The sequence below is a fragment of the Alteromonas macleodii ATCC 27126 genome (assembly GCF_000172635.2).
Taxonomy (GTDB): Bacteria; Pseudomonadota; Gammaproteobacteria; order Enterobacterales; family Alteromonadaceae; genus Alteromonas; species Alteromonas macleodii.
Genome location: NC_018632.1, coordinates 173,014 through 288,356, shown reverse-complemented (window position 1 = coordinate 288,356; position 115,343 = coordinate 173,014). Strand labels below are relative to the sequence as shown.

At 45.4% G+C, this 115,343-nt stretch carries 98 protein-coding genes and 1 tRNA gene (2 of these 99 only partly in view); 27 read left to right on the top strand and 72 right to left on the bottom strand.

What is annotated here, in order from left to right; all coding sequences use genetic code 11:
- Both MASE_RS01260 and MASE_RS01255 read left to right on the top strand, forming a co-directional pair.
- On the top strand, positions 1–1,317 hold the 3' portion of the coding sequence (locus tag MASE_RS01260) for a TonB-dependent receptor (RefSeq protein WP_014947951.1). The gene continues 942 nt to the left of window position 1, outside the view; only the last 1,317 of its 2,259 coding nucleotides appear in the window; its start codon lies off the left edge, out of view; the stop codon is at positions 1,315–1,317.
- A gap of 280 nt (positions 1,318–1,597) precedes the next feature.
- A complete protein-coding gene (locus MASE_RS01255) occupies positions 1,598–2,269 on the top strand; it encodes a haloacid dehalogenase type II (RefSeq protein WP_014947950.1) in 672 nt (223 codons plus the stop codon).
- A gap of 133 nt (positions 2,270–2,402) precedes the next feature.
- Here the strand turns inward: MASE_RS01255 and MASE_RS01250 are convergent, their stop codons facing one another.
- The 18 genes from MASE_RS01250 to MASE_RS20465 all read right to left on the bottom strand — a co-directional run bounded on the left by MASE_RS01250 (position 2,403) and on the right by MASE_RS20465 (position 24,445).
- Positions 2,403–2,663, bottom strand: a complete 261-nt coding sequence (locus MASE_RS01250; RefSeq protein WP_014947949.1) for a hypothetical protein — start codon at positions 2,661–2,663, stop codon at positions 2,403–2,405.
- A 431-nt stretch (positions 2,664–3,094) separates the two neighbouring features.
- Positions 3,095–4,141, bottom strand: a complete 1,047-nt coding sequence (locus tag MASE_RS01245) for a protein-glutamate methylesterase/protein-glutamine glutaminase (RefSeq protein WP_014947948.1) — start codon at positions 4,139–4,141, stop codon at positions 3,095–3,097.
- Between the two features lie 2 nt (positions 4,142–4,143).
- Entirely contained in the window at positions 4,144–4,761 is a 618-nt protein-coding gene (gene cheD / locus MASE_RS01240) for a chemoreceptor glutamine deamidase CheD (protein WP_014947947.1), read from the bottom strand.
- A gap of 8 nt (positions 4,762–4,769) precedes the next feature.
- A complete protein-coding gene (locus MASE_RS01235) occupies positions 4,770–5,603 on the bottom strand; it encodes a CheR family methyltransferase (protein WP_014947946.1) in 834 nt (277 codons plus the stop codon).
- Positions 5,603–8,512 carry a methyl-accepting chemotaxis protein gene (locus tag MASE_RS20370; protein WP_014947945.1) on the bottom strand — a complete coding sequence of 970 codons (2,910 nt, stop codon included), beginning with the start codon at positions 8,510–8,512 and terminating at the stop codon, positions 5,603–5,605. The genes MASE_RS01235 and MASE_RS20370 overlap by 1 nt, the downstream gene beginning before the upstream one ends.
- Before the next feature lie 103 nt (positions 8,513–8,615).
- Positions 8,616–10,922 carry a methyl-accepting chemotaxis protein gene (locus MASE_RS01225; protein WP_014947944.1) on the bottom strand — a complete coding sequence of 769 codons (2,307 nt, stop codon included), beginning with the start codon at positions 10,920–10,922 and terminating at the stop codon, positions 8,616–8,618.
- Between the two features lie 4 nt (positions 10,923–10,926).
- Positions 10,927–11,430 carry a chemotaxis protein CheW gene (locus tag MASE_RS01220; protein WP_014947943.1) on the bottom strand — a complete coding sequence of 168 codons (504 nt, stop codon included), beginning with the start codon at positions 11,428–11,430 and terminating at the stop codon, positions 10,927–10,929.
- Positions 11,427–13,388 (bottom strand): chemotaxis protein CheA, encoded by a 1,962-nt coding sequence (locus MASE_RS01215; protein WP_014947942.1) that lies wholly within the window; start codon positions 13,386–13,388, stop codon positions 11,427–11,429. Before MASE_RS01215 ends, MASE_RS01220 begins: the two co-directional genes overlap by 4 nt.
- 36 nt (positions 13,389–13,424) lie before the next feature.
- Complete coding sequence (locus MASE_RS01210) at positions 13,425–13,790, bottom strand: response regulator (protein WP_014947941.1); 366 nt, start codon at positions 13,788–13,790, stop codon at positions 13,425–13,427.
- Between the two features lie 66 nt (positions 13,791–13,856).
- Positions 13,857–15,068 (bottom strand): methyl-accepting chemotaxis protein, encoded by a 1,212-nt coding sequence (locus MASE_RS01205; RefSeq protein ID WP_014947940.1) that lies wholly within the window; start codon positions 15,066–15,068, stop codon positions 13,857–13,859.
- A gap of 201 nt (positions 15,069–15,269) precedes the next feature.
- A complete protein-coding gene (locus MASE_RS01200) occupies positions 15,270–16,316 on the bottom strand; it encodes a protein-glutamate methylesterase/protein-glutamine glutaminase (protein ID WP_014947939.1) in 1,047 nt (348 codons plus the stop codon).
- A complete protein-coding gene (cheD, locus tag MASE_RS01195) occupies positions 16,291–16,920 on the bottom strand; it encodes a chemoreceptor glutamine deamidase CheD (RefSeq protein WP_014947938.1) in 630 nt (209 codons plus the stop codon). Before cheD (MASE_RS01195) ends, MASE_RS01200 begins: the two co-directional genes overlap by 26 nt.
- A gap of 14 nt (positions 16,921–16,934) precedes the next feature.
- Complete coding sequence (locus MASE_RS01190) at positions 16,935–17,765, bottom strand: CheR family methyltransferase (RefSeq protein WP_014947937.1); 831 nt, start codon at positions 17,763–17,765, stop codon at positions 16,935–16,937.
- Between the two features lie 3 nt (positions 17,766–17,768).
- Positions 17,769–20,249, bottom strand: coding sequence for a methyl-accepting chemotaxis protein (locus MASE_RS20365; RefSeq protein ID WP_434242048.1), 2,481 nt, complete (start codon positions 20,247–20,249; stop codon positions 17,769–17,771).
- A 471-nt stretch (positions 20,250–20,720) separates the two neighbouring features.
- On the bottom strand, positions 20,721–21,224 hold the full coding sequence (locus MASE_RS01180) for a chemotaxis protein CheW (protein WP_014947935.1): 504 nt from the start codon (positions 21,222–21,224) through the stop codon (positions 20,721–20,723).
- Entirely contained in the window at positions 21,221–23,314 is a 2,094-nt protein-coding gene (locus MASE_RS01175) for a chemotaxis protein CheA (protein WP_014947934.1), read from the bottom strand. Before MASE_RS01175 ends, MASE_RS01180 begins: the two co-directional genes overlap by 4 nt.
- A gap of 37 nt (positions 23,315–23,351) precedes the next feature.
- Positions 23,352–23,717, bottom strand: coding sequence for a response regulator (locus MASE_RS01170; RefSeq protein WP_014947933.1), 366 nt, complete (start codon positions 23,715–23,717; stop codon positions 23,352–23,354).
- Positions 23,718–23,773: 56 nt separating this feature from the next.
- A complete protein-coding gene (locus MASE_RS20465) occupies positions 23,774–24,445 on the bottom strand; it encodes a methyl-accepting chemotaxis protein (protein ID WP_373995662.1) in 672 nt (223 codons plus the stop codon).
- Between the two features lie 926 nt (positions 24,446–25,371).
- Between MASE_RS20465 and MASE_RS01160 the strand changes: the two genes are divergently transcribed.
- A complete protein-coding gene (locus MASE_RS01160; protein ID WP_014947931.1) occupies positions 25,372–26,085 on the top strand; it encodes an HAD family hydrolase in 714 nt (237 codons plus the stop codon).
- A 180-nt stretch (positions 26,086–26,265) separates the two neighbouring features.
- Here the strand turns inward: MASE_RS01160 and MASE_RS01155 are convergent, their stop codons facing one another.
- The 4 genes from MASE_RS01155 to mutY all read right to left on the bottom strand — a co-directional run bounded on the left by MASE_RS01155 (position 26,266) and on the right by mutY (position 29,019).
- Positions 26,266–26,721 carry a hypothetical protein gene (locus MASE_RS01155; protein ID WP_232362794.1) on the bottom strand — a complete coding sequence of 152 codons (456 nt, stop codon included), beginning with the start codon at positions 26,719–26,721 and terminating at the stop codon, positions 26,266–26,268.
- A 671-nt stretch (positions 26,722–27,392) separates the two neighbouring features.
- Positions 27,393–27,468: transfer RNA gene (locus MASE_RS01150), tRNA-Phe, on the bottom strand.
- A gap of 151 nt (positions 27,469–27,619) precedes the next feature.
- The gene (locus MASE_RS01145) at positions 27,620–27,892 is read right to left on the bottom strand and encodes an oxidative damage protection protein (protein ID WP_014947929.1); all 273 of its coding nucleotides are present in this window, start codon (positions 27,890–27,892) and stop codon (positions 27,620–27,622) included.
- A 59-nt stretch (positions 27,893–27,951) separates the two neighbouring features.
- The gene (mutY, locus tag MASE_RS01140; RefSeq protein ID WP_014947928.1) at positions 27,952–29,019 is read right to left on the bottom strand and encodes an A/G-specific adenine glycosylase; all 1,068 of its coding nucleotides are present in this window, start codon (positions 29,017–29,019) and stop codon (positions 27,952–27,954) included.
- A 113-nt stretch (positions 29,020–29,132) separates the two neighbouring features.
- Here mutY and MASE_RS01135 point away from each other — a divergent pair, with 113 nt between their 5' ends.
- From MASE_RS01135 to arcA, 6 genes are all read left to right on the top strand, one after another.
- Positions 29,133–29,837: an alpha/beta fold hydrolase gene (locus tag MASE_RS01135; RefSeq protein WP_014947927.1), complete on the top strand. Its 705-nt coding sequence runs from the start codon at positions 29,133–29,135 to the stop codon at positions 29,835–29,837.
- 91 nt (positions 29,838–29,928) lie between these two features.
- On the top strand, positions 29,929–30,648 hold the full coding sequence (trmB, locus tag MASE_RS01130) for a tRNA (guanosine(46)-N7)-methyltransferase TrmB (protein ID WP_014947926.1): 720 nt from the start codon (positions 29,929–29,931) through the stop codon (positions 30,646–30,648).
- A complete protein-coding gene (locus MASE_RS01125) occupies positions 30,648–31,730 on the top strand; it encodes a methyltransferase (RefSeq protein ID WP_014947925.1) in 1,083 nt (360 codons plus the stop codon). The genes trmB and MASE_RS01125 overlap by 1 nt, the downstream gene beginning before the upstream one ends.
- Before the next feature lie 149 nt (positions 31,731–31,879).
- A complete protein-coding gene (glgA, locus tag MASE_RS01120; RefSeq protein WP_014947924.1) occupies positions 31,880–33,304 on the top strand; it encodes a glycogen synthase GlgA in 1,425 nt (474 codons plus the stop codon).
- 107 nt (positions 33,305–33,411) lie between these two features.
- Entirely contained in the window at positions 33,412–35,058 is a 1,647-nt protein-coding gene (locus MASE_RS01115; RefSeq protein ID WP_014947923.1) for a sensor histidine kinase, read from the top strand.
- Between the two features lie 154 nt (positions 35,059–35,212).
- Positions 35,213–35,920, top strand: coding sequence for a two-component system response regulator ArcA (gene arcA, locus MASE_RS01110; RefSeq protein ID WP_014947922.1), 708 nt, complete (start codon positions 35,213–35,215; stop codon positions 35,918–35,920).
- Positions 35,921–36,077: 157 nt separating this feature from the next.
- Here the strand turns inward: arcA and MASE_RS01105 are convergent, their stop codons facing one another.
- On the bottom strand, positions 36,078–39,197 hold the full coding sequence (locus MASE_RS01105) for a beta-galactosidase (protein ID WP_014947921.1): 3,120 nt from the start codon (positions 39,195–39,197) through the stop codon (positions 36,078–36,080).
- Positions 39,198–39,301: 104 nt separating this feature from the next.
- On the opposite strand from MASE_RS01105, the gene MASE_RS01100 reads away from it, so the two are divergent.
- A complete protein-coding gene (locus tag MASE_RS01100) occupies positions 39,302–40,156 on the top strand; it encodes an AraC family transcriptional regulator (protein WP_014947920.1) in 855 nt (284 codons plus the stop codon).
- On the opposite strand, the gene pmbA is transcribed toward MASE_RS01100, so the two are convergent.
- The gene (gene pmbA, locus MASE_RS01095; protein ID WP_014947919.1) at positions 40,153–41,484 is read right to left on the bottom strand and encodes a metalloprotease PmbA; all 1,332 of its coding nucleotides are present in this window, start codon (positions 41,482–41,484) and stop codon (positions 40,153–40,155) included. The genes MASE_RS01100 and pmbA overlap by 4 nt on opposite strands.
- A gap of 72 nt (positions 41,485–41,556) precedes the next feature.
- Here pmbA and yjgA point away from each other — a divergent pair, with 72 nt between their 5' ends.
- Both yjgA and MASE_RS01085 read left to right on the top strand, forming a co-directional pair.
- Positions 41,557–42,114, top strand: a complete 558-nt coding sequence (gene yjgA, locus MASE_RS01090) for a ribosome biogenesis factor YjgA (RefSeq protein WP_014947918.1) — start codon at positions 41,557–41,559, stop codon at positions 42,112–42,114.
- Between the two features lie 61 nt (positions 42,115–42,175).
- Entirely contained in the window at positions 42,176–42,604 is a 429-nt protein-coding gene (locus MASE_RS01085; protein WP_014947917.1) for a hypothetical protein, read from the top strand.
- A gap of 87 nt (positions 42,605–42,691) precedes the next feature.
- On the opposite strand, the gene tldD is transcribed toward MASE_RS01085, so the two are convergent.
- The 29 genes from tldD to MASE_RS00940 all read right to left on the bottom strand — a co-directional run bounded on the left by tldD (position 42,692) and on the right by MASE_RS00940 (position 74,857).
- Entirely contained in the window at positions 42,692–44,134 is a 1,443-nt protein-coding gene (tldD, locus tag MASE_RS01080; RefSeq protein ID WP_014947916.1) for a metalloprotease TldD, read from the bottom strand.
- A complete protein-coding gene (locus MASE_RS01075; protein WP_014947915.1) occupies positions 44,127–44,945 on the bottom strand; it encodes a carbon-nitrogen hydrolase family protein in 819 nt (272 codons plus the stop codon). Before MASE_RS01075 ends, tldD begins: the two co-directional genes overlap by 8 nt.
- Positions 44,938–48,933: a YhdP family protein gene (locus MASE_RS01070; RefSeq protein ID WP_014947914.1), complete on the bottom strand. Its 3,996-nt coding sequence runs from the start codon at positions 48,931–48,933 to the stop codon at positions 44,938–44,940. Before MASE_RS01070 ends, MASE_RS01075 begins: the two co-directional genes overlap by 8 nt.
- Before the next feature lie 26 nt (positions 48,934–48,959).
- Entirely contained in the window at positions 48,960–50,426 is a 1,467-nt protein-coding gene (rng, locus tag MASE_RS01065) for a ribonuclease G (RefSeq protein WP_014947913.1), read from the bottom strand.
- Complete coding sequence (locus MASE_RS01060) at positions 50,423–51,013, bottom strand: Maf family protein (protein WP_014947912.1); 591 nt, start codon at positions 51,011–51,013, stop codon at positions 50,423–50,425. The genes rng and MASE_RS01060 overlap by 4 nt, the downstream gene beginning before the upstream one ends.
- Positions 51,014–51,049: 36 nt before the next feature.
- Positions 51,050–51,526, bottom strand: coding sequence for a rod shape-determining protein MreD (gene mreD / locus MASE_RS01055; RefSeq protein ID WP_014947911.1), 477 nt, complete (start codon positions 51,524–51,526; stop codon positions 51,050–51,052).
- Positions 51,519–52,421 (bottom strand): rod shape-determining protein MreC, encoded by a 903-nt coding sequence (gene mreC, locus MASE_RS01050; RefSeq protein WP_014947910.1) that lies wholly within the window; start codon positions 52,419–52,421, stop codon positions 51,519–51,521. The genes mreD and mreC overlap by 8 nt, the downstream gene beginning before the upstream one ends.
- Before the next feature lie 37 nt (positions 52,422–52,458).
- Complete coding sequence (locus tag MASE_RS01045) at positions 52,459–53,502, bottom strand: rod shape-determining protein (RefSeq protein WP_014947909.1); 1,044 nt, start codon at positions 53,500–53,502, stop codon at positions 52,459–52,461.
- A 355-nt stretch (positions 53,503–53,857) separates the two neighbouring features.
- Entirely contained in the window at positions 53,858–57,580 is a 3,723-nt protein-coding gene (locus MASE_RS01040) for an H-type lectin domain-containing protein (RefSeq protein ID WP_014947908.1), read from the bottom strand.
- Positions 57,580–58,068: a pilus assembly PilX family protein gene (locus tag MASE_RS01035; protein ID WP_014947907.1), complete on the bottom strand. Its 489-nt coding sequence runs from the start codon at positions 58,066–58,068 to the stop codon at positions 57,580–57,582. The genes MASE_RS01040 and MASE_RS01035 overlap by 1 nt, the downstream gene beginning before the upstream one ends.
- Positions 58,058–58,801, bottom strand: coding sequence for a PulJ/GspJ family protein (locus MASE_RS01030; protein WP_014947906.1), 744 nt, complete (start codon positions 58,799–58,801; stop codon positions 58,058–58,060). Before MASE_RS01030 ends, MASE_RS01035 begins: the two co-directional genes overlap by 11 nt.
- Positions 58,801–59,322: a type IV pilus modification PilV family protein gene (locus tag MASE_RS01025; RefSeq protein ID WP_014947905.1), complete on the bottom strand. Its 522-nt coding sequence runs from the start codon at positions 59,320–59,322 to the stop codon at positions 58,801–58,803. The genes MASE_RS01030 and MASE_RS01025 overlap by 1 nt, the downstream gene beginning before the upstream one ends.
- On the bottom strand, positions 59,312–59,773 hold the full coding sequence (locus tag MASE_RS01020) for a type II secretion system protein (RefSeq protein ID WP_014947904.1): 462 nt from the start codon (positions 59,771–59,773) through the stop codon (positions 59,312–59,314). Before MASE_RS01020 ends, MASE_RS01025 begins: the two co-directional genes overlap by 11 nt.
- 1 nt (position 59,774) lies before the next feature.
- Positions 59,775–60,275 (bottom strand): type II secretion system protein, encoded by a 501-nt coding sequence (locus tag MASE_RS01015; RefSeq protein ID WP_014947903.1) that lies wholly within the window; start codon positions 60,273–60,275, stop codon positions 59,775–59,777.
- A gap of 22 nt (positions 60,276–60,297) precedes the next feature.
- Complete coding sequence (locus MASE_RS01010) at positions 60,298–60,885, bottom strand: prepilin-type N-terminal cleavage/methylation domain-containing protein (RefSeq protein ID WP_014947902.1); 588 nt, start codon at positions 60,883–60,885, stop codon at positions 60,298–60,300.
- A 45-nt stretch (positions 60,886–60,930) separates the two neighbouring features.
- The gene (locus tag MASE_RS01005) at positions 60,931–61,425 is read right to left on the bottom strand and encodes a hypothetical protein (protein ID WP_014947901.1); all 495 of its coding nucleotides are present in this window, start codon (positions 61,423–61,425) and stop codon (positions 60,931–60,933) included.
- Positions 61,426–61,452: 27 nt separating this feature from the next.
- Positions 61,453–62,688 carry a type II secretion system F family protein gene (locus MASE_RS01000; RefSeq protein ID WP_014947900.1) on the bottom strand — a complete coding sequence of 412 codons (1,236 nt, stop codon included), beginning with the start codon at positions 62,686–62,688 and terminating at the stop codon, positions 61,453–61,455.
- On the bottom strand, positions 62,688–64,400 hold the full coding sequence (locus tag MASE_RS00995; RefSeq protein WP_014947899.1) for a GspE/PulE family protein: 1,713 nt from the start codon (positions 64,398–64,400) through the stop codon (positions 62,688–62,690). The genes MASE_RS01000 and MASE_RS00995 overlap by 1 nt, the downstream gene beginning before the upstream one ends.
- Positions 64,400–65,626: a tetratricopeptide repeat protein gene (locus MASE_RS00990; protein WP_014947898.1), complete on the bottom strand. Its 1,227-nt coding sequence runs from the start codon at positions 65,624–65,626 to the stop codon at positions 64,400–64,402. The genes MASE_RS00995 and MASE_RS00990 overlap by 1 nt, the downstream gene beginning before the upstream one ends.
- On the bottom strand, positions 65,623–66,525 hold the full coding sequence (locus MASE_RS00985) for an ExeA family protein (RefSeq protein WP_014947897.1): 903 nt from the start codon (positions 66,523–66,525) through the stop codon (positions 65,623–65,625). Before MASE_RS00985 ends, MASE_RS00990 begins: the two co-directional genes overlap by 4 nt.
- 2 nt (positions 66,526–66,527) lie before the next feature.
- Positions 66,528–68,276, bottom strand: coding sequence for a pilus (MSHA type) biogenesis protein MshL (gene mshL / locus MASE_RS00980; protein ID WP_014947896.1), 1,749 nt, complete (start codon positions 68,274–68,276; stop codon positions 66,528–66,530).
- Positions 68,260–68,580 (bottom strand): agglutinin biogenesis protein MshK, encoded by a 321-nt coding sequence (locus MASE_RS00975; RefSeq protein ID WP_014947895.1) that lies wholly within the window; start codon positions 68,578–68,580, stop codon positions 68,260–68,262. Before MASE_RS00975 ends, mshL begins: the two co-directional genes overlap by 17 nt.
- 9 nt (positions 68,581–68,589) lie before the next feature.
- Entirely contained in the window at positions 68,590–69,237 is a 648-nt protein-coding gene (locus MASE_RS00970) for an agglutinin biogenesis protein MshJ (RefSeq protein ID WP_014947894.1), read from the bottom strand.
- Positions 69,212–69,838, bottom strand: a complete 627-nt coding sequence (locus MASE_RS00965) for a PilN domain-containing protein (protein WP_014947893.1) — start codon at positions 69,836–69,838, stop codon at positions 69,212–69,214. Before MASE_RS00965 ends, MASE_RS00970 begins: the two co-directional genes overlap by 26 nt.
- A complete protein-coding gene (locus MASE_RS00960) occupies positions 69,835–70,749 on the bottom strand; it encodes a hypothetical protein (RefSeq protein WP_014947892.1) in 915 nt (304 codons plus the stop codon). The genes MASE_RS00965 and MASE_RS00960 overlap by 4 nt, the downstream gene beginning before the upstream one ends.
- 166 nt (positions 70,750–70,915) lie before the next feature.
- Positions 70,916–71,419: a hypothetical protein gene (locus MASE_RS00955; protein WP_014947891.1), complete on the bottom strand. Its 504-nt coding sequence runs from the start codon at positions 71,417–71,419 to the stop codon at positions 70,916–70,918.
- Positions 71,420–71,554: 135 nt separating this feature from the next.
- The gene (locus tag MASE_RS00950; protein WP_014947890.1) at positions 71,555–72,139 is read right to left on the bottom strand and encodes a phosphoglycerate mutase family protein; all 585 of its coding nucleotides are present in this window, start codon (positions 72,137–72,139) and stop codon (positions 71,555–71,557) included.
- Between the two features lie 107 nt (positions 72,140–72,246).
- Positions 72,247–73,794, bottom strand: coding sequence for a glycerol-3-phosphate dehydrogenase (glpD, locus tag MASE_RS00945; protein ID WP_014947889.1), 1,548 nt, complete (start codon positions 73,792–73,794; stop codon positions 72,247–72,249).
- Positions 73,795–74,098: 304 nt separating this feature from the next.
- The gene (locus MASE_RS00940) at positions 74,099–74,857 is read right to left on the bottom strand and encodes a DeoR/GlpR family transcriptional regulator (protein WP_014947888.1); all 759 of its coding nucleotides are present in this window, start codon (positions 74,855–74,857) and stop codon (positions 74,099–74,101) included.
- Positions 74,858–75,017: 160 nt separating this feature from the next.
- Here MASE_RS00940 and glpK point away from each other — a divergent pair, with 160 nt between their 5' ends.
- The 4 genes from glpK (at position 75,018) to MASE_RS00920 (ending at position 83,512) form a co-directional block, all read left to right on the top strand.
- Entirely contained in the window at positions 75,018–76,502 is a 1,485-nt protein-coding gene (gene glpK / locus MASE_RS00935) for a glycerol kinase GlpK (protein ID WP_014947887.1), read from the top strand.
- A 305-nt stretch (positions 76,503–76,807) separates the two neighbouring features.
- On the top strand, positions 76,808–79,552 hold the full coding sequence (locus MASE_RS00930) for a TonB-dependent receptor (protein ID WP_014947886.1): 2,745 nt from the start codon (positions 76,808–76,810) through the stop codon (positions 79,550–79,552).
- Between the two features lie 66 nt (positions 79,553–79,618).
- Positions 79,619–81,073 (top strand): SLC5 family protein, encoded by a 1,455-nt coding sequence (locus MASE_RS00925; protein WP_014947885.1) that lies wholly within the window; start codon positions 79,619–79,621, stop codon positions 81,071–81,073.
- 309 nt (positions 81,074–81,382) lie between these two features.
- Positions 81,383–83,512, top strand: coding sequence for an alpha-galactosidase (locus MASE_RS00920; protein WP_014947884.1), 2,130 nt, complete (start codon positions 81,383–81,385; stop codon positions 83,510–83,512).
- 78 nt (positions 83,513–83,590) lie between these two features.
- On the opposite strand, the gene MASE_RS00915 is transcribed toward MASE_RS00920, so the two are convergent.
- The 7 genes from MASE_RS00915 to MASE_RS00885 form a co-directional block, all read right to left on the bottom strand.
- Positions 83,591–84,916, bottom strand: a complete 1,326-nt coding sequence (locus tag MASE_RS00915) for an alpha/beta hydrolase family protein (protein ID WP_014947883.1) — start codon at positions 84,914–84,916, stop codon at positions 83,591–83,593.
- A gap of 140 nt (positions 84,917–85,056) precedes the next feature.
- Positions 85,057–86,010, bottom strand: coding sequence for a hypothetical protein (locus MASE_RS00910; RefSeq protein WP_014947882.1), 954 nt, complete (start codon positions 86,008–86,010; stop codon positions 85,057–85,059).
- 207 nt (positions 86,011–86,217) lie between these two features.
- Complete coding sequence (locus MASE_RS00905) at positions 86,218–86,802, bottom strand: single-stranded DNA-binding protein (RefSeq protein WP_014947881.1); 585 nt, start codon at positions 86,800–86,802, stop codon at positions 86,218–86,220.
- Between the two features lie 267 nt (positions 86,803–87,069).
- On the bottom strand, positions 87,070–88,632 hold the full coding sequence (locus tag MASE_RS00900) for a sodium/sugar symporter (protein WP_014947880.1): 1,563 nt from the start codon (positions 88,630–88,632) through the stop codon (positions 87,070–87,072).
- A 357-nt stretch (positions 88,633–88,989) separates the two neighbouring features.
- Positions 88,990–90,129, bottom strand: a complete 1,140-nt coding sequence (gene galK / locus MASE_RS00895; protein WP_014947879.1) for a galactokinase — start codon at positions 90,127–90,129, stop codon at positions 88,990–88,992.
- Positions 90,122–91,177: a UDP-glucose--hexose-1-phosphate uridylyltransferase gene (locus tag MASE_RS00890; protein ID WP_014947878.1), complete on the bottom strand. Its 1,056-nt coding sequence runs from the start codon at positions 91,175–91,177 to the stop codon at positions 90,122–90,124. The genes galK and MASE_RS00890 overlap by 8 nt, the downstream gene beginning before the upstream one ends.
- A 172-nt stretch (positions 91,178–91,349) precedes the next feature.
- On the bottom strand, positions 91,350–92,369 hold the full coding sequence (locus MASE_RS00885) for an aldose epimerase family protein (protein ID WP_014947877.1): 1,020 nt from the start codon (positions 92,367–92,369) through the stop codon (positions 91,350–91,352).
- A gap of 328 nt (positions 92,370–92,697) precedes the next feature.
- Here MASE_RS00885 and MASE_RS00880 point away from each other — a divergent pair, with 328 nt between their 5' ends.
- On the top strand, positions 92,698–93,699 hold the full coding sequence (locus MASE_RS00880; protein ID WP_014947876.1) for a LacI family DNA-binding transcriptional regulator: 1,002 nt from the start codon (positions 92,698–92,700) through the stop codon (positions 93,697–93,699).
- Positions 93,700–94,110: 411 nt separating this feature from the next.
- Here MASE_RS00880 and MASE_RS00875 read toward each other — a convergent pair whose 3' ends face one another.
- On the bottom strand, positions 94,111–94,974 hold the full coding sequence (locus MASE_RS00875) for an alpha/beta hydrolase family protein (protein WP_014947874.1): 864 nt from the start codon (positions 94,972–94,974) through the stop codon (positions 94,111–94,113).
- A 232-nt stretch (positions 94,975–95,206) separates the two neighbouring features.
- Here MASE_RS00875 and MASE_RS00870 point away from each other — a divergent pair, with 232 nt between their 5' ends.
- Entirely contained in the window at positions 95,207–95,821 is a 615-nt protein-coding gene (locus tag MASE_RS00870) for a hypothetical protein (protein ID WP_232306440.1), read from the top strand.
- A 74-nt stretch (positions 95,822–95,895) separates the two neighbouring features.
- Here the strand turns inward: MASE_RS00870 and MASE_RS00865 are convergent, their stop codons facing one another.
- Together MASE_RS00865 and MASE_RS00860 are read right to left on the bottom strand one after the other, a co-directional pair.
- The gene (locus MASE_RS00865; RefSeq protein WP_014947872.1) at positions 95,896–96,480 is read right to left on the bottom strand and encodes an HAD family hydrolase; all 585 of its coding nucleotides are present in this window, start codon (positions 96,478–96,480) and stop codon (positions 95,896–95,898) included.
- Between the two features lie 65 nt (positions 96,481–96,545).
- Entirely contained in the window at positions 96,546–97,883 is a 1,338-nt protein-coding gene (locus MASE_RS00860; protein WP_014947871.1) for an MFS transporter, read from the bottom strand.
- Positions 97,884–98,260: 377 nt separating this feature from the next.
- On the opposite strand from MASE_RS00860, the gene uvrA reads away from it, so the two are divergent.
- Positions 98,261–101,092 (top strand): excinuclease ABC subunit UvrA, encoded by a 2,832-nt coding sequence (uvrA, locus tag MASE_RS00855; protein WP_014947870.1) that lies wholly within the window; start codon positions 98,261–98,263, stop codon positions 101,090–101,092.
- 201 nt (positions 101,093–101,293) lie between these two features.
- Positions 101,294–101,461, top strand: a complete 168-nt coding sequence (locus tag MASE_RS20015; RefSeq protein WP_014947869.1) for a hypothetical protein — start codon at positions 101,294–101,296, stop codon at positions 101,459–101,461.
- Positions 101,462–101,538: 77 nt separating this feature from the next.
- On the opposite strand, the gene MASE_RS00845 is transcribed toward MASE_RS20015, so the two are convergent.
- From MASE_RS00845 to MASE_RS00835, 3 genes are all read right to left on the bottom strand, one after another.
- Positions 101,539–103,041 (bottom strand): Hsp70 family protein, encoded by a 1,503-nt coding sequence (locus MASE_RS00845; RefSeq protein ID WP_014947868.1) that lies wholly within the window; start codon positions 103,039–103,041, stop codon positions 101,539–101,541.
- Positions 103,042–103,117: 76 nt separating this feature from the next.
- Positions 103,118–104,353, bottom strand: coding sequence for a S41 family peptidase (locus tag MASE_RS00840; RefSeq protein ID WP_014947867.1), 1,236 nt, complete (start codon positions 104,351–104,353; stop codon positions 103,118–103,120).
- 11 nt (positions 104,354–104,364) lie between these two features.
- Positions 104,365–104,841 carry a MarR family winged helix-turn-helix transcriptional regulator gene (locus MASE_RS00835; RefSeq protein ID WP_014947866.1) on the bottom strand — a complete coding sequence of 159 codons (477 nt, stop codon included), beginning with the start codon at positions 104,839–104,841 and terminating at the stop codon, positions 104,365–104,367.
- 212 nt (positions 104,842–105,053) lie between these two features.
- Between MASE_RS00835 and MASE_RS00830 the strand changes: the two genes are divergently transcribed.
- Together MASE_RS00830 and MASE_RS00825 are read left to right on the top strand one after the other, a co-directional pair.
- A complete protein-coding gene (locus MASE_RS00830; RefSeq protein WP_014947865.1) occupies positions 105,054–105,473 on the top strand; it encodes an acyl-CoA thioesterase in 420 nt (139 codons plus the stop codon).
- Between the two features lie 22 nt (positions 105,474–105,495).
- Positions 105,496–106,194: a 2OG-Fe(II) oxygenase gene (locus MASE_RS00825; protein WP_014947864.1), complete on the top strand. Its 699-nt coding sequence runs from the start codon at positions 105,496–105,498 to the stop codon at positions 106,192–106,194.
- Here MASE_RS00825 and MASE_RS00820 read toward each other — a convergent pair.
- From MASE_RS00820 to MASE_RS00805, 4 genes are all read right to left on the bottom strand, one after another.
- The gene (locus tag MASE_RS00820) at positions 106,191–107,138 is read right to left on the bottom strand and encodes a dihydrodipicolinate synthase family protein (RefSeq protein ID WP_014947863.1); all 948 of its coding nucleotides are present in this window, start codon (positions 107,136–107,138) and stop codon (positions 106,191–106,193) included. The genes MASE_RS00825 and MASE_RS00820 overlap by 4 nt on opposite strands.
- 27 nt (positions 107,139–107,165) lie before the next feature.
- Positions 107,166–107,651 (bottom strand): DUF3299 domain-containing protein, encoded by a 486-nt coding sequence (locus MASE_RS00815; protein WP_014947862.1) that lies wholly within the window; start codon positions 107,649–107,651, stop codon positions 107,166–107,168.
- A gap of 141 nt (positions 107,652–107,792) precedes the next feature.
- Positions 107,793–108,323 carry an inorganic diphosphatase gene (gene ppa / locus MASE_RS00810; RefSeq protein WP_014947861.1) on the bottom strand — a complete coding sequence of 177 codons (531 nt, stop codon included), beginning with the start codon at positions 108,321–108,323 and terminating at the stop codon, positions 107,793–107,795.
- Positions 108,324–108,453: 130 nt separating this feature from the next.
- A complete protein-coding gene (locus MASE_RS00805; RefSeq protein ID WP_014947860.1) occupies positions 108,454–109,431 on the bottom strand; it encodes a class 1 fructose-bisphosphatase in 978 nt (325 codons plus the stop codon).
- A gap of 311 nt (positions 109,432–109,742) precedes the next feature.
- Between MASE_RS00805 and mpl the strand changes: the two genes are divergently transcribed.
- The 3 genes from mpl to MASE_RS00790 all read left to right on the top strand — a co-directional run bounded on the left by mpl (position 109,743) and on the right by MASE_RS00790 (position 112,617).
- Positions 109,743–111,101, top strand: coding sequence for a UDP-N-acetylmuramate:L-alanyl-gamma-D-glutamyl-meso-diaminopimelate ligase (gene mpl / locus MASE_RS00800; protein WP_014947859.1), 1,359 nt, complete (start codon positions 109,743–109,745; stop codon positions 111,099–111,101).
- Positions 111,102–111,172: 71 nt separating this feature from the next.
- Positions 111,173–111,805: a flavin prenyltransferase UbiX gene (locus tag MASE_RS00795; RefSeq protein ID WP_014947858.1), complete on the top strand. Its 633-nt coding sequence runs from the start codon at positions 111,173–111,175 to the stop codon at positions 111,803–111,805.
- A 2-nt stretch (positions 111,806–111,807) separates the two neighbouring features.
- Positions 111,808–112,617, top strand: coding sequence for a S1/P1 nuclease (locus tag MASE_RS00790; RefSeq protein ID WP_014947857.1), 810 nt, complete (start codon positions 111,808–111,810; stop codon positions 112,615–112,617).
- Positions 112,618–112,648: 31 nt separating this feature from the next.
- On the opposite strand, the gene MASE_RS00785 is transcribed toward MASE_RS00790, so the two are convergent.
- Together MASE_RS00785 and rraA are read right to left on the bottom strand one after the other, a co-directional pair.
- Positions 112,649–113,890, bottom strand: a complete 1,242-nt coding sequence (locus tag MASE_RS00785) for an ABC transporter substrate-binding protein (RefSeq protein WP_014947856.1) — start codon at positions 113,888–113,890, stop codon at positions 112,649–112,651.
- Positions 113,891–113,978: 88 nt separating this feature from the next.
- Positions 113,979–114,464, bottom strand: a complete 486-nt coding sequence (rraA, locus tag MASE_RS00780; protein ID WP_014947855.1) for a ribonuclease E activity regulator RraA — start codon at positions 114,462–114,464, stop codon at positions 113,979–113,981.
- Between the two features lie 352 nt (positions 114,465–114,816).
- Here rraA and MASE_RS00775 point away from each other — a divergent pair, with 352 nt between their 5' ends.
- Positions 114,817–115,335 (top strand): phosphatase PAP2 family protein, encoded by a 519-nt coding sequence (locus MASE_RS00775; RefSeq protein WP_014947854.1) that lies wholly within the window; start codon positions 114,817–114,819, stop codon positions 115,333–115,335.
- Between the two features lies 1 nt (position 115,336).
- Positions 115,337–115,343: the 5' end (the start) of an MJ1255/VC2487 family glycosyltransferase gene (locus tag MASE_RS00770; RefSeq protein ID WP_014947853.1), read on the top strand. It continues 1,061 nt past the right edge of the window; the window shows 7 of its 1,068 coding nt (coding positions 1–7); it begins with the start codon at positions 115,337–115,339; the stop codon falls past the right edge of the window.

Genomic DNA, 115,343 nt, shown 5'->3' with positions numbered 1-115,343 from the left:
GACTTAGGCAACGACTGGCAGCTAGTTGACCGCTTTAACCTTACCAAAGGTGAAGCCAATACTTTTGGTCTTGTACCGAATGGTTCTGCAACTACCGTCGCAAATGTTGCCGACAATGGCGAATCAGCCACTGGTGCAGTAACTGGCACAGTGTATGACGGTGATACGCCTATTCAGCAAATCGGCCGTTGGGTAGTACTTAAAGATATTGAAGCTTTCACTAACGACCTTGCTGTGTCGAAAAGCTGGGAAGACTTCGATACATCATTTGGTATTTACAGTGCATCAACCAAAGCTAATGACTGGTGGAGCATTGGTAACACGGCTTACCACGTGTTGCAGCCAGGCGGCGAATTGTTAGACGGGATCGAATGTAACACTGACGCACAAGGCTGCGATTGGAACTACGACATCAGCTCTGTAGGTGATGCAAGCACGTTCGCACTTTATGCAACGGGTACGTGGTACGCAACCACAGACCTGAGCATCGACTTAGGGCTACGCCGTGAAAATCACGAAGTGAACTATTCGGTAGATGAAGATCTTGACGGCAAAATAACTAAAGCGCTTGAGTACGACGAAACCAAAACGTCGTGGACAGTGGGCGCAAACTACGCGCTTAATGACACCAGCGGTGTATTCGTTCGCATGAACCGAGGCTATAAAATGCCTTATTTCGACGACTTCAGAGACAACTGGGGTGCCTACACTGGCGGTAACGACTTGATTCAAGAAGTTACTCAAGGCGAGCTTGGCTATAAGTTCATGAATGACAGCATCCAGTTCTTTGCAACTGCATTCGCAAACGAAGTAAAAGGCGATACGTTTGTACGCCGTCCGGGCGCACCGGCTGAAATTCTTACCAACGAAGCTTACGGTATAGAACTTGACGGTCGCTATAGCCACGATTCAGGCTTCTCGTTGAGCGTGAACGGAACTATTCAGGAAACTGAAATTACTGCCAGCGCCAATAACGAAGGCAATGAATCTCAGCGTCAGCCTGGTTGGCAAGTACGTGTAACACCAAGCTACGGCTTCGATATCGGCGATATGTATGCCACGGTATACGGTACATTATCAGCGGTTGATGATCGCTTTGGTAACAACGAAAACACAGTTGTACTAGAGGGATACGAGAAGATTGATGTAGGTCTAACGCTAGAGCCAACTGAATCACTTCGTCTTCAGTTCTCTGTTGATAACCTGACCGACGAACAAGGTATTACCGAGGGTGACCCGCGCAACCCAGATTCACCAAACGGCCGCTACATTATGCCTCGTAGCATGAAGCTTAGCGTTTCTTACTTGTTCTTCTAAGAACAAAAAGCGCAACACCTAAAAATAAAGCCGGCCTTAGTGCCGGCTTTTTGTTGTTCGTTTCTCTCAATATATTTCGTTCAAGGTTTATGAGGCTATTGCTGCCTTTTCTTGCCCCCCTTTCTTGTTAGATTCTTCTTATATCCTGTCAGCGTTAATTCATCGACATTGGTCGTAATGTGCTTTAGCAAAACCAATTCTGTTTTACAGTGGTATAAGCAACGAACAAGCTAAAAACGAAACGTACCGTTTACTATCATCAACTATAGGAAGGTGAATCGTGACGCCAAAGGTTATTTTCTTCGATATTAATGAAACACTACTAGACATGCAGGCCATAAAAACAGGCTTAGCGTCGGTGCTAAACGGCGATGAGACACTGGTAGACTTATGGTTTGCTAACTTATTGCATCACAGTTTAGTGGATGTTGCGTCTGGACAGTTTCACGATTTCATTGATATTGGAGCCGCAGCGCTTACCATGGTAGCTCACAGTAAGGATATATCTGTTGATGAGGCTACCGCAAAAGATATCATCAAACAGCATATTACCCGATTGCCAGCGCACGACGATGTTGTTCCTACATTAAAGGCGCTTCAAAGTGCTGGTGTAACCTTGGTCGCCCTTTCAAACTCATCTAAAGCCGGACTAGACGCACAGCTTGAGTTTGCCAATATTAAGCCCTATTTTTCCCATGTATTAAGTGTGGAAAGTGTACGTACCTACAAACCACATGCTGCGGTTTATCACTGGGCCTGTCAGCAGGCTAACGTAAAGAACGAAGATGCCATGATGGTGGCGGCTCATGGTTGGGATGTAAGTGGTGCTAAGGCGACAGGTATGCAAACCGCATTCGTAGAACGCTCGGGGAAAATGATGTACCCGTTAGGTCTTGCTCCCGATCACAGCATTGCTTCGCTTACTGCGCTTATCGAAATGATAAGTTCGTAACGTGTTCTGTGTGAGGGCACAACGACCTCACTGTGCCTGACCGCTATAAATCTAGCGTAGTTGCAAAATAGTTAGGCGCAAACAAAAAAGTCTTACCGAAGTAAGACTTTTTTCAAATCGAAATACAAAACAATTAAACTTTTGCTAGCTCGGGCTGGTTTGGCTTAAAACCTTGTGTGCTGCAAGAATTGCGTTTCGTTTCTAGTGCGCTTAATTGACGCTTAAGCCATGACTTCTGAATACCTGACTTAGCTGCGTCCATTTCAGTGCTTACGCGAGTGATTTCTTTTCCGACGTTCACGCATGCTTTCTTATTCGGTTCAAAGCCGCCATTAGCCAAAACAGAAGAAGAAAACATTAAAGCTGATACTGCTATAAGCGTTTGCTGTTTCATAAGAGTCCCCAACTACTCGTTATAATCCCGGGTTAGTGTCATACCGTAAGAATGAGCATATATTTGCTCTCAAATCTGTAAGGAATATAGCAGGCCTTTTATTCTAGTTAGGTACTACAAAACATACGCAGTAATAAAACTTTGCCTACCTTGTTCTTGCTAACGCACATAAGCCATTGTCTTTTATATTATTATGTCGACAATGATTTACCTTACCATTCCACTTACGTATCGATTTTTATATTTTTACGCACTAAATAGTGAGCCTATCCATAGTATCGGCTACAGCAACAGCATTCTGCAGCAGCATTACTCACTATTAAGCGTTGCTATTAAAACACCTTAGCTTTTCTGGAACAAGAAAAGTTATAACAATCCTTTTACAGGTTTTAGGACAGAAATTGCATTCTGTAAGTATTTACTCACTATACTTACAAGCGACTACCTGCCGAGAGCTTTTCTACGGTTTGCATAACACTTCTGCCCATATCATCTAGGCTTATTACGCGCTTAGCGGCGCCCTTTTCTATGGCTACTTTGGGCATACCAAAAACTATACAACTAGCTTCGTCCTGACAAAATGTTTCGCAGCCCGCGTTAAACATTTCGTGAAGGCCGCTTGCGCCGTCGCTACCCATGCCCGTAAGTAAAACGCCTAACGCATTGCTACCAGCACTTTTACAGATAGAATTAAATAACACATCCACCGAGGGCTTGTGACCCGATACGCGCGCGCCATCGGTCAATCTAATCCGGTAATCAGCCCCGCTTCTTTCAATTTCCATGTGTTTATCGCCAGGTGCAAGGTAGGCTTGGCCTGGTAGTAAACGTTCTCCGCCTTTCGCTTCTTTGACCTGCATTTGGCACACGGCATCTAGTCGTTTAGCGTAAGTCGAAGTAAACCCTGCTGGCATGTGTTGTGTGATCACGGTGGCAGGAGCGTTCGCCGGAAAGGTACGTAACACCTCTTTTATGGCTTCTGTCCCTCCGGTCGAGGCACCAATTGCAATGATTTTCTCAGTACCCGAATAATTGACTTTGCTCACGGTAGACACTTTCGAAGGCGCTGATTTTTTTACTTTAGAGCGCGCAGCCGTACGTATTTTCTCAACAATCAACTGGTGATAGTCTGCCATGCCTTGCGCCACACCTATTTTGGGCTTTGCAACAAAGTCGATAGCTCCTAACTCCAAGGACCTCAGCGTAGCATCAGCGCCTTTTTCGGTTAACGTAGAAATCATGACTACAGGCGTCGGTCTCGCATTCATCAGTACTTCTAGAAAGCGTAATCCGTCCACTTTAGGCATTTCTATATCAAGTGTAATAACATCTGGCGACTTTTCTAGAACCAGCTTTTTTGCCACGAAAGCATCGGGAGCAGCACCCACTAATGCCATGTCTGGCTCACTTTTTATAATCTCACTTAGAATTTGCCGGATCAGTGCCGAGTCATCTACCACCAAAACTTTTATCGTCATTGTTAGTCCTCGAAGATATCTACGCTACCGGTAGGTGCACGTCTTGACAGTTCCCACCGATGCTGACTTTCTCTTTCAATAATTGTGGCGTTATTAAGCTCGTGAATTCGCTTCATAAAGACATTGCCGTTGCTTGGAAAAAAGTAAACCTTGCGCGCGTAAACATCACATAAGTCACTGGCCAATATCGGTATGCCTTCCGTGCTTAAAAAGTCTGTTACGAATTCTGCGTTGAACTTCCCAACATCGTGCTGCACGAAGGACGGCACCACTTTTCCACCACCAAACACTTTTGCTTTTATTCGGGCTTTATTGGCACCGGCTTTCACTAAGTCGTTGATAAGAATTTCCATGGCATGCACGCCGTATTTGGCAGCCATACCTTGTGTTTTTTCGAACTCACTGGCAGTTTTATTTACTGTAGGCAACATAAAGTGATTCATGCCGCCAATGCCCGTTTCAGGGTCGTATAAACATGCCGCCACACACGAGCCCAATACCGTTACCAACATTTTATCTTGTGTTGTTACGAAGTATTGTCCAGGTAATAGCTTTACTGCGTCGATAGAAAAACGTTTGTCGTAATAGCTAATAGGTACTTCGAAATTACAAGATTCCACACGTGCTCCTAATGAACCGGGCGATATATAGTTTTACCTACCGGTCTCACAAGATTAGTACACATATTGAAGTTTTCAGAATGCCCTGCCATATAAAGTCCTGCAGGCTTTAACATACCCACCATTCTTTGTAACACGTTTAATTGCGTGGGCTTGTCGAAGTAAATCATTACGTTTCGACAAAAAATGATATCGAGCGGACCTTTTACATCCCACTTTGCATCGGTAAGATTGAGTTTTTTGAACTGCACCATATGTCTTAACTCATCCACTACTTTCACTTTTCCCTCGTTTGCACCTTTACCTTTATGGAAGAATTGTTTTTGTCTTTGGACGGGTATTTTCGCGATAGATGCTAAAGGATAAATACCCGCTTTGGCTTTTTGCAGTACCTTACTGTCTATGTCTGATGCAATGATTTTCACAGGCGTTTTGAAGCTTCCAAACGCCTCTGCGACGACCATGGCAATAGAGTAAGGCTCTTCTCCGGTGGAGCTGGCAGCACACCAGATAGTGGTTACTTCTGGATGTTGTTTTAAGTGCTCGGCCAGTGCAGTGAAGTGGTGTGGCTCGCGAAAAAACGACGTAAGATTGGTCGTCAATGCATTGATGAACTGCTCTAGCTCAGGTTCAGACTTATCAACTACGCCTAGATAATCGTTAAAGCTTGTGAGCTGAAGGGCTCTGATACGCCGAGCCAATCTGCTGTATACCATCGCTTCTTTAGCGTCTGACAACTTTATACCTGCTTTTTTGAAAAGCATGTTTTGCACTTTGTGGAAGTCCGCCTTTTCAAAGGCGAACTCCCGAGTGCTATCGCGCGATGAAAGAACCGTTGTCATTAGAACGACTCCCACTCGGCTTCATCAGGCAGTGCGGGTTTCAATGCTTGTGCTTGAGGCGCGTTGTTAATCACTGAGGCTACGCGTGGCTGCTTGAAGTCGGTGTGAGAGAGCGCAGCGATGTGCTTTTGCTCCATTGACAAGCCCTTTCCAACTTCAAATACCGATACCCGTTCATTAAGTTGCAACGACTGCTGCTTCAAACTGTCCGCGGCGGCGGCAGCCTCTTCTACCAGTGCTGCATTTTGTTGGGTCATTTCATCCATTTGAATGACCGCTTTGCTCACCTCTTCAATGCCCGCCGCTTGCTCGGCAGACGCAGCGGCAATTTCAGACATAATGTCGTTTACGCGCTTAATGGAAGTTACTACCTCAGCCATGGTGTCACCCGATTTCACAACCAGCTCGTTACCGCTGGCTATTTTAGTAACAGAGTCGGAAATCAGTTCTTTGATGTCTTTAGCAGCTTCGGCTGAGCGCTGAGCTAAGTTTCTTACTTCTGAAGCAACTACCGCAAAGCCTCGCCCCTGTTCGCCCGCGCGAGCAGCTTCAACGGCTGCGTTTAAAGCAAGAATATTAGTTTGAAAAGCGATGCCGTCTATAACACCAATAATGTCAGAGATCTCTTGTGCCGAGTCGTTGATTTGGGTCATGGTTTTCACCACTTCACCTATAACCTGCCCCCCTTCTGAAGCAATTTTACTCGCCTGTGCCGCTAAGCCATTCGCTTGCTCTGCATTCTCTGCGTTGAGTTTTACGGTTCCCGTTAGCTCTTCCATACTCGATGCAGTTTCTTCCAGGCTGGATGCCTGCTGCTCGGTGCGGCTTGATAAGTCAGCATTTCCCGTTGCAATCTCACCCGACGCCACATTAATGGTTTCTACTGCTTCGTTAATACTTGTGATGGTGCCTCGCATTTCGTTGATGAACTGATTAATGGCCTCGCCCAACACAGCAAAGTCACCGTCTAAAGCATGTTCAATGTTGACCGTTAAGTCGCCCTCAGTCAGCTTGGTCATTACGTGTTTAATTTCATCAACAGCTTGGGTTCTACCCGTAATATCGGTAGCAAACTTAACTACACGGAAAGGCTTACCGTTGTGGTCTAAAATAGGGTTATACGTGGCTTGAATAAATATCTCTTTGCCGTTTTTACCCAATCGACGATATTCACCTGAAGAAAAAGTGCCGCTGCGTAGCGCATCCCAAAACGCCGCGTATTCAGGGCTAGCTCGGTGAGCAGGGTCGACGAACATGCTGTGATGCTTACCTTTGATTTCATCTAAGGTGTAGCCCACCGTAGTTAGAAAGTTTTCATTGGCGTGCTGAATAATGCCATCCATATTGAACTCTATGACGGCCTGAGACTTTCCTATTGCAGCTAACTGCCCTTCAAAGTAGGCATTTTTAACTTTCTGTTCGGTGATATTACTGGCGTACTTCACCACTTTAACTACATTCCCACTCATGTCTAAAATAGGATTGTAGGTCGCTTGAATCCAAATATCTGAGCCGTCTTTCGCAATTCTATGAAATTCACCCGAGTAAAATTGGCCTTCTGCCAGTTTTTTCCAAAACGATTGGTACTGTTCAGATTCTCGCTCTTGTTTAGTGACAAAAATGCGGTGGTGTTTGCCCTCAATTTCATCTAGGGAATAGCCAACCGTTGCCAGAAAGTTATCGTTGGCGACGAGAATATTGCCCTTTGTATCAAACTCGATCACCGCTTGTGATTTACTTATTGCGTCTATTTGCCCTGTGTTAAACGCGTTTTGTAGCTTTTGTTCAGTCACATCAGAGGCATATTTCACCACTTTTATTGGCTGGCCGAACTCGTCAAAAATAGGGTTATAAGACGCTTGGATCCAAAGCTCACTGCCATCTTTTTTTACCCGTTTGAATTCGCCTGACTTAAAGTCACCTTTCTTTAAGTCACGCCAGAACGCTGCATACTCAGGGCTCATTTTATAGTTGGGTTCAACAAACATACTATGATGCTGACCTTTGATTTCGTTCAGCTCATATCCCGTTGTTGCGCAGAAGTTTGCGTTGGCGTTTTGAATAACGCCTTCAAGGTCGAACTCAATCACAGCAAGGGACTTGTCGATGGCATTTATTTGGCCTTCGTAGTCTGCATTTTTGCGTTTTTGCTCCGTTACATCGGTAGCAAATTTTACTACCCGAACAATATTTCCGAGCTTGTCATAGATAGGGTTGTAAGAGGCTTGAATCCATACTTTGTCGCCGTTTTTCGCTACGCGGCAATATTCACCGCTGCTGTGCTCACCGTTTCGCAGCGATTCCCAGAATGATTTATATTCTTCAGACACGCCGTAGTCTGGCAATACAAAAAGGCGATGATGCTTACCAACAATGTCTTCTTTCGAATAGCCTGTAACCTTCAAAAAGTTTTCATTGGCGTCTTCTACTATTCCCTCCGGCGTAAAGGAAATAATGGCTTGGCAACGATCTAACCCTGCCAATAAACCGGTTTTATATTGCAGCTCCTGATCATTAAGCCATTCCACCATGGTGCCGAGCTTGTCGCCTTCAACACTTTTAATGGTAGATAACTTAAGGGTAAAGAGTAAGTCGCCCACAGGCAGTAAAAAGGTATCGCTGCTATCACAGCTTTTGTAACGCAAATTCAGGTCGCTATTGTTGGCGAAAAACGCGGCCATAGTAGAGCCCGTCAGGCCTTGAAAATTAATGCCTGGTAAAGCACGCTCGAACTGCGTTTGATGCTCGTTGGCTAAAGCATAAAATGCCTTGTTAGCGAAGGTGATCGTTCCCTCGGCATCGACCAACATCAAACATGCGGTACTTTCGCTTAGCGCTTGCTCTTGAAAGCGTGAAAGACTTTGTGCCGCTACTAACTCTTCATTATGAAATATATTAAATACGCCCATTATTCCATCCACCTGATTTACGACGCTCTATTCTAAAAGCGTCAAACTCAATGCCGTGTAATAAAAAAGGCGAATTCCTTTTCAAGAATTCGCCTTCGCTTTTTTAGAACGACTCCCAATCGTCACTGCTTGGTACTTTTGGAGCCAGTTTCTTTTGCGTTTTAATTGCTGTAACCGGTGCAACGTGTTTATTCTTGTTTACTGATGCAACCTTTATTGGTTTTTCTTCACTGACCGTCGCTTTATCACCAATGTTAAATGCTGATACGCGTTCAGATAAACTTCCCGCTTGCTGCTGCAAACTTTCTGCGGCAGCCGCAGCCTCTTCCACCAGCGCTGCATTTTGTTGCGTCATTTCATCCATTTGCACAACGGCTTTACTTACCTCTTCAATTCCAGAAGCTTGCTCAGAACTCGCCGCTGCAATTTCCGACATAATGTCGTTAACTCGCTTAATGGAAGTCACCACTTCTTCCATGGTGTCGCCTGACTGATTGACGAGTTTGTTACCGCCATCAATCTTGCTTACCGAGTCTGATATAAGCTCTTTGATTTCTTTTGCTGCTTCGGCAGAACGCTGAGCCAGGCTTCGTACCTCTGACGCAACTACCGCAAAGCCACGGCCCTGCTCACCTGCTCGTGCAGCTTCTACGGCAGCGTTTAATGCCAGAATATTAGTTTGGAATGCGATGCCGTCGATTACGCCGATGATGTCTGAAATTTCCTGCGCAGACTCGTTGATAGACGACATGGTGTCCACAACCTGACGGATTAGCTCACCGCCCCGCGACGCGATTTCACAGCTCTGAGACGCTAAGCTATTGGCTTGTTCCGCATTTTCAGCGTTGAGCTTGACGGTACCGGTAAGCTCTTCCATGCTCGACGCCGTTTCTTCAAGACTAGACGCTTGCTGTTCGGTACGACTTGATAGGTCTGAATTCCCCGTGGCAATTTCAGACGAGGCCGTATTGATTGTCTCTACTGCTTGGTAAATTGAACCGATAGTGCCAGACATTTCACTAACGAATTGATTGATAGCATCGCCTAGTACTTGGAATTCACCCTCGAACTGTTCATCAAGCTCTGCCGTTAAATCACCGCCAGATAAGCGGGTCATCACATCACTGATAGAACCGATAATGCGACGCATATCGTCGATAAAGCGGTTTATTGACGTGCCAAGCTCTTTAAATTCACCCTCGAACTCATGCTCAATGCGACAATCTAAATTACCCTGAACCAATTCATTCATGGCGGTTTTGATATCGCTAATGGCCTGTTTTCTACCAGTAATATCAATGGCATATTTCACCACACGGTGAGGTCTACCGTTTTGATCCAAAATAGGGTTATAAGACGCTTGGATCCAAACTTCTTTCCCACCTTTGCCCACGCGCTTAAATTCATCAGTGAACTGCACGCCTTGGCGCAACTGTTCCCAAAACTGACTGTACTCAACACTGCGCTTATACTCATCTTCCACAAACATACTGTGATGCTTGCCTTTAATTTCATCCAGGCTGTAGCCAACCGTGTTTGTGAAATTCTCGTTGGCGTTTAAAATTTTGCCCTCAAGGTCAAATTCAATAACGGCCTGCGCTTTGTTTATTGCGTCTATTTGTCCTTCGAAATAGGCATTGCGTAACTTAGATGCAGTGATGTCGGTGGCGAATTTCACAACGCGAATAACTTTACCTTCGCCATCGAAAACCGGGTTGTAGGTGGCTTGGATCCAAATCTCTTTCCCCATTTTGTCGAATCGACAAAACTCGCCGTTTTGTGACTTGCCCTCTTTGAGGTCGCGCCAAAATTGGGCGTACTCTTCTGAGCGAATGTATTGTGCGTCACAAAACATTTTGTGATGGTTGCCAACAATTTCATTGAGGCTGTAGCCAAGCGCATTAAGAAAATTGTCGTTCGCGTTTTGGATAACACCATCGGCGTTAAATTCGATAACAGCCTGGGCATTATTCAACACATTAAGCATTGTGCTTTTAATGAGTAATTCTGACTGATCAACCCATTCAACCATGGTGCCTATATTGTTATTCTCTTGGTCAAAAAACGGCGTAAGGGTGAGTTTGAAGTTCAAGTCGCCAATGCTAATTGTAGAGGTCATTGTCGATTTCAATTCAGCAAGGATATTGCGCTGATGCGAAGGATTGCGATGAAACTGGTCGATGTTTTGACCTTCCAAGTTGTCAGCAGAAAAACTGGGGAGTACAGCCTGAAGTTTCTTCTCGTTTTCTTTAAGCAGCGACTTTACAGACTGATTAGCATAGATAATATTTCTGTCTGCATCGGCCATCATGATGCAACAGGTTGTAGCATCAAGTGCCTGTTTATTTCTCAATGCTTGGTTAACGTCCGTTGCTTTTGTGAAGTCTTCTAACCACGTCATAATTCCCATTTTCTCAGCCCTCTACCACTTGTGCTTTTGTTTCAACTAAACCCAATTCGTTACTTGTAATTAAGCTTTCAATATTGACTAAAATAACCATGTGCTCATCGACATCGGCCAGTCCGTGAAGGTACTTGCTATCGAACGCCACACCGAACTCTGGTGGCGGCAGCATGTCTTCTTCGGAAAGGCGAATGACGTCAGACACGCCGTCTACCACAATGCCAACGATCCGCTCGTGAACGTTAAGCATAATGACGATAGTAAAATCGTTATAAGTGGCTTCACCTACGTTGAACTTAATGCGTAAGTCGACGATAGGTACAATGTCGCCACGAAGGTTTATCACGCCTTTAATGAAGTTTGGCGCATTGGCAATTTTGGTAACCTGTTCGTAACCACGAATTTCCTTCACGGTTGTGATATCAAGGGCATAGTGCTCCTCGCCCAAGACAAAACTTAAGAATTCGTTCTCTTTCGATGCGCTAACGGCTTGTTGTAAGGCTGCTTCGCTCATAGTGAAACCTCTTCATTTGGAACATTTGTACAGTTAGTAGCCACCGAGTCTGCATCCAAAATCATGGCTACCTTGCCATCCCCCATAATGGTTGCACCTGCGATCCCTGCTACTTTTTTGTAATGTTGCTCAAGGCTCTTAATTACGACTTGTTGTTGACCCACAAGCGAATCCACCAGCACGCCATAGCGCTTCTTACTGCTTTCTAGTAGCACGACGATCCCTTTGGTTGGCTCAGTGATGCCATCGTCTACCTGCATAAGTTGAGTAAGTGACACCAGCGGCCAGTACTGGTCTCTAATCCACAGTACTTTGTCATTGCCAAGGGTTTTCACTTGAGATGATGTGGGTTGAAATGATTCGATAACGTTAAGTAGTGGGATAACGAAAATTTGATCGCCAACCGATACACACATGCCGTCTACGATAGCGAGCGTGAGTGGTAAGTGGATATAAAATGCAGAGCCCTCACCCTGCGATGATTCAATTTCAATACGCCCGCCAATAGACTCGATATTCCTGCGAACCACATCCATGCCTACACCTCTGCCCGACACATCTGTAACTTCTGCAGCAGTCGAAAAGCCCGCTTGAAATATAAGCTGCCAAATTTCACTGTCGGGCATATCTGGCGTAACCGTAAGACCGTTTTGTGTGGCTTTCTCTACAATGCGAGCTTTGTTTAAACCGGCTCCATCGTCGATAATACCAATAATGATACTGCTACCTTTCTGCTCTGCACTTAAGATAACTGTGCCGTTTTCGGCTTTGCCTGCTTCAAGGCGTTTTTCAGGACTTTCTATACCGTGATCGATACTGTTCCTTACTAAATGCGTAAGCGGGTCGACCAGTTTTTCGATTAGGCTCTTATCTATTTCGGTGTTGCCACCTTGAATCACCAAATCCACTTTTTTGCCTAGCTTAGAAGACAAATCACGTACCACACGAGGGAAGCGATTAAACGTCATGTTTACCGGCAACATGCGCATAGACATGACTGATTCTTGAATTTCACGGGTATTGCGCTGCAACTCGTCTATAGCAAGCTGTAGGCGCTCTCCGACTTGCCCTTCAACTTCCTGCCCCACGTTTGAAAGCATGGATTGAGTAATCACCAGTTCGCCGACCAGATTAACCATCGCATCGATTTTGGTGGTATCGACACGAATTGAAGCTGCCTCTTTCGTCGCTGCTTTTGGCTTGGTTTTAACGGGCTTCACAATAGGTTGTTTTGGTGTAACTTGTTGCGAAGAAGATTCAGTAGCGTCTGTTTTTACAGGAAGGGTGTCGGGTTCGAAAAAGCCAAAGCCCTCATCAGCTATGCCGACCTTGGTATTCGCTTCACCTTTAGCCTGCGTCTCTTCTGATGCTGCTTCATCTTCGAAAAGTCCGAAGCCTTCAATGTCATCTGAGATATTTTGACTTTGAGAACTTTCTAAATTGGTTTCTTGAGATTCAGTCTCGTCTTCATCAAAGAATCCAAATCCATCAATCTCGTCGTCTGTATTAGCTTCACCTTGAGTAGTTTGATCACATGTTTCTTCTGCGTTTTGTGGCATTTGTCCTGACGCACTTGCGAGGGTATCTTCAAGGACTTTTATGCTTGCATCAATTTGTTCTTGGGGAAGATCTGTTTGTTCTTTATATGCCGATAAGGTGTCTTTCAATACATCAAGGGTTTGCAAAAATATGTCGACAATGTCTGCCGTAACCTGAATTTCCTGGTTTCGGGCTTTGTCGAGCAAATTCTCCATTACGTGAGTCAGATTCATTAGTGCATCGAACCCGAAAATCCCACTGCCGCCTTTGATAGAGTGCGCCGCTCTAAAGATACTGTTCAGCTCTTCGGGGTCGGGCGCATCCACATCCAAGGTCATGAGCAACTGCTCCATATCTTGGAGATGCTCATCACTCTCGTCAAAAAACACACCGTGAAATTGGTTTACATCAATGGTCATGACTGACTCCCATTTACCCTATTCAAACCGACTCTGTTAACCTAGAACGCGCTTCATCACATCAAGTAGCTTATTGGGGTCGAAAGGTTTCACCATCCATCCGGTTGCTCCCGCGGCTTTGCCTTTTGCTTTCATGTCATCACCGGCTTCAGTGGTCAGCATGACAATTGGCGTCGACTTGAAGTTCGCTAAACCTCTGAGCGATTTGATAAGCGTTAATCCGTCCATGCGAGGCATGTTTTGATCGGTAAGCACGAAGTCGAAACGCGCGCCTTGGCATTTGTCCAACGCATCTTGGCCGTCTTGTGCAGTAGTAACGTTGTAGTTCGCTGACTTAAGGGTCATTTCTACCATCTGGCGGATGGACACAGAGTCGTCCACAATCAGTATGCTTTTGCTCATAACTCAATCACCTATAAAAATGTCAGGGTTAATCACACATCGTTGTGTAACTGTTTATTCTTGCTGTTAAAAAAGTTCTACGTCACCTGCGTCCATTGACGTTGACGAAACAGGGTTGTGATCTGCTTGCCCTTTTTCCGTCAACGAAACCTGGTAGTTAGCTAGGTTGTCTTTCACTTTTGTCGCAGACTCAGGGCTTAGTTCTGAAAGCTGCAACACAATGAAATCAATAATCTCGCGGGTGTAGGTAAGGTTTTGACCGTTTATATCGCCAAATTGTAAGCCGCGAATAGCGGCAGCAGTTGAGTCTGCTAGTTGTTGGCGAATAGCTTCAAGCTCACTTGCGCCCTCTATGTCGGCTTCGGCTTTTTTGATAATGCCTTTTAGCTGCTCGCTAATGGCGTCTTTTGCTTTGACCACGTGAGAAATGTCCTGAGAAGCAACCACTTCTGCAGTTTCCGTTAGTTTATCGATGAGCGATTTGATGTTTTCTATTTGCGTTTTTATAACGTCGCTAAACTGTGTAGAGCGGGTAGATAGCGCACGGACCTCATCGGCAACAACAGCAAAACCGCGCCCTGCTTCACCAGCACGCGCTGCTTCAATGGCAGCGTTTAACGCCAAAAGATTAGTCTGAGAAGAAATATCATCAATACCACTTAACGCCTCAATGACAGTAGGCATGGCCTGCTGAATGGTTTGTACTTGGGTTTCTAACGCCCTTGTAGACTCGGTCATTTCAGTTGTTGAGGCGATGAATTGCGTTAGTGTGATGTCAGTATCAGAAGCAAATGTCCGCATTTTATCGGCATAGGCACAGTCGCTGTCGTCATCATCTGTTAGCAGATTATTGATGCTAGTTTCTTGTTGGCCTAGAAGGGTTTGTAGCGAAAGAAAGGAATCGCTCAAGGTAGCGACAGCATCGTTTTGTGTAGAAAATATATCGGCCAGGTTTGATGAGGTGATCGTCAATATGCTGCTTGCTTCAGATACAGCAACATCCATAGAGTCATTGGCTAACGAGTTTGTGTTTGAATATGAAAAATCTTGTGATGGCCTGCTTGTGCTATTGGCTGCAGAGTCCTGATTACCCTTTGCCACTTTGAGAAGTACGAAAAGCAAAAATAAAACGCAAACAGAGCTGATAGCAAGCCCCAAGTGCGCTATCGAGGTGAAAGCCAGACTCCAACTCGCCAACATCATAAGAAACGCAATAATAAACGCGTTGCTCTTATTAGAGAAAAAGTTATCCAGATAATTTGCTGCAATGGCGACCACAATCCCACCTCAATTGTTACTACCGCGTTAACGGATGTACAAAACACAATCAAATTATGGTCAAGTTTCCAGCTTCAACAATTATACTTTTGAATATTTTTGTTAACTTATTACTTTGGTGACATTTGTGACACCAAATAATCAGTGTTGCGCTAGACTAAAAAGCTTCAATAGTTCAGCACTGTGGGCATTGCATTAAGATTAAAGGCGCGAGCCCGCGCCCAATGCTTCTAGCGTATCTAGAATTGCATCTGAGATATCTTCTAACGGCTTGATAAAACTAGCGGCTTTCATTTCTACAGCCACTTTAGGCATACCGTAAACAACGCAGGTTTTTTCATCCTGACAAAACGTAACAGAGCCTTTTGTGTGCATACTCTTAAGGCCTTTTGCTCCATCCCGTCCCATGCCTGTAAGCAGCACACCCACCGCGTTTGCGCCAGCATGCTCAGCCAGCGAGTCAAACATCACATCAACGGAGGGCTTGTGTCCCGATACCTTGGGGCCATCATCAAGGGTTAAACGATAGTCAGCGCCGCTACGCTCCACTTTTAAATGTTTATTACCTGGTGCCAAGTACGCAAATCCAGGCAATAAACGCTCCCCTCCGTGCGCTTCTCTCACGGTTATTTCACAAAGGCTATCGAGCCGCTTGGCGTAGGTGGTTGTGAACCCTGGAGGCATGTGTTGGGAAATAATGGTGGCCGGTGCATTGCGGGGAAAATGCATGATAACGTCTTTTATTGCTTCGGTTCCCCCAGTTGATGCGCCTATACCAATTAACTTTTCGGTTCCTGTGTAGCGCATAGAAGCATGTTTTGTGCAGCGTGTTTGCGTAGGTTGGCCTAACCTCGAATGCGCTGCTGCTTTTATCTTTTCAACAATAACCGCCGCGTATTCAGCCATACCTTGCGCTACGCCGAGCTTTGGCTTTGCCATAAAATCCACAGCGCCTAGTTCGAGCGCACGCAGTGTTGCGTCGGCACCTCTTTCAGTCAGCGTAGATATCATCACAACTGGGGTCGGCATCGCCTTCATCATTACTTCTAAAAAACGTAACCCGTCTACCTTCGGCATTTCAATGTCCAGAGTAATAACGTCTGGCCTGAACTCTTGCACCATTCGCTTCGCCGCATAAGCATCCGGCGCCGCACCCACAAGCGTTAAACCTGGATCTCGGGTTACTATTTCTGAAAGGATTTGGCGGATTAACGCAGAGTCATCAACTACGAGGACTTTTATAGGCATGTGACTGTTCCGAAAATGAAATTACACCCGTCTTAGCTTGTTCAGAAAGTAGAACCCGGTGGGTAGATTCGCGCTCGTAGAGGGTAGCATTGTTAAACTCGCGAATACGCTTCATATAAACATTACCGTCGGCAGGAAAGTAATAAATTTTGCGAGCATAAGTAGACATTAAATCACTACTTATTAACGGTATGTTCGCGTCATCCAAATACTCCAAGACAAATTCAGCGTTTACTCGTCCAATGTCTTGCTGCACAAACCCAGGAAGCACCTTTCCTCCTCCGAATGCTTTAGCCATCAACTTATTTCTTCGTGCGCCGAGGTGTACAAGCTGATCAATTAACATGTTCATGGCGTGTACACCGTACTTTGTGGCTAGGCAAGCGTCGAGATTGGTGGTGAAGTTGAGGTCAGGCAACATAAAGTGATTCATACCACCAATCTTCTTTTCTTGATCGAAAATACACGCTGCTACGCAAGAACCAAGAATGGTTACCAGCGCTTTGTCTGAAGCAGTGGCATAGTACTGACCCGGCAATAGTTTAACGGCTTCTTTTTGAAGGCGGTTATCAAAGTATCGAATGGGGTTTTCGTCCTGACTCATACTGCAAATTCCTTTTAAACGACTGGCCGATAAATGGTTTTCCCCATGGGGGCGACCAGTTCAGGATACATCGTGAAGTTCTCAGAGTGCCCTGCGACATACATCCCGTCATTGCACATCAATTTAACCATGCGCGCTAAAATTTTGCGCTGCGTGGGTCGATCGAAATAAATCATGACGTTACGGCAAAAAATCACGTCCACTGGCGCATCTACACACCAGTTTGGCGACATCAAATTTAGTGGTTCGAACTGCACCATTTTTCTCAGCTCATCCACTACTCTTACTCTTCCGGTTTGTGCGCCTTTTCCCCTATAGAAAAATTGCGTTTTATAATCGTAAGACAGCTGACTGATACTGTTTTGGGCATACACTCCTTCCCGAGCCTTTTGCAGAACTTTACTGTCGATATCAGTGGCAAGTATTTGTACATTGGGGGTAAAGGTGCCAAACACCGACGCCACTGTCATTGCAATACTATAAGGCTCTTCGCCAGTGCTGCTTGCGGCACACCAAATACGCTTGGTTTGAGGTCGCTTTGTCAGGTAATTGGCAAGTGCGTCAAAGTGATGTGGCTCTCTGAAAAATGCCGTGAGGTTAGTGGTGAGCGCATTAATGAAGTGTTCCATTTCATCTTTACAGCTTCCTACATACGCTAAGTACTCTTTAAAGCTGTGTATCTCTAGTGCACGCAGCCGCCTGGCAAGGCGGCTGTATACCATCGCATCTTTTGAATCAGCTAAGTTAATTCCGGCTTGTTTGAACAGCAGGCTTTTAACCCGTTCAAAATCTCTTCGGCTATATGGAAATTCCCTTTGCGCATCCGTGCTTTGTAGAGCGGTCATACACTAAAACGCCTCCCAATCTGACGCATCTGGTGCCGCTGGGTTCAGCGCTTTCATTCGCTGCTTGGGCACTTCACGCTCTTTAGGTAATGCTTTGCTGCCGTTTAGCGACTGAATGTCAGCATTCTGAGTGGGCTTGCGACTACTTCCCACTTTGAACACAGACACCCGTTGGGCTAGTTCACCCGATTGCTGTCTCATACTGTCTGCAGCTGCTGCTGCTTGTTCAACTAACGCAGCATTTTGCTGAGTCATTTCGTCCATTTGAACCACCGCATTGCTCACTTCCTGTATTCCGGTGGCTTGCTCAGACGATGCCGCTGCAATTTCAGACATAATGTCGTTAACGCGTTTAATTGCAGTGACGATGTTGGCCATGGTTTCCCCAGACTTATTCACCAACACGTTGCCATCACCAATTTTATCGACCGACGCAGAAATTAGCGCCTTTATGTCTTTTGCCGCCTCGGCAGAGCGCTGCGCCAGCGTTCTCACCTCAGAGGCAACAACGGCAAACCCGCGACCTTGCTCGCCCGCTCTTGCAGCTTCGACTGCTGCGTTCAGTGCGAGTATGTTAGTTTGGAAAGCAATGCCATCAATAACGCCGATGATGTCAGATATACGCTGGGCAGAGTCGTTAATTTCACCCATGGTATGCACTACTTGTTCAATGACCTTTCCGCCCTCTGATGCTACTTCTGATGCCTGGCTTGCCAAGCCTTTTGCTTGATCGGCATTCTCTGCGTTCAGCTTCACTGTGCCCGTTAACTCTTCCATGGCTGACGCTGTTTCTTCTAAGCTAGACGCTTGCTGCTCGGTACGACTAGACAAATCGGCGTTGCCGGTGGCGATTTCATTTGAAGCCGTATCGATGGTTTCCACAGCGGTGTGAATTTTCACTATGGTGTCGCGCAGTTCACCAATAAAGTGATTAATAGATTCGCCAAGCACCTTAAAGTCACCTTCTAATGGCTCTTCTATCGTTTTCAGTAAATCACCGTCTGTCAGACTTGCCATAATAGACTTAATGCTTTCTACCGCTAAGGTTCTTCCTGTCACGTCCGTGGCATATTTCACGACTCTAAACGGCGTGCCGTTTTGGTCTAGGATTGGGTTGTAGGAGGCTTGAATGTAAACTGGTTTTCCTGACTTGTTGAAACGCTTGTATTCTCCGCTAGCATAAACGCCTTGGCGCAATTGCTCCCAGAATGCTGCGTATTCAGGACTGTTTTTGAAAGCAGGGTCCACAAAAATACTGTGATGCTTTCCTTTCACTTCATCTAGGGTATATCCCATCGCGGCTAAAAAGTTGCTGTTTGCGTTTAAAATTACCCCCTCAAGGTCAAACTCAATGACGGCCTGTGACTTACTAATGGCATTTAATTGGCCTTCAAAGTAGGCGTTTTTCAACTTCTCTTCGGTAATGTTAGTCGCGTATTTGACCACCCTAAACGGGTTGCCATTCATGTCTTCTATAGGGTTGTAAGAAGCTTGGATCCAAACGGCTTTTCCTGCTTTGCTTACGCGCTTAAATTCTCCTGAGAAGAAATTACCTTCTTTAAGTTCAGACCAAAAACGCTGGTACGACTCTGACTGTCTGGTTTCTTCATCCACAAATAGTTGGTGATGTTTACCTTTGATTTCGTCTAGTCGGTAGCCCATGGTGTTGAGGAAGTTGTCGTTAGCAGTAATGATAGTGCCGTCGACATCAAACTCGATCACAGCCTGAGATTTACTGATAGCGTTAATTTGTCCTTCGAAATACGCATTTTTTAACTTGTCTTGCGTTACATCGGTGGCAAATTTAACGACTTTAAATGGCTTACCCGAGCTGTCGAAAATGGGGTTGTACGATGCGCGGATCCATATTTCCCTGCCACCTTTTGCAATGCGTTTATACTCACCCTCACTGTGCTCTCCGGCTTTTAAGCTTTGCCAAAAAGCTGCATATTCAGCGCTTAACTTATAGCTTGGATCAACAAACATACTGTGATGCTGCCCTTTAATTTCAGAAAGGCTGTAACCCATTGCGGCGAGGAAGTTTTCGTTGGCGTTAAGAATAGTACCTTCTAGATCAAACTCAATAGCGGCCTGTGATTTATTAATGGCCGTAATCTGCCCTTCGTAGTCAGCATTTTTTTGTTTTTGCGCTGTAATATCAGAGGCAAACTTGATGATGTAATTTACGTCACCGTTGTCATCAAATACTGGGTTGTAGGTCGCTTGGATCCACACCTCTTCGCCTTGCTTGTTAATTCTGCAAAACTCACCGCTGTGTACGTCGCCGCTTTTTAGCTTTTTCCAAAACTGCTGGTACTCTTCGCTTTGAGCATAATCACTGTCGACAAAAATGCGATGATGCTTTCCCACCACTTCACTTTCGCTATAGCCCATTGCGGATAAAAAGTTATCGTTGGCCGACAAGATTTCTCCGTCAGTCGTAAACGATATCACCGCCTGGCTTCGCATAATGGCATCGACCATACCTTTGTTGCGTTTATTTTCAGTGTTGTCCTGCCACTCGGTGACATAAAGCTGAGTGCCATTCTCGTCTATCGTTATTGTAGATGCACTTACACAAAAGCCGTGCTCAGCAAGAGAAACGAGGTGCTTATCGCCCGAAGTATGGGTAAGTAAATAAGACAGGTTTTCTGAAGCGCTTGCCCCATTTGCAATGTCGTCTATGTGCTTTCCTGATAGTGAAGACTCACCATCGTTGACAGTAAAGTCCTTAGGGTAGGCCTTTGTCATTCGCAGGAATGCGGGAGTGTGGTAGTGAATAACCCCCGACTTGTCGATAACCAACAAGTTTGAGGCACTGGCCTTTAGGATATTCGACTTCAATAGCGAGTCGTGCTTCGCTATTTTTAACTCTTCGCCGTTCAGAAAATTAAATACGCCCATAACTAATATTTCCCAATGTCAGGTGTTTCCGTTTAGTGAAGGACCTTGTAACTACGCGTCGTCTTTTACGCTCTCAGGTGCGACTAAACCCAGCTCTTCGCTGGTTATTAAGCTTTCTATGTTCACCAGAATGACCATGTTTTCATCTACATCAGCTAAGCCGTGTAGATACCTGCTGTCAAAAGCTACGCCAAACTCTGGTGGCGGAAGTACTTGTTCTTCAGACAAGCGAATAACATCGGATACACCATCTACCACGATGCCAACAATACGCTCTTGAATGTTCAGCATTATCACTATTGTGAAGTCGTTATATGTGGCCTCGCCTACGTTAAACTTAATGCGCAAGTCCACGATAGGAACGATGTCACCACGCAAATTAATCACGCCTTTTATGAAGGCTGGCGCATTCGCAATCTTAGTGACTTGTTCGTACCCTCTAATTTCTTTTACTGTGGTGATGTCCAAGGCGTAATGCTCATCGCCAAGCACAAAACTTAAATATTCTTTGTCCTGTCCGCCGGTAACCGCTTGATGCAAGGCAGTTTCACTCATGAAAGTAACTCCTCTATTTGACTGGAGGTATACGTTGTAGCAATGGAGTCTGCATCGATAATAAGTGCGACTTTTCCGTCGCCCATAATGGTTGCCCCCGCTATTCCAGCCACCTTACGGTAATGCTCTTCTAAGCTTTTAATCACCACTTGCTGCTGGCCGACGAGCGCATCAACCAAAACACCAAAGCGTTTTTTACTGCTTTCAAGCAACACCACAATGCCTTCTGTGGGAGAAAGCGCGGCATCCTCTACTTCCATGAAGTCGTAGAGGGGCACCAAAGGCCAGTATTGATCTCGTATATAGAGAACGGTGTCGTTGCCCAAGGTCTTCAGCTGCTGCTTAGTAGGCTGGAAGGATTCAATAATATTTAAAAGTGGGATCACGAAGATTTGCTTACCCACCGACACACACATGCCATCAACTATGGCTAGCGTAAGCGGCAGGTGAATGAAAAACGCTGAACCTTCACCGGCGCTAGACTCGATATCGATACGACCGCCAATCGATTCGATATTGCGGCGCACCACATCCATACCTACCCCTCTTCCCGATACATCGGTAATGGCTTCGGCAGTTGAAAACCCAGGTTGGAATATAAGCTGCCATACTTCTGAATCAGGCATGTCATCAGATACGGTGAGCCCGTTACTTCGCGCTTTATCGAGAATTTTGTCGCGGTGAAGACCACCGCCATCATCAATAATGCTGATAATAATGCTACCGCCTTTCTGCTCGGCACTTAGAATAACCGTGCCTTTTTCTGGCTTGCCAGCAGCGACGCGTTTGTCGGGCATTTCTATGCCGTGATCGATGCTGTTGCGAACGAGATGGGTAAGGGGGTCGACAATCTTTTCAATTAAACTTTTATCAATTTCCGTGCTGCCTCCCTGGAGTACCAGTTCTACCTGCTTACCTAACTTACCTGCCAAATCTCTTACTAAGCGCGGGAAACGATTAAAGGTTGCGGTTAGCGGCAGCATACGCATAGACATCACTGATTCTTGAATTTCCCGGGTGTTTCGCTGCAGTTCATCAATGGCTAGCTGCAACCGTTCGCCAACTTGTCCTTCAACGTCTTGCCCGATCATAGACAGCATAGACTGGGTAATAACCAGCTCTCCGACTAAGTTAACCATGGCATCAATTTTAGTGGTGTCTACACGAATAGAGGCCGATTCACGGGCAGTGCTCTTTTTCGCTGGCGGTTTTGGTGGCGTTTTGACTTGTGTTGTCGTGGGGGCAACGCCACTTGTTGGCGCTTTATCATTGTTAGATGTTGTTGCTGTATTCGATTGAGTACTGGCGCTTTGCGCGTTATTACTACTCGCAATTTCTAGGGAAGTATTGATATTGGTAGCTGACGGTGCGTCTTCGAAAAAACCGAAACCCTGCTCTACTTCAGCTGTTTCGGTTTTAGTCGTTTCAGTTTGTGCGTCGACGGTATTATTCGATATTTCATCATCGAAGAAGCCAAAGCCGTCATCGTCATTATTCTCACTTTTAGTGTTGTCGCCGTGAGAGAGCACTTCGTTAACTGGCTCGTCGTCGAAAAAACCAAAACTGTCGTCAGCGGCTTCAATAGCACTATTAGGCTCATCGTCAAAGAAACCAAAGCTGTCGTCCTGAGCGCTTTCGTTATGCGCATTCACGCTTACTTCTGAAGAATCGTCACCATCGCCGGGGGCTGGGTCTGTATATTGACCGTTGATTACGCCATTTAGAATTTTAATGCGCTCGGCAATACTGTCTTCTGGTACGGGGGTCTCATCCCGGTAGGCGTTAAGCGTGTCTTTTAAAACATCGAGAGTTTCTAAAAGCACATTTACAATGTCAGCGGTAACACTAAGCTCATTGTTGCGGGCTTTATCTAACAAGTTTTCCATCACATGCGTTAAATTCATCAACGCATCAAAACCGAAAATACCGCTGCCACCTTTAATCGAATGGGCAGCGCGAAAAATGCTATTTAGCTCTTCAGGATCAGGGGATTCAACATCTAAACTCATCAATAGCTGTTCCATATCGTCGAGATGTTCATCGCTCTCGTCGAAAAACACGCCATGAAACTGTTCTATATCGATGCTCATTCCGAATCCTTCCAGATTTTAGGAGTGGGTGGGCGATTTAGCCCAGCACGCGCTTCGTTACATCAAGAAGCTTGTTTGGATCGAAAGGCTTCACCATCCAGCCTGTGGCGCCAGCGGCTTTACCTTTTGCTTTCATATCGTCGCCTGCTTCTGTAGTAAGCATAACAACAGGCGTTCTGCTGTAAGTCCCCAAACCGCGCAAATTTTTTATAAGCGTAAGGCCATCCATTCGTGGCATATTCTGATCGGTTAAAACAAAATTAAATTGCTGACTTTTGCATTTATCTAATGCATCTTGCCCGTCTTGGGCTGTCGTAACGGTATAGCCCGCACCTTTTAGGGTCATTTCTACCATCTGACGAATGGACACTGAATCGTCAACAACTAGAATGTGTTTGCTCATATGCTCACTTCTCCAAAGTAGGTCATTACTGACTGTGCTTCCTGTTCCTTGCTTAGCTAGAACAATTCGACTTCCCCAGCGTCCATAGATGTTGCAGACACAGGGTTGTGGTCATTTTTCCCTTTCGCAGCGAGTCCTTTTTGGTACTCGTTTAATGCACTGACGAAACGCTCGATATTGTTAGCGTCTAACGTCGCCAACTGCTCTAAAATGAACTTGATCATATCTTGGGTATACTGAATGTGTTGGCCGTTGATATCGCCAAACTGCATACCCCGAATGGCCGCATTTATCGACTCGTCAAGCTGAGAGCCAATGTCTTCAATCTGTTTAGTGGTTACAAGGTCAGCCTCCGCTTTCTTGATAATCTCAGACAACTGCTCACTGATATGTGATTTAGCATTAACCACCTGAGAAATATCCTGAGACGCTACAAATTCAGCAGTGTCTGTGAGCTTATCTACCAGACTTCTTATGTTCTCGACCTGGGTTTTAATCACATCACTAAACTGAGTGGAGCGAGTTGAGAGCGCCCTGACTTCATCAGCAACAACAGCGAAGCCACGACCAGCCTCACCTGCTCGCGCCGCCTCTATAGCCGCATTCAAAGCAAGTAAATTAGTTTGTGCAGCGATGTCATCAATACCACTCAGTGCTTCAATTACCGTAGGCATGGCCTGTTGAATGGTTTGCACTTGCTCCATTAGGTGCTTTGTCGACGACGACATCTGTTCTGTAGAATCAATGAATTGCGTTAGTGTTCCATCGGTTTCGCGGGCGAAATTGCGCATTCGGTCGGAGTAAGACTGCGTATGCGCTTCGTCCACACTTAGCAGATCTTCAATACACTCAATTTGTTGAGAAACTAGTGATTTCAAACTGCTAAAGGCGTGAGACAAAGTTTCTACTGCGTCATCCTGCGTTGATTTGATGTCCGATAAATTGGCGTCACAAGTGCCAAGTGAAACACTTAACCCCTCACTGGCTTTTTCAATATCAGCATTTCTGCTTGCCGCCATATCCGCAGCACTATTCTCTGTCGGGTATATCTCGTCGCTTTCGCTGTTATTTTTTGAGTGAATAAGGGCACAAATCACCACTGCGCCGGTTAGCACAGCGAGAGCGGCTAACGCCGATACTGAAAAGTAGAGCACCCACGAAGCGATAACTCCAATACCTGAAATAGCAAATATAGTGTTTACTGCGCTCTGCTGATTTGAAGATTTGTTGTTAGCTGACAAAAAACTCTCCTTGAGAATTACGCGCGGCTTAGTTTCACCCTGAACATTCAACTGCCGGTTGCTTCTTTCAGACAAGGCAGTTGAACGAAGCAGCTAGCTTTCTATCATTATTAACAGTTCGAAGTTTCTCACTTCGCTTAAAATCACAGGTGTTAAGCCAAAAACTATCTCTTTAAAACACAGAGCAATGGCGCGTTACCTCTTTTAAAAAGTAACAACGTTATATTTCGCTGCGTTTTTACATATGAAGTAAGCGTAGTACCCATTTTGAAAAGTAGGCAAGAACATGCATAAGTTTTTTATTAAAAAAGCGTTTTTTGGCTTTAACTGCGCCTAAAAAGCGCAAACTAGTTCTTATCAGGCTTGCTTTCAGAGTATTTGGCGTAATTCCACTATGCGACAAGTGCGCGACTATGCAGGTTGCTCTTTCTGAAATCGAAACATTCATGTGCGACTATGGTGCACACCACTCCCTAGTAATTTATCCATACATGCCATTAATTATTTTTGATTTCGACAACTGCTTAGCTCCGGGCAATAGTGTAGGTGAAGACATATTGCTACCTCTATTCGATGTCATCGAGTCAGATAAGAGTAACGATTTAACTCCCTCTATGAGACAAGAAATGCGTCTGGATTTTTGGCGTAAACCTTTGGACTATATTGTTGAAAAATATAAGTTCTCTGAGCATTCAAAATCTGCGAGTTATGCTTACTTTTCGCAGTTGAGTATTGCGCACCCTATAGAAGGCTATGAAGACACTCATTTAGTTAATGCGTTTGAAGAGGTGAAGCTACTTGTAACTTCTGGATTCCAAAAATTTCAACATTCGAAAATTCGCCAATTGGGCGTTGAAGGTGCTTTTGAAGACATTTACTACGATGACCCAGGTAACCCGCCTAGAAAAGGCAAAGCATTCTACTTCGACATCATAGCCAAAAAATATAATACAGCTCCGAGTGAGGTATGGGTTATTGGAGACAGTGAGGAGTCAGAAATTAGTGCGGGTAATAGTTTAGGTATGAAAACGGTTCAGATACTTCGACCGGGCGTTAAAAAGTCACCAAAGGCACAATTCCATGTGTCTTCGCTTCAAGAGTTTTTAAGTTTGGTACAGATGTCTTAGCGCTTGTGTGTTCGTCATCATCAATGACTTGAGGTGTTAATTGGCCTTTCAGCCCCGCTTCATGCTGCTTAATATTGGAAACTATCTGTTCATTTCGATTTCATCGATAAGCCCCACTAGGGGGCATAATCATGCCCGAATTCATCTATATCGTGAATCCATTTATTTGGGGCCGGTCAATTATGGATCCAAACTATCAGCATCAGGCAAAGGTGTGTATTTGTATCCAGTCAATACCCAAACTCCATTCATATATGTATAAGTCCACTCCCTGGTTCCATCAGCTCTAGTCTGCTTGACTGTTTGCTTATCACCTCCTTTCGGAGCTGGATCAGGATTTGGAACACTGTTAAAGGTTTCCAAAGAGCTTTCGGTTCCTTTATTAGACTTACCTACACCCGTACAGAAATGTTTCTTACTTATCAAAGTATAAGGTTCGTCAAGGGCAAACGTGTTAGTGCTAATTGCTTCATACATTGCATCAATCAGCCCAGAACTGAGAGTAGGGGTGCCTTTTTCCTCTATCACTTCAGTACTACAAACCGTTTTTGCTAAGGTAGAACCGGAAAATACAATAGATGAAACCACGAAGAATGTTACATAAGCACCTAATTTAAATACAATTGGCGACTTCACACGTACTCGATGGCTTTTATTCGAAAACAGAAAACTATGAATATACTTAAGCATCGTAATTAAACTCCCTTTTAATTTAAATTGTGAAAATCTATAACGAAAGTCTAGTCATAACTCATACAAGACTCCAAACGCAAGACGCAAGACACAAGACACAAGACACAAGACACAAGACGCATTAAATCAAACCTCGACGATTAAGTGCATCAAGTTACTTAGATTAAAAGTCAATAAGTGCACCACTCGCTAAATTAAGTACCCTTTCGTAGGTATTAACGCAGAATTTGGCATAACTGGATGGTTAAAGCACTAGAGAAATAACTTTTATCAGAATAGTTTTTGGAAAAACCGGATTTAATTGAAAGCTCGGGGCTGGTTGGCCGAAATCAAAAAAGCCCTCGCATTTCTGCAAGGGCTTAAATGATGGTGCTTCGACCCGGGATTGCAACGCGCGGCGCAGCCGCAGGGGCACGTTAGCGTGTGCCTGTGTTTTTCAACCGCCGAGATCAAAAAAGCCCTGCATTTTCATGCAGGGCTTTCTGAATAATGGTGCCTCGCTCCGGGATTGCAACGCGCGGCGCAGCCGCAGGGGCACGTTAGCGTGTGCGTGTGTTTTCAACCGCCGAAATCAAAAAAGCCCCGACCATTTCTGATCAGGGCTTCTTTATAAGTGGTGCCTCGACCCGGGATCGAACCAGGGACACGCGGATTTTCAATCCGCTGCTCTACCAACTGAGCTATCGAGGCTGAAACTTGTTAGCGTTCTAGGCGTTTACTGCCTGTCCTGCTGTGGGTGCGTATTAAACGGTTTTCGCCTTCACAAGTCAACCGTTTTTCTCGCTTTTTTTGCGCTTTTATTACTGTTTGCGCATTGTTTGCTCAAAAAAGGCTTTTTTGCTTATTTTTCAGGCGGAACGTAGCCTTCAATCGTAGGCTCTACGTCGTCGAACAAGTATGCCGACATTTTTTCTTCCAAAAACTTACGGGCATTCGGTTCCATCATATTCAACTTATGTTCGTTAATTAGCATGGTTTGCTTTTTTTGCCATTCAGCCCATGCTTCTTTAGAAATGTTGTCGAAAATACGCTTACCCAGCTCACCTGGATAAAGTTGGAAATCTAAGCCGTCAGCTTCTTTTTGAAGCTTGCGACAAAATACCGTTCTTGCCATGTTATTTCCTTTCGTTCGCTATCTGCTTAGCAATAAATATTACGTTGGGCTTAGAAGGCCTAACGCACTAACTGCTGAATAATCTTGGTTGTAGGTGCCGCTAAACCAACTTCAATAGGCTCGTTCAACGAAAACCAACGAAATGCCGTTTCGGCTACGCGCTTTGTTGGAGCAGAGTTTACCACGGCCACTACCGGGGTGATATCTAAATGAAAATGGCTAAAGGTATGACGGAAACCTTCAAGCGTTCGGGTTTCGTCGACATTGATACCTCGCTTGGCCAACTGCTCAATCCCCTCTTCTATTGAAGACACCTCAATAAAACCATATAGGCCACCCCACAGCCCTGTTGAGGGACGCTGCTCTAAATACACTTGGCTGTTAAACTGTGCCACCATCATATAGGTGGATTTCTCCGGTAGCGCCTTTTTCGGCTTCTTACCCGGGTAGTCGGCTTGCGCGCCTTGGGCGTAGGCAATACAGTCGGCTTGAAGCGGGCACTCATCACACTTTGGCTTGCTTCGCGTACAGATCATCGCGCCCAAGTCCATCATCACCTGCGTATAGTTGGCACAACGTCCGCCTTCTGAATTGGTGGGCGTGTTTTTCTCGGCCACTTCCCAAAGCTGATTCTCTACCTTTTTCTGTCCCGGCCACCCGCCAATTGCATAGTATCGCGCCAGCACACGCTTCACATTGCCATCTAAAATAGGAAAGCGCATATTGCGAGATAGCGAAAGTATCGCCCCTGCGGTTGAGCGCCCTATGCCGGGCAAGTCCATGACTTCTTCCAGAGTATAGGGAAACTCGCCGTTGTAATTATCTACCAGCATATTCGCAGCTTTGTGAAGATTCCTTGCTCTTGCGTAGTAGCCAAGCCCAGTCCAATGATGAAGCACGTCGTCTTGAGATGCCTTAGCCAAGTCGTGCACGGTAGGAAAAGACGCCATAAAGCGTTTAAAGTAAGGAATTACCGTGGTGACTTGAGTTTGCTGCAGCATTATTTCCGACACCCACACCTTATAAGGCGTAACGTCTTGTTGCCAAGGCAAATGCTTTCGCCCGTGTTTATCAAACCATGCGAGTACTCGCTCTGCAAAGCTACCTGTATATTGTTGTTCTGTCATAATCGTCTGTATGGGCAGTTACTACCGCTAGGTCGTTTTCTACTTAGCGACCATTCATTAAAAAGCGCGCTATGGTAGCATGTAACTAGCCAGTTTATTGTTAAGGAGCACACGTGTCTGTGCAGCACCCTGTTTTATTTTTTCCCGGTACGCTCTGTGACGAACGCGTATTTCTACCGCTTTGGCGCGAACTAAATATTGCACAACGTCGTTATGTACCGCTTCAATGGGCAGCATCGCTAGAAGAAATGCTGGCATTAAGTGAAGATCGTATTCTTGATAACGAAAAAGTGCACCTTGTGGGTTATTCGATGGGCGGGTTTATAGCTGCATTAGTAGCACAGCGCAATCCTGCCAATATTGCTTCGATAACCTTAATCGGTTACAACCCAGAAGGGTTATCAAAAGAAGAAATTGCAAAGCGCAAGCAGCTTACTACTATGCTCAAGCAAGGTAACTTTAAGCCCGACAACGACGCTTATCTTTCGCGATTTATCCACCCTTCCCGCTTAGCGGATGAAAACGTGGCTGGTGTTGTAAAATCGATGGCGCAGGATTTAGGTAAAACAACGTTACTTAACCACACGCTAGCAACCACACCACGAGAAAGTACCGTTAAAGCGCTCGCAAAGATCAATGCGCCAGTAACGTTTATTACTGCCCAGCAAGACGCCATTGCACCAGCAGAAACAATTAAGCAGCTAAAAAATGTACTACCCAAAGCGACGTTCCACACCATTAGTGACGCCGGGCATATGGTAGTACTTGAGAAAACTGACGCCGTAGCGTCTATTATTGCGAAACAAATTGGCGTATAAAATTACAGCATTTTTGCCACGATAGCGTTGCATAAGCCGTGGGTAAGTGGATAATGCGCCACCATAAAATTGGGTAAGAAAGGCATTGCAAATGAGGCAATTCAAAAGTCAGGCGGAAGCAGAAGCCGCTGGAGTATACGTAAGCAAGGTAAAAAGCTTCGTGAAACGCGAAGGTAGACTTACTAAAGCACAAGAAAAAGCGCTAGAAGATTACTGGCCAACCAAGGGCATTGACTACGCTGAAGCACCGTTATCGTTGTCAGAAATTTTTGGCCGAAGTGCGCCTGTTGTTGTAGAAATTGGCTTTGGTATGGGCAAGTCATTGGTTGAAATGGCCGCAAATGCACCTGAGAAAGACTTTATCGGCATTGAAGTTCACCGTCCAGGCGTTGGCGCATGCTTAGCTGAAGCAAGCGAACAAGGCGTCGAGAACTTGCGTGTAATGGACCATGATGCGGTAGAAGTGCTCAAAAATATGATCCCAGATGGTTCGTTGTCTCGTCTACAGCTATTTTTCCCAGACCCTTGGCACAAGAAGCGTCACCACAAACGCCGTATTGTTCAGCCTGAATTTGTTGAGCTGGTTCGCACCAAATTAGCTATTGGCGGTTGTTTTCATATGGCGACAGATTGGGAGCAATATGCTGAGCACATGTTAGACGTTATGATCAATGCCGACGGTTACACCAATACTGCAACTGACGGCGACTATGTACCTCGTCCAGACTACCGCCCAATTACCAAGTTTGAAACCCGTGGCCAAAAATTAGGTCATGGCGTTTGGGATCTAATTTTCGAGCGTACTAAGTAATGATTTTATCTCCTCAAAGCCAACTGTTAGAACGTAATATCGCGCTTTTCGACGAAGGTCAGTGGGCATTTATCAACCCTTCTGATGCGTATTTTCTGGACGGTCTTAAATCGCAAGAAGTCACGGTAATTCACCAATATTTCGATATTTTTTCAGAGTGCGTAAGAGTCGTACCCTCGGTATCGTTTGATAGCCGAGATATTACGCGCACAGGTTTTGAGGTGACGCAAAAAGTCGGAAATCATACTCATATATTTACGCCTTTCGTTGCACTAGAGAAATCTCACACTGACGTGATGATTTTCTTACCCAAAGCAAAAACCCATTTTCAGATGCTATTGCGAATGGCAGCCAGCATGGTGGGCCAAAATGGTCGTATTCACGTGGTGGGTGAAAATAAGGGCGGTATAAAAAGTGCTGCTAAGTTGATGGACCAATACGGCCCAACCCAAAAGGTTGATTCTGCTCGCCACTGCAGTCTTATCACCGTTTTAGTTGAAGAGCCACATCTTGCCTTTGAACCGGATGCATGGCTCGATATGAATACTTATCACGTTGAGGGCACAGCTTGGCAAGTGGCCTCTATGCCTGGCGTATTCAGCTACAAAGAACTGGATGCGGGAACTGAGCTTTTACTAGAAAAACTCTCAACATCATTGAGTGGTGAAATTCTGGATTTCGCATGCGGCGCTGGCGTGATTGCCAGTTATATAATGCTTAAGTATCCGCATTTGAAGCTTCATCTTACTGATGTCAGCGCACTTGCAGTTTACTGTAGTGCACTCACCCTAGCAGACAATGGGTTATCAGCAACACTCTATGCTGCGGATGGATTGCACGGTTTTACTCAAAAAGTACAGCATATTGTCACCAACCCGCCATTTCATACTGGCATTAAAACTGACTACACCATCACTAAGCGCTTTATCTCTGACGCTAAAGCAAGCTTAAGTCGCGGCGGCACTATGCAGATGGTGGCAAACCGATTCTTACCCTACCCAGGTTTACTCGCTGAGCACTTCCAAACGGTCTATACCACAGCACAAACGTCGCAATTTTCTGTTTATCAAGCGGCTTTGTAATTAAAAAAACCATTAGCTTGTGCTAATTTAGCTTTTCTACCTGTTGCTCATGCCATTGCGTACTCCACGCAATGGCATACGGCGCTTTTTCCGTACACTATATTTAAGCATTACAAGTGCACTGCACGTTACGCTCTGGGGGATCACCTGTGAATATTGTATTTGCTATTTCAGAAGTTGAAGAATTGGTAAAAACCGGCGGCCTTGCAGACGTTGGAAAAGCACTCCCACTCGCACTAGATACCTTGGGCGAAAGCATCACCATTGTTATGCCTTATTACCAAGTACTGGCTGAACAGTTGAACCTACCAACTGTAACCGAGCAACAAACCCTGTTTACTGAAGGTCAGGTGTACCATTTTGATATTCGCTACATGCAATGGCACGGTATTCCTATTTACTTTGTAGACTCGCCCGAATACTTTATGCGTGAAGGGCTATACGCCAACGCATTTGAGGCCTATGAAGACAATGGTGAGCGTTTTAGCTTTTTCAGTGGCGCCGTACTACAAACGCTAAAAGCTATCGATAAAAAGCCTGATATTATTCACTGTCACGACTGGCATGCGGCCATGCTTCCGTTTTTACTCACCCACGACAAATCTGGGTATTTTGATGGTACTAAAACCATATTCACTATTCATAACGCGGCTTTTCAAGGCGTGCATAAGCTTGAGAGCATTTCCTTTCTTCGCCATCATCCAAACATTCTGGCGCAAGTGCACGGCGGTTACATCAATATGCTGCAAAGCGGGATTGAATTTGCCACGAAAGTGACAACCGTAAGCCCTAACTATGCGAGCGAGTTACTTACTGACCTGGGTAGTCATGGCCTACACGAGCGGCTTGTAAATCGTCAAGCCGACTTAAGCGGTATTCTTAACGGATGTGACTACACTCAGTGGAACCCTGAGACAGATACATTCCTACCTGAGAATTACAGTGTAGAGAATCTTCATCCAAAGACCGCATGTAAACGAGCATTACAGGAGAAGTCGGGATTACCTGAGAATGGCAACGTACCGCTTATTGGAATGGTGTGCCGGCTGACTGAACAAAAAGGCTTTAGCTACATACTGCCCATTTTGGACGATTTAATTAAGCACAATGTTCAAATGGCAATTGTGGGCACGGGCGACCCTAAAGTGTGTATGGATCTTGGCGAATTCGCTCAACAACACCCTGACCAATTCGCGTTTATAAACGGGTTTAGTTCCGAACATGCCCATTTGGTAGAAGCCGGCGCTGATTTCTTCCTAATGCCTTCTCAGTTTGAGCCGTGCGGATTGAACCAGATGTACAGCTTAGCTTATGGAACCATTCCCATCGTACGTTCGGTAGGCGGACTCAAAGACACGGTTATCGATTACAGCAACGATAGTGAAGGTACGGGTTTTGTGTTTGATGATCCTACGCCACATGCACTACTATCTTGCATTCGTCGAGCTCTGCTGGCGTTCTACGAAGATGCCGGAAAATTCAGGGCGATGCAGCAACGTGGAATGCGAACGCGATTCACATGGGAAGCAGCGGCGAAGAATTACCAGCAACTATACGTTTCAACCCTCAACTAAAGGGCTTTGCGTACATTAATTATTGTTTATGGGCGTCTTCCTTTTTGTGCATTTTTGCGCCACTATGAGTATATGGAAGACGCGAATGGACAATACGCAAAACGGATATGACGGATAAAGTAGTCAAGCTTACGATTAAAAGCCTTTTCATTTGGGTGGTAATGTCAATTACTACGTTTTCGCTTGCAGTGTTATCCAGTCTTGCCGTCTACACGCAAATTAAAACCTATCGTCATGAACTTGAGTCTAACGCACTCATGTTAGCCAAGTTGGTCGCAAGCAGTTCAGCTATGTATCTTTATGACGAAACGCCAGAGCGTATTGAACTTGCCCTAAGTAACCTTGCTGCCGCCGACCATGTTTTAAATGCCCACGTTTATAAAGCGCAAAGCGGTAACCTAGAGCCCCAGATTTTCGCCTCTTATAACAAGGAAGGCCAGTTATTGTTAGGAGGCAAGGAAAATCAACTGGCGTCCATGTTTATGACACCTCAGTTGGCCGACAATGGGCAATACCTTGAATTAAGTGCAAAAGTCTTCGACACTGAGACGAACATTCAGTTAGGCTGGATATATTTACGAATTTCCTCAGAGAATTTTAACCAGCTTGTTGGAAAGTCGATTTGGCTTAATTTAGCAGTAGCCTTGGCGCTATTGGCTATTAGCTTTTACTTTGCAGTGCGTATGCAGCGTATTGTAACTGGCCCCGTTGAAGACATTGCTAACTTCTTGCAGCGTACTTCACGACAACGTGATTATTCAGCCCGTGCCAGCGGCTCCACCATTAGAGAACTCGATATCTTGGCTGACGCCGTGAATGTGATGCTGTTTCGCATGCAAGAGTATATGCAAAAGCAACGACAGGCGGAGGAGCAACATAGAAAGCTCAATGCCAGCCTTGAAGATATGGTAAGTCACCGAACCATCGCCCTTAAGGATGCAAACCAGGAACTTATTCAAACGTTAGAAAAGCTACATCAGTTCCAGCGTCAAATTGTACAGAATGAAAAAATGGCCTCGCTCGGTGATATGGTTGCGGGCGTTGCGCACGAGGTAAATACTCCGATAGGTTTAGGCGTTACTGCGTCGACAATGATGTTAGACAGGTTAGCGGTTATTCAAAAAGACTTTGAAAATAAAACGCTGAAAGCCAGTGCAATGAAACGCTTTTTGGATGAAAGTAACGAAAACCTCAACATTATTTACCGCAATTTGAACAGAGCTGCCGAACTTATTAGCAGTTTTAAGCAGGTTGCTGTAGATCAAACCTCAGAATCTAGCCGAAGTTTTTGCGTTGTACAGCTAGTTAATGAGATACTATTGTCATTGCAGCCTCGACTCAAAAAATTAAAACACAACATCAACGTAGATTGCGACCCTACCCTTAGCGTTGAAACGAAGGCTGGCCCAATAAATCAAATCTTGATTAATTTAATCATGAATTCGGTTATTCATGGGTTTGAAACCATGGATGAAGGCACTATTGATATTCGTGCCGAAATGGTGAGTAGCAATAAGCTCAAGCTTGTTTATACCGATAACGGAAAAGGCATTTCCCCAGAAATTCGCAAACGGATATTTGACCCCTTTGTCACTACGAAGCGTGGGCAAGGTGGTTCCGGATTGGGAATGCACTTGGTATACAACTTAGTAACGCAAGCCCTTAATGGTTCAATATCGATTACCAGTGAGGAAGGCAACGGCGTAGAATTTGTAATTATCTTCCCCGTTGTTAATGCGAAAACGTCAGAATAGTTGTATAAAGTATGAACTTTTCTTGATTTTTATTGGCTAACCCCAATACCTTAACAGTAAGAATATTCACAAGTTGCTTGCAATCAAGTACATGAATATTAAAATTTAACCAGTTAGTTGCTTAAATCGTATTTTAGAAAGAGTGTAGAACACCATGCAGACGCCAAATGTGTTAATTGTTGAAGATGAGGTGGTAACCCGTACCACGCTTAAGAGTTTATTTGAAGCGGAAGGGTATAATGTGTTTGAGGCCGAGAACGGTGATCAAATGCATGATTTCTTCGAGAATCACGCTATCAATTTGGTTATCATGGACATTAACCTGCCGGGTAAAAATGGCCTTATCTTGGCACGTGAAGTACGTGATCGTAAAAACGTTGGCCTTATTTTCTTAACGGGTCGTGATAATGACGTTGACCGTATTCTAGGTCTTGAAATTGGTGCAGATGATTATCTGACTAAGCCATTTAACCCTCGTGAATTGACTATTCGCGCGCGCAACTTACTGTCTCGTACTACAAACTCTTCAGAAGACGACGATTTACCAAGCCGTGTAAGCTTCAATGGTTGGACGCTTGACGGTGATAGCCGTTCATTGATTTCGCCTAGCGGAAAAGAGTTCCGTCTACCACGCAGTGAATTCCGCGCTCTTCACCTTTTCCTAAGCAATCCAGGTAAGATCCTTACCCGTGAGCAGCTAATCATGGAAATGACGGGGCGTGAACTTCGTCCGAATGACCGTACGGTTGACGTAACGATTCGTCGTATTCGTAAGCACTTCGAATCAGATCCTTCAGATGAAGAATTGATTGTAACCATTCACGGTGAAGGTTACCGTTTCTGCGGTCAGGTTGACGGCTAAGACCTTGCCTGAACGAGTTTTGAATTAATGAAAAGCCGCTACTGTGTAGCGGCTTTTTTATATGTAAACACTTTATCCCAATGACGGCATAACTAAGCTATGCCGCGAATTGTCATTTGAGATATCGAGTGCTAAATGATCGACTTCACACTGAGGATTAGCTGTCAGCGGCGCTAAAGCAAACTGAGTAGCGGTATTGCTTCTCTTCCAACAAGAATGCTTTATGTGTACTTGGGCTCCATGAATCATCGCCGCCTACGCCCATGTGGGCATGATCTATGTACACAAACACACAATCTTGAGGTGTTAAATCACAGGTGTGTTTTGCCTCGTCTAGCTGTGCTTGCCCATATTCGCTCACGTTAAAATAGAACTGTCCAATTGCTTTTAAGCTGCTAACTTCAAGTTGATTACAGCCACAGCGCAAGCCATTGTCCGTTGGAAATATGTAGCGCGTTTGCATCTCTTCTATAGGTAAGGTGTAGTGACCATATCGCGCTGCCGCTTTTCTGTCAGGGTAGTTCTCAAATGGCCCTAGTCCCTGCCAGGTAATCGACGTTGGCTTATCGGCTACAGGTACCGCCGTTTGCATACCAATACGCGGCATAGGCGGTAAACCGTCATCCAAAAGCACTTCAACATCTACCGATAGCTTGGCCTGTACATTTATGGTGTAAACCCACTTGGTTGCCGCTACCAGCTTTTCTGAATGGTGATAATCAAATAACGATGTTATACGCACATCTTGCGCACCCTGCTCAACGTTTACACCCGTGCAAGTGCGTGTCCACTTGCCAATTCCAGCACGACGCCAGCGAGACTCCCACGCATTTGGGTCTGGATTATCAACTTCGCTTACCCCAATGTCGTTATCTAGCGGCGCTCTGAAGAAGTTATCTTCTAGCGGCGCGGCAAGTGTTTCCTCCGCGCCTTGAAGCCACGAGGTTAATAGCCCGCTCTCACTATTAAAGCTAAATACGTTATTTTGCGCATGTACCAGCAACATCCCATCCTGAGCTTCAATTAATAGCTCACTAGTGCCGCTTGTTGTTTCGTTATCCTTAAGAGAAAACGAAACTATTCCACACTTGTTGACTAGCGCTAACTGGGCGGTGTCCATAACATGCCCTGCTTTAGCCCACGAGCAGTCATTCGCTAGTACCACATCAATATTTAAGTGGTAGTCAGCGCCTGCTTTAAACGTAATATCTGGGCTAAGACTGAGCGTTTGTGCTTGTTGTGGCGCTATGTCGATTTCGCATTCGCCCTTCGCCTCAGCAATCGGTTGTCCATTTTCTAGCACTTGCCAACGTAACAACTCATTGTCTGTGCGTCTAAATAAGTAATCGCTGCTTACTGTAAGCTCAAACTTGTTGTCTTTCTCAACCAACGAAAAGCTTAAGTGCTGCTGACAATATTTAGCTTCTAATAAGTGCGGATGTGGCGTTCTGTCTGGAAATAACAGACCGTTTATACAGAATTGTCTGTCGTTTTCAGTATCGCCGAAGTCGCCGCCGTAAGCCCAGTAAGCTTCGCCGCTATTAGTGTGTTTTACTAATCCTTGATCAACCCAGTCCCAAATAAAGCCACCTTGAAGGCGAGGATAAGCCTTAAACGCTTTCCAGTATTCATCAAAGCTACCCAAGCTATTACCCATAGCATGCGCATATTCGCATAGAATAACGGGGCGGTTTTCCCCCGGCATCGACAACCATTTTTTAATGGCCCACTTAGGCACTGCATCGTCTTTAATGTCGGTATCAACCCGTGCGTACATTGGCGCAATAATGTCGGTAGCCGAAGTATCAGCGCCGCCGCCTTCGTACTGTACAGGGCGCGATGGGTCAAATGACTTTGCCCAGCCATACAATGCATCGTGGGTAGGGCCGTGACCAGACTCATTCCCCAACGACCAAATAATGATGCTGGGGTGGTTTTTGTCTCGCTCGACCATTTGCGTAAAGCGCGCCATGTAAGCGCCGGCCCAGAGCGGGTCGCGAGAAAGCCTTCCCATTGGGAACATACCGTGGGTTTCGATGTTAGCTTCATCCACCACATAAAGCCCGTATTCATCACAAAGCTCATACCAACGAGGGTGATTTGGATAATGAGCGGTACGTACGGCATTGAAGTTGTTTTGCTTTAACAACTTAATGTCTTCAAGCATGTCATCTTCATTGATTGCATGCCCTTTTTTTTGATGGTGTTCGTGACGGTTAACCCCACGAATTAGCACGGCTTTACCATTTACCAGTAACTGGCCGTTTTTCATTTCAATGTTTCTAAAGCCAACGTTATAGGCCTCAACATCAACGGCATTGCCATTCTCATCAATAAGCGAGACTACGATGCGGTACAGATTCGGTGTTTCAGCAGTCCAGTGTTTAGGTTCATTCACATGAAGCGTTTGAAAAACTACATCATCCCAACCGCCCTTTTCATCAATACGCTTATTGTTAGTGCCGGTAATGACTTGCTCGGTAACAGCGTTATCGCCATCAAAAAGCTGAATACCCACTTTGTAAGTAGAAGGCGCATTGATGGCGGTACGTACAGTTACTGTTGCGTCGCGATAGCATGCGTCAAGGCTTGGCGTAACAAACACGTCTTGAATGTGGTGCTGAGGTTTGGTGACAAGATTTACGTCGCGGAAGATACCGCTAAGCCACCACATGTCCTGATCTTCTAAGTAGCTGCCGTCTGACCATCGGATAACCATTACCGCTAGTCGATTTTCACCTTCGACTAAGTAGCCAGACAAATCGAATTCAGCCGGTAGTCGACTGTCTTGGGAATAGCCCACATACTCGCCGTTGCACCACAAGTGAAACGCGCTATTTACCCCTTCAAAGACGATATGATTGCGCTGTTTTAACTCATCCTTGGTAACGTTGAATGTCGTACGGTAGCAACCCGTTGGATTCTCGCTGGGTACCACTGGAGGGTTCACCGCAAAGGGATATTTAACGTTACAGTAAATCGGTTTGTCGTGACCTTGCAGCTGCCAGTTAGAAGGCACCGCAATAGGCTGCCAATTAGCAGACTCGTCATCACTTAGTGTTTTAGAAAGCAGGCTTTCAGGTACGTTTGCTGGAGCTTCAAATAAACGGAAATCCCACTGACCGTTTAAACTACGCTTTTGCGCATTGGTATTTTGCAATGCGTCTTTTAGCGTTTTATATCCGTGATGTGGACTGTGGGCATTGATGCGATTTCTCTGAAATACAACTGGGTTTTGCCAATCGTTTTGAGCCACTACTTGCGCAACATTAAGCATGTCATATCCTTTACTTTTTCGTTAAGCGCAATATAGCTAACTTTCATTAAATCCTTTATGCTCTAATCTTTCATATATTTATCCAAAACTATCATTCCACATTTATGCAACTTAGCTTTAGAGATATTGTAGACATAGGCCCTAAGTGCTTTGAACGCTTTATTGATAGTAGTAACGCGCCTGAAATCAGCGACCTGGAGATTGAACTAGCAGGATGCTCTAACTTATCAGGTGACTATACGGTAGGTCGCGTTTCGCCTCCTAACCACACCTTGTTTTACAGCATTCATGGACAAGGAAAATTTCGTGTCCCGTCAGGCGAGATGCAATTGGATGAAGGACAGCTAATTATTTTACCCGCTGGGCAAAGTTTTGAAGTCACAATAGTCAGTGAGCAATGGGATATAATTTGGGTAAACTTGGCAGACTCCGAACGCTGGAAATCATTCAGTAAAAGTGAGGCTGTGGTGTTAGATAATGCCAAGCTAGAGGGTCTACATCACGCTATGGAGCTGCTTTACTTAGAGCGCGATGTGGACAGTCGAGGGGCGGCAATGCAGCTCGTGTCTAGATACCTGTATCGTATTATTGATGCGCCTTTGAGTGACGTACATACTCACGATGAGAAAGAACGACGCCAGGTAAGCAGACTACACAGCCTCTTTTCAGCGGTTGAAAAACAGCTTCAGTTTGATTGGGATATGGAGAGCTTAAGTGAGAAAGCGCATTATTCTGCCCCTCACCTTCATAGGCTGTGCTTACAAGTGTTTGGGCGCAGCCCCAAACAGCACGTTATCCATTTGCGTATGACACGAGCCAAAAGCTTATTACTAAGCACGCAGTGGCCCGTATCTTATATCGCCAGTTATGTAGGCTACGCAAATGTATTTACGTTCTCGAAACGCTTTAAGAAGTCCACCGGGCTGTCTCCTTCAGCGTTTCGAGAACGCGTAAACTAGCTGCCTGCTATCTTCATTTGGTCAATAAGCACCGAACCGGTCTGTACACTGCCGCGTACATCTTTTTCAGCGCCAATTGCCACAATGCCTTTAAACATATCTTTCAGATTGCCAGCAATAGTTACCTCGTGAACTGGGTATTGGATGATGCCATTTTCAACCCAGTATCCCGCTGCGCCGCGCGAGTAATCGCCCGTCACACCGTTAACGCCCTGCCCCATCAGTTCGGTTACGAACAAACCTGTGCCCATTTCTTTAAGCAGGTCGGCGTCGCTGTGACCCGTATCACCTACTAGCCAGTTATGAATACCACCGGCGTGGCCATTCGAGCGGGTGTTTAGCTTACGCGACGAGTAAGTGGTATAAAGATATGTAGCCAATTTACCCGCATCGACAATGGTCATGTCTGAACATGCCACACCTTCGTTATCGAAGCTTGAGCTTGCCAGACCGCCTTTAATAAACGGACGCTCTTCAATATTAAGCCACTCTGGGAAAACTTGTTTACCCAAGCTATCTAACAAGAAACTAGAACGACGGTAAAGGCTACCACCGCTAATAGCTCCGACATAATGACCAAACAAGCTAGATGCGATGTCACGGTGTAAAAGCACAGGCACGTTTGCGGTGTTGATCTTACGAGCCCCCAAACGGTCTACAGTAGCTTTAGCGGCATCAATACCCACTGCACTTGCTGATTGCAGCAAAGACGCTTTACGACTTACTGTGTAAGCGTAATCGCGCTGCATATCGTTATCTTGTGCGCCAATAACCATACAGCTTAGTGAATAACGGCTGCTAGGATAACCTGCATTGATACCGTGCGTGTTGCCGTAAACGCGCATACCTAGATTTGCGTTATACGACGCGCCATCTGAATTTGTAATGCGCGAGTCGTAATTCATTGCCGCCGTTTCGGCTTCAATAGCAGTTTTAATGGCCTTTTCAGTATCTAATTCTTCAGGGTGATACAGGTCTAAATCAGGGAACTCGGTAGCAATAAGGTCGGCATCGGCCAAACCTGTACAAGGATCTTCACTGGTATAGCGAGCAATATCGACGGCTTTTTCTACCGCGAGTGTTAGCGCCGCTATGCTCAGATCAGCGGTAGACGCACTCCCCTTTCGCTTGCCTACGTATACGCTTATACCTAAGCCGCCGTCATTGGTAAATTCAACGTTTTCAACTTCTTGCATACGTGAAGAAACGGCGATGCCCTGCACTTTAGACATGCTGGCTTCGGCTTGTGTTGCGCCTTTAGAAAGGGCTAATTTCAGTACATCATCTACGACATTTTGAATGTCGGCTAACTGCTGCTCAATTTGCATAGTAAGTTTCGCTGTCTTAATTCGACTGTGATAGTTACAATTTAGCTAAAGTGTAACACTAATGAGTTTGAAATGAGTGATCAGAAATACAATTCTCCTGAAGATCCTTACTTCGAAGATGCGCAAGCAGATGAGTTCGAAGAGGAAGAATTAATCAGTAAAACTGAGCTGAAGCGTCAAGCTAAAGAACTTCACAAGCTAGGTGAAACCTTGGTTAACCTGACCGATGCTCACATAGCGACGATCCCTATGGATGAAGAGCTTGCTGACGCCGTAGCTATTGCCCGCAAAGTGAATAAGAAAAAAGACGGTTACCGCCGTCAGCTTCAGTTTATCGGCAAAGCTTTACGTCAAAGAGATACCGCCCCTATTGAAGAGGCGTTGGCTAAAATTACACATCAGCATCAGGCGAGCAATGCGGCCTTTCATGCACTAGAAAAAGCCCGTGAAGCCGTGATTGAACAGGGCGACCCCGCTATTCAAAAGCTGATTGAAGCGCATCCTGAACTGGACCGCCAAAAGCTGCGCCAATTTCATCGCCAAGTTAAAAAAGAGCGTGAAAAAAATGCGCCGCCTAAAGCATTCAGAGAGCTGTTTCAGTATTTGAAAGACGTTATTCATGAGGATTAACGGTCTGCAATTAAAGTAATCTCAACATCACAGTTTCGGTCACCAGCCAAAGGGGGATAGTGTGAAAATATTTTCCAACCCTAACGCAACACTGAAAAGCAAGTACGGCCAGTACCAAATTGCTGTGCTTGGTAGCATTGTTGGCGTGTCAGCTGAAGGTATTGCCGATGGTTCAGCCATTGAACGCTATGCGCGGGATATGATGGATGTGATTAACAGTTTTGGTGGGAATCACTGGGCATTTTTAGGTTTTTTGCATGGTTCTGCCCTTCTCACTAAAGCAGGTGAGACAGAACTGCAGCGTTCAATAGAGTGGCGTGCGAAGCACGGAATGGCGCTTGGCGCGCTAGTTATCGGCGATACCACGGTGCAGCCCATTGTAAGAGCGCAATTTCAGAGAATTTACGACAATGCAGGCCTTGAGCTAGGTATTTTTACCAACGAAGAAGATGCTATTGAGTGGTTGAATGGAAAAGGATTTGAAAGTTAGCCACGACCTATACCAGTTTGCATACAAAAAAGGTTGGTGCCTAGGCCCAACCTTCTTTAATTTTCCAGTTTACGGGTTTGAGCTGAATTAAGCCGTACCACCCACCGTCAACTCATCAATTTTAAGCGTAGGCTGACCTACACCCACCGGCACGCTTTGACCGTCTTTACCACATACACCCACGCCTTTATCTAGGGCAGTGTCGTTGCCAATCATTGAGATTTTTTGCATAACCTCTGGACCGTTACCAATTAAGGTAGCCCCTTTCACCGGTGCGGTAATTTTACCGTTTTCAATTAAGTAGGCTTCCGCGCTAGAAAATACAAATTTGCCAGACGTAATGTCTACCTGTCCGCCAGCAAAGTTCGGCGCGTAAATACCTTTGTCGATAGACGCGATAATTTCCTGCGGATCGTGTTGGCCTTCCAACATATAAGTATTCGTCATGCGGGGCATAGGCAAGTGCGCATAGGATTCACGACGACCGTTACCGGTAGGCGTAACGCCCATAAGCTTGGCGTTGTGTTTATCCTGCATATAACCTTTCAAGATACCATCTTCAATAAGCACGTTGTGCGCTGTTGGTGTGCCTTCATCGTCTACCGACAATGAGCCACGACGGTCGTTTAATGTGCCATCGTCAACAACCGTCACGCCTTTTGCTGCAACGCGCTGACCAATACGGCCACTAAATGTTGATGCACCCTTACGGTTAAAGTCGCCTTCAAGACCGTGCCCTACCGCTTCGTGAAGTAATACACCGGGCCAACCGTTACCTAATACTACAGGCATAGCGCCTGCCGGCGATGCCACAGCCTGCATGTTAACCCGCGCCATGTGAAGGGCATCTTCTGCCAACGTCTCGTAATACGGTTTGCCGTTTTCGTCTTGTTTAAAGAACGAGTAGGCATAACGACCACCAGCTCCAGCTGAACCACGTTCACGTCTATCGCCTTGTTCTAGCAATACCGAGCAGTTCAAGCGCACCAGCGGACGAATATCAGTGGCTAAAGTACCGTCACTGCCAGCAACTAAAATTTCTTCATACACACCGCTTAAGCTCACCACTACCTGATTGGCAGACGGCTCTTGTTTGCGGATATAGGCATCTACTGCTTTTAAAAGCGAAATTTTTTCAGCGTCTTGCATCGCAAGAATAGGGTTATTTTCGCTGTATCGCGCTTGCACTGGTTTTTGTCCAAGCGAAGCAACTTGTTGTGAACCGCCGCTTGGCGCAATGCCGCGAGCCGCTTTACACGCTTTGGTCAACGCTTCTTCGCTTATTTCATCTGAATAAGCGAACCCTGTTTTCTCACCGCTAATTGCACGCACGCCTACGCCGCGCTCTATGTTATAGCTGCCTTCTTTAATAATGCCGTCTTCCAACACCCAGCTTTCGTGCTGGCTTGACTGAAAATATAAATCGGCATAGTCGGTATCGTGACGATGAATAGTCGCTAAAGCACGCTCTAGCTTAGAGATATCTAGCCCTGAGTCAGATAATAAATGACGCTCAACAGATTTAGACAAAGTGACTCCTGAATCGGTTATGTTCGGCAACCGGCATATTCTGTTTAATGGTTTCTCTTTCTGCAATATCTACTTTTGCCGAAACTAACCCTACGTCGGTTTTGCGTTCGGCAAGGGTCTCCCCCCAAGGCGACAGTACAAGACTGTGACCGTATGTTTCACGACCATTTGCATGCACGCCACTTTGATTTGCAGCTACCACAAAGCACTGCTTTTCAATGGCTCTGGCTTGCAACAACGCATGCCAATGCGCTTCTCCGGTGCGCTGGGTAAAGGCCGCTGGCAACACCAAAATATCGATATCGCCCATTGCAGTAAATAACCCTGGAAAGCGTACATCATAGCACACCGCAAGACCAATGTTGCCTATTGGCGTTTCAACAGTAACCACCTTGCTGCCCGCTTCGGTTGTCGCCGATTCACGATAACTGCCCGTGTTGTCGTTAACTGATACATCGAACATGTGAATTTTGCGGTAGTCTGCTAACACATCGCCATTGGGGCCAAACAGCATGCAGGCTGCGGAAAACTTCTCTGGGCTATTGGTTTTCACTGGAAACGTACCCGAAACCAGATAGCACTGGTATTGTGCAGCAAGCGCTGACAAACGTCGCTGAATCTCACCTTCGCCCTTTGTTTCTGCCACAGCAAGTTGGCCTTTGTCTTTACCGCCGAAATAAGCAAAACACTCTGGAAGCACAACTAAACTGTCTTTCTCAATCTTTGCCGATGCCATTTCGTTTGCAACGGTGTCGAGATTTTCTTCCACGCTTGGCGCAGATGTCATTTGTAATGCAACTAAATTAACCATCGATCACCTCCATTTTAAGCCTGCGTACGTCATCTTCCGTTAATGGCCTGTCTTGCGGGTTGGCCGGTACAGGCGCATTTTGCGCAGGTAAGCTGATGTCTTTGCTGTTGCGCTCAACTTCGTCGAACTTAGGATCTTTTATGGTACCTGTAACGCGATAGTTCACATTTGAAATGACTTTCGCAGAGGTTAGCACCTGATCTATGGCAAGAGCAGCGAGTGCAGTAGGCGGCGTAGCCAAGAAATACACTAAAAACGGTAAGTTCCCAGTTACGTTCGGTGCGAACGATACGTTGTAATTTAATCCACCGGTATTGAGATCGGTGAAGCCCGTGATCTCTATTTCACCAGCGCCGCCGTCAATTTCAGTATCGTCGGTATACGCTTTGCCATCAACAATACTTAACGTGCCGCCCATATCGTCGTAGAAAAACCCCTTAGCAAAAACGTCTCGAAAATCGAGGCTGAGCTTCCGCACTAACGAGTTCAAGCTAAACAGGGTAAAGATACGTGACCCCTTATCACTCAACTCAGTTAGATACCCATCTGAGAGCGACCACTCAACATTACCGTTTAGCTGTTCAAACCCGAAATCCATCGGCGCATTTGGCCAGTTGATATCAAACGCCACATTTGCGCTAGAATCTTTTATACCTGATTCAACACCGTACTCTTTTAGCATCTGCCCAACGTCGGGAGACGTTAATGTTCCGTTTAACGCGCTTTGAATCTCGCCTCCCATGTGCTTCCAATAACCCGTTGCGGTAACGTTAGTTTCATCAGATTTCACTAGAAGCTGGCGAATGGCTAAACCATTCTCTTCCTTCGCGATGTCTAAGGTAATTTCACCTAAATCGATGCCGTGCACGCCACAGGACTGACAATAAAAATAAATGGGCGGTAGCGTATTTGGGTCAATATTGTAGGGCGACTCGCCTTCCTCACTTGGCATAGCACTATTCGTAGCTAACTCAACGCCGCTCTCTGAACCGGTTTTTGTCGCCCCCCCGGCTTGAGCAGGCTTCTCTAGTGATAAATAGTCGGCATTTATCTCAATGCCCTGCTCGTCTAAATCACTATTAATACGAATAGTGGCTCTTGCCTGAGGCGACGCTAAGTCTAGGATCCAATCTTTATTGCGTCCTGTTGCACTGAGCTGCGCATCTTTAATACTGTGGCCAGCAAAATTTAGTTTGTCGGCTTTGGCGAATATCCGCGAGGGAGTACCAAACAAGTTCGCTTTTTTGCTTTCGTTTGATTGGATACTCGATTGAGCATTTGTTCTTGCAACGGCGGTGCTGGTGTCTTTCCCTTTACCGGAAAGTAACATATTTATAGTGGTAAACCATTCTTGCACATCAGCTTGAGCTAGATTCGCACTGATACTAAAACCTGTACCAATGTTGGCTATATCGCTTTCGCCAAGTGCCAAGTGCGCACGTGAAAACTGCATTTCTTTGTGCGGTAGTACGCCATCAAAACGAATATTATCACCAAGTGACGCCTCCACATTTGATGCTTTGCCATCGCCTTTACTGGTAATAAGCAGCGGTAAACTGCTGCCCGCTGGCGTATCGAAGGGAGCAGGCAATACACTTTGTGTCGCCGTTAAATCTGCAGTTAAATTGGCAGTATAGTTAAACCCACTGTTTGAAAGCGACAGTTGAACTGTAGTGTTCCAATCACTTTCGCCGTCGATATATTCGGTGAGGTCTGTATTCACATAGTTAGCCAGCGGGTGTACATGCCATCGCCCACCTAACTCTACATTTAGGTCGTATGTGTCGCCCTGTCTACCGGATAGCGACAAGTTCACCGGCTGTTTAAGAAACTGCGCCTGAAGCCCACTTGCGTCTATATCGCCATTAACAAATGACACCTCTCCCGATGCCTTATCAAATAGCATATTTGTGGTCGCAACAAAAACGGGGTTATTCGACAAGTGCGCCGTTCCCGATGCCACCACATCTTTGCCTTTAAACGGGATATCAAGCTTTATATCGGCAGATAGAGGCCCGCCAATTTGCACGTCTTCGTTAAGTACTTTGCCTAAAGATTTTTTGAGGGACGAATCCATCATTAACGCGGTTAGCGCGTCGCCAGTGCCAGTACCATTGGCATAAATAATCAGGCGAGCATCTGGACTAAAGCTTGGAATGGCAGCCGACATATCACTGATTTTCATACCAGCAAGCGTCGCACTAGGGCTCTCCATCACTAATGCATTATTCACAAAATACAAAGATAGGTCTAAGTTATTAAGTGCCGGCCAGTCTGGAGCAAAAAGAAAATCCCCCTGCTCAATATCGACATACGCCTGAAAAATGCCCGTGTTGTCGTCAAACGGGAAGTCACTCGTGCGACCGTGCCACAGCACGCGCGCATTTGCGATCTCACCTTCTCCTGTAAACGCACGAGTAAGGTATTTATCGGTATTAGCCCCCATTAAAGAAGGGGGAAATAAACTGCTCACCTCATTTAGCGCCAATGGGCTTACATCCACATAAAGTGACATAAACCCTGTCGACGTATTCAGTTTAAACTGCGGGTGAAGAGTAACGGCATCACTATCAAGCAGCATATCGCTGCCTTTTACTACCCACTGCTTGTCTTCGCTATCTATCTGCTCTGGGTAAATATAAAACTGAGATTTAAACAGGTTTATATTGACGTCTTTCTTAATTACGCCGTTGGCACTTAGTAAGCTATCCGCACTCTCTAAGTAGATAGCGCCATTATTTTTATACCAGAAAAAGTCTGCATCTAGCGACGAAAGACCTGGTACCTTATCTGTTTTGTCCCACTGCAAATCTAGCACTTTAGCCGCTAAAGAAGGCTGGCCGTTGTGCCATTGAACCTGCAACGTGGCCAACTCGCCTTTTGGATTAAGCCCGCGTATTTCCTCTTCACTGGTATCATCCATGAAAAGCGGTAACAGCAGCAGAAAGGGGTTAACTTGCACTGGCTTTACGGTGTTTATCAGCGCATCACCATTTGCACTTATACTGCCAATTAGGTCTGTTGTAAGGGTCTCGTTGCTCGAATTAAGCACCAATTGATCCACTCGGACATTCCAGCCTCCCTGTCTGTTCTCATCGTTAGGCAACGCCTGAAGACTACCTCCGCTGATACCTGTTACCGTTTTCGCGCGGCCACTGCCCCACTCTAAAAGGCTTTCACTAAGCTCGGCTTGTACGCTAGTGACTTCACTTTGAGAAAAGTTAGTCCATACTTCAAAGTTTGCGCGGCTTTGCGCTAGTGGGCGCTTGGTTTTGATGAGATCGCTTACCCACGGAGAAATATCGAGCTCTTCTGCTTTGGCGTAAAACACGCCGTCAAAGTCTTCCCGCGTGCCCGTGATATCAATGATAAACGACGCCGAGTTAGCCGCTAAATCTGCAACCTTAAGCTGACCTAAACCTTGGTGTCGCTCTTCATGGTTGTTCCACGATAAACTTTCAATATCAAATGAATTGGTTTCATTAAGGTGAGTGACAGATACCACCCCGTCTTCTAACGAGAAGCTTTGAAGCTGCTCTAAAAACAGACGCTCTAGTGCATTTACTACAGGGAAGTTATTCTTATCGCCTCCAGAAAGGCGATCGGCGTCAATATCAAGCTTAAGACCACGCAGCTCGAAACGGGTAGATGAGATAAGTTGGTGGCGTAGCGATTCCCAAAAATCTAGCTCGACGTAGATTTGCCTGATATCCAATGCAACAGGGGAAGCATCGTTTTTAGCCAACGACACCGAATTGAGCACAATACTTGGACCATTGCGCTGCCAAACAGCATGCACACTTTGGATGGATAGATTTACGCCATACTGCTCATTAATATAATTTTCCAACAGGTGTTTGTTGTGCTCAATATGCGGCAGAGCATAGCGTGCAGCGCTTAAAACAAGCGCGAAAAGTACAAGCAATACGGCGAGTAGCAGCCAAAACTTCTTAAGTAGATAAGCGGCTACCGACGAAAAATTTGTCACATTTTGCCTTTGTATACGTTAATGCATTACATCATGACGACGTCGTACTTATCCTGATTGTACAATGTTTCTGTTTGAACCTTGATTTGTTTAGACACAAATACTTCCAGTTCTGCCAGCATATGAGACTCTTCGCCCATTAAGGCTTCCGCCACTTTTGGTGAAGCGTAAACCACAAACTTGTCTGCGTCGTAGGCGCGATTCACCCGTACAATTTCACGCATAATTTCAAAACAAATGGTTTCAATGGTTTTTACCGTGCCTCGCCCTTTACACACCGGGCATTCTCCGCACAATATATGCTCAATGCTTTCACGGGTGCGTTTACGGGTCATTTCAATTAGCCCTAGCGCAGTAAAACCGTGAATATTTATCTTGGCTCTGTCCTTGTTCGTCGCCACCTCTAGTGAGTGTAAGACACGTCGTTTGTGGTCTGGTTCAATCATATCGATGAAGTCGATAAGGATCATCCCACCCAAGTTGCGCAATCTTAACTGACGGGCAATTGCCTGCGTCGCCTCAATATTGGTGTTAAAAATTGTTTCTTCTAAGTTCCGGTGGCCAACAAAAGCGCCCGTATTAATGTCGATTGTGGTCATCGCTTCGGTCTGATCAATGATCAAGTAGCCGCCAGATTTTAAATCGACACGGCGTTCCAAGGCTCGCTGCGCCTCATTTTCCACATCGTATAAATCAAAAATAGGTCTATCACCCGGGTAGTATTCGAGCTTGCCGTTCATTTCAGGCACGTACTCTTTGGTGAACTGGTGAAGTTCATTGAATGATAGTTTCGAGTCGATTCGAATTCTGTCGAGCTCTGTACCAACAAAGTCGCGTAGCACTCGTCGTGCTAGCGGTAAGTCTTCGTAAAGCACGTTCGACTTACGCTTTTTCATACGCGACTGAATTTTATCCCACAGCCTTCGCAAAAATGCTGCGTCGGACTGCAGTTCGTTTTTGCCCACGCCTTCAGCCGCAGTACGCAGAATGAAGCCACCGTTTTCATCACAAAACTCTTGCACCAGCGACTTTAAGCGCTCTCTTTCTGCTTCTTCTTCAATGCGTTGAGATACGCCTACGTGAGTTACCGAAGGCATAAATACAAGATAACGGCTGGGGATAGTAATGTCTGTGGTAAGGCGTGCGCCTTTGGTACCGATAGGATCTTTCACTACCTGAACCACAATATCTTGACCGTCTCGCACCAACTCGCGAATGTCTTGCTTTTGAATATGGCTTGCCGAGACTTCTTCAGCAATTTCATTGTGAATGACAATGTCAGATGCATGTAAGAAGGCGGCCTTTTCTAAACCGATATCAACAAATGCTGCCTGCATTCCCGGTAATACACGGCTAACTTTACCGCGATAGATATTGCCAACCAAACCGCGTTTGGTATGACGCTCTACGTGAATTTCTTGCAGTATTCCGTTTTCAATAAGCGCCACCCGTGACTCTGACGGGGTAACGTTAATAAGCAGTTCAGCACTCACGACACAACTCCAAATGCATTAAGTAATTGGCGGGTTTCGTACAGTGGTAGGCCTATTACGGCACTTGCACTGCCGTTAATGGAAACTACAAACTCACCACCAATACCTTGAATAGCGTAACTCCCTGCTTTGTCGGCAGGTTCTCCTGTTTCCCAGTATGCGTCAATTTGCTCATCCGTCAATGCTGCAAAAGTCACAGATGTGGTAATTACTTGAGTCTGTTGCTGAGCGTTATCAAGCACACAAATAGCGGTAAGAACGTCATGAGTTTTACCAGAAAGCATAGTGAGTATGCGCTTAGAATCTGCTTTATCTTCTGGCTTGCCAACACTTTGTCCGTTAAACGATATTAGGGTGTCGCTGGCCAGAATAACCTTGTCGTCGGTCATTGCCTGCAGCTCCTCAAGGTATGCTTTCACCGCTTGGGCTTTTTCACTGGCTAGCCTTGCGACAAGCTCCATCGGTGGCTCGTTGTCACGGGGCGACTCGTCAATATCGGCAGGCTGTATTGTATGGGCTATGTTCATTTGCTTGAGCAAAGCGGTGCGTCGTGGAGAGGCTGACGCTAACACTACCGATTTTGTCATTGGCTTACCTTTGGTTTAATCGAGAACGTGTTCGGGTTACGAAATTGAAAACTGTCTGCGCGTGCGTCGAAGCAGCCAAAATACCCACGGCCACAACACCATTGACGTTATCACTGGCCACAGGTAATCGACTTGGAAATAAATATCTGTCAGTAGATGCTGCACCCAAAATGTAAGTAAGTGGTATAGCGCCGATAGTAGACCGATAATAATGGCTTGCTGCCAAACAGAATAATTACGCAACCGTTGGTAGTTAGCCGCTAATATGTATACGCAAATACTCAACCCAAGGCTATGAATACCTAAGGTCGTTCCTACCAATACATCCATGGCTACGCCCGTTAAGAAGGCTACACCCACATTCACTCTGTGGGGCAACGCCATGCTCCAATATGCTAATACAACCAGCACCCAGTCAGGGCGGTACACATCTACTTGAATGGGCAGTGGAACAATTTGCAGTACCAGAGCAACTAACAGACTAATCCATATAACGAGGTTACGTTTACGCATCTGAAGATTCTTCCTCGTTTACAGCTGGCTTATCAGTGTCGTCAGTTGAGTTAGCATCAGACTCATTCTCTGACTCAGGCGTGTGCCATAACAGCAATAGGTGTCGAAGCCTGTCTAGGTTTGCTAAAGGTGTGACAATAACACGAGCAAAAGGGCGGCTTTCATCTCGGACGACTTGTGACACTCTTGCCACAGGGTAGCCTTCTGGAAAGACTTTTCCTAAGCCAGACGAAATTAATGTGTCACCTTCTTGAATATCGACACTATGAGGAACATGCTCTAGATACAGCTCGTTTAGTGCGCCGCTTCCGGTTGCGATAAAGCGAATATCGTTTCGAAGAGATCGCACAGGAATAGCGTGGGTAACGTCGGCAATCAATAATACACGGCTGTTTGTAGACCCAACTTCCATTACCTGACCCACTATGCCCTTATCATCAATAACTGGCTGAGACAGATATACGCCGTCTATCGCCCCCTTGTTGATAACCACCTGCTGGCTGTACGGGTTTTTATCCACCGCCATTAACTCAGCAACCATTTTTCGAGAAGAAACCCGAATAGGTGCCTGTAGTAACTCTCGTAATTGCGCATTTTCTTTTGCAATTACATCGAACTGCTGGAGCTTTTCGCTCATTAGCAACAGCTGATTATTAAGTTTCTGGTTTTCGGCCAGCAATTGTTCTTGAGAGGTAAAGCGCTGGGCACTTTCATTTAGCATTAAACCGGGAAGGTTTGCTAAATACTGAAGTGGGCTCATTAATGAGTTGAGATAAACCCGCGTTGATTTGAAACCGTCTAGCTTATGGTCGACAAATATCAGAATCACCGACAGCACAAGCGCCAGTGTAAGCCTGTTATTTAACGAAGGGCCGCGGGTAAATATAGTATCCATGATACAAATAAGGCAACCTTACGGTTGCCTTTCCTGTTTATTCGTAGCTAAACAGGTCGCCACCGTGAAGGTCAATCATATCGAATGCCTTACCACCGCCGCGTGCTACACAAGTAAGCGGATCATCAGCAATAACAACTGGAATGCCCGTTTCTTCCATTAGCAATCTATCTAAGTCTTTAAGTAACGCGCCACCACCGGTAAGTACCATACCGCGCTCAGAAATGTCTGAAGCAAGCTCTGGTGGAGACTGTTCTAGCGCCACCATAACTGCTGAAACAATGCCGGTTAGTGGTTCTTGAAGCGCTTCAAGAATTTCGTTTGAGTTTAGCGTGAACCCGCGAGGTACGCCTTCTGCTAGGTTGCGACCGCGCACTTCAATTTCGCGCACTTCTTCACCTGGGTAGGCAGCACCTATTTCATGCTTGATGCGTTCAGCGGTTGCTTCACCAATTAGTGAACCGAAGTTACGACGAATGTAGTTGATAATAGCTTCATCAAACTTGTCACCACCAATACGAACGGATGATGAATAAACTACGCCGTTAAGTGAGATAATGGCAACTTCTGTTGTACCACCACCAATATCGACCACCATTGAACCTGTTGCTTCTGATACAGGTAAACCCGCACCAATAGCAGCCGCCATTGGCTCGTCGATAAGATAAACTTCGCGGGCACCTGCACCCAGTGCAGATTCTTTAATTGCGCGGCGCTCTACTTGTGTTGAACCACAAGGAACACACACTAATACACGAGGACTTGGGCGCAAGAAATTATTGTCATGCACTTGTTTAATAAAGTGCTGAAGCATTTTTTCAGTGACGTAAAAGTCGGCAATAACACCGTCTTTCATCGGACGAATTGCACGTATATTACCCGGCGTACGACCAAGCATTCGCTTAGCTTCTGCACCTACTGCTGCAACACTTTTTGGTCCTGCTGCGCGCTCTTGACGAATAGCTACTACTGAAGGCTCGTTTAGAACAATACCTTGGTCTTTTACATAAATCAGCGTATTAGCTGTTCCGAGGTCGATGGACAGATCGTTAGAGAACATGCCTCGAAGCTTTTTAAACATGAAGAGTGTATTCCTGTTTCTGTGTTAACGCGTATTTGCAAAGGTGAGATGGCGACGCTTTAACGTGAAGTCGATATTTATTCGCACACTTTAACAATGGGGGCTATTTTGGGCAAGTAATGCTGTAATTAAGTGACGAAATAACTGCATTTTTGCTTAGTAGTTTTAGCGCTTTACCCATGAAGGGATACCACACACGCGTTTCCAAATAATTTTAAAATTAGACCCACATAGTGACCCTGCGAAAATTAGAAGGTTCAAAAACAATTTGCTAATAATTTACATCTCTTTATGTTGGCGCCACTACAGTGTGCTACGCAGCTAGCGTTAAGACCAAACCGGATAACCTTCTTTGCTAATTATTGATTTGCTCGCGCTTGTAAATGATATTGTCGTTTCCTCGATACACACCATATGTAAGCGTTGCGTTTGGGGGATTATCAGCTTCGTCATCTCCATCCCAATCCCACAATAGCCAAGCGTCAGGCGTATAACTAACAGGGTAATTGCCAGCACCGTTTGGTGATGACAGGCGTATTCCGTCACTATCTCTATAGGCTCCTTCACTTAACGACTCTTCCCCCGAAGAAACCAATTCACCAGATTCGTCATTCACGTTGTCGTGATCATAAGCCGTACAACTGTCATACTTATTAATTCGCCAATTATTTCCATCCCAATATTGGGTGCGAAGCGGTAACAAAAGCGCTTCGTCGGCTGCACCGTAGTTATTTATTAACGTAGCACGACCATAGGCGAAGCTGATTGAATCACCAAAATCATCAACGCACTGACCGGAGCAAGAAAGTCCATTGAAGTTTGCGCCCTCAATTTGTGCTTGGTCTGCCACCAGCACGACAGCGGCATCGATATATGCCCCGTCCAGTGTTGCGCTACCTAAGCGGCTAAATGCAATGTCATTATCAGAGAAAGTAATTTGTCCTGTCGCTCCGCTTTGAGGCCAGCCTATCGAGTTGATATTTTCCAAACGGTTTAGCAAATTGCCGTCATGCTCAACCTGCAAACCGAGACTGGTTAGCTTATCAAAACCATCGTAGTAGTTTGTGGTGCGGCTGCCATTTTGGTTAAGTGCGGTTAGCGAGAAGCTCACTTCACTTATAGGTTGACCGAAGTAGTTGAACGCATTACTGGTAGTACATGCCGCCACCACATTTCCTGTTAGCGAAAAATTTGATGGCGCAAATCGTCCCACATTATTTAATTGGCCCAACACCGTAGAGTCTGTCAAATAGGTACCTTGAGCGACAATGGATATGATGCCAACTTCGTCATAATTTAAAGCTTGATTAACTTTACCCTCGTCTTCAAAATTGACGCTTGTGATACTTAACGAACCTGCAGAGCCGCTTACTGGTAGCAATTGCTGAGGAGTGAGGTTGACACTACCTGAATAATGTTCGGCCGTATTATTATTTGCTAAGTCTGCAAAGTTATCTGGTATCCCATCGTCATTATTGTCTTCACCATCAACCCATTGCACAGTACGAAGACCTAGCACAAAGTTTTCTCCCGTACGCTTTAGCAGTGAGCCATTCGGATTGATTGCATACCCGTTTGGGTTGAAACTGGTGCCAGCGTCATTTAAGACATCCATTGCGAAACCGAATGGACGAACTTTAAAGATGTTTGATGAACCTGTTAGTGCGGCTCTATCAGTAATTGTTCCTGACAGCGAAAGCTCACCCGCGTCCGGATACCGCAACGTAAATTCCGCTCGCGAATTAGTATCAAACTGCAGAGAAAATGTCTGTGGTGATAGTCCAATCTGATAAGTATTACCGTTATTTGTCAGGGCTAACTTGTTTGAACAGTTGCTAGAGCTTGAGCAATTGTAGTTGAGGTCGACATCAACAATTTTGTTTTTCAAGAATTCTGAATTACCACAGGCCTCAACGGCATAATTTTTACTATTGAAACCTTCGTCAGAAGGCTTGCCTGATAGCTGGGTGACGATGGTTGTGTTGTTGTCAGAAAGGTTTTTAAATACCAGGCCATCATCTTCAAAGTTTATCTTGCAGCCTTCTATACCCACTTCTTTTCCGCCAATGAAACAGCGCAGCTGAGACGATGGCGTCTCACCTAACGTTGCAAGCTTTGTGTCTTGCCCCTTTAGGCTATCGATAGCTAAAGAGATTTGCCCAGTAAACGACACGATATCGCTTCCAGTCCATCGGAAATTGTTGCTATTTTGCGGGGATAGGTTAACCGTAGAGGGTTGAGAGTAAATGAGGTCGCAATTTACATCTGCGCAGGCTTTCAGTGTTACTTCTTTTGCCGCGCAGCTACTACCTTTATTGTCGGCAAGTTCATACCGGTAGTGATTTAATACTTCTATAACCTCACGTCCACATATGCCAGGAATATTATTTGGTACTTCATTAGCTGTTACGCTGAGGGGAGCTGGTAGATTTGCCGTTGTTGAAGAAACAGACTCAACGCCTCCTCCTGCATTGAAGCGGCCGACGATAGTTTCGTCACCCACATTAGCTAACGTGACCTTCCCTTTGGCAATAACCAACGCCCTCGGGTTTGAACCGTCAATAACCACATCACCGTCTACATAAATCGCTAGGTAGGCTCCATCTGCAATGGTGACATTAGCATTAGCCATAACGAAGCGTGTTGGTTGCCCCGGTGGATTGGTACCAGGATCGGCAATGTAGATTCTAGTCGGTGCAACAACGTTATAGTTTCCTGCCGCCATAAGCACATTCAGCCGACTATAAAAATAATCGCCGGCCAAATTACCAGGGGTTAAGTCTTCACTGCTATCATTAACTGTGAGGGTTGGTATAGCTCTGGCCTGTGATGCAGTTAGTGAGTCTGTATTGTTCACTGTACAGTCGACGCCTGGTTCTCCACATTTTGGATAGTCCGCATTCCCAGCTGTTCCCCCAGCCACTAGTTGTGTGGCACTAAGCACACCACCATTTTCATCAATAATGCGACTGAAAGCGGGTAGGTTAATAGGCGCACCACCAAATGCTGCCACCGCACCCGGGAATGCAACGTCGCAGCTAGGAATTTCACCACTAAACACAAACTCTGATGTCATAGCCAGAATACTAGCGTCTTCTTCGGTATGATTACGTTCTGAGTCCATACTTCGGTCTTCATCTACGCGAAGGCCCAATTTTGTTTTGCTCACACCACAACTGCGCAGCCAGCCACCATCGCCTCCGTTGCGGCTAATTTTACTCGCGGCAACTAGCGGCGTTTGTGTGTATTTATTTTTAAAGCTATTTTGAAAACAACCATCGTCCCATCCCTGAATGCGCACGTCCGCAAAGTCTGCCTCCCAGACCACCTCTACACCGTTGTCATCAAAGAACCTGCGGTCGAACCCTTCAGTTGTTGCCATATAAGCAACCGTTTCGGGACGTGTGACGGGCTCAAAATCGGTTTCTGATGCTTCCAGTGCTATGTAATATGACGGCGCTTCGTATTTAGCCGCAATAGTTAAAAATGGAAGCAAATGCTCATTGGGAGGCTTTTTCCCATTTACATCCACTTGGTTATTGACAGTTTGAATGGAGTGAAAAAATACAGGTTTTTCACCAAAGTTAGTTTGCAGAGGCACCTGTGCGTATCGAGCATCTTCTGTTCCGGGAACTAATGTCCCTATTGGAATGTACCAAGGGGAACTAGTAGAGGCTTGGATGGTTGTAGCATCCAGCTCCATTTTTCCTACTTCAACAATATCCCCATTCGGAAATTCGTGAACGCCGTAAGCAATGGCTAAGTAATGGCCTCCCATCGTGATATGCGGACCATCTTCTCCGGAAGGCTCAAGGGGCAAAGCTTCAAAACCTGTGCGGGTTACATTGCGAATTTTGACAATGGCAGGGTTGCCCCCCTGATTAGTAGACAGCATAAACACCGCTGGCGGCTCGTCGTATACCTGTGAAAAGCTAATGGTTGTCCACTCTGCTTTATTGTAGGTGTTTTGAAGCTCGATGAACCTGCCTTCGATTTGAGGAACGGCTTGCACAGCTAACGCTTGTATAAACAAGGCACAAATCAAAAAGAGTCGAGCAACAGAATTACAGTATGTCATTATTCTTCCTGCCTTACTTCAACAAGAACGCGTTTTGAGGTTTCGAGCTGGCCGGTACTGCACTGCGCTTCGGCCCCTAACGCATAAACCCTTATTTCACCAGCGGCAACTTCAGGCTCATCGACTTCAGTTTCCACCTCACAAGATAGCGTAATCGTACAATTCTGCATGTTGACTACACTTATAACTACCGGCTGTGTTATGACTGTGCACGCCGGATTATCGCCGTTAATTAGCCTAGAAATAGCGACTTCCATCCCACTTTGCGCCGCTAAGTAAGCACGAGCGCCATAATATTCAATGGATTGCTGGCGAATATTCGATGAGATTTGATTAGACAGCGCAATACCAAGACCTAAAAGTACGATACTAATGATAATTGCTACTATAGTGGTTGAGCCTTGTTGGCGCGCAGGAGAACCAGACAACCCGACAGGACGTTGGCCTATACGATACTTTTTTTGTTGGCGTGTTTTACTATGGCACATTAGGGAAATGCACCTCGTGTACAACCGATATCTGTTCATCGTCACTGCTTTGTAATGTCATTTGCAGTTCGATTAAGCCATTTTGCCGTAACCCTGCAGTGACCACATTCGCACTCCACGAAACCACATTAGTACCAAGGACGCCCGACGTAGCACCTTGCGTCCTAATTAAGCGTTCACCTTGAACGGAAGATGTTCTACAAACGGTTACTTGCGCTTCAGGAATGAAGAAGCGTTTTCCCGGTGAAGATTGTGTATTAGGGGCACTGAGTGTGAGGTCATATTGATTATCGCTAGTGGGATCGGAAGCAGCGTCGGCAATAGCATCTATTATTCGCCCGTTATCATTCACGCTCTGCGGGTTTGTTGGGTATATAACAAGAGTTTCGTCCTTACTCAACTGACTATTGAACACGACTACGTGCATAGGATTATTAAACGCGTCGCCCACATAGGTGCCACTCTCCTTAATAGGGTAGTAAGAAAGACACCCCAAACTGGAATCGAATGACACAGAATTTGGCACCACATTACGCAGTTCTTTTTCGAGCCGCAAAATAATAAAGCGCGCATCTGAAACAAGGCGGGTACGCTCTGCGCCGGTTATATAGATTTGTGCACTTAAAGAAATCACTTGTGCTACAGATACGCTAATCACACCTAAAATAGTGATCACTAAAATAAGTTCTATTAATGTAAAACCGTGATGTCGCTGTGCTTGTCGTGGAGACATTAATAGCTCCCTCGATAAGCGCTAAAATTGTAAACTTGGCCATCTGGTGCCGTAACTGCGATATCAATACGCTTAAACGTTAGGCCGTCTGTTGGCGTACTGTCGTTTAGGTCACTGTCGTAATCTACCGTTACGGTAAAACCGAAACTGCTATAGTTTCCGCCCACATCGTTAACTGTGTACCCGTTGTAATCGTCCACGTCGTCGTAGTCGTCTTCGTTGGCTTCTTCTGGACCTAGTGTTGTTGAGCAGTTTCCTTTGGCATTACAGGTTTCAAATGGTGGGCTTCTGTCACTATTTTCATCATAAGAGCGACTAAGAATATCATTCATTAAGGACTGACCTAGCTTCGCCGCTTTCACCTGACGAAATGGCTCTGCGGTTTGTTCAGCTTGCGGGACAATAAGCGACAGTACTACGGTTAGGCTAATCGTAAATACAACAATGCCAATCACCAGCTCTAGCAGGGTAAAGCCGTTCTCGCATTTTCTATGTACAGGCAACACAACCCTAGCACGCATAAACTGCCCCTTCGCTTTGTAAACACATGGCAAAGGTACTTATTTGAATTCTACAATTCGTTGAACACGCGATATTTCGCGGCCTGCCAAACCCGTCAAACTGAATTTGAGAAAAGCTATCGCCATTTTCATCAGCCGTTTGAAAAGTAAAGTCGGTGCTTGATGCATCGACTACCTGATCGGCATCAAAAGCGGTAGAAAGGGCGTTTGCACAATCGTGGCCAGCGGGAGGGGCAATGATTGTGGCGGTTATTTTCACACAGCTAGTGTCTTGCACATTTTGCATAGCACGAAACTGCATGTTACGAACGACTTGAAGTGTGCGATCGCGAAGGGCGATAGCTTCTTCCGTATCGTTACCAAGAAAGCGAGGTGCGGCGGTTACCGCCAGCACCCCAATAACCAATATGGTTATGATAAGTTCTACTAATGTAAAACCGGTTTTCTTCACATTACTGAACGCAAGAGTTGACTTTAATTACAGGGCGTACACCTTCACCAGTAGAATTAAAGTATTCTACTGAACAAGGTGCCTCAGTTTCTGTAGGTGCTGTCGAAGAGTAGTCACTGAATCCGGTTGCATAAACTAACACAGAGTTCGAAGCTGAAATCTCTTCTGTACCAAAATCTGCAGACTCAATATCAAGCAGTGCAGCCATATTAGCATTAGTCGCTTCTGGATATCCGTTTACAATAGTCACGTTATCAGATCCAACATCTAACGTTACTGGTGTGTCCGTGGTACCCAAAACGTCGTTGATCAAAGCTTTACCATTAACAACCGACGCCGAGGTTTGAAGAGAGGCTTTAATTCCTTCAAGCGTTGCGTCACGCGCATCATCTTGAAGGTTCAAAAACTTAGGTGCTGCGGTTACCGCTAGAATACCCAGCAGTACAATAACAATGATTAACTCGATTAGGGTAAAACCCTGTTGTGTTGATACTTTTTGCATAATTAAACTTCCTAGGTATTAATTAAAAAACAGTAACCTGGCCGGTGGCTGGGTTGTAAGTGAAACCGTCGTACGTTGTACCGTCTGGCGTTCCGTCTGCCGGTGCTGAGCTATTAGGTAAACCCATAGATTCAACTAAGTAGTAAACACAAAGTGTATTTGCACCTGAGTCGTCCTCACGAACGGCATATCTGAAATCAGCAACAACGGTGTCGTTCGTCGACGTTGTGTTTGTTGGTGCTGACTGAAGAATTAGGTCAAATACGTTTTTGCATTCAGTGTCGTTAATGGTAGAAATAAGTGTGTTGCCTGTAGAGCTTCCCGTTGGGTAACCAATGGTGCCGTCTACCCCTACTTGCGTTTGATCGTAAGTGATTACAGTGCCGTTCCCATTTCCATTGTTTCCGCTCGGACGGCCTTCAACTTCCCACTGCGCTCTTACAAGACCTACCGCTGCGGCAAAACCACCGGCAACACCTTCAACACTTGCTTCACGAGCTTCATCAGTAACATCAATAAAGCGTGGTAATGCAGTGGCCGCAAGCAACCCTAGAATGATTACAACAATTATCAGCTCGATTAGCGTAAAGCCTTGTTGTTTGGTGTTCATAACATCTCCTTGATGACGATAAAGGCGAATTGTGCCGCCGTTTAATCAACTGTTTCTTTGCCTGACAACGCCGCTACCAGCGTTATATTCAAACCAAATCTCTTTTCCCCAAAAGAATGCACATTGTAAGTGACCGTTTGCATACTGGTCGCTTACAGTCACTGTTGACAGCGCTTCACCTTCTCTTAAGGTTGCAAGTGTCAGCATGTATTCGCACGCATTCCCCTGTTCTTTTTCAAGTCCTTCGGGCCAGCCTTTTTCATTAATGTATAGCTCTGCCGCCACATCTTTGTGCTGTTTAACTTTGCCACCAGCGTCAAACTCAGTTTCGTAAATAAGCACAGTATCTTGCTTAGTCTTTATCCATTGTGCCCTGGCTAACATCACCACTCGCTGAAACTGTGCAACCGCGTTCTCTTTATTAACCTTTTCCGCTTCATCAATAATTGGTGTCGCGTAATACACGTATGTTGTTCCAATAACAGCAAGCAATACGCCTATAACAACAAAATTAAGTAACCCCGTTTTGGTGCTTGCCACGCTTTTCCCCAGTTATAAAGCGCTTTATCAGCCGCCTTTCACCGCCGACATCATGTTCCACATTGGCGTAAATATGCCAAGCGCCAGGATCAATACCATTACCGCAACAAAACCAATCAAAATAGGTTCGATTTTGGCCGTTAAACTTTTCAAGTCGAAGTCGACTTCACGTTCGTAATAGTCAGCACTTTCTTCTAACAACGGTTCAAGTCGCCCCGTCTCCTCACCTACTGCAATCATCTGTAGTACAAGTGTAGAAAACAGTTCGCTATTTTTCGAAACTCTAAGCAAACTTTCGCCTTTTTCGATCCCTTGCCGCATTTCTTTAATGCGCTTTTGCATGTGCGCGTTGTCAACGGCGTCGGCAGTAAGTGAAAGCCCTGCGGTTAACGGCACGCCTGCACGTAAGATCATTGAAAAACTTCGGCTATATCTTGAAAGTAATGATCGCTCAATAATGCTGCCCACGACAGGCAACTTTAGTTTAAATTTGTCCCATTTGAGTCGTCCATTAGTCGAATTAACGTATTGTTTAACAGCGAAAATCCCTCCCACAATCACAATAATTAGCAGCCACCAATAGTTCACAAAGAAATTGGAAGTACCAATTAACACGCGGGTCATAATTGGAAGTTCAGTGTCAAAGCGCTCAAACATTTGGGTGAACACTGGCACAACAAATAGATTCAAAATAAACATGGCAATTGCTAGCGCAATTAACACAAAAGTGGGATAGCGCAGCGCCGATTTGATGCGCTTGCGGGTTTCTTGCTCACGTTCGAAATAGAGGGCAAGCTGTAGGAATACGTCGTCTAATTTACCGGTATTTTCACCTACCACCACCACGGATATGGTAAGTCTCGTAAACACCTTTTCATATTTAGCCATGGAAGAAGACAGACTTCGTCCCTGCTCTAACTGGTCTGCAATATCTTTCAAAATCTCTTGAAAGCGTTTATGCGATGCATTTTCGCTTAGGCCTTTAATGGCGCGAATAATGGGAATACCGGCCTTTAGCAATGAGTACATTTGGCGGGAGAAAATGATCATTTCATCCAGTCCCACCTTTTGTTGAAATAAACGCGTGATATCGAAGCCGTCTCCTTCATTTTCTGCACTGCGTTTTTTTGATTCAACAATGGTAAGAGGCACAATGTTTTGTGACAGCAAGGCTTGTGCTGCGGCTTGCGCTGACGCGGCTTCTATAACTCCTCTTTGAGGCCCGCCTTGCGTTGACTTACCTGCGTACTTGAACTGTGGCACTAGTGATTCACCACTTCAGGTACGAATTCAGCGACTTTGAACACTTCATCTAAAGAAGTTTTGCCCTGAGCTGCGTAGTCCAGTGCCATATGAGATAAAGGAACAAAGTCTTTATTCGCCTTAGTCGCATCTACGAAGCCCTGCGTGTCGTCTTCACGCAAGGCCTCCATCATGTCCTCGTTCATTTCCAGAAATTCAAAAACGCCTATCCGGCCTTTGTATCCTGTGTGATTACAGCTGTTGCACCCGCGCCCTTTATAGAAGGTGGCAGTGGCTAATTCAGGTTTCAAGAAGCCAACCCACGCTTGTTCTTGGGCGGTTGCAGGCTTTTCTTCTTTACAGTTTTCACACACCCTACGAACCAGACGCTGTGCAAGCACTCCTCGTAATGAAGTAGCAACCAAATACGGCGCCGCGCCCATATCGATAAGGCGAATAGCGCTGGTTACTGAGTCGTTGGTGTGAAGCGTACTTAATACCAAGTGGCCGGTTAATGCACCTCGAAGACCAATCTCTACGGTTTCTTGGTCACGCATTTCCCCCACCATGATAATGTCGGGGTCTTGACGTAACGTAGTGCGAAGAATGGCGGCAAAGTCCAGCCCAATTTTGGCATTAACCTGAACTTGGTTGATTCGCGGTAGACGGTATTCAATGGGGTCTTCAGCCGTTATGATTTTAAGGTCAGGCTTATTGAGTTCGCTAAGTGCCCCATACAGAGTCGTAGTTTTACCGGAACCCGTAGGCCCCGTTACCAGGATCATACCGTGGGGACGATTAATGGCAGCTCTAAATTTCTCTGCCATAGCATCGGGCATACCGGTTTGGTCTAGCGTTAGTAGGCCAGCAGACTGGTCTAATAAACGCATAACTACCGCTTCTCCGTTGGCCACTGGCATGGTCGACACACGCACATCTAAGGTGTGTCCTTTTACTTTAATATTAAATCGCCCGTCTTGTGGAATACGCTTTTCAGAGATATCCAAGCTAGACATGAGTTTGAGTCGTAGTACCAGCGCCGACGCTATTTTCACTTGGTTGAGCGTGTTTTCTTGCAAAACGCCGTCGACACGTTGACGAATGCGCAGGATTTTTTCATCGGGCTCGATGTGAATATCTGATGCCCTAACTTGAACGGCATCTTCAAATATGGAGTGAAGTAGCTTAACGACCGTGGCATCCGAGGTGGTGTCATCAAGGGCTGACAACTCAAAATCAGCCTCGTCTGCATACTCTTCACCTAGTTTTTCAGCAAACGACGCAATGTCCTGGGTACGGCGGTAAACAGAATCAAATGCCTCTAGCATTTGGTTCTCTTGCACGATAGCCAGCTCAATGGTTCGAGGAGCGACTAACGGGCCGAGTTGGTCTAAGCCTCCCAAGTCCGTTGGGTCGCTCATGCCCAGTAGCACTTCATCGTCGTCCGCTTCTAACACCAAGGCACGATAGCGACGTGCGTAAGTCTCTGGGATAAGCTGAGCTTGCTCTGGGTCTATACGGCGCTGTGTTATATCCAAGAAAGGAATATTTAGCTGCTGTGCCAAGAAGCGAAGAAGCTGGGGTTCGCCGATAAAGCCCAAATCGATAAGTGTATCCCCTAGTTTGCGGCCTGACGTTCGCTGCGCCGCAAGCGCATTGTCAAGCTGCTCACTGGAGATAATGTTTTCGTGAACGAGTAAGTCGCCAAGGCGCATCTTTAATCGAGGTCGCATTAAGGCTGCTCCTGTAAATCAGTTAGACGCGAGTTTGCATATTGTGCAGATGCAGAGGAAAGCCCGCCAATGGCGAGTGCCCTGGAATAAGATGATATCGCCAGGCGCTCATCTGCCAATGCGTCATAATTCACCCCTAGTGCCAACCACCATTTCGCATTATTAGGCTGTAGCGATGTCATAGCGCTGAATGCTGATATCGCTTGATCTGACTTATTGATGGTTTGAGCAGAGGTGCCCTTTAAAATTAGATAGTCGGCACGGCCTTCGGCTAACGCTTTAGCATCCAAGCTATCAGGCATCAAATTCAATACTTCTTCGAAGCGGCTTTCCTGCACCAGAATTTTGGCCATTAGCTCTCGCCAAATTAATTCGCTAGGCGAGATCACAATGCCCTCTGAAAGTACCTGCAGTGCCTGTAAATTATTGTTTTGTCCAAAATAAAGTGCAGCTAGCTGCTTGCGCGCCTCGTCATTTTGCGGAAAAGTTGCCAGTGCTAGCGTGAAGCTTTTTTGAGCCTCATCAAAAATGCCAAAGTTATACGCTTTAAGTCCTGCTTCTAAATGCACAGCACTTTGTTGTTCAGGTGACTTAGGTGCTACCTCAACTACAGGCTCTCTGGTTATGATATTTGTGGGTTTAGGCTCTGCTGCTTTCGAGCTTGCGGGTTGTGCCTTGCTTGCCGCAGACAGTTCTGATTGAGGACTACTGGCGTTTGCGCTGTAATTGACGTTTGACGCCTTCGCTTCATCAGCTGTGCTGATTGCTGATGCCGTAGTTGTAACCCTTTTTCTGTATTGAGCTTCATCATCTTCTAATGACTCATCAACGGTATTGAAAACCAACTCAGCCACATCTGACGCACGGTTTTGTAGCGCCATATCACTTTCAGATAACGGGGTCGATTGCATTCCTTGTGACGGCGCATTTATATCTGCTGTGCTATCGGCAACGCGCTCTGATATTGTACTTTCAGCAGGCGGGTTGTTAACGCTCGGGGCACTTGAAACGGCCGTTGTGTTTAATCCATCTTCATTTTTTTCGCGATGGGAAGTACCAGATAAAAGTGTAATTACTAACCATACTACAAACACCAAAACGGCGATGATCATGAGCGCTTTTGGCCAAACTGGACGTTGACTGACTTCAACGGTTGGCGGCAAACCAAAGTCTTCACTTTTATTGCGTTCATCCAGTGACTTTAAGGTGTCATTCAAAATACTCATATGCCACCTGCGCCGTATACATGTAGTACACTTGCAACTGCCACCACAGCAAGCGACAAAATAACAAGACTCTGCCTTGGGACAAGTCTGCGTTTACAGTCATGTGTATCGAAAACGGCGCTTAGGGTATGTGACCAAGTCGCTGACGCCTTACCCTGACCATATGCGCGCAAAAGAATCTTATGACAAACTATGTTAACCAAGCGAGGCGTGCCCTTGGTAACCAACGCTATAAATGCGCGCAGTCCTCTAGATATCAACTGCTCGTCACCACCTGCTGTCGTCAACCGGTGACCAATGTAGTAATCGACTTCGGCTGACGTCATTGTGCGTAAAGTGTAGGAAAAACTTATTCGCTGGCGGATTTGTCTTACTTTAGGGTTTGCCAGGTTGTCATCAAGTTCAGGCTGTCCAAACAAGACAATTTGAAGCAGCTTACTTTTTTCCGTTTCCAAATTGCTAAAAAGACGCAGCATCTCAAGAGCATCCCAACTCAGCGACTGCGCTTCGTCAATGATTAATACCGCTTGTCGCCCCTCTTTTTTAAGGGCTAATAGCTTTGTCTCTATTGCATTATGCAAGCCTTGATTATCACTATTTCCTTCCGTAACAATACCTAACTCTTTCGCAAATGCTTGGCGTAATTCATCAGGCGAAAGGTATGGATTGGGTAAATAGCAGGCTACAAATTTATCAGACAGATGATTAATTAATTTACGGCATAACAATGTCTTACCTGTACCGACTTCACCGGTTACTTTTATAAAGCCTTCAGACATACTCAATGCTGATAAAATGACTTTCAACGCTTCATTGTGTGGCGCAAGCGCACAAAAGAAATCCGTATTCGGGGTAAGCGAAAACGGCATATCTGTGAAGTGAAAAAAGCCCTGATACATAATTAGTTTCTATACCACTGATCAAGTAATGACTGAGTGCGAAGACGTTGTTTTTCCCACGTGTCCGGTTGCACAACTGATGGGCGTATCAAGATCACCAGCTCGCGCTTACTCTGCGTTTTGGCTTTGTTTTTAAACGCGTTACCAATGAATGGAATGTCGCCCAACAAAGGCGTTTTTGATTCTTGCTCACTGGTAACGGTTTCCATCAAACCGCCAATCACGACAATTTCTCCATCGCGGGCACGAATTACCGTATCTGACTCTCGGATATTACTTTGTGCCAGTGGCAGCAAGATTTGCTGATCGCCCACCTGAATGACTTTAGTCTGCTCTGCAGTTTCCGTTACTGATGGGTGAACGTGCAATATAACCGAGCCGCTTCTATCAATTTGAGGGGTAACATCTAGGGCAATACCTGAAAAAAACGGGGTAAGTTCGATGTCATTTTCGTTTTCGGTTTGTGTCGCGCTTTGATCTTCACTGGTCGACACATCGGTGACAAAGTATTCGTCCTGACCCACTTTAATCACTGCTTTCTGGTTGTTAGTGACGGTCACTCTGGGGTTACTCAACATCTGAACATCACCTTGGGTTTGCAGCATATTGATAACGCCGTCAAAGTCACCTCGGGAAATTCTCAAAGTAGAAACGCCGCCAATATCTGTAGAGATTGAGTTCCCTATGCCATTAACTGCATTAATGGCTGGATCTATACCTGCAGCGGTATTTGCAGCAAAGTTTGACGCTATAGCTCCGCCACTGAAGCCAAAGTTCACACTGCCCGTCAAGCCGCTTGCAATGCGATCCCAGCGCACGCCTTGCTGATAGCCGTCGTTTAGCGTGACTTCAATAATGCGCGCCTCTAATACCACCTGTCGCTGTAAGCTCTCTTGGCTTTGGTTTAAAAAGTCTTTCACCACTGCGATTTCGCTGGGCAATGCTCGAACGGTCACTAAGCCTGCTTGGGGTGAAACCACAACTTGGCGACCTTCTGTTGGAGAGACCAGTACTTTTAGTGCCTCTTTTAAATCGCTCCAAAAGTCGTTTTCACTGGTGGTCTGAATGTTTGAGCCATTGAGCTGTTGGATGTTATTGCCGCCAAGTCCGCCTTGGCCTCCAAAACCACCCTGACCACCTAGCGCGTTCCCGCTAATGTTGTTATTGCCGTTAATTCCACCGTTGTTGCCACCATTGTTTTGGTCTTGCTCACTTACCCCACCGGCAATAACGCTTACGTTAGATACACCGAAGCGCTTGATCATAAGAAAGTTAACCGGGATAGATTCCGTCTTTAGTTGAGAAGGCATAACCTGAATTACCTTCCCTTCCAAAAACACGTCTAACGGATACATTCTCGAAATAATGGTTAACACATCTTCTAACGCCACTTCTTTGAGCGTTAAACTAATTTGCCCTGACACAGCAGGATGAACGGCGACACTGTAGGGTGTGTCTTCAACTAACGCATCGAAAAACGGACGCACGTCTACATTGTTAGCAGAAACTGCAAACATTTTCTGTGATGTTGGCGCCGGTAACGCTTGATAACGGGCAACCTCTGCCAGCAGTTCTTGATTAAGCTGAGGGGGCGGTGTTGGTTTACTTGATGTCGTATTCTGAGAACGTGCTAGTTCATCGCGAATATGAGGTTTTACTTCCTCGCCAACACCATAAGATTGGCAACCTGCCACAACTAACGCTGCAGACAAAACCAATGTGTTAACAATGAGGCTATTTTTTAATTTCATATGCATACATTCTTAGTATTTTCTGCTGACGTCCGTCAGTGATAACCACGTTCTTGGGGTTAATTTTTGATACGGTGTATTCGTTAAGTGTATCGCCCACGCGGTAAGATTTACCCGATATGATGGCGCTATAACCTGTACTGCGTTTAAAGATAGATTGAAGTGCTAACTCTCCTGCTACAGCTTCATCATTGCTAGACACTGATGCACTGGCGATTGCAGGCCTAGTCGGGTCGACAGACGCAACTGCAGGTAAGCATGTTGCTATCGCTAAAGCTGTGACCACAATTCTTAACCGTTTCACACTCTCTCCTTACAGCGAGATAAAGGTTTCATTATTGCTTACCGTTGCTAACCCCAGTGCTAACGTGGCACTTGGGTAAGCTTCAACATTGTAAGCAAAATCTGTTACTACGACTTTTTCAGGGGCGGCTTGAAGGCGCGCTAGGTAGCTACGCAGGTCAAAGTAACTTCCCTCAATAATTAAGCGCATGTTATGACGGTAAAACGGTGTGCTTTGAGACTCACCGTCACCAAAGCGTACTGTTTCGGTAGGCTCGACCTTAAAATTCACTAAACGTACGTTGTCTTCTTCGTTTAGAAGCGTCATAAGCAGCTCGGGCATTCGATCGGCTGCGACAAACCCTTCATTAAGTGAAAGTAGTGCCTCATCAATTGATAGTAGGTCTTTTCTGGCCTTATCGAGTTCTAGCTGCGTGCGCTTTGTATAATCGATGGTTAGCGCTTCTTGAATAGCATCTCTTTGAATGACCAATGCTTTGTGCTCGCTCTCCTTTCTGATGACTGCTTTATCGGTTGCAGATAAGTCATCAAGTGCAGGCGAAACACCGAACCAGAAGAATAGATAGATAATGAGACCAAAACTCACCCATGTAATTAGCTGTTTTTCTCTGCTTTCAAGAGCGGAGAATTTCTCAGAGAGCTGCTGGTACTGATTCATCAGCGTCTCCTTCAAAATCTGTGGATATCAAGAATTGTTTCACGTTTTCTTTGCCGTCTACTTCATCAAACTGCACTGAAGAAAATGACTTACCTTGGAAAAACGGAGACTGCTGCAACTTTTTAAGCCACACAGGTATAGATGAAGGCGCCAAGGTTTGGCCTGACAGGCGAATGGTTTGTGTATCGATATCAATACTCGTCAGCCATAGGTTCTGATTGTGGAAATTAGCCAAGTCGTCCATCACCTCGCCGTACTTTGTTGCGTCAAATGACAACTCTCCGCTATCGAGATACGCCAACAGACGTTTTCGGTTTTCGATTTTGGCGTTCACCTTTTCAAGCTGTTGCTGAAGCGACTGGGTGTCTCGTTTCTTCTCGAGTGCAGCGCTTAAGGTTTTAATTTCGCTATTCAATTGGCTAATTGCGTTTGTTATTTCATTTAAATTTTTCTGCTTCGCCCCCAACGTAATATTGAGCGCGATTACCACTACCAACATGACAACAATTGCCGCGCCATTAAGCCAAAGTACCTTCGAGAATGGTAACCGCTCTTTCTTTGGTTTTAGGGAGTCCTGATAGAGGTTTATCGTTCTTTTCATGCCACCTCTCTCGCTGCAACAAGTGCACTTGCTAACGCAAAGTGGCAGGCAGGTTCAACTACATCGGCTAAATTAAGCTGTGGAGTAAAGACATTCATAGCAGCGGGCTGAAACGGCTTCAGCCGTTCTATCACTGGCACGCTGTCAAATTGAGTTTTAAACAGAATTTCTTTTAAAGGCGGCTGCTTAAGTTGCGACTCATAGAAATCCATTGAGCGTTGAATTTCTAATCCCAATGTATCACTTAGCTGTGACAGGTCTGTCTGCTCATTAACTTTGCTTACAAATCCACGTAAGCGACGTGCCAACCAGATAGCCTGAGAGCGTACTATCATTAAAAACGGTTCACTGTTGGGCTCTTGGATGATGAGTAGTCGCGCATAGTCATCATTTGGCACCATTTCAGTTGCTAACACTTCTTTGGTGTGAATATGTGTAAGCTGCTTGTCTTTCTTTTTTGCCATGCTCGCTGCGACGGCAGCAAGTGAGGACTTTTCGGCAGCGAACACATCTATCTTTTGGCCGCCAGTTCGACTTTTAACCGGGTAATCGACATAGTCTAAAACCATGTTACTTGATTCATAGGGAACCAGCTCTCCGAGAGTCCACGGCAACGCCGTTGTAATGTCCTCTTCTGCCATTTCTGGCTTATCAACCTGTACCATGTGGTACATATCCTGTGAAAGCACTATAGAAACATTACAGGTCGACTTAGCAAACGGGCTTAACGCCGCCGATAGCTGTTGCTTGAGAGGCTGATGCTGTTCATAGGGAATTGAAGAAACAGAATTAAGTGAAACAGCGTCGCCACTGCGCTCTATAGCCACAATATGTAGCTCAGAAGCACAGACCGATACGCCTACAGTGACGCTAGTTTTGTTACTTTTCGAAGAAAATAAGCGTGAAAGCATATATCTACTTAATTCGTTAATGCCGAGTATTATCTTATAATCGACAATACCTTATGGCGCCAATGAGTAACATGGCATTAACTCAAAAGTAGACTAATTATCTAAATAGAACAAATACCTACATAAGTATAGGCTTATATTGTGCGTGTTCGTTTATGTGGCCAGTTTAATCGCTTAAATTTGTTACTGTTCCGTTTGCAGGAAAATAGTCGAAATACGCGCCGCTGCTCAAGCTGAAGCGACACCAATAGTTGTCTTCGTTCTCTTCAAGTTCAGCGTAATAGTCTGCATGGATCTTAAAGCCGTCCACGCGCAGTGGTGTCGCCACTAGCGACGTCCATATTTTTTCACACCCTTCACTAGAAAGCTCAGCGGTCGGCCATCCGTTGTGATTCATTCGCACCGGAGTACGGTTCGTTTCTTTGCCCGACTCATTGTAGTGAATCAGCATTATCATAGTAGTGGGTTGGCGTACTCGCCATTGCCAGTGAGACGAGACGACGTGACGCTTAAACGTATCTAGATTTAGTGCAAAGGCGATTGTTGTGGTGTCTTGCTCGTCGGTATGAAGAAAGTTGATAGTAACGCCAAGGGTAATTGCAAAAATAGCTGCAATAGCCGCTTTAAAAACATTAGACGTGGAAGGTTTCTTTTTGTTGGTTTTATTCATTGTCGATTCCCCATGCCTTTGTTCAAGTCGTTAGCGCTTGTTAGGCATTGTTCTATTTTATCGACATTTTGAAGAAAAAATGAAGTAGGTATAAATAAACCTTAAGAATTTCTGGTTAAAAACGAAGACTCAGCATTATGGCAACGGCTTGTGCAATATCGTAATTCCCCAAAAATCACCGTCTTTTTGCTTTAATTGCCAGCCATTTTTTATGAGTGATTTTCGGGTGTAATAGTTAGTCATACCATGCCCGAATAGCACTATCCGCTCGTGTTTCTCACACAGTTTTTCAATACGCTCGGAAACAAGATTAACCCTTTGCTTGGCAGCTTTGAAACTTTCAAATCGACCTTTAAATCCTATAAACCATAATGCACGGCTTAAGACGACCCAGTGCCAACTGCGCAAGGTGAACGGAAGTTTGTAGTAAGGAATATCCATTTCTTTAAGATGGGGCAACTCTTCATCAATTTGAGTCGCGCCGTAATAAGCCGCAGACAATTTAGCCCTTAGTAACGGGCTAACCACAATGTAGCTGTCGTCGATATGGGTCTTCTGCTTTGGGTGACTTGTTGGATCGAGTATCGATTTATCATAGTTACGCACCCACTGAGCATATTGAGCTGAGTTTACTTTGTCATTATGCGCCGAGAGAGGCTTACCGTGTCTAATAAGTACGACTTCCTTGACGGAAGTATTGTTTATCACGTCCATGTTCATTTTAAGTCGTCTACTTTATCCTGTTGGGCTAGCTAATCAATGGCGATTGAGCCACCTTATTGCTTTTCAAGCAAAGATGGCTCCTTCTAATGCGTAACTTTCACGGGTTACGCGCTTGCCAATACAGCATCCACAGGCTCATCCGATTGAACTGCGCCATAAACTTTCATTGAGATATAAGAAGACAGCGCTTCCTGTTGTGCTTTGTCCAAGCGTAATCCATGTTTTGTTCTGCGCCAAATCACGTCTTCTAGACAACAAGCCCACTCGCACTCTATAAGGTAATCAACTTCTGCCTGATACATACCAGCCCCGAAATGAGTCCCCATAGCATCTACTGACACTTTACCTTTAAGAAACTTATAACATAGTAAGCCATACTGTCTTGCGTAGCGTTCAGCGATAGCGCTGTCCAGCCAAGAAAACTCGGAAGTTAGTTGAGCAACTAGCGATTCTTGACTTTCAAATGCACCACCTGGTAGCGGTACTTCTTTGGTCCACGCTTTTTTCGCTTTCGGGAAACATGAGACAAGTTTATCTACCGCGTGCTCTGAAAGCTTTCGATAGGTTGTAATCTTGCCGCCGAAGATATTCAGTAATACGGGCTTTCCAGCCTCACCCTTAAGCTCTACTTTATAGTCCCGAGTAAGTTCTTGTGCTGACGCGTTTTTCTCTTCTAAGAGTGGGCGCACGCCACTGTAAGTATGGACTATATCTTCGCGCGATACCTTGGACTTGAAGTAGTTGTTTACGACGTCAATTAAGTAATCAGTCTCTTCGTTTGAAATTGCAGCGTCAGACGGATTACCTTTAAAGTCTTCGTCTGTCGTGCCCACAAGTGAGAAATCACCTTCGTAAGGGATCACGAATACAATACGCCCGTCTTTATTTTGCAGAATGTACGCTTCATCAGAGTTATATAGCTTGGGAACGACAAAGTGACTTCCCTTTACCATGCGCATCGCATTGGGGTTGTGAATATTTACCAAGCGATCTAGAAACGATACTGCCCACGGTCCAGCCGCATTGACAATTGACCTGGCCTTAACTGTAAACGTTTTCCCTTGAGACGTTTTAAGCTCCACATTCCACAAATTATCTAACTTTTCAGCTTTAACGCATTCAGTACGCGTATATATCTTCGCCCCCTGATCTTGGGCAGCTAGTGCATTTAGTACCACTAAGCGTGCGTCATCTACCCAACCATCTGAGTATTCAAAACACGTTGAAATATCGCTAACCAGCGGGCTTTCACTGGTGGTCGTTAGCTTACGTGAGCGCGGTAACATATTGCGCTTAGCCAATGAGTCATAGAGGAATAAACCAATTCGTATCATCCACGCAGGGCGTAAATGCTTTTGGTGAGGCAAACGAAAACGTAGCGGCCACATGATGTGAGGCGCTTTCTTCAACAACACTTCACGTTCTGCCAGCGCTTCTTTCACTAGGCGAAATTCATAATGTTCTAAATACCTAAGCCCACCATGAATCAATTTGCTGCTAGAAGAAGACGTTGCGCCTGCGAGGTCGCCTTTCTCGCACAAAGCAACCGAAAGCCCGCGTCCCGCAGCGTCAAGCGCGACGCCTACGCCATTAACACCGCCGCCAACGACTAAAACGTCGACTGTCTGTTCAGTTTGATTGCTTTGACTCATACATTGCCTCTAGTGGTATTTATATGGATATCCTCATATGGTTGTCTATTTGACAAGCAAAAAGAAAACATGTCAACACAAAACGAACATTTACGAACATTAAAGAAAGTTAAAATTCGTAATTAAAAGGAATAAACAAATCCAATCGCAACAATATTTGACTGATTTACATTGAAAAATACGTGGTGTGTAAGAGCGCTTGCGGCAACAGTGCGTAATGTTTAAAGAAGGCTGCCACAAAGTAGAATGCGAGCAAAACCGAGAACAGGTTTAAGAGTAGTGGAAAACTATGGTAAATAGATGGTCACGCTTTGACAAAGGTGATGTTATTTTCTTCGATTATCTTGCTTATGCTGGGCGGCGGCGTTTTATCACAAACCAAGCAATCAACCTGTGAAATGTGCCCCTGCTCCACCATTGCGCGGCGTTCAAACTTACTGTAATCCGCAGCTAATATAACGTGTTGAGTATGTTCCAAAATGGCTTGGGACACTTTCACTTCTCTGAAATCAAAGTCAAGTAGTGCACCGTCCGAACTAATACCACTGATACCGATTATGCCGTAATCCATGCGGAACTGGCTTATAAAATCGCAGGTTGCCTCGCCAATGATTCCGCCATCGCGATAGCGAACTTCACCGGCAGCAATTATGACGGAGAAATCCTCTTTAGCCGAAAGAATGGTAGCAACGTGAATATTGTTGGTTACCACGTGAAGATTTTTGTGGTTGAGCAACTTAGTTGCAATCATTTCCGTCGTCGTACCGATATTAATGAACAACGATGCGCCGTCGGGGATCATTGCAGCCACTGCTTCAGCAATTTTCTCTTTGACTTCGCTGTTTTGGGTTTTCCTTTCCTGATATGGCGTGTTTTCCCAACTTCTGTTTAGGCCAGCACCACCATGATAGCGGCTCACCACACCGTTTTCGGCAAGCTGGTTAAGGTCTCGGCGGATTGTTTGCGGCGTAACTTCGCAAGCACTGACCAAATCGTCAATAGACATAAAACCATGTAGCTTTATAAGCCCAACAATTTTTTCGTGTCTTTGCGTTTGATTCATCGCGAGTCCTCAGAATTAGAAAATCACATCAATTATACGTGCTTAACTTCAATGTTCCCATAACAAAACGAAACGCCAATGTTCGTTTTCGAAAATATAGCATTGTTAATCCTGTGTAAATGATGCAAACTCTATGAAAACTATCTTCAGGAGTGACCTTATGGGACAACATATCCTTGCCATTGACCAAGGTACAACAAGCTCTCGCAGCATCATTTTTTCTCCAAAGGGCAGTATAGACGCTATTGCACAGCAGGAATTCTCTCAAAAATATCCGAAAGATGGCTGGGTTGAGCATGATCCAGAGGAAATTTGGGAAAGCGTTGTCTCTACCCTCAAAGAAGTTTTCAATAAATGTTCATTAACACCATCAGATATCGCAGCCGTTGGTATCACTAACCAGCGCGAAACAACCTTAGTGTGGAATAAAAACACTGGCGAGCCTGTCTATCCGGCTATCGTTTGGCAAGACAGACGCACAGCCCAGCTTTGTCGTGATTTAAGCGAAGACGAAGAGCTCGTCTCACACATTACTGAATCGACAGGGCTTCTGTTAGACCCTTATTTCTCTGCCACAAAAGTAGCTTGGATATTAGACAATGTAGAAGGTGCAAGACAGCAAGCCGAGGACGGAGAGCTGCTGTTTGGAACCGTAGACACGTTCCTTATATGGCGCTTAACGGGTGGTGAGTCACACAAAACTGATGCCACCAATGCCTCGCGTACAATGCTGTTCGACATCAATAACCAATGCTGGGATGAGAAATTACTTAATAAATTCAATATCCCACGCTCAATGCTACCCGAGGTGATGGATTGTGCGGCTGACTTTGGTGTAACGAAAGAAGACATCATAGGCAGAGCTATTCCTATCCAAGGCGTAGCAGGCGACCAGCAAGCAGCATTAGTAGGCCAAGCGTGCTTTGAAAAAGGCATGGCCAAGAGCACCTACGGTACCGGCTGTTTTATGATATTGAACACTGGTGACGCCCCTTTGCAATCGAAAAACCGATTACTCACCACCGTTGGGTATCGTTTAAACGGCAAAACGACTTATGCGCTTGAAGGCAGTATTTTTATGGCCGGCGCAACCGTTCAATGGCTCAGAGATGGCCTGAAGCTTATCGACGATGCCGCCGAGTCGGAGGCACTTGCACAGCGAGCAAGACAAGATAACGGCGTGTTCCTTGTCCCGGCATTTACTGGTTTAGGCGCACCTTATTGGGATCCAGATGCTCGTGGCGCAATTTTAGGTTTAACCCGCGACACAGGCATTAGCGAAATCGTTGCTGCGGGACTTCAGTCTGTTTGCTACCAGACTAAGGACCTGCAAAAAGCAATGGAAAGCGATGGCGCTCGCCCCACAACTATTCGTGTAGACGGCGGTATGTCGCGTAATGATTGGGTTATGGGCTTTCTTTCAGACATATTGGGCGCTGAAGTAGAGCGCCCTGAAATTACGGAAACCACCGCTCTTGGTGCTGCCTTCTTAGCAGGATTACAGGCTGGTGTCTTCAATTCAATCGACGATTTAACCCATTGTTGGAAGAGTGATAGCGTTTTCACTCCAAGATTGACCAAGCAAGAACGTGATCAAGCCTATGATGGTTGGAAAGCCGCCGTAGACCGTATCCGCTGCAGCTAATTTTCCTTTATTTTTCTGATTGTTAATAAAGTGCGGCTATAGACCGCACTTTTTTTATACAAAAAAATTTTTTATAACATTGTAATTACATTGTCATTTTGTGCTAGTATTGGATCCAAGGTAAACGTTTCACCTTTTACCTTAAATCAGAAACGCTATATTTTTCATAAAGTTACAAATAATAATCACGAAAATATAACGTTAAATGTGTAAAAGTATTGTTAATAAGCTTGATCCGCACATACTAAAAACGTAATTTAAGTGCAAAGTACGTTAAAACGTAGCCTACTCACGGAGAAAACACAGTGACACATAAAATTAACACATCACAGTTAGGCCCTATCGCGAAACGCTCACTTTTAGGTGTTGCTATCGCCTCTGCCCTACACGCCCCTATTTCACTGGCACAGGAAGCAACTACTGCTACTGATAAAGAAGTGGAAGTTATCGAAGTTAAAGGTTTTACCAGCTCTCTGAAAGCATCAATGCTAGATAAGAAAGCATCTGATGTTGTTTACGACGGTATTACGGCTGAAGACCTAGGTAAATTTCCAGACCAAAACGTAGCAGAATCACTACAAAGAATTACTGGTGTTGCCATTGATCGTTCAGGTGGTGAAGGTCAATTTATTACTGTGCGTGGTTTCGGCCCAGATTTTAACACCGTACTTGTTAACGGCCGCCAGATTGCTACAGAAAACCAAGGTCGTGCTTTTAGTTTCGATACGCTTCCAGCTGAACTAATCAGCGGTGCAAAAGTTTACAAGAGCCCTCTCGCTTCTATGCAAGAAGGTGGTATCGGTTCAACCGTAGAAATCACAACTGCTCGCCCATTCGCATTTGACGGCTTCAAGGCCGTTGCAAGTGTAAAAGGCATGTACGAAGACATTTCTGAAGAAACAACGCCACAAATGTCGGGCTTAATTACCAATACCTTTATGGATGGTAAACTAGGTGTGTTAGCTGCTGCATCATTCCAACAGCGTAAGCTACAAACAAACATGCTAGAAACTCGCTACTGGCGTCCTGAAGTTAGCCTAACCAATCGTTCTGAGCTAGATAACCCTGATTACGCTGACAATGCTCAGTTCAACGGTGTGTACATTCCGCAGAACTTTGACCAAATCGTTGATTTAGTCGATCGTGAAAGAACATCTGGTAACCTTGTTGTTCAGTATGCTCCTAACGATGATATGACGCTTACCTTAGATGGTCTTTACTCTAAATTTGAAGTTGACTCAGACGCACACAGTGTTGGCCATTGGTTCTCTGATAGCAACCTCGACAACATGTCTTTTACTGACAACGGTAGTCTATCAGGTGTAACAAGCACCGTTGTAGACGGTGTTGGTGGTGCGACTGACTTTATTCGCCGCCGCTACGGCCGAGATGTTGAAATCCAAGCATTCGGTGCAAACTTTGAGTGGTTAGTAAACGACAACTTAACAGCAAACATTGATATCTCAACTTCAACTGCCGAAGACAGCAGTGGCGGTGACAACTTCTTCACTGTTGTGGGTTATAACAACGAATACAGTGTAGATTTCACAGGTGCTACTCCATCATTGACTGTTGCCGGTGGTGATGCCGCTTTACAAACACCTTCACTAGGTCGTATGCACTACAATGAGCGCAACGGTTTTGACACGGAAGATACCATCAGTGAATACCGTGCAGACTTCTCTTGGGTACCTGATTCAGACAATGCGTTCTATAAAGCAGATTTCGGTATCTATTTCCAAGATCGTGAAAAATCTAATACTCGCTTGTTCGCTTCTGGTTGTGACATTTATTGCGGCTACACATTCGATCTTCCTGACGAGCTTCTAAGTGTATTTACTGCACAAAACTACTTCGGCGGTGTGCCTAATCAGTGGCTAACTTATGACCCTGAAGCGTTCTTTGACTACGCAACGTCTGATGCAGCGGTGCAGCAAATTGCAGACGCTACAGGTGAATCGTTTGACGACGTTCGCGCAGCGATTGATGCAACAAATATCGGCAACCCACAGCCAAGCAATGACTCATTCGTAGTGAGCGAAGAAGTATTAAGTGCGTACGCACAATTCTACTTCACTACTGAAATCTCAGAGATGCCACTTGATGTGAATTTTGGCTTCCGCTACAGCGAAACTGACACTTCAGTAGACGGGACAAGTCAGATTGTAAGAGATCTTCAGCCAATCCCTAACGATCCGTCAGACCTTAATGTAGTTTATGAAACAGAAGTAGGTGCGCCGGTTAACGAGAAAAACAGCTACTCTTCGCTGCTTCCTAACTTAAACGTTAAGCTACAGTTAACAGACGATTTATACCTACGTTATGCGTTTTCTGAAACGCTAACGCGTCCAATGATGGATGACTTAGTGCCTGTATTTAATGTTACTGTGAGCCGTCCGGGTAACTTGCAAGCACAAGCGGGTAACACTGAACTTAAGCCATATAAAGCCACCAGCTGGGATGTATCTTTAGAATGGTACTACGACGATACTAGCTACTTCTCAGCTGCAGCCTTTAACAAAGAAGTGGAAGACTTCATTGCAGGTGATGTTGCTGATGAGTCTCTTTTCTTAGAAAGTGGCGAGTATGTATTTAGCGTTCTGCGCCCTCGTAACGGCGATACGCTTGAAGTTGAAGGTTTAGAGCTTGCTTGGTTGCACACGCTTGAAAGCGGCTTCGGTATCCAAGCTAATGCTACTATCGTTAACTCAGATGCAGAATTTAGCCTACCAGGTTTAGGTAACTCACAAAACATTACATTGTTCTACGAAAAAGATGCGTTCCAAGCGCGTGTTGCACTGAACAATCGTGAAACCTTTATGCAAGAAGCGGTAAGTACTCTTGGTGGTACTGAGCCTCGTTTCACTGAGACTTACACCCAAGTTGATATGAGTGTAAGTTACGATGTAACTGAGTCTCTTACGGTATTCTTCGAAGGCATTAACATTACTGACGAAGAGCTAACGCGTCGCGGTCGCTTATCAGAACATTTCGTTCAACAAGTTGCTGACGGTGCTCGTTACGCTGTTGGTGTTCGTGCTAGCTTCTAATAACAACTAGTCTATCAAGGGGGCGCTGTTGCCCCCTTTTGTCTTTATTCTGCTGAGGAGTTTTTCGTGTCAGGCAGCTTAACCCAACTTGTCGTTTTTATTTTCATCACCGCACTTATCGGGCTTCTTACCTATTTAAAGTGTCGCGGTCATGGGCATAGTAAAGCCAACGAAAACAAAGAATATTTCTTAGCTGGCGGCGGACTAACATGGATATACGTCGCGGGCTCAATAACGTTAACTAATTTAAGTACCGATCAACTTGTAGGGATGAACGGTAACCAAATGGCACTGCTTGCGTGGTGGGAATTTGCCGCAGTGGCGGGCCTTATCATTCTCGCGCGAGTTTTTCTTCCCATCTATTATCATTATCAGTGCACCACAACCACCGAATTGCTGGAAATGCGCTATAACAACAAGCATATAAGAGCACTAATAGGTCTTCTTTTCTTCCTAGGTAGCAGCCTTATTTTCATGCCTGCCGTAATCTACACCGGCTCGCTTTTCATGATTAACATGTTCAATGTAGACATTCCACTTATGTATGTTGCCACCGCTTTTGCATTGATTGGTGCCTTCTACGCTATCTTTGGTGGGCTTCGCGCGGTTGCAGTTTCAGATACCTATTCTGGCGTATTGCTTTTGACTATGGCGATTGTTGTTGTCGTTCTTGCACTATTCGCAATCGATTTTGATTTCTCGGGCATACCTGCCGAACGCTTAACCCTAATTGGCGATAATGATTCACCTCTACCATGGCACACGTTATTAACCGGTATGGTGTTTATCCAGACTTTCTACTGGAGTACGAATCAGGTAATCACCCAGCGCGCCATGGCTGCACCTAATTTAAAGGAAGCACAGAAAGGCGTATACGCTGCAGCGATCATCCGCTTTATCGTTGTTCCTACCATTATCGTAGTTCCAGGTATCATTTCGTATAAGCTGTACGGCGATATCAACGATGCCGCTTACGGTACGTTGGTAGGTGATGTTTTACCTAGCTGGCTATCAGGTGTATTTGCAGCGGCCCTCGCTGCCGCAGTACTCACTACTTACAACAGTAACCTCAACTCTGCGACTGCACTTTATGTTTGCGATATACACGAGGCGTATTTTCAGAAGAAGCCAAACGTTGCACGCTTAAGCGGCTTTGTGACCGCGGCGCTTACTATTGTATCGCTAGTTATGGTTCCTGTGTACGCGCAAGCAGAAAGCATCATCAACTTGCTTCAACAACTTTTCGGGTTGTTAAGTATGCCTATTCTTTCCATCTTTATTGTTGGATTACTATTTAATAACGTAAACGCCAACGCGGGAATAGCGGCAGTTGTCTTTGGTGTGGGTCTATACGCTTTCTTTAGCTTTGTGCACGCTCCTTTCGGCCTGCACTACATTCACCTGATGTTGGTCACATTGGTTTGCTGTATTGCCCTCGCCCTTGTCTTAAATCGGGTTGTATTTAAGCAAAAGGCAGAATGGCGTGGTCGTTTGATAGAGAGCGAAGAAGCACACGGCTAATAAGGTCAGCCATATATTGGCTGGTTCAGATAACTAGGATTACTACGGTTGTGGCGGAGCAAAAGTACGGTTTGTTGCGTACTTTTGTTCCGCCACACGCTGTGAAGTAGATGAAAGCAGGGAGAAGACTCTGTAAGCGTGATTGAAACAGATTTAATCACTCGACGACCGTGCAAGAAAGCAGGTATTAAGCTCGATAAACCGTTGTAAAATCATAAAACCGTACGGATGTTCCTTCTGTACTTTTCAGTCATCTTTTCTTTTAACAACATGCGCTATAAACATCTAGGCATGTAAAATGAGGTTTTTATGTCGTCACTCACATCATTCGTTCGTTTGTCGAACGAGAAAGCCACATTAATATTCGACTGCCAGGGTCGTATGCCCAAAGTCATTTACTATGGTGCGCCGTTAAGTGACAGTACAACACCAGAAATGCTGAGCGTTTTAAACACCCGTCAAGAAGCCAAATGCGCACCCGTAATTGAACCGCCGATTACGTTGGTACCGACTCACGGTGACGGCTGGACGGGTCAGCCAGGTCTTGAAGTGTCGGGCGATGCCGACCAGTGGTCAGCAGGCTTTAGCCTGACCGAAATAAATGAAGATGCACAGTCTGTTGCTTTCGTAAGCGAAGACGCTCGCCGCGGTATGCGTCTTATCACAACTGTTGAGCTCGATAACAAAACGAGCGTAGTAAAATACGTTTCTCGTCTCGAAAACAGTGGCGAAACACCGCTCAATTTAGGCTATTTGAATGCCGCTAGCCTGCCCTTGCCTACGTCCGTAAGCAAAATTAAAACATTTGAAGGCCGCTGGTCAGCAGAGTTTCAAACCAAAGATCACGACCTCTTCTTTGGAAGTTATGTACGTGAAAATCGCCGAGGCAAAACATCTCACGACACCTTCCCTGGCCTGATTGCATTTCCTCAAGGCACGGGTGAACTTAACGGTGAGTGCTATGGTTATCACCTTGGCGCTTCTGCAAACCACAAGCTTCGCGCTGAGCTAATGGCTGATGGCAGAAGCTATGTGCAGTTTGGTGAGTTATTATTTCCAGGTGAAGTGGTACTTAACGCTGGCGAAAGCTATACATCCCCCGTGCTTTACACAGGCTATGGCTGTGAAGGTTTCTCTTCGCTATCACAACAGTTCCATAACTTCATTCGCAGCAACGTGCTAAACCACAGTGCTGAATCGAAGCCTCGCCCGGTGCACTACAACACCTGGGAAGGTATTTATTTCGATCATAACGAAGATGAACTTAAAGCCTTAGCCGATAAAGTTGCACCCTTGGGCATTGAGCGCTTTGTGTTAGATGATGGTTGGTTTAAAGGGCGCAGAAACGACAAGGCTGGGCTTGGCGACTGGTTTGTTGATGAAGCTATCTACCCTGAAGGACTAGACGGGCTCATTGACCATGTTACTGGCCTTGGCATGGAATTCGGTATTTGGTTTGAGCCAGAGATGGTAAACCCCGACAGTGACCTGTACCGCGCACATCCTGAGTGGGCGCTGCAAACCGAGGATAACCCCCACGTCCCTTTCAGAAATCAGTACGTATTGGATTTAACCAACCCCGAAGTGGTTGAGTACCTTTACAAAGTGATTACTGATGTATTGAAGGCGTACCCCAAAATCAGCTACATCAAATGGGACATGAACCGCGACGTAAACCACCCCGGCAACCTTCACGGTAAACCTGCGATGCATGGTCAAATGGCTGCGCTTTACAGCTTAATAGACCGCGTCAAGGCAGCTAAGCCAGGCATTGAGATAGAAAGCTGTTGTTCAGGCGGCGGCCGTGTAGATTTAGGTATTTTGCCACACACAGATCGTTTCTGGACGTCGGATTCTAACGACGCACTAGACCGTTTGTATATTCAGCGTGGTTGTTCTTATTTCTTCCCGGCTGAAGTAATGGGCGCACACGTTGGCCCGCGCGACTGCCATATAACGGGTAGACACTTACCTATTGAGATTCGTTCGGCAGTAGCCTTGTTTGGCCATATGGGTATAGAGATGGACCCACGTGAACTTACTGACCACGAGCAAAGCGTGCTTACTGATGCTATTTCACTTTACAAAAAGTATCGTCATATCACCCACGGCGGCGATCTATTCCGCATGGACGATGACGGCATGAACGTAAAATTTGGTTATGTATCTAAAGACAAGCAAGAAGGTATTTTTGCATATAACAGCGTTTTGGAAACTGTTCGCACTACGCCAAACCGCTTCTACTTTGCAGGTCTTGATGCTAATAAACAATACACCATTGAGCGTGTATGGCCTGAAAAGCTAAAAGAATACACCCCGTCTATTTTGCAACAAACTGATGGCCAAGTATTCTCAGGTGAAGTATTGATGAAATACGGCATGCAGCTGCCGGTATTGTTCCCGCAAACTGCACTAATTTATACCGTTAAAGCGGTATAGAGCTGAAGACTCGACTCGAAAGCTAGAAGCTAAAGCGAGCTAAGCGGTGTTACGCCGCTGCTCGCTTTTTTGTGGTGCTTACTTGCTTTGCATCTCCAAGCCTAACGCCCAGCGATCGTCAAACCCTTTCCAAGGCTCTGGCTTTTTGCCATCTACGGGTACTTGGGCACTACTGCCACTCACGTTCAGGTATTCACAATCATCTTTTAAACCTTTCACATGGCAGTTCATAAGCGCAAGCGCAAAATGCTCGTTAATGGCATTAAGCTTTTGCACTTCCCATGCTGGCTCAATGTAACTTCCCAAATCAAATTCACTGCCATAAGCTTCTTTAGGTGCAGGGTGAGGTGCAACATTGTGGCGTGCATTCTTGATGGTTAGTAACTTAGATTCTTTACTGCCGGTATTATCGAATAACCACTTTATACCGTCGTAGCCAGAAATATCGTCGTTATCCCCAGCAACATAAAGAACAGGAACTTTAATATTGTTTAGCGATTGCACATCAAATAGCTGATGTTGCCCGCCCCATGGCGCAAGTGCTAGCGCCGCTTTCCAGGCTGGTAATGCTTCTTCGCTACTGGCCTTGCCACCTGCGCAGGTGTTAAGCGCTTCTTTAATTAACGCCGCCGTTTTAGGATCTTGTGTACCAGTGAAGGTTGCGGCGGTTTGGTCGTTAAAAGCATAGCATCCTCCTACCGTGCTAACTGCGCCGTAGCCCCCCATTGAATAGCCAATCACTCCCGCTTTGCTTGCATCCACACTCTCTTTAAAAAAGGTATTTTCGCTGATGCTGTTCAATGTAAGAACTTGGTCTCGTGAACGATTTAATAACGTACTTGGAAAACCTGAATACGGATTTTCTGCAAAATTAACATCTTTGTTTGTGGAATCTGTGTGGTCGATTGCCGCTACTACATAACCGTGAGACGCAAGGTGTTCGCCTAAATAAAACATAAGGGTGCGGTAACCGGTATAACCATGAGAGATAACTATTACCGGAAAATCAGTGTCAGCAGCGGCTATAGGCGCATCACGGCTTGCATCAGCTTGTACCTCAAACACCTGACCACTTCTTGTTTCATTAATGTACGTGGCCTTTTGAGCCGAGCTTGCTGCAGGATACCAAACCTCCAAAGTAAGTGATCGCTCGACTTCATTACCAGCAATGTCTTTTACTTTAACAGGATAAGCCGCTTCGATTGTCTTTACGCCAACATCATAGTTACCTTTGTCACTTAACGATGGCATTACGTCGGCTGGAAACGGCTTATAAAGCGTTTGAGCAGCTGATACCGAAGGAGATATGGCCGCGGTCGCTGAAGCCAGAACAGCACCGCCAAAAAGTAGGGATAACGTTTTCATAATTTGGGTAATTTTCTCGTTATTAACAGGCAAATTCATAATACCTCGTCACGGGTATCGCACAAGCCAAACACTATTATTATTGTTGATTAAGAAGAATAAGGGGCGGTAATAAAACAGGGCGCTTTAAGCATGAATTGTCATGAAAGTAATGGTAAAACGTAACACCTTGAAAGCCTTTAATTTGAAAGGTATTGCTTCCACCTTTCATCAAAAAGCGGTTTAAGAAATAAAGGGTATCCATCTGCCACAAAGTTAATGTCTCTTAAGGTTTGGCTTTTCATAGGCGTGGATGTAATGTGAGTTAGCGCGCTGTCTAGATCACTCGTTACCGCTTGTCCTAGCTCACTCTTAGAACACAGTAAGCGCTTTGTTCCTCTTAGCTGCTGTGACAGTTCACTGATTTGATAAACATTAAGCGCATCGAGTTCTTCTTCTGGTAATGCTGAAAGCTCGCGGTGCCCTACATAGCCAAAGTCTATTCTTCCACTTTCCAGTAGGGCTATGGTGTGCATGCCTAAGTCTTTGCCTAACCCATTTAAACGAACCACATTGTTTTTTGTAGCCCATTGCTCAACAGTATCGGCGTATACGTTATTCACATCGTTGTAGAGTACCGTTCTCAAATTTTGCTGAAGCAGAGCGCGTAAAGAAATGGACTCAAAATATCCCTGCGTTGGCTGAGACTGCGCGGTATCTAATTCATTTTTCAATGAAGGCTGAGGCGCTTTTCTTGCAACAATGAGTAGCGGTAAGTTTATAGAGGTTGGCTGGGAGTAATATCCCCACTCAGCGCGTTCTTCTTGGTAAGCGGCGCCATAAAAACAATACACTTTTTGTGCGGATTGTTGATGCTGTACCAACGACCATGCACGTTTAACCGGATAAGCTTCAAATTGGTGTTCGTAGTTATGCAGGTGTGTAGAGAGGTACGCCATGACGTCATAGATCGGCCCTGAAGTGATACTGACACCACTGCCTTCGATTCCAAGCTCGGGTGGGCGCAACCATACTACTGTAGGCTTTTTGGAGGCGCAGCTTTCCTCTTCACACTCGCCGCCTGTTTGCGCAAACAACACGCTGCTTTTAAGACACAACAAAACAAAAGCCACCAAGGTTACTACTACTGACACTGCAAAAACTCAACCTTTTACACGTAATTCTTAAAGCTCACTCATCGCGTTTATGGGAAAACAACAATGGGAATATGATGAAATTATTTTAAGGTAATCGGGGGAAGAATGGCGGGCACCAATCTCATAATTGGGCGAACTTAGCTCAAAAAAGAGCCGCTATTAAAGCGGCTCTTAGATGATTTTCAACACGTGAACAGTTTTTTCTTAAAACGGAATGTCATCGTCGAAGTCAAAATCTGGCTCAGCCATTGGTGGGTTCTTTGGCTGACCTTGATTGCCACCTTGAGGCGCTTGATTGTAGCCGCCACCTTGGTTTGAGTTGTAGCCGCCCTGCTGGCCACCACCTTGCTGTGGCGCTTGGTTATAACCGCCTTGTGCTGGCGCCTGGTTGTAACCACCTTGGTTGTTCTGAGGACGTTGGTAACCACCGTTACCGCCACCGCCTTCACCGCCGCGACCGCCAAGCATTTGCATTTGGTCTACGATAATTTCAGTGGTGTATTTATCTTGGCCTTGTTGATCTTGCCACTTACGCGTCTGCAATTTACCTTCAACATAAATTTGCGAGCCCTTTTTCAGGTACTCTCCGGCAATTTCTGCTAAGCGACGGTACATTGTAAGGCGGTGCCACTCAGTGCGCTCTTGAACCTGACCCTGTTGGTCTTTCCAGCTTTCGCTAGTTGCTAGGCTTAAGTTCGCAACGGCGTTTCCGTTAGGCATGTATCTAACTTCAGGATCATTGCCAAGGTTTCCAACAAGAATAACCTTATTAACGCCTTTCGTTGCCATTGATGTCTCCTGTAACGTTTTTAGTGGCTTGCTGTATAACTCTTCTTAGTAAGACATCAGCAAGCGCGAAAGTTCATCGAATATTAGCCGGTTAGTATACCGTATTTTATGAGGGAAAATTGAAGTTTTTCGCCACAGGTTTACGTTACTAACTGCAACACGTTCTAGAACTTAACAAAATTTATTGTCAGCGTCTTCTGAACTTTCGCGTTGTTTTTAGCTAATTTTAGCAAGGGCGTTGCGATTAAAAACGCCCTTCTTTGTCTGCTACCACCACGTAATGTAAAACGCCGCTGTAAGGATAACTACAGCGATAGATGCTACATTAAATCCGCTTGTGGTTTTGAACTGCACTTCGTTTAGGTCGACAGCGTTTTCACTGACACCTTTTTTCTCTAGCAAAGAAACAACCACAGCTAAAGCAATACAAAGCAGGAAGACAAGTCCAACACGGTCAATAAACGGCAGTTCAGGCCAGAACTGTCTAAACGCAATGCTTAAAACAAATGAGCCTAATGCGGCCAACAGACCACCGTTTGCTGTGGTTTTCTTCCAGAACATACCTAAAACGAACAATGCGCAGATACCTGGTGTAAAGAAGCCCGTGAATTCCTGGATATACTGGAATGCTTGATCAAAATTACCCAACAGCGGCTTGGCCACCACCATAGCAATGATAAGCGCGACCAAGCTTACGATACGACCCACTTTCACATAATGCTGCTGCGACTCGTTTGGACGCTTATCTTTATAAAGGTCCATGGTAAAAATAGTAGAAACGCTATTTGTCATCGACGCTAGCGAGGACACAATCGCCGCCACCAAGGCTGCGAAGATAATACCTTTAAGGCCAACAGGCATCAGCGTCATTAGGCTTGGGTATGCTTGGTCCGGTTTAGCTAAGTCTGGCACAATTAGCACTGCTGCAATCCCTGGCAATACCACAATTAGCGGCATTAGCAGTTTTAGGAAAGCCGCAAACGCAATACCTTTTTGCGCTTCTTGAACGCTCTTTGCCGCCAACGTGCGCTGAATGATGTACTGGTTAAAGCCCCAATACGACAGGTTCATGATCCACATACCGCCAATCAATACAGAAATGCCCGGCAAGTCCATATAGTGCGGGTTGTCTTCTGACAAAATCATGTCGAATTTCTCAGGGAGCTTGTTAGTAAGGTCAACAAAACCTTGGATGGCACCATTGCCGTCGCTGATTAGGTTTAACGCCGTATACGACAGGAACAAGCCACCAATAACCAACAACACGACTTGAATAATGTCGGTGAGTGCTACCGCTTTCAAGCCGCCGTAAAGTGAATAGGTTAACGAGAAAAGACCTAAGAACATCATGCCGTAAACCATATCAACACCCGCGATGGTATTGATGGCCAATGCACCTAACCACAGCACAGCCGTTAGGTTTACAAAAACATAAACACCTAGCCAGAATATTGCCATTACCTTGCGCACGCGATGATCATATCGCTGCTCAAGAAATTGAGGCATGGTGTAAATTTTATGCTTAAGAAAGATAGGTAAGAAGAACTTGCCGACAATAAGCAGCGTAATGGCGGCCATCCACTCATAAGACGCAATGGCAAGCCCCAACTGGTAACCTGACCCCGACATGCCGATGATTTGTTCGGCAGAAATATTGGCAGCGATGAGTGATGCGCCAATTGCCCACCATGGCAAGCTTGAGCCCGCTAGAAAGTAATCATTTGTGTCTTTTTGATGACCCTGCTTTTCGCGAGAAACCCACCACGCAATTCCGACAAGCGCGACGACGTATACCACGAACAACGTGATATCTATTGATGCTAATTTCATAGTTTTTCCCAAAGTTCTTATTTTGGGTGCGGCGATTGTTATGCAGGGTACACAGGTGAAAAATTGTTTTTATTATTATATTGGTTGTTGCCACACCAGTGTCACGTTATTAAAACGCGTTTCGCAAAGCACAATAAATCATAAATGGGTGAAAAACTCACCGTTAAACTTATCGCGTTATTGCGGGTAGTATTAGTATCACACTTTGTTTACTTTTTTTAACTAGAAATGTGCACTTTTTGTAAAAAAAAAGCCGCAACCAATGGATGCGGCTTAAGGGACACAAACAATTCTAAAGAATAGGATTGTTTAGAAAGGGGAGAGGTTTGTGCATAAAGGCTGTATTTAAATCGATAATTAGGCGAACGCGCCCTGTGTAGCCGTACACACATAAATATCAGCACTGTACCCTGTTTCATCAGAGTACTTGTCGGCCACGACTTGCTTCACCGCTTCAACTTTGTCGGTAGGTACAAGGGCCACTACGCAGCCGCCGAATCCACCGCCAGTCATGCGAACACCACCCGATTTACCCAGCACTTCACCAATGATCTCAACCAAGTAATCGATTGGGCGAACGGTAATTTCAAAGTCATCACGCATGGAGATGTGAGATTGCGCCATGGCTTCACTAACCGTTTCGATGTCGCCAGCTTTTAAGGCTTGGCTTGCTGCCAGTGTTCTAGCGTTTTCGGTAACAATATGCTTCGCGCGGCGATAAACCACCTCTGGCATATGTGCTTTAGCGCCTTCTAGCATTTCCATAGTTGCTTCGCGTAACGATGACACACCCAATAACGACGCGCCTTGTTCACACTGCTGACGACGCAAGTTGTATTCACTGTCAACCAAACCACGTTTAACATTCGAATTGATGATAACGATTTGATGCGAGTCTGGTAGTGGTGAATGCTCAATGGCTAGCGACTGGCAATCAAGCAGCATTGCCATGCCTTCATTACCCATAGCAGAGATTAACTGATCCATAATTCCGCATGAGCAGCCTACGAACGTATTCTCGGCTTTCTGCCCTAACAGTGCAGCCTGTACGCCATCGAGGGGCAACTCATACAGCGCGCTTAACGCTTTTAATATAGCCACTTCAAAAGATGCCGAAGAGCTTAACCCAGCGCCTTGTGGCACATTGCCCGTAACCAATAAGTTAGCGCCGCCAAAATCTGGAATGGCCTCTTTAAGTACTTTCACTACGCCGCGAACATAGTTTGCCCATCCTTGTTCTTCGTCATAGTTAATGTCTGACAACGAGAACTGGTTTTGCTGATTTTCGTAGTCCATCGCGGTAACCACGATGTCGTTATCTGCGCGCTTTGTTGCCGCAACCCACGTTCCAAAGTTGATTGCAGCCGGAAATACGAACCCTTCGTTATAATCGGTGTGCTCACCAATAATGTTCACTCGACCCGGCGCATGTGCGATTAACGCTGGCGCCTCGCCGTAATGCGTTTCAAAATTAGAAGAAAGTACTTGATTATCCATTCGCATTCTCACGTTTCTTATAGTGCACTGTGGATAGTGCTTTTAATCTGTCTGCCGCTTGTTCAGGGGTCAAATCTCGCTGTGCCTCTGCCATCATTTCGTACCCAACCATAAACTTGCGTACACTTGCTGAGCGCAGAAGTGGTGGGAAGAAATGCGCATGTAGCGTCCATTCAGGGTGCGCTTCACTATCAAATGGGGCACTGTGCCATCCCATAGAGTATGGGAAAGACGTTTCAAATAAGTTGTCGTACTTCGCTGTAATTTCGCCAATGATCTTAGCAAGAGATAGCGACTGAGAATCCGAGAGCATGTGCATAGATTGCACGTCAAATCTGGGTAACAGTAGCGTCTCAAAAGGCCAAGCGGCCCAGTATGGTACAACTACAACCCAATCATCATTTTGACACACGACTCGCTCTTGCTTCGCTACTTCTTGTTCGGCATAGTCCAACAGCATAGGCGTGCCGTTATCACCAAAGTATTGCTGTAGCTGCACGACTTTTTTCGCTGGGTCGGTAGGCACATGCTGCTGCGCCCATACTTGACCATGAGGGTGAGGATTTGAACACCCCATCATTGAGCCTTTGTTTTCAAAAACTTGTACCCAGCGATAGGTTTCACCAAGTTCAGCGGTTTGTGCTTTCCACGTGTTGACTACGTCTACGCGTTCTTCATCGGAAAGCTCAGGTAACGTTTTGCTGTGATCAGGGGAAAAACAAATAACACGACTGCAGCCTTGCTCAGTTTCGAACTGAAACAGCCCCTTTTTCTCACTGGCTTGTTCTGTATCTTGCTTAAGGGCAGCAAAATCGTTTTGAAAAACAAACGTACCTTTGTAATCAGGGTTAACTTCACCATTCACGCGGGTGTTTGTTGGACATAAATAACACGTAGAGTCGTAAGATGGCTTTTGTTCGTTGTTTGGCTCTTCTGAGGCTCCCTGCCAAGGGCGCTTCGCTCTGTGAGGCGACACTAACACCCACTCACCCAACAAAGGGTTGTAACGGCGATGTGGATCGTTGGTAGGGTCGAAAGGGGTTCCCATAATCACTCTCTCTGAATTAGCCTGCTACGCTCTAATGCGCAACATCAAATAGGGTTAAACGTTTACCCTGATAATGATATAGCAAGCTTCTACGTTTATCAATTGCGTAACAAAGAAAATTAATTGTTAAATTGATAACAAATAATTTTCTTTTGTCACTACATAACGATTTCTATGCGCTGAACTTGTATCGCATACTTGCTTTGAAGGTTTCCCCGGCTTTTACGAAACAGTTTGGAAACTCGGGCTTATTGGGTGCATCCGGGAAATGCTGTGGTTCTAAGCACAAGGCACCAAGCTGATCGTCGGTTTTCAACCCGCCAGTATAAAACTGCAAACCCGGCAAGTTAGTAAATAACGACATAGCAATACCAGTATCAAGTGCCTTTACGGTTGCTTGTGGGGTATGCTCAGGCGTATCACGGAGTACATAGTTGTGGTCGTAGCCTCCCACCCTATCAAATAATGGATGGGAATTAGATTGCTCTGCCCTTTCTTTTATTGCTGTAGGTTTCGTGAAATCAAAGGGAGTATTGGCAACTTCGACCAGTTTTCCAGTTGGCAGCAAGGTGCTATCTGCGTCCGTGACTTTGTCAGCATCTATATGTAGCAATGTATTACCCACTTGCGGGTCGTTGCTCAACGTGAAGTAAGCATGCTGCGTGAAACTAAGCGGGGTTTCTTTGTCTGTGTTTGCGGTGATCACAAGAGATAACTCATTGTTTTGATCAAGGGAATAGCATGCCTCTACATTAACAGTACCGGGAAAGCCACCTTCCCCATCGGGACTAGTTAAGGTAAATGTTACAGCCACACTGTCTGTCGTCTCTTGGACGCTTGCCGCCCAAACCTTCTTATGAAACCCAGCTAGGCCGCCGTGTAGATTATGTTCACCGCCATTTTTATCTAAGGTGTACTCTGTTCCATTTAACGCAAACGAGCCATGTCCAATTCGGTTTGCGTAGCGTCCTACGATCGCACCGCGATAGCTCGGGTCATCTATATAGTCTTGTAGAGTCTCGAAAGTTTGGACACAACTTACCGATTCACCTTCTGCATTCGGGAAGTGAATTTCTTTAACAATTCCACCGTAGTTAAGCAAGGTAACTGACATGCCGTTGTCGTTAGTTAACGTAAAGGCGTTTATGACTTCGCCTTCTACTTCACCAAATGCAGATACATTTATTTTCATAACAAAATTTTTACCTTAAGACGTGCTTAGTAAACTGACGCTTTCCAACCTACCACACATTTTTTATACATTAATGAATAATGCAATCTTTCAGAATGTCTAGGAGGTTATACGTTTTCCATTCTTTTTTACAGCGGTTTGATTAACAATCATAGAAGGTAAAACCACTTAGGTAATCTAACGCTCTTTATCTCTCTAATGCATCTCAGCCCCGTAAAAGACACCACAAGCTAAGCGTTAGAATTTTATCTTTTTTTGTAAATATAATGTACGCTATGGCAATCAGGTCAATCGACACTCCACGCAATAAAACGAAGTTTGAAAGAAAATGGCAACAATAAAAGATATCGCCCAAGCCGCTGGCGTTTCATTAGCGACCGTATCAAGAGTTATTAATAATGGTCCTAAAGTGGGCAATGATACTCGCAAGCGTGTCAAAAAAATCATGGAAGAAATGGGTTATCGTCCCAACGCTAATGCGCGGGCACTTGTAACCAAACGTAGCGCATCTTTAGGCGTTGTCATTGCTGAGCTCCACGACCCATTTTTCGCTATGTTAGCCCACGGTGTGGAGTCCATTACCCGCAAAAATAACGTTCAAATTTTATTAAGTGCCGGCTCTATTGAAAAAGAGACTGAACTTCGCGCTATTGAAACACTGCTAGAGCATCGAGTAGAAGCCATGGTAGTGCACAGCAAAGCACTTGATGACGAGACCTTGATCGGTTTTGCAAACCAAGTTCCAGGCTTTGTATTAATTAACCGCTATATACCAGAGATAGCAAATCGTTGTGTATGGCTTGATAACGTAACCGGTGGTCGCCTTATGGCGGAATATGCCATCAACCAAGGCCATGAACATGTCGCGGTGATAAGCAGTCAGTATCGCATAGACGATCCTAATCATCGCCTCGAAGGGATTAGAAACGCAGTTAACAATGCGAATTTAAGCTTGCCTGAAAGCATGATTGAGTATGCTACGCCCGATCAGGAAGGTGGTGAACTGGCAATGCAAAACTTGCTTGCTACTGGTGCAAAATTCACTGCTGTTTTGGCTTATAACGATGCTATGGCATCTGGTGCTATGACCATGCTGCAGGACCATGGTATTTCAGTTCCAGAACAAGTTTCTGTGATGGGGTACGATGATGTGCTGTTAGCAAAGTACTGTCGTCCTAAATTAACGACTCTGCGTTATCCAGTAGAAATGATGGCAGCAAAAGCGGCGGAACTTGCATTGAAGTATGCATCGGGAAGCAAACCAGAAGATGGGCTTACCTTTAAATATACTCCTACAGTAGTAAAACGAGATTCAATGGTTAGGGTTTAGCTGTTCGTTTTCCTTTCAGAAATTAATAGACCAAAAAAATACCCGCCTATGGCGGGTATTTTATTTAATCACTTACAAGCCAGTTTGATGGATGATTAATCGTAATTCGATGTATAGTTGAGCAACTGTGTTCTAAAAATTTCATGACACGAAACTATTGACAAAAATACCCGCTTGATCGTTTTGCCTCGAACTTTTATCCCCAAAGAGCAAAATTGCCTGATCCTGCACAGCTTTACGATCAAAAAAGATTAAGATCGAGCACAGTTGCTCTACAGCGCTTGATTTAACTGACATTTCGTGATCCGACCAGAAAGTGATGAAAAGATCGTGATCTGTTGTTCTATATGGCTATTAACAGACTTACCAACAAGGTTTTCCACTACTTATCCACAACGAGTAAGGTTTCTGTTACTGAGTGAATCTTGCTAAAAACTGCTTGTACTCTTGTATGGCATAGTCACTTTTTAGCGTTGCGTTGTGCGTCGCACCAGGAATGACCGAAATATACTTTTCGCTACTTGATGCATCTTCTAATAGCTGCTGACTAATCGGGTAAGGCGTTATTTTGTCTTCCTCACCCACCACCAGCCATAGCGGTCCCTCATAGTGACGCAAGATTGGGGCTATTTGCATACTATGAACTTCATCGTGAAGCTTCATGTTTGTGAATGAATTAGAGAAGCCTGGCACCATGTTGGCAATTAAATCAGAGATATTATTGAAAGCGCCGTCTAATACTAAAGCGTCTATCTTTCTATTTGCAGCAACATAGCTTGCGAAATAGCTGCCTATACCTCGGCCGTGAACGATAGTGGGAATTGAGGCGTCAAACGCACTTGCTACATAGTCAAACTGGGTTAACGCATCTTGTTTAATAGCGTTAATACTTAAGTCCTTCGCTTTATCACTGGCTCCTACTCCCTGATAATCGAGCCACAATATATTAGCGGGCAACTTACCCAGTCTATGAATAACGCTGTTGTTTTCGCTTACAGGCATACGATTGTCTGCAAAGAAAACAATGTTAACAATAGGGTCAGGGTAAGAAACAGCAACGCCTCTCAAAGTTAACCCAGCGTCATTTTTAACTTCAACACGGGTTATGCCCGCTGAGGTTTTGTCTTTTTGAATTGCCGCGTGTAGCTTCGTAGTATCAAGGGGCTTTTGCTGAGTGTCTTGATAAAAGAAGGCCGAAGGGGACACGTTAATTGCGCACCCAATAAGTGACACACTTGCAACTACACTAATTACCGCGTTTTTTAAGCTCATCATTAAAGAACTGTCCGTGTTGAATGGTTATGGCGAAATTTTTATTCAGGTTACATAGGTGTAATGGTTGTGTCGCTGATCAAAAACTCGCTCAGCAAAATCAACAGTCCCACACCTATGCTAAACAAGCTGTAACAGTTTGCAACAGTTGTTCTGTTTCTTAGCGATACAAACTTTCTTATACTAAAGACAATATTACTTGCATAATTTATCTGCATAAAACAAAAATAATTTAATGAAAAGTAGAACATTTTCCATGTCTTACGCTACATCACCAGCTCGACTTATTGTTGCCTGCTGTGCCCTACCCTTGCTTATTGCCTGCGAGTCTACGCCACCCGAGCTTGACTCATCATTAATTCCTGCGTCGCAGAGAAAAGACTATCAACTAACCATGTCTAAAGCGAAAGCTTGTCCAATTAACTTGGCAGAACTAATCGACATACGGTCGAGTAAAGACTTGCTCGTTGGAAGCAGTAATGTAACAGAAGACACGCTCTATTCACTGTTACAGCAAAGCTTAGAAGCGATGAATGTCAGCCCAGATATTGAAGCAGCCAACAGCGTGAAAGTAGTACTAAACCGCGCGTTTATAAAAAGCTTAGGCAGTAATATGGTTGCCACCGTGGTGCTCAATGTTAAGTACAAACCTGACTATGCCGATGAGTATTCACCCGCCACTACCTTCAGAGGGCAAAGCATGAATGTGAACGCCAGTGTCAGTGAAAAAGAGAGCAATCAGATTGCTATCGATGCAATGAAAACCGCCATTGATGATGCCACCAAACGTATAAAGTCTTCACTGTTACACAACTGCGGAAATGCGCTAAGCGAACTAGAGGCGGTATAAGCCCAAGAAACTATAAAGTGAACGCGATTGAGTGAGCGTAAGCCCTAAGCTCGAACTTTCAATCAGGGTAAGATTCAGTAGATAAGCCGCGTATTGTCGACCATAAAGCACGCCATGCCACCGTCAATCGCCGCTTTTCGTCCCATGTCGGTATCTTCAAACACCACACAATGCTGTGGTGCTACACCCATTAATTCTGCCGCACGCACAAAGGTTTCAGGGTGAGGTTTACCTTGAGTGACGTCATCGGCTGTAACCAGCGCAGATAATTGGGCTAGCAGGCCGTGTTCATTTAACACCATTTGCGCGTGCTGCCTATCTGAACCTGTCCCCACTGCAATGGGCATGCTTCCCTTATAATGGTTAAACACGTCCAGGGTATCTTGGATAAGCCTTGGCACATGGTCTAGCCCTTCAAACGCCTGTTTTTTATATAGAGCAACCTCTGCTGGATCGTGGCTTTTTCCATACTTTGCATTCATAAGATGTAAGGTTTCAAAGGTAGGAACACCACCTAAACTGTATTGGTAGTCTCGGTCGAAGGGATAACCAAACGCATCGCACGTAAGCTGCCACGCATCAATATGCGCCCCCATTGAATCGACCAAGGTGCCATCCATATCAAAAATAATGGCTTTGTAGCTGCTTAGGTCAATCATGGTCTTCGCTTCCTTTTCAAAAATAGTGTGATGCTAACCTTTCATGGTTGCAATGAGATAAGCAACTATGCAGACAACACGTCTCGCGCTTTTACCGCATCAAAATCACGATCAACTTTCAGGTATACCGCGTTATTTTGACTGTTTAATGTCACTTCCAATACACCAGGCACTAACAGCAGCTCGGCTTCAATGCTGGAAACATTTGAACTATCAAAATCTCCATTCATCATCACACGCTTAACCCGGCTCACTTCTTTAACACCAAGAATAATAAAAAGCCAAAGCAGAGTGCTAGCGGCACCAATGCCATAAGCTAACTCTTGCGACCAAATATCGGTGACGAAACCAGAAATTACACCGCCCAAAAACGCACCGAAAAATTGAAAACTGGCGTAGAGGCCCATAGCCGTTCCTTTTTGGCCCGCTGGTGCAATACTCGACACCAATGCAGGAAAATTCGCTTCTAAATAGTTAAAGCCAGTAAAGAAAAGCACTACGGCTGCGGTAACCCACCACCAGCTATGGTCTTCTAGGCTCAGCGCCAAAAACGCGCCGCCCATTAATACAACGCCAGTTACAAGGAGCGATTTAGGCGTACGGCCTCTTGCTGCTCCCATCATTATAATTAGACCTACAATTGACGCGCCTAAAACGGGTAAGTAAACCGTCCAATGGCTATCTAACGTCATATCAAAGTTCAGTAGCGTTACGGGCAGTTGAACAAACAACAGCGTTATCATCATGTGTAGAATCATCACGCTGATATTTAAACGCCATAACTGAGAAGAAAAGACCAAACGCTTTAGCTGGTCTTTTTGCGGGAGTGTATCACCGCTACTAAGCTGCACGCCGTTTGGCACTACCCATTTGACTAGCGGCATGCAAAGAATAGCCAGAATACCAGTAATACCAAACACGCCGGCAAGCCCGTAGCTGTTCGCAATAAGTGGCCCTAAAATAACGGCTAAATAGAATGAAAAGCCAATGGCAATACCTATAATAGCTAACACTTTGGCTCGCTGACTTTCCCGGCTGACATCGGTAGCAAGGGCCATTATCGCACCTGCAATAGCTCCAGCGCCTTGAAGAATACGCCCAACAATCATTATAACCATGCTGTCGGCGTTTGCTGCTACAAAGCTTCCTAAAGCAAATACAGCAAGCCCCAGCAAAATAACGGGTTTACGCCCCCATTTGTCAGACATCATGCCCATAGGAATTTGCAGCGCAGCCTGGGTTAGGCCATATCCACCCACTGCAAGCCCTACCAATAGCGGGGAGTAATCTGGGTAGTCCATTGCGGCTACAGCCAACACGGGCATAACCATGAACAACCCCATCATGCGTAATACGTAAACGGAGGCGAGTGCAAGCGCGGCGCGTAATTCCAAAGCGTTCAAAGCGTCTGTTTCCCTCAATAAATAAAATCAAAAAAACATAAAAGCGCGCAGAGAACACCTGTTTCTGCTGCATCAAGAATAAGGTCGCGAAGTGTAGCATAATACCAGTCCGCATAGATAATTGCCCACGTACCTTAAATTCGATTAATACAATTGGCATTTTCTTCCACTCGCGAGGTTGATTTAGCCCATTTGCCTTAATAAGAGTTTAAAAATGGGGATAAAATCACCACTTTGCAATGTCGTTAAGCGAGAACTAATCGTAAGCTTGAGCGTTAAGGTGATCTGCTTACTCCACTCACAGTATAACTTGAATGTCATATCACTTTACTTGACACCTATGGCATACTGATTCTTTTTCTCTCATTTAGGCTTCAATGGATAAAATCGAAATTCGCGGTGCTCGCACCCACAACTTGAAAAACATCGATTTAACACTGCCACGAGACAAACTGGTGGTGATAACCGGCCTTTCTGGCTCGGGTAAATCGTCTCTTGCATTCGACACGCTTTATGCAGAAGGCCAGCGTCGTTACGTTGAGTCTTTGTCTGCCTATGCTCGTCAGTTTCTATCTATGATGGAAAAACCAGATGTTGATCATATTGAGGGTTTATCACCAGCAATATCCATTGAACAGAAATCAACATCGCATAACCCCCGTTCAACGGTGGGTACCATCACTGAAATATACGACTATCTGCGTTTGATGTTCGCGCGAGTGGGTACGCCACGCTGCCCTGACCACGATGTGCCGCTAGATGCGCAAACGGTCAGTCAAATGGTAGACAAAGTGTTAGCCATGCCCGAGGGCAGTAAGTTAATGCTGCTAGCGCCTATTGTTAAAGAGCGTAAAGGCGAACACGTTAAGACACTGCAGAACCTGTCAGCTCAAGGTTTCATACGTGCCCGTATTGACGGTGAAGTGTGTGACCTATCTGATCCGCCGCCTCTAGATTTACACAAAAAGCACACCATCGAAGTTGTGGTTGACCGCTTTAAAGTGCGTGACGACATGGCACTGCGTTTAGCTGAATCATTTGAGACGGCGCTGAGCCTAGCTGGCGGTAACGCGGTGGTGGCTGATATGGATGATAAAGACGCAGAAGAAATTGTATTTTCTGCTAACTTCGCCTGTCCACACTGTGGTTACAGCATTAGTGAACTTGAACCTCGTCTGTTTTCATTTAATAACCCAGCGGGTGCATGTCCAACTTGTGACGGGCTAGGTACAAGACAGTTTTTTGACCCAGCACGCGTGGTCGGCAATACCGAATTAAGTTTGTCTGGCGGCGCTATTCGCGGATGGGACAAGCGCAGCTATTACTACTTCCAAATGCTACAGGCAGTAGCAGACCATTATAAATTTAGCCTTACCGCACCATTTGAAGAGCTTGATAAAAAGCACCAAGACATTGTGCTTTACGGGTCTAAAGGCAAGTCGTTGTCGTTTAAGTACATAAACGAGCGTGGCGACGTAATGGAGCGCAAGCATCCATTTGAGGGCATTATCCCTAATATGGAGCGTCGCTATCGCGAGACCGAATCAAACTCGGTGCGTGAAGAGCTAGCAAAATATTTAAGCCAGCAGCACTGCAGTAGCTGTAACGGCACCCGTCTGCGCGTTGAGGCGCGTAATGTATTTATACAAGACACCAACCTGCCTGCCATTGCTGACATGTCAATTGCCGACGCGTATGGCTTTTTCGAGACACTCAACCTTGAAGGCCAGCGCGCTCAGATAGCTGAAAAGATTTTGAAAGAAATCATGGACCGCTTGCGCTTCTTGGTAAACGTAGGTCTTAACTATCTTTCTATGTCGCGCAGCGCCGATACCCTATCGGGCGGTGAAGCTCAGCGCATTCGACTGGCAAGTCAAATTGGCGCAGGCTTAGTGGGCGTTATGTACGTGCTGGATGAGCCCTCTATCGGACTTCACCAACGGGATAATGAGCGCTTACTTGGTACGCTTACGCATTTGCGTGACCTGGGTAACACTGTTCTAGTTGTAGAGCACGACGAGGATGCCATTCGCGAAGCCGATTACATTGTAGATATTGGCCCAGGTGCAGGTGTGCATGGCGGTGAGATTATTGCCGAAGGCTTACTGGAAGACATTAAAAACAGTGAACACTCACTTACTGGAAAGTACTTATCTGGCAGAGAGAAAATAGATATCCCTGCAACACGTACACCGGTGAAAGACGACAAGTGGCTAGAGCTTTTAGGCGCAACCGGTAACAACTTGAAGTCTGTTGATTTACGTATACCTACCGGTGTAATGACCTGTGTAACCGGTGTATCGGGCTCGGGCAAATCAACGCTGATTAATGACACTTTCTACAAAATAGCGCAGCGCGAGCTAAACAAGGCGACTACTTCTGAACCGGCGCCGCATAAGTCGATGACAGGATTAGACCAGCTAGATAAAGTGGTCGATATTGACCAAAGCCCTATCGGCAGAACCCCGCGTTCTAACCCCGCGACTTACGCTGGCATTTTCACACCTATTCGTGAAATGTTCGCCGGCACACAAGAGTCGCGTTCACGGGGTTACAAGCCTGGTCGCTTTAGTTTTAACGTGAAAGGCGGTCGCTGTGAGGCGTGTCAGGGCGACGGTGTAATTAAAGTGGAAATGCACTTTTTACCAGACGTGTATGTGCCTTGTGACGTGTGTCAGGGCAAACGCTACAACCGTGAAACCCTAGAGATAAAGTACAAAGATAAGAATATTCACGAAGTACTAGAAATGACGGTGGAGGATGCCCGTCAGTTCTTCGATGCTATACCTGCTATTTCACGTAAATTGCAGACCCTCATGGACGTGGGCTTGTCTTATATTCGACTAGGTCAAGCAGCCACTACGTTATCGGGTGGTGAAGCACAGCGCGTGAAATTAGCAAAAGAGTTGTCAAAAAGAGACACTGGGCAGACGCTTTATATTTTGGATGAGCCAACCACCGGATTGCACTTCCACGATATTAAACAGTTATTAGCCGTTCTTCACAGACTACGCGATCACGGTAATACCGTTGTGGTTATTGAGCATAACCTAGATGTGATTAAAACCGCAGACTGGATTGTCGACCTTGGACCGGAAGGCGGATCCGGAGGTGGCCAGATTATTGCAGAAGGAACACCTGAGCATGTGGCCCAACAAGAAGTTTCACATACAGGTAGATTCCTTAAACCCATGCTCACACAAGCTTGAGCCAGTAACGAGGTAAATACGTTGGCGTAAAGCGCACTTATTTTCTATTTTGTTGCTGTGTAATTTACACAGCAGCGTGTAAGAAGTGCGCATTCACGGCTATTTACACACTTTTTACGCTGGTCAGAGCTTGTTTTGGCAAATCATACGTTACGATGATTTATGTGAATTTTGCAGTAAGAATTGCTGGAGCGAAAACCAATGACTCAAACGCCACCATTAGCCTTAGTAAAGACTTGGTACCACTTACTTTCATCATCTGAAGATAACGATGTGAAAGCGCGTGCACAAGAAATGCTGTTAAAAGCCTTCGAGTCGCCTGAGGCCATAGCGATTTACTTAAAAGAGCACAATATCCTTAAGCACTGATCAAAAAAGCCTTAGCGTAGTAAAGGCTACTACGCTAAGGCTTAGTGTTTTTCATACCGGAAAAAGAATAGAAAAGGTTAAGCGTGCTTAGCCGCCTGAATTGCTAACCCTTCGCACACCGAGTTGAACGCATCATTTTCTAAGCGTGGTAAACCAGTAAGCAGGTTTTCATACAGCGCATCCACGACGATTGGCGATAAACTCATACCACCTGTGATCATCACTACTTCTGGCTTTTCACTGCTGTTTTCTAAGCATTCCACCACTAGTGCTTTTACTTTATCAAGCCAAGGTTTTAACGCCTTTTTGAGCGAGTCTTGCGAAATCTCTACGTCAAAATCATCTTCGATATAGTGCAGCGGCAAGGTGATATTCTGTTTGCTCGACAGAAGCTCTTTGGCTAGTCGGGCCGAGTTCACCACGCGGGCAGACAACTTGTTCTCTTGAACAATAAGCAAGCGTTCTAGCTGGGCAGGCTCTTTTATTACTGACATGGTTTGCGAAATATCTAACCCGTAATCGTCAGAGAAAAAGCGGGTAAGAGCAGGAATGTTATCAACCGCACACATGTCAGAGAAGTACGTAGGAGGAACAGGAAGCCCGTTAATCATCTTAAGGCCCATTCCCATTTCAGGAGCAATAGCCTTAAGCACCAGGCTTTTATCGCAATCCATGCCGCCTAAACGTCTGCCTGTTACCGACAGAACGTCGCCTTTACGATCGAGCTGGTTTGAGCGCTCAGGAGAAAGCTTAATACAGCAGATATCCGTGGTGCCTCCACCAATATCTACAATTAACGTGGTGGTATCTCTTGGTAGGGTTTGCTCAATTTTGTACGCCGCTGCGATAGGTTCATCTAGGAAATTAACCCCTGAGAACCCAGCTTTCGTCGCCGCTTCAGTCATAATTTGAATGGCTTGGGCATTCCCCTCTTCACCGCGGGTGCCGTGAAATTTAACAGGACGGCCAATAACCGTATTATTAACAACCTTGCCTAGCTGCTGCTCTGCGCACTGTTTAAAGTACGCCAGTTGCTTAGCAATAATACCAATGAACGCTTGTTTTTGGTCGCCGTCTAGCGATGCGCCTAGGAAGTTTTTAGGTGAGTAGATAAGTCGGCCTTTATCAGGCATTTTAAGAAAGCGTCTAAACCCTTCTTCACCAAACGCAAACTTACCGTGCTCTACCAAGCGCAGCAAAGGAATTTCGTCTAGCGACATGGCATGCATCAACTGTGCAATAGCTTTGCGCTGTAGCGCAGGCTTATTATGCAAATCGCCGCGCAGCGAGTCGATACGGTCGCTGTACATCGCCTGTTCTTTTGGATCTTTTGCCGAATAATAGCCGTCCTTCGCCTTGTCTATTTGCTCACTGATAACGCGCTGTAATTGTGCCACTTTTGCTTCAACCATGGCATCGGGAGGCGGCGGCAGTTCATCTTCAAAATAGATGAACACCGAAGAACGGATTTTATTGCCCTTCTTATCTAGCGGGTCAAGTTTGATGTGCTGATGGGCCGTTCCATCAAAATACACAACCTCAGAATTTGATGTACCGTAGTCAATCCCAATCGCAGTCATAGTATGTTCGCTCAAAAAGTTAGAAGCGGATTGTAAGTAAATACGAAAGTGCTTTCTAGCTTTGTATGTAATTGAGCTATATTGCTTTTAACAGAGCTATTGCAGCATTTAATTCTGAGTCACTGGCTGTATGCCCGTCCCAAGATACCGCCTGGGGCACAAAGTCCTCTCGATATGAGCCGTTCACATGGTAAAGACGTTCAAAACCCAGCTCTAAAGTTATGGTCGAATCAGGTAGTGGAAATTGATTTATCCCGCCAAGCAAATCAGCCATGGGTGTGCCGATTACCGCCTTTGCACCAATGGCATCAAAGCCAATAGCCATACCTTCTCCCATACTGCCGGTCCAATGGCCAACGAGTACCACTACTGGCTTACTGTAATAAGGTAATGAAGGGGTAACATGGGCCATGTGTAGCTCTGCTTCTTGGTAGGGTTTACCCGCATTTTGAATTTTGTAACCTTGATATGCGGTATTGGCATTTACAAAGTGGCCCAAAATAGGCTCAGCCACGCCAGTGTTTCCCCCGCTCGGCGTATTACGCAGGTCAATCACTAACCCTTGTGTTGATTCAAGTGACTCAAGGGCTTCTTTGAACGCACGAACGGTTTCAGAATTACCTAGATTATTATTAAAGCGGATGTACCCTATTCCCTCTTTCTGCTTAACTACCAGAGGAGCTTTTGTTCGAAGTAGATTAATAGCATCGTAACTAGCTGCTAATTGCACGCGTTTGGCATCATCAAAATCAGACGCCACTTCAATGTGTCTTTCTTGATTGCGACGCCCACCTAAAGCCACATTAACCGCCCACGTTTTATGTGCGTCAGTAAGCGGAAGCAATGTGTTTCCAAAAACGCGTTGTATTGCGGCTTCTGTAGACTCGCCGTCAATACCTACAATCATGTCACCTAAGGCTAACTGGCTTTTGGCAGCAGCACTGCCCGCTTTAATACGTGTTATAACAAAGTCATCGCCTTGCTTTTCCACCCAAATATCAGACCCCGTTGGCGTGACGCTGTAGTCCTCTTCGTTGAGCGGTGATACGTTAAAATGCGGGTCGATAAAAAACTGCTTCACCACCTGCAATACGTCGACAAACTCCTCTTGCGTTGTCGCGTTTATTGCAAGGGGTTGGTAGTACGCTTTTAAAGCTTCCCAGTCGGTAGGTGCCGTATCTAAGTAGGCGTAGTTATCTTCAACAGTTTGAACAAAGGCTTGCCAGCTTTCTTTCGTATTGAAACCCTGGCTTTGTGCGCAGCTGCTTAGTGGAAGAAGTAGCGACAACAATAAAATAATTCGATAAATCATAATGTTCCCTATTATGAATTGGAGTGATAAGGAAATTGTTCATTTAAGCGCGTAAGAAGCGATTGTTTTTTTAGCGCCTGCTCCATGCTTTTAAGAGAGGCTTCAAGATTGACCTCTATTTCTTCCCAAAGGGCATCATATACGTCTTCAAATTCCTGCATTATCGTCACTATCTGCGCCGCCTCGGCCTTTGCTTTAGGCGCAATATCGTACACGCGCTTTCGCGAGTCTCGTTCATCGGGCACAGAAACAAAAAAGCCGTCTGCAACACTTTGCTTCAACCGACTTTCAATAAGTTGACGTGAAAGACCAATGTGACTTGCTAGCTCAGTTGACGAAAGAGGCCCTTGAGTATGAATCGCCAGTACCAGAGAAATACGATTTGCAGGCAGACTAATATTAAGCGCTTCAAATACCTCTTGGCCTTGAGTTGCAATAAGCTCGCTAGCACGCAACAGTATCGCGCCAAACTGAGGACTTCTGATCATAAATAGGCACCTTGTGATTTTTCTTCAAACTCACTTATGCAAATATTTGCGCAAAATTTTGCACAAATCAACTTATTTTTGAATGTGTATGTTTTGGTTAGGTGTTAAAAATGTTTTCCAACCGGATCAATTACTGTTTGATAAATGACTGAAATAGCTGCGGCATAATGCTAGAGTGAAAGCTAAATAAACAACGAACCCTACTAAAAAATATGAGCCATTCAGTACCATTAGTTACGTCATTCGACGTACGTTTTTGTGAAACAGATGCCTTACAGCATGTAAGTAACACAGCATTAGTCGCTTGGTTTGAAGCAGCCAGAGAGCCTATTTTCAGAATGTTTACCCCTGAACTAGACTTACAAAATTGGCCGCTAATTTTAGCCAGCTACAAAGTCGATTTTTTAGCTCAAATTTTTTATGGCAAACCTGTGACGGTTAAAACCTACGTTAGCCGGCTAGGCAACAGTGCGTTCGACGTGTTTCAAGAGTTATGGCAAGACGATAAGCTGTGCTCAACAGGCATCACCACCATGGTACATTTTGACTATAAAACACAGCGCTCTGCGCCTATCCCAGATAAAGTGAAATCAGAACTACAGTCTCACTTTAAAGAAGTACCAACTCAGTAATAAAGCGCAGTACGAGGTATCCATGAGCGATTTAATTGAAGTTATTGATGATGTGTTACCACCAGAGCTGTGCAAACAACTCATGGAACGCTTTGAAAGCAGCCCTAATTTGTCTCAAGGCCGCACCGGTGGTGGCGTCGACTTAGATAAAAAGCGCAGCATGGATGTATCGATAAGCCGCAACCCGGAATTTAGAGACTTATTTCAGCAAGTGATGCAGCACACTGGGCAGCAGCTGGTCTCCTACATTGAAAAGTACTATTTTGCACTTGTTGGGCCTATAGGCTTGACCGTACGCCATCCCAAAACTGGTGAACCGGTAAAAGTAACAGGTGAAAATTTTGATGAAGTGGGTAAACCCAATTTGGCTAATTTGGTGAATTACCTGTTTCGGGTTGGCGATGTAAATGCACAGCGCTACACCGCGGGCAATGGTGGCTACCCGTACTGGCATTCAGAAGTCTATCCACAGCTTCAACATAACGATGCGCTGCACCGCGTGTTGCTGTTTATGTACTACTTAAATGATGTGGAAGAAGGCGGCGAGACGGAATTTTATTATCAAAGCCGCGCGGTTAAGCCCAAAGCAGGCAGAATGGTGATTGCGCCAGCCTATTTTACTCACACGCATCGCGGCCAAATTCCAAAAAGTAACGACAAGTACATTTTAACGTCTTGGCTTCTGTTTAACCGCGCTGAACAGATTTATACGCAGGGCTAGCTTAACGATAACTTCGTGATGATGTGCTCTAGCTCGCTGTACTCATTTTTGTCGATAGGTAAGAAGGGTGCAGGTAAGCTAGGCGTTTCACAATAGCCCAACATTTCTGCCGCGGCTGCAACCACACGCAAGCCGCCGCCATTGCGCGCAAACATGCTCCATATTCCGCTTAACGCTTGTGACTGAGCCTGTGCATCAACAGCATTACCAGACTGAGCGGCGTCGATTATGCGCATTACGGTTCGCGGGAATATCCCCCCTATAACAGAGAGCCAAAGGTCACAACCTTCACTCATTCCTGCTGCGCCAAAACTATCACCACTCACGCCTATAGCAATGTGTGCAGGCATTATCTCTCGTAATGATGCTAATCGACGAGCGCCTTCGCTACTGCTTACTTCAGAGGGTGGGATATCCTTGCTCGAACTATTATCCATTGAGCTCTTGGCAAATGGAGTGCCGGGTATTTTAATCGCTCCGATATTCGGTAGTTTTCCTATGCGGCAATACAAGTCATCGCTGAAAGTAAAATTAGTCACGCGAGGATTTTCGTAAACGCAGATAGGCACAGATACCTCGTGACTCACTGCCTCATAGAGGCCGTACACTTCTTCTTCGTTAAGCACTTGATAGGAAACGGGTGCTAACAGCACAGCATTAACACCTGCTTGCTGCACAGCTTCAACGTTTTTTAGCACGTCATAGGTACGCAGCGCCCCAACGCCTGCCATAACAGGAATGCCATTTGCGTGGTCAACGGCGAGCTTTGCTACGTCGTACTTTTCCTCTCGCGTTAGATAAGGATACAGCCCAGTAGAGCCTATCGCGCAAATTGAATCTACATTCGCCGAAGCCAAATTATCAACAAGCCCTTTAAACGCTTTGTAATCAATAGCTTCTTGTTTAAAGGGGGTAATGGGAAACGCTGATAAACCTGTAAACACCTGATATCCTTTTTAAACGTTTTATGCTTAAAACCCTTCTACGGCTTCGCCTTTCAAGCGGTAACCTACAGACGCAATATCGCCTTTCCAACCGTCAGTCGACAGTTCGCCGGTTACCCAAATTGCATCGTAAATATTATCTATGCGCACACCTTCTTCAAATTTTACGTAAACAATTTGATTAGACGGCGGCGGTGGTACGTGAATACAGGCTCCGAAATATGGAACAAGTAAGAACTCAGTGGTTAGCTCTGCCGTACCTTCTAGCGGCACAACAAAACCCGGGATTTTCACCCGTTTGCCATCAAAGGTATCGACAACGGGTGCGTCAGGCTGAAGCTGACTCATCTCGCCATTATGTTGAACTGAAGGTGGCGCGAGCTCATTAAAGCCCTCAGGCACTAGGTCTTCCCAGTATACTTCAGTAGGAGTTTCATCTGCCAAAGAGTTGAAAGTTACAACCATCATTATTACAGCAAACAATGAAGTCATGGATAATTTATGGTGAATCATACTGCTCTCTATCGTTGAGTATTTTGTTCGCTTTTTTGTATCGGCTTTTGCTTGTCGTTTTCAATCTTTACTTTTTAGCCACATACAAAAAGGGCTGGTATTACACCAGCCCTTTGTATCATCAATTTAAAGCAGCGTGAATTATTCTGCTTCGAAACGCGCGATGCTTGCGGTAATTTCTTCTTTTGCAGCGGCAGCGTCTGCCCAACCGTCAATCTTCACCCATTTGCCTTCTTCAAGATCTTTATAGTGCTCGAAGAAGTGCTCAATTTGCTTAAGAAGAAGCGGAGGTACGTCTGCAATTTCTTTAACGTCACGATAGATAGTAGAAAGCTTGTCTACTGGTACCGCTAGTACTTTTGCGTCTTTACCAGACTCGTCAGTCATGTTTAGTACGCCAACTGGACGACACTTAATGACAGAACCTGCAAGTAGTGGGAACGGAGTCATTACTAGAACGTCAACTGGATCGCCATCTTCAGACAACGTGTTGTTCACGTAACCGTAGTTAGTTGGGTAGTGCATGCAAGTTGCCATGAAACGGTCAACAAATAGTGCACCTGTGTCTTTGTCTACTTCGTACTTCACCGGGTCAGCGTGTGCTGGAATTTCGATGATCACATTTACTTCGTCTGGTACGTTTTTACCAGCAGAAATAGCACTTAAGCTCATTCTTTGGTCCTTTCAATGATGTATAAGAAATTTTGGGTTAAGTATACGGTGACAGCAGCAAAATAAAAACGCTTTACGACCCATGTCGTACTAATCTCTTTATTTTTCGTCAAATTTTGCTGCTTTTTCGCTATTTCGCGTTGTCGTTGTAGCTCAAGCACATCTCAACTTCTTCTTTAGAGCCGATAATGCACGGTACACGTTGATGAATTTCTTCAGGCATAACTTCCAGAATTCGGCCAGTGCCAGTTTCTGCTTTTCCACCTGCTTGCTCCATTAAGAATGCCATCGGGTTGGCTTCGTAAAGTAAGCGTAACTTACCTGGCTTAGACGGGTCCCTGTTATCGAATGGATACATAAAGATGCCACCGCGACAAAGCAAACGATGGATATCACCCACCATTGCCGCTACCCAGCGCATATTAAAGTTTTTGCCTCTAGGGCCATCTTTACCTGCTAGAAGGTCGGCAATGTATGCCTGCATTGCAGGTTCCCAATGACGCTGGTTCGACGCATTAATCGAAAACTCTGAGGTTTGCTCAGGTACTTGAATATTAGGGTGAGTAAGCAGGAAACCACCGTGGGTTTTATCAAGCGTATAAATGTGCGTGCCGCGACCCGTCGTCAACGCCAGCATAGTAGACGGGCCATACAGCACATAGCCTGCTGCTACCATCTGCGTTCCAGGCTGTAAGAAAGCAGACGGATCATCTGGTTTCATCCACTGTGGCGCATGGGTAATAGAGAAAATAGTACCAATTAGGCTATTAATTTCAGTGTTTGACGACCCATCTAGCGGATCGAAGCTTACTAAGTAATTACCGTCTGGATTACACGGCACAACGTCATCTTCTTCTTCAGACGAAATGGCTTTTACGTAGCCAGATTCCCTTAGCGTGTCTTTTAAAATGTGGTTAGAGATAACGTCGAGCTTTTTCTGTGTTTCGCCCTGTACGTTTTCTGAAAGGGTTGAACCGAGCACGCCAGCAAGTGCGCCTTGACTCACGCGGAAAGAAATTTCTTTACAGCCCGCTAGCAGTGTACGAATGAGTAAAATTAACTCAAGCGGTGCACCGTCTTGTTGCAATTGGGAATTTAAACGTTTCATTGAATGTAAGCCTTTTTTTCGTGTGTAGGGTGTTGTGCTACCAGTCGCTCAGCTTTCCTTACCGGCGTTTGTCTGAAGCACACACAGGTTTTAAACCTGTGGTTAGATTGTAACCGTGTTCTTGGGTAAGTGGAACACGCCCGTAAAATGTCATACACACACCATACCAGTTTGCACATCATAGATTCATAGGTGTTTAGCGTATTACAACGGCTTAAGGCATTTATTGAATGATTAAAATTGAATTATCTATAGGCCACGGGGTTCTGATACAGTACCCCAATAACATGATAATTCATTGAGAATGCGCTATGCATGTACATATTTTAGGCATTTGTGGAAGTTTTATGGGCGGCATCGCCGCTATTGCTAAATCACTCGGCCACAAAGTAACAGGGTCTGATAAAAACGTTTATCCGCCCATGAGCACCCAACTTGAAGCATTAGGCATTGAGTTGACCGAAGGTTATTGCGAAAGCCAATTTGATCCAGCGCCAGATATGGTAGTAATTGGTAACGCGATGTCGCGCGGTAACCCCGCCGTTGAATACGTGTTAAACCGAAACCTGCCTTACACTAGCGGCCCACAATGGCTGCTTGATAACTTACTAAAAGATCGTTGGGTCATTGGGTTATCAGGTACCCACGGTAAAACGACTACTAGCAGTATGGTCGCGTGGATTTTAGAACACGCTGGTCTTAATCCCGGTTATTTGATTGGCGGCGTACCAGAGAATTTTGGCGTATCGGCTCGCGTGGGTGAAAGCCCCTTTTTTGTCATTGAAGCTGACGAATACGACAGCGCATTTTTCGATAAGCGTTCTAAGTTCGTACACTATCGTCCAAAAACCTTGGTAATTAACAACCTTGAGTTTGACCATGCAGATATTTTTGCTGACCTTGGGGCTATTCAAACCCAGTTCCACCATTTGGTTCGCATGGTGCCAGAAAACGGGCTTATTCTTACACCTAACAATACGCCCGCAATTGAGGATATGCTCAAGAAAGGTTGCTGGTCTTCTCGCCAATCGTTGGGCAAAGAGTGGCATGCGGAACTGTTAAAGAAAGACGGCAGTGAATTCAATGTATTACATAACGGCGTTATAGCTGGAACGGTAACCTGGGCTTTGGTTGGTCAACACAATGTGGACAATGCTTTAATGGCCATAGCTGCTGCCCACCATGCAGGTGTTACCTTACCTGATGCCATAGACGCCTTATCATTTTTTAAGAATGTTAAGCGTCGCATGGAAGTAAAGGGTGAAGTAAACAACATCACCCTTTATGACGACTTTGCACACCACCCTACTGCAATTGCGACTACACTTGATGGACTGCGCAAGAAAGTGGGTAATGCCCGTATTCTGGCTGTGCTAGAGCCGCGCTCTAATACGATGAAAATGGGCGTGCACAAAGATACGCTGGCAAACTCATGGCAGAAAGCCGATGAGGTTTACCTTTATGAACCTGAAGGCATGGACTGGTCGTTAGTCGATTCGGTAGCGCACAGCAACGCGCCTACGCACTGCTTCAGAGATGTAGAGAAGATCGTTCAAGGCGTTTGCAACGTAGCACAACCGGGCGATCATATTCTTGTAATGAGTAACGGCGGTTTTGAAGGCATTCATGGCCGAATACTCGACGCTCTGAAAATGAAGTCCAAATTGTAAATAGACAGAATAAAACGAAGTGTTACCCGATAGACAAGCGCATTATGCTTGTCATCTACAGAGGCTATACAATGAAACATGACAAGCAAGTCACGCTTGCTATCACAGGCGCATCGGGCGCGCCTTATGCGCTTACACTATTGAAATCGCTAGTTAACGCCGATTACCAAGTGTATGTACTTATCTCTTCAGCAGCAAAAGTAGTATTTGCCACTGAAGAGAATGTGAAAATCCCCGGGCGTCCCGAAGACGCAGCCGCGTTTTTTGCCGAGCATTGCAATGCAAAGCCAGACCAAATCAAGGTTTTTGGCAAAGAAGAGTGGTTTTCACCAGTAGCTTCAGGCTCAGCGGCCCCCGCAAAAATGGTGGTTTGCCCGTGTTCAACAGGCACCCTGTCTGCCATTAGCATTGGCGCTAGCGACAACCTTATTGAGCGCGCAGCTGATGTCGTTCTAAAAGAGCGTGGACAACTTATTTTGGTGCCCCGTGAAATGCCACTTTCTTCTATTCATCTAGAAAATATGCTCAAGCTTTCGCAAATGGGTGCTACTATTATGCCTGCAGCGCCTGGCTTTTATCACAATCCTAAAACTATCGATGACTTGGTAGATTTTGTGGTGGCGCGCATACTAGACCACCTAGGTATTGAGCAGTCTCTTGTCGCAAGATGGGGCTACCAGTCTTCCAAACATTCTGAGGATTAACCATGTTCGCGTTTGCAAACAGGATTTGCGCAGTTGCGCTGAGCACGCTATTTACATTGTGTATTTCATCACCCGCTTTCGGATGGGGGCAAACCGGTCACCGAGTGACTGGCGCTATTGCCGAGCAATATCTTAGCCCTCTTTCACAAGCTGCACTAATGGAGTTATTACCACACGGTTCGTTGGCTGAAGCCTCAACTCACGCTGACGAAATGCGTTCTGACCCCAGCGAATTTTGGCAGAAAACCGCTAGCCCTTGGCACTATGTATCTGTACCTGAAGGAAAGACCTACGAAGAAGTTGGCGCACCAAAGCAAGGTGATGCGGTTACCGCGTTAAAGCAGTTTACTGAAACGTTAAAAAGCGACACCGCCACCATTGAAGAAAAGCGTCTGGCCCTTCAGTTCATTGTGCATATTATTGGCGACCTTCATCAGCCGCTTCATGCCGGAAACGGAACTGATCGTGGCGGTAACGATGTAAAAGTGCGCTTCTTCTGGCAAGACTCTAACTTACATCGCGTGTGGGACTCGCAAATGCTAGATCAGCGCGACCTGTCTTATTCGGAGTGGACGTCTTGGTTAACAAAAGCTATTACGGCTAAGGATATTCGCAGTTGGGCCACTACCGACCCTATGGTGTGGATTGAAGAAAGCACCGCTATTCGCGATACCATTTATCCTGATGACGCAAACAATATGAGCTATGACTATTTATACAACCACCTGCCTACTGCAAAAAAGCGTTTGCAGATGGCCGGAATTCGAATTGCCATGTATTTGAACAGCGTGTTTGACGAAGCAGAGCACTAGTCAAAAGATAAGCTCGATTAGCATCTCGCAGTTAATCGAGCTGATACACTTCCAACCTTAGCGCTTCAAGAGCCTCTGTCGTACTACCTACATCTGCTGATTTCATAAAGTCTCTCAACAGTGTCATGGCAGGTTCTGCGAATTCGTGAGGCACGACCCTATCGAAATATGGACTTGTGCTTTCTGCCGTATTTAACTGCTTAGCGCCCATATCATTAAAGTAATTCGGAAAATGCTCACTTCCCGCCAAAGGAGAAAATCCCCCTGCGTGAAGATTAAATCGCGACTGGGCCTTGTGTGTCGCCATGAACGACAAAAATTGTCGCGCTGCTTTTTGCTTCGAAGAACTAGCCCGAACAAAAAACACATCCAAAGGAGCTAGTTCAATGGTTTCTTGACCAGGACTGAGCTCTGGGAAAGAAAATATCCTAATTTTTGACTCTGCACTTTCAGGAATACGAGAGCTTAGAAAATGTCCAATTAACGTAACGCCTGCCAAGCCTCGGTACAGATAAGGCATGGGATCATACCAGTCCATGTTCTCTCCCGTATCCATGAAATAGCCCTTATCAATGAGTACTTTCCACAGAAGAAAAACCTGCACGACTCGCTCATCTTTATATGAGACACGGCCTGATAACAGTTCGTGGTGAAAGGACTCTCCATAAAGCCGTAAACTAATGAATTCAAACCAGCTTGTTAATACCCACGGCGCATCATACCCAATGGCTATGGGCGTAATACCTTTCTCTTTTAAAGCCTGACAGAGGTGAAGAAATTCGTCCCACGTACTTGGCTCTGCGAGTCCCATAGAATCAAAAAGCTCAGCATTATAAAAAAATGACCACGGATAATGGGATACCGGAATAGCGTAGAAGCGGCCATTAAGGCTAACTTGAGAGGACACCGACACTCTAAACGCATCTGTTAGTCGCTGTGCTTGCCAAACGTCACTTATGTCGCTCACCCATCCACTGCGAACAAGGTCGAGCAGCCGCTCGTCGCCATACCAATAAAGTACGTCTGGCCCTTCACCCGTTTTAAGCCATTTGAGAACTTGCTGCTTATACTTATCGGTATGTACGCCCACCGCATTGAGCGTAATATCAGGCGCTATTTTGGCAAATTCTTGCTCAATGTCAGAGATTAAGTAACGTTCGTTAACGTTATCATTCAGCCATCCGACAGTAAGCGTCTCTGCCTTTGAGGGCAACGCCAACATAGCCAAAAAAACGGTAAGACAAAAAGGATATAACCCATAAATTGCTCGCACCAAAAGCCCCTGCTTAAACTGAGTTTGCAGAACTTATCGGTTAATAAACGCCAGGTGCGCCCCTAAAATTACGCGCTATTTATGGCACTCAGTCCAGATCGAGAGGTTCAGGAGAGAGAATAACGCCCGTGCTATCAGCATACAAATGATCTTCTGGTAAAAACGTAACGCCACCAAAGTTAACGGGCACGTCTACCTCACCAATACTTTCACACTCAGCATTTACTGGAATGGCGGCTACCGCCAAAACACCGATATCTAATTCGGCAAGGCTATCAACTTCTCGCACGCTGCCGTATATCACAACCCCTTCCCAATCGTTATCGATTGCAACTTGAGCAGAGGATGCATCGAACAGTGCACGACGGCTAGAACCACCGCCATCAATAAGCAGTACTTTTCCAGCACCGGGCTGAGCAAGTACTCGGTCGATAAGGCCTCTGTCTTCAAAGCATTTAATTGTGGTAATTTCACCACCGAAAGAATACCGGCCACCAAAGCTCGCGAAAATTGGATCTACCACGTCTACGCTATCAGCAAACAAATCGCATAATTCAGATGTGTTGTATTCCATCGTTCTGCCTTACTAAAATTGAGAAGACTAAAATTAAGTGAAAACAAAGCGCTGCTTACGCTTCTAAAACTAGCATAGCATTAAATGTGGCAATGCAAACGTTTGATTTAACGCCTTTCGTCGAATTTTCTACTTTTTTCAAAACTCATCAAAACTTGCTCTCCCCTCCCCCAAATGAGCACATATTTTGCTTAGCTTTTTATCTTTTACAGCCATTCCCAATATCTGTTCGCCAGGACAAAAGAAAAAGTAAAAGCGAAGCTCGCTGTCAAAAAAGTTTCTTTTTTTCGTCACCCACTGGTCACAGATGAACTTTAGCCTGTGCAGTAATTAACCGATAGGGGACAAGGCGATGTTGATTAAATCCTTGACCAAATACGATACTGACTTGTTTTATCGCCTGTACAAACTGACGCAAAAAAGAGACTGCAGAAGTATTATCTGGCTGTCGAAAACCGGCGATGGTTACCTGTACCTTGTTATCGGTGCGCTGCTTTGGGCATTTGAGCCTGAACACGGTGAGCTTTTCCTCTACACAGCGCTGATGGCTTATGCGCTGGAATTACCCATTTATGTGCTGCTTAAGAAAATGTTCAAGCGCCCTCGCCCTTGCGATTTTCTAATGAATTTAACAGCACATGTCACGCCTTCGGATAAATTCTCTCTTCCTTCAGGCCACACGGCAGCAGCCACATTGATGGCGAGCATAGTGGCTCATTATTATCCGTCGTTTGCGGTATTGGCTTACAGCTGGGCCGCGTTAATTGGTCTTTCACGTGTGTTACTGGGTGTTCATTACCCGTCAGACGTGATCGCAGGGACGCTTCTAGGCGTTACAATAGCAACGTTGAGCATTTCTATTCTGGGGTAGCATGAGAT

What these genes read in the sequence shown, in the direction of transcription:
- MASE_RS01250 (WP_014947949.1), bottom strand. Translation starts at nt 2,663, where the DNA reads ATGAAACAGCAAACGCTTATAGCAGTATCAGCTTTAATGTTTTCTTCT.
- MASE_RS01245 (WP_014947948.1), bottom strand. Translation starts at nt 4,141, where the DNA reads ATGACGATAAAAGTTTTGGTGGTAGATGACTCGGCACTGATCCGGCAA.
- MASE_RS01235 (WP_014947946.1), bottom strand. Translation starts at nt 5,603, where the DNA reads ATGACAACGGTTCTTTCATCGCGCGATAGCACTCGGGAGTTCGCCTTT.
- MASE_RS20370 (WP_014947945.1), bottom strand. Translation starts at nt 8,512, where the DNA reads ATGGGCGTATTTAATATATTTCATAATGAAGAGTTAGTAGCGGCACAA.
- MASE_RS01225 (WP_014947944.1), bottom strand. Translation starts at nt 10,922, where the DNA reads ATGGGAATTATGACGTGGTTAGAAGACTTCACAAAAGCAACGGACGTT.
- MASE_RS01220 (WP_014947943.1), bottom strand. Translation starts at nt 11,430, where the DNA reads ATGAGCGAAGCAGCCTTACAACAAGCCGTTAGCGCATCGAAAGAGAAC.
- MASE_RS01215 (WP_014947942.1), bottom strand. Translation starts at nt 13,388, where the DNA reads ATGACCATTGATGTAAACCAATTTCACGGTGTGTTTTTTGACGAGAGT.
- MASE_RS01210 (WP_014947941.1), bottom strand. Translation starts at nt 13,790, where the DNA reads ATGAGCAAAAGCATACTGATTGTGGACGACTCTGTGTCCATCCGCCAG.
- MASE_RS01200 (WP_014947939.1), bottom strand. Translation starts at nt 16,316, where the DNA reads ATGCCTATAAAAGTCCTCGTAGTTGATGACTCTGCGTTAATCCGCCAA.
- cheD (WP_014947938.1), bottom strand. Translation starts at nt 16,920, where the DNA reads ATGAGTCAGGACGAAAACCCCATTCGATACTTTGATAACCGCCTTCAA.
- MASE_RS01190 (WP_014947937.1), bottom strand. Translation starts at nt 17,765, where the DNA reads ATGACCGCTCTACAAAGCACGGATGCGCAAAGGGAATTTCCATATAGC.
- MASE_RS20365 (WP_434242048.1), bottom strand. Translation starts at nt 20,249, where the DNA reads ATGGTCGATGCCATTATGCGAAGCCAGGCGGTGATATCGTTTACGACT.
- MASE_RS01180 (WP_014947935.1), bottom strand. Translation starts at nt 21,224, where the DNA reads ATGAGTGAAACTGCCTTGCATCAAGCGGTTACCGGCGGACAGGACAAA.
- MASE_RS01175 (WP_014947934.1), bottom strand. Translation starts at nt 23,314, where the DNA reads ATGAGCATCGATATAGAACAGTTTCATGGCGTGTTTTTCGACGAGAGC.
- MASE_RS01170 (WP_014947933.1), bottom strand. Translation starts at nt 23,717, where the DNA reads ATGAGCAAACACATTCTAGTTGTTGACGATTCAGTGTCCATTCGTCAG.
- MASE_RS20465 (WP_373995662.1), bottom strand. Translation starts at nt 24,445, where the DNA reads ATGTCGTCGTCGACAAAGCACCTAATGGAGCAAGTGCAAACCATTCAA.
- MASE_RS01160 (WP_014947931.1), top strand. Translation starts at nt 25,372, where the DNA reads ATGCAGGTTGCTCTTTCTGAAATCGAAACATTCATGTGCGACTATGGT.
- MASE_RS01145 (WP_014947929.1), bottom strand. Translation starts at nt 27,892, where the DNA reads ATGGCAAGAACGGTATTTTGTCGCAAGCTTCAAAAAGAAGCTGACGGC.
- mutY (WP_014947928.1), bottom strand. Translation starts at nt 29,019, where the DNA reads ATGACAGAACAACAATATACAGGTAGCTTTGCAGAGCGAGTACTCGCA.
- trmB (WP_014947926.1), top strand. Translation starts at nt 29,929, where the DNA reads ATGAGGCAATTCAAAAGTCAGGCGGAAGCAGAAGCCGCTGGAGTATAC.
- MASE_RS01125 (WP_014947925.1), top strand. Translation starts at nt 30,648, where the DNA reads ATGATTTTATCTCCTCAAAGCCAACTGTTAGAACGTAATATCGCGCTT.
- MASE_RS01115 (WP_014947923.1), top strand. Translation starts at nt 33,412, where the DNA reads ATGACGGATAAAGTAGTCAAGCTTACGATTAAAAGCCTTTTCATTTGG.
- arcA (WP_014947922.1), top strand. Translation starts at nt 35,213, where the DNA reads ATGCAGACGCCAAATGTGTTAATTGTTGAAGATGAGGTGGTAACCCGT.
- MASE_RS01105 (WP_014947921.1), bottom strand. Translation starts at nt 39,197, where the DNA reads ATGCTTAATGTTGCGCAAGTAGTGGCTCAAAACGATTGGCAAAACCCA.
- MASE_RS01100 (WP_014947920.1), top strand. Translation starts at nt 39,302, where the DNA reads ATGCAACTTAGCTTTAGAGATATTGTAGACATAGGCCCTAAGTGCTTT.
- pmbA (WP_014947919.1), bottom strand. Translation starts at nt 41,484, where the DNA reads ATGCAAATTGAGCAGCAGTTAGCCGACATTCAAAATGTCGTAGATGAT.
- yjgA (WP_014947918.1), top strand. Translation starts at nt 41,557, where the DNA reads ATGAGTGATCAGAAATACAATTCTCCTGAAGATCCTTACTTCGAAGAT.
- MASE_RS01075 (WP_014947915.1), bottom strand. Translation starts at nt 44,945, where the DNA reads ATGGTTAATTTAGTTGCATTACAAATGACATCTGCGCCAAGCGTGGAA.
- MASE_RS01060 (WP_014947912.1), bottom strand. Translation starts at nt 51,013, where the DNA reads ATGACAAAATCGGTAGTGTTAGCGTCAGCCTCTCCACGACGCACCGCT.
- mreD (WP_014947911.1), bottom strand. Translation starts at nt 51,526, where the DNA reads ATGCGTAAACGTAACCTCGTTATATGGATTAGTCTGTTAGTTGCTCTG.
- mreC (WP_014947910.1), bottom strand. Translation starts at nt 52,421, where the DNA reads ATGGATACTATATTTACCCGCGGCCCTTCGTTAAATAACAGGCTTACA.
- MASE_RS01045 (WP_014947909.1), bottom strand. Translation starts at nt 53,502, where the DNA reads ATGTTTAAAAAGCTTCGAGGCATGTTCTCTAACGATCTGTCCATCGAC.
- MASE_RS01040 (WP_014947908.1), bottom strand. Translation starts at nt 57,580, where the DNA reads ATGACATACTGTAATTCTGTTGCTCGACTCTTTTTGATTTGTGCCTTG.
- MASE_RS01035 (WP_014947907.1), bottom strand. Translation starts at nt 58,068, where the DNA reads ATGTGCCATAGTAAAACACGCCAACAAAAAAAGTATCGTATAGGCCAA.
- MASE_RS01030 (WP_014947906.1), bottom strand. Translation starts at nt 58,801, where the DNA reads ATGTCTCCACGACAAGCACAGCGACATCACGGTTTTACATTAATAGAA.
- MASE_RS01025 (WP_014947905.1), bottom strand. Translation starts at nt 59,322, where the DNA reads ATGCGTGCTAGGGTTGTGTTGCCTGTACATAGAAAATGCGAGAACGGC.
- MASE_RS01015 (WP_014947903.1), bottom strand. Translation starts at nt 60,275, where the DNA reads ATGCAAAAAGTATCAACACAACAGGGTTTTACCCTAATCGAGTTAATC.
- MASE_RS01010 (WP_014947902.1), bottom strand. Translation starts at nt 60,885, where the DNA reads ATGAACACCAAACAACAAGGCTTTACGCTAATCGAGCTGATAATTGTT.
- MASE_RS00995 (WP_014947899.1), bottom strand. Translation starts at nt 64,400, where the DNA reads ATGCGACCTCGATTAAAGATGCGCCTTGGCGACTTACTCGTTCACGAA.
- MASE_RS00990 (WP_014947898.1), bottom strand. Translation starts at nt 65,626, where the DNA reads ATGAGTATTTTGAATGACACCTTAAAGTCACTGGATGAACGCAATAAA.
- MASE_RS00985 (WP_014947897.1), bottom strand. Translation starts at nt 66,525, where the DNA reads ATGTATCAGGGCTTTTTTCACTTCACAGATATGCCGTTTTCGCTTACC.
- mshL (WP_014947896.1), bottom strand. Translation starts at nt 68,276, where the DNA reads ATGAAATTAAAAAATAGCCTCATTGTTAACACATTGGTTTTGTCTGCA.
- MASE_RS00970 (WP_014947894.1), bottom strand. Translation starts at nt 69,237, where the DNA reads ATGAATCAGTACCAGCAGCTCTCTGAGAAATTCTCCGCTCTTGAAAGC.
- MASE_RS00965 (WP_014947893.1), bottom strand. Translation starts at nt 69,838, where the DNA reads ATGAAAAGAACGATAAACCTCTATCAGGACTCCCTAAAACCAAAGAAA.
- MASE_RS00960 (WP_014947892.1), bottom strand. Translation starts at nt 70,749, where the DNA reads ATGCTTTCACGCTTATTTTCTTCGAAAAGTAACAAAACTAGCGTCACT.
- MASE_RS00955 (WP_014947891.1), bottom strand. Translation starts at nt 71,419, where the DNA reads ATGAATAAAACCAACAAAAAGAAACCTTCCACGTCTAATGTTTTTAAA.
- MASE_RS00950 (WP_014947890.1), bottom strand. Translation starts at nt 72,139, where the DNA reads ATGAACATGGACGTGATAAACAATACTTCCGTCAAGGAAGTCGTACTT.
- glpD (WP_014947889.1), bottom strand. Translation starts at nt 73,794, where the DNA reads ATGAGTCAAAGCAATCAAACTGAACAGACAGTCGACGTTTTAGTCGTT.
- MASE_RS00940 (WP_014947888.1), bottom strand. Translation starts at nt 74,857, where the DNA reads ATGAATCAAACGCAAAGACACGAAAAAATTGTTGGGCTTATAAAGCTA.
- glpK (WP_014947887.1), top strand. Translation starts at nt 75,018, where the DNA reads ATGGGACAACATATCCTTGCCATTGACCAAGGTACAACAAGCTCTCGC.
- MASE_RS00920 (WP_014947884.1), top strand. Translation starts at nt 81,383, where the DNA reads ATGTCGTCACTCACATCATTCGTTCGTTTGTCGAACGAGAAAGCCACA.
- MASE_RS00915 (WP_014947883.1), bottom strand. Translation starts at nt 84,916, where the DNA reads ATGAATTTGCCTGTTAATAACGAGAAAATTACCCAAATTATGAAAACG.
- MASE_RS00905 (WP_014947881.1), bottom strand. Translation starts at nt 86,802, where the DNA reads ATGGCAACGAAAGGCGTTAATAAGGTTATTCTTGTTGGAAACCTTGGC.
- MASE_RS00900 (WP_014947880.1), bottom strand. Translation starts at nt 88,632, where the DNA reads ATGAAATTAGCATCAATAGATATCACGTTGTTCGTGGTATACGTCGTC.
- galK (WP_014947879.1), bottom strand. Translation starts at nt 90,129, where the DNA reads ATGGATAATCAAGTACTTTCTTCTAATTTTGAAACGCATTACGGCGAG.
- MASE_RS00890 (WP_014947878.1), bottom strand. Translation starts at nt 91,177, where the DNA reads ATGGGAACCCCTTTCGACCCTACCAACGATCCACATCGCCGTTACAAC.
- MASE_RS00885 (WP_014947877.1), bottom strand. Translation starts at nt 92,369, where the DNA reads ATGAAAATAAATGTATCTGCATTTGGTGAAGTAGAAGGCGAAGTCATA.
- MASE_RS00880 (WP_014947876.1), top strand. Translation starts at nt 92,698, where the DNA reads ATGGCAACAATAAAAGATATCGCCCAAGCCGCTGGCGTTTCATTAGCG.
- MASE_RS00875 (WP_014947874.1), bottom strand. Translation starts at nt 94,974, where the DNA reads ATGATGAGCTTAAAAAACGCGGTAATTAGTGTAGTTGCAAGTGTGTCA.
- MASE_RS00870 (WP_232306440.1), top strand. Translation starts at nt 95,207, where the DNA reads ATGAAAAGTAGAACATTTTCCATGTCTTACGCTACATCACCAGCTCGA.
- MASE_RS00865 (WP_014947872.1), bottom strand. Translation starts at nt 96,480, where the DNA reads ATGATTGACCTAAGCAGCTACAAAGCCATTATTTTTGATATGGATGGC.
- uvrA (WP_014947870.1), top strand. Translation starts at nt 98,261, where the DNA reads ATGGATAAAATCGAAATTCGCGGTGCTCGCACCCACAACTTGAAAAAC.
- MASE_RS20015 (WP_014947869.1), top strand. Translation starts at nt 101,294, where the DNA reads ATGACTCAAACGCCACCATTAGCCTTAGTAAAGACTTGGTACCACTTA.
- MASE_RS00845 (WP_014947868.1), bottom strand. Translation starts at nt 103,041, where the DNA reads ATGACTGCGATTGGGATTGACTACGGTACATCAAATTCTGAGGTTGTG.
- MASE_RS00840 (WP_014947867.1), bottom strand. Translation starts at nt 104,353, where the DNA reads ATGATTTATCGAATTATTTTATTGTTGTCGCTACTTCTTCCACTAAGC.
- MASE_RS00835 (WP_014947866.1), bottom strand. Translation starts at nt 104,841, where the DNA reads ATGATCAGAAGTCCTCAGTTTGGCGCGATACTGTTGCGTGCTAGCGAG.
- MASE_RS00830 (WP_014947865.1), top strand. Translation starts at nt 105,054, where the DNA reads ATGAGCCATTCAGTACCATTAGTTACGTCATTCGACGTACGTTTTTGT.
- MASE_RS00825 (WP_014947864.1), top strand. Translation starts at nt 105,496, where the DNA reads ATGAGCGATTTAATTGAAGTTATTGATGATGTGTTACCACCAGAGCTG.
- MASE_RS00815 (WP_014947862.1), bottom strand. Translation starts at nt 107,651, where the DNA reads ATGATTCACCATAAATTATCCATGACTTCATTGTTTGCTGTAATAATG.
- ppa (WP_014947861.1), bottom strand. Translation starts at nt 108,323, where the DNA reads ATGAGCTTAAGTGCTATTTCTGCTGGTAAAAACGTACCAGACGAAGTA.
- MASE_RS00805 (WP_014947860.1), bottom strand. Translation starts at nt 109,431, where the DNA reads ATGAAACGTTTAAATTCCCAATTGCAACAAGACGGTGCACCGCTTGAG.
- mpl (WP_014947859.1), top strand. Translation starts at nt 109,743, where the DNA reads ATGCATGTACATATTTTAGGCATTTGTGGAAGTTTTATGGGCGGCATC.
- MASE_RS00795 (WP_014947858.1), top strand. Translation starts at nt 111,173, where the DNA reads ATGAAACATGACAAGCAAGTCACGCTTGCTATCACAGGCGCATCGGGC.
- MASE_RS00790 (WP_014947857.1), top strand. Translation starts at nt 111,808, where the DNA reads ATGTTCGCGTTTGCAAACAGGATTTGCGCAGTTGCGCTGAGCACGCTA.
- rraA (WP_014947855.1), bottom strand. Translation starts at nt 114,464, where the DNA reads ATGGAATACAACACATCTGAATTATGCGATTTGTTTGCTGATAGCGTA.
- MASE_RS00775 (WP_014947854.1), top strand. Translation starts at nt 114,817, where the DNA reads ATGTTGATTAAATCCTTGACCAAATACGATACTGACTTGTTTTATCGC.